Source organism: Paractinoplanes atraurantiacus (assembly GCF_900215205.1).
Classification (GTDB): Bacteria; Actinomycetota; Actinomycetes; order Mycobacteriales; family Micromonosporaceae; genus Actinoplanes; species Actinoplanes atraurantiacus.
This window is the reverse complement of record NZ_OBDY01000028.1, coordinates 20,542-135,884: the sequence shown is the minus strand read 5'-3', so window position 1 is coordinate 135,884 and position 115,343 is coordinate 20,542. Positions and strand designations below refer to the sequence as shown.

Genomic DNA, 115,343 nt, shown 5'->3' with positions numbered 1-115,343 from the left:
GCCAGCACACCAGCATGTTCGGCCGTACCGACGGCTTGTGGTTGTTGCTGAACCGGAAGTTCTGCGTGCAGCGGTTGTCGCCGACCTTCTCGCCCTTGTCGGCGGGCCAGAGCAGCTCGCCAGTGCCGGTCAGGTCGTGTTTTGCGGTGATCACTCGCAGCGTGCCGTTCGGCAGCTTCTCGTTGCGCTTGTTCACCGGCCCGGTCTTGGCGTTGGGCGCCGCCGTCAGTGCTCGCTGGACCGGGTGGCCGTCCTTCGCTGCCTTCTCCCGGGCTTTCTTGATCGCCTCGTCGACGCTCAGGCTCTCCGACGGGGTCGGGGTGGGGCTGCTCGTCTGTTTGATGGCGCCCTTCGTCGGGGCGACCGTGTCCGCCTCGGCGGTGGGCTCGGGTGACGCCGGGGATGCTCCCGTGGCCGCTGAGGCCAGTGGGGCCATGGCGCCCGCGTCCCGTGTCTCGGTGGTGGCGTTCCGGTCGGCGACCTGGGTCGTGACGAAATACGCGCCGGCGCCCAGCACGGCCAGGCCGGCCACGCCGACCACGGCCTGCTTGGCGCGTTGCTTGCGGCGCTGCTGCTGCCGGTCGGGCATGGCCGACTGGTAGACGCCCTCGTCGCCGGACCGATCTTCCTCTGGAAGGCTCATCTCAGAATCAATCCTCAAAGAGTTCGGCTTGCGGTCCGCCTGGGCGGACCCCGAAGCTCCATCGTCCCAAAGAGCCGGATAAACCGGGCCAAAACGGCTGTGTCCCGAGGAGCAACCGGCTCGCTACCCCGGCAATCGTCAAGATGGCTCCGCTTCCGCCGTTGGTGTGCTCACCACAACGGAGGTAGGACACCCATGCGGAAGCATCTGCGCAGGTACGCCGTCGGCGCGCTGGCCATCGGGGCCGTGGCGGGCGGGGCCGCTGTCGCCCTGCCCGGCGCCGGCACCGGCCCGGCCGCGGGCGGGGCCGCTGTTGCCTTGCCCGGCACCGGCACCGCTCCGGCCGAGGAGTGGCAGCCGGCTCCGTACGGCCTCAGCGCGACCCCGGCGCAGCTGCTGCCCTCGGCCGTGAGCACCAGGGAGCCGGTACGCGTCGTCAGCACCACGCTCGACAAGGACGGCCGCCCGGTGGTCAAGGTGAGGACCGCGACCGACAAGGCCGCCGCCGCCGAGCTGGTCAAGCAGGCGCAGAAGGCCGACAACGCCCTCGGTGTCGAGGTCGACGCCCCGGTCGAGGCGCTGGCCGACGACCCGTACAAGTCAATGCAGTGGGACCTTCCGAAGATCAACACCTCGGCCGCGCAGGCCACCTCGACCGGCGCCGGCGTCGTCGTCGCGGTGATCGACTCGGGCGTGGACGCGGCCCACCCGGATCTCGCCGGGCAGGTGCTGCCGGGCATCGACTACATCACCGGGACCACCGGCACCAGCGTCGACCCGCACGGGCACGGCACCCATGTCGCCGGCACGATCGCCGCGCTCACCGGTAACGGGGTCGGCGTGGCCTCGATCGCGCCGGGCGTGCGGATCCTGCCGATCCGGACGCTCGACGCGCAGGGCCGGGGCGTCATGTCCGACACGGCCAGTGGCATCGTGTGGGCGGCCGACCACGGCGCCGACGTCATCAACATGTCCCTCGGCGGCACGTCGCAGGTGTCCGCGGTGACGACGGCCATCTCGTACGCCCGCGGCAAGGGCGTCACGGTCGTCGCGGCCGCCGGCAACTCGCGGGCCTCGGGCAGCCCGACCAGCTACCCGGGCGCCGACCCCGGCGTCATCGGCGTGGCCGCCACCGACTCGGCCGACAAGGTGGCGACCTTCTCCAACCAGGGCAGCTACGTCGACGTGGCAGCACCGGGCGTCAACATCGCCAGCACCTACCCGACCGGCCTGGGCTCCTACACGTACATGTCGGGCACCTCGATGGCGTCACCGCACGTGGCCGCCGTGGCCGCGCTGCTCAAGGGCTACAACCGCAATCTGACGCCGGATCAGGTCCAGGCGGCTCTGGAGTCCTCGGCGGTCGATCTCGGCACCACGGGCAAGGACACCGATTTCGGGTACGGACGGATCGACGCGGCCGCCGCCCTCGCAAAGGTCACCGGAGCCACCTCGCCGCCGACCGTTTCGCCGACGGCCGCCCCGACCAAGACGGCGACAGCCACTCCCACCAAGACCGCGACGCCGACGCCGACCGTGGCCAAGACGGTTCCGGTGGTCACCGTCAGCCCGGCGACCAAGCAGGTGACGCACGGGACGAGCGTGGCCACCACCTTCACCGTCAAGTCGGCCGGGAAGGCGCTGGCCAACACCCCGGTGCAGGTCTGTGTCACCGAGGCCGGCGGCTCGGCCGTCTGCACCGCCGCGACCACCGGCAAGAGCGGCACGGTGGCGGTCAAGCGCACCGCCACGACCGGCTACACGGTCCACGTCGTGGTCGCCGCCACCGCCACCACGGCCGAGGTCACCTCGCCCGCCGCGACCGTGACGGTGAAGGCGACGGTCAAGGTCAGCCGCTCCAAGACCTCGATGACCGTCACGATGACCGGCGTGGCCGGCCAGACCGTCGAGGTGCAGCAGCTGGTCAACAAGGTCTGGACAACAGTCGGCGACTTCCCGGCCGCGGCCAGGACGACCGTCGGCGACCTGGTCCTCAAGCAGAAGTACCGCGTCGTGGTGCCGGACACCGCGGGCATCCTCGGCGCCACCAGCTCGGCCGTCTGAGATGGCCGAAGGGCATGACGGATAAATACGGCCAGAACCGGCCCCCGCGTCATGAAACCCGACGTGACGCTCGGTACGTCCGTCTCCCAGGGTCCTTGATCATGCGGTTTACTCAGCAGCATGGCCATCATTTCCAAGGGATTCGGCGGGCGGCGGCGCGAGTCCGTCCCCGGCCTGCCGCCCGGTCAATACCTCACCCACGACTTCCCGGTGCTCTCGGCCGGGCCGACCCCGCGCATTCCGCTCGATCGGTGGCGCTTCACGATCCAGACCGAGACCGGTGACAGCAAGAGCTGGAACTGGGACGAGTTCATGGCCCTGCCGGCCGAGGACTACACGGTCGACATCCACTGTGTCACCAAGTGGTCCAAGCTCGGCACGACCTGGCGCGGCGTCTCCCTCGACACGCTGATGGAGCAGGTGGAGTCGGCCGCCGACTACACCATGGTGCACAGCTTCGGTGGATACACCACGAACGTCCCGATGGAGGACCTGCTCGACGGCAAGGCCTGGATCGCGTACAAATTCGACGGCGAGGATCTCGCGCCGGAGCACGGTGGGCCGGCTCGGCTCGTCGTGCCCCACCTTTACTTCTGGAAATCGGCGAAATGGGTCAACGGGATCCAGCTGATGAACGAGGATGAGCCCGGCTTCTGGGAAGCCGCCGGCTATCACATGTACGGAGACCCATGGCTGGAACAGCGGTATCAGGGCGACTGACCTGGCGGGCGGCGACGCTCGCGGAGGCGCGCTGGGAGACACCGTCGGCACGTACGCTCGTGCTCGACGTCCCCGACTGGCCGGGCCACCTGCCCGGCCAGCACGTCGACGTGCGCCTGACGGCCGAGGACGGCTACCGCGCCCAGCGCAGCTACTCGATCGCCTCGGCCTGGCCGTCGTCCGGCGACGGCAAGGTCGAGCTGACGATTCAGCGCCTGGACGACGGTGAGGTCTCGCCCTATCTGACGGACGACGTGCAGGTGGGCGACCAGATCGAGCTGCGCGGGCCGGTGGGCGGCTGGTTCGTCTGGCGCTCCAAGAGCACCTCGCCGGTGACGCTGCTGGCCGGCGGCTCGGGCGTGGTGCCGCTGATGGCGATGATCCGCGCTCGCGCCGACGCGGGGACCAAGCAGCCGTTCCGGCTGATCTATTCGGTCCGTACGCCGGAGGACGCGCTCTACGCCGACGAGCTGCGCCGGCGGGTGCGCGACGACGCGGGCCTCGACGTGCACTTCGTCTACACCCGCAAGACGCCGGACGGCTGGCCGGCGCCCCCGAAACGTCTCGACGTGGCGGCCGTGAACACGTACGGTTGGCCGCCGGACTTCGCACCGGACTGCTACGTCTGCGGTCCGACGACGTTCGTCGAGACGGCCGCGGACATTCTGGTCGCGCTCGGCCACGAACCGCGCCGCATCCGCACCGAACGCTTCGGAGGCACGTCGTGAGCGACCGCGACAGCGCACCTGTGGAGGCGACGACCCTCGACGGCAACGCCATGGCCGGTGATCTGCGCGAGCTCTTCGCGGTGGACGTGACCGTGGCCCAGTACAAATGCGCGGGCTGCGGCCACGCCGACGCGGTCGCCACCCTGATGCTCTGGGGTGCGGCCGGCGGGCGGGTGGCCCGCTGCCCGCACTGCTCCGACGTCGTCCTCCGCGTGGTGCGCGCGCCGGACCGGGTCTTCCTCGACCTGCAAGGCTGCGTCCGCCTCGAAGTGCCCCTGACGGACGACTGAGCCGGCCCGGGTGATCGGCGTGGACGGCGGCGACGAGCCGGAGAGTCTCGCACGGCCCGCCGCCGCCCGCACCGAGGCCGAGCTGGCCGACGCTGAGCGGGCCGATCCTCTTCTCGCCGCCGTGCGCCGGGGGACGACCGAGGCCGGGCCGGACTTCGTGGCGACGATCAGGGCCGCGCAGGACGAGCTGGTGCGCACGCCGGCCGAGAGCCTGCTCGTGATCCAGGGCGGTCCCGGCACCGGCAAGACGATCACCGCGCTGCGGCGGGTGGCGTGGCTGCTCGACGACCCCGGCACGAAACTCTCCCCGGCGGAGGTGCTCGTGGCGGGGCCCTCACCGGCGTACGCCCAAGAAAGCCGCACCCGACTGGAAAGCTGGGGCCACCCCGGGGTTGTCCATCACTCGATCGCCGGATTGCTGCCGCGGGTGGCGACGGGCCGCGGCGAGTCGCTCTACGTCACCCGGCTCAAGGGTGAGGCCCGGATGGCGGGCCTGCTCAGCCGCGCGCTGGAGTCGCGCGAGAAGGGCGTTCCGGCCGGGATGCCCGCCACCGTCACCGTACGGGGCCGTGCCGTCACGCTCGACCCGGCCGCCGTCCAGCGGGTGATCGTCACCGCGCGGGCCAGCGAGGCCACCGCGGGCGACCGCCGGCGCCTGCTGCGGGCGGTCCTGGTCGCCGACAGCCCCGACCCGCAGCTGGTGCTGGAGGCGGCCGACCTGCTGGCCGAGCTGATCTGGCCGGAGTTCTCCGCCGCCACGTTCCTGAGCGACCTGTTCGCCTCACGCGACAAGCTGACCGCGGCCGCCGGCGAGGAGTTCACCGACCGCGAGGTGAACGCCCTGTACCGCCTGCCTGGCGACTTCGGCGACGCCGACCTGGCCCTGCTCGACGAGACGGAACACCTGGCCGGCACCGAACCGGACCGCTTCACCCTCGTGGTCATCGACGAGGCGCAGGACCTGTCCCCGATGCAGCTGCGCGCCCTGTCGCGCCGCTCGGCCAACGGCGCGCTGACCGTGGTCGGCGACATGGCCCAGTCGACCGGCCCGTGGGCCCGCGACGACTGGCACGAGGTGCTGGCCCACCTGCCGTCACCCATGCCGCATGTGCACCGTGAGCTGCGCTTCGGCTACCGCGTCCCGCGCCAGATCTTCGACCTGGCGGCCGAGCTCCTGCCCACGGCCGCCCCGAGCGTCCAGCCACCGACGACGGTCCGCGAAGGCCCGGCCGACCCGGCCATCTCCCCGGTCGACCCGACCGAACGGTCCGCCGTCGTGGTCGCCGCCGCCGCCGACCACGCCGCCGCCGACCGCTCGGTCGCCATCGTCTGCCCACCCCGCTGCCGCGACGACATCGAGGCCCTCCTCAATCAAGAGGACCTTCCCTGGGGTACGCCGCCGAACGCCCCCGCGATCACATTGCTGAGCCCGCACGAGGCGAAAGGCCTCGAGTTCGACGTGGCGATCGTCGTCGAGCCCGGCTTCATCGTCGACGACGATCCGCGCGGGCACCGGTTGCTCTACATCGCACTGACCCGGGCGACGGCCCACCTGCATCTGGTAGGCGCCCCCGAAGACCTGCCCGCCGACTTCACGTCGGTCTCGGCGCCACCCGCGGCCCCTCCGCCCGAACCACTCGAAGCGGCGCCCACTCCCGTCTCGAGCCCGCCGGTCGTCTCCGCACCCCCGGCTCCCCTCGACCCGGCGGTGCGGGAACAGATCGACATGGTGGCGCACGCCCTCGCCGAGACCCTGCTGGCGAACCTGACGCCGGAGTTGTGGCCGGTCGCCCTCGACCGCTTGATCGAGTTGATCAGCCCCGAATCCTGAGCCCGCCCTCCCTGGGGGAGCCCCCGCTGGTCAGTCTGGCGGAAAGTTGCAAGATCCCGCCGGCCTGCTGTGGATGACGCGTGATTGTGGATAACCGTGCGGTCAGCCCCGGAATCCGCTACGCAGGCGCTGGGCCAGTGAGCCGGTGGGGCGCGGGGCCGCGGCAGCCGGGCGGGGGCCGGCCGAGGGGCGCGAGCGGCCGACCGGGCGGTCGTAGTCGGCGGTGGCGATGGCCTCGGTGATCTGGCCGTCGCCGAAGTTCTCCGACTCGGGGATCGAGGCCACGAAGCCGACCAGGATGCCGTTGCGCATGATCTGGGCCTCGAGGCCCGCGGTGCCGTCGTTGTCCCAGATCGCCTCGCGGCCGTCGGGGAGGACGACTCTGATGCCGTATTGCGTGATGCCCGCCTGCGGCAGCTTCACATGGGCGAAGACATTGCGCGCGCGTAGCGTTTCGACGATCCGTCGAGCCCGTTCTTCTTCCATGTGAAGAAGCTAGTGCGGCCGACTGGACGCAGCCTGAAGATCGCCTGTGGCGGCCGTGTGAATCCGCCACGAACGAATGACCTCCGGAAACGCTACTCGCGCGTACCAAGAAAATCGATGTGTATCTTTTCTCGGTGGCGCGACTTACCGTGCGGTGACCGGAGCGCTTCGGCTTCCTCTCCCCCACGGACCGGAGGCCACCCCATGAGCAGGCGACTGTTCGTCCTCGTCCTGTCCTGCCTTCTCCTGATCTTCGGCACCACCACCGCCGTCGCCGCGGCCGAAGCTGACGTCGACTATGTCGCTCTCGGCGACTCCTACTCGTCGGGGGTCGGCGCCCCCTCGCAGAGCGGCACCTGCCTGCGCAGCCCGTACGGCTATCCCGCGCTCTGGGCGGCGCGCAACAACCCGACGTCGTTCACCAACCTGACCTGCGGCGGCGCGGTCACCGGCGACGTACGCACCACTCAGGTCCCGGCGATCCCGGCCGGCGCCGACCTGATCAGCATCACGATCGGCGGCAACGACGCCGGCTTCGCGCCGACCGTGCTGAGCTGCCAGGTCTCCAGCGACGCGGCCTGCGTCAAGACGGTCGCGGACGCCCGCGCCGACATCACCGCGACGCTGGGCGCCAAGCTCGACGCCACGTACGCCGCGATCGCGGCCAAGGCTCCAAGCGCCCGGGTCGTCGTCCTCGGCTATCCGATCCTGTTCGACACGTCGTCGGCCTACTGCGGTCTGGCCGGGATGAGCCTGACCAAGCGCCGGGCGCTCAACGAGGGCGCGCAGGTGCTCGACGATCTGATCGCGCAGCGGGCGCAGGCCGCCGGTTTCGTCTGGTCGGACGTCCGTGACGAGTTCCAGGGCCATGGCATCTGCTCGTCCAGCCCCTACCTCAACGGCCTCACCATTCTCCCGCCGCAAAACTCCTTCCACCCCAACACCAACGGTTATCGGTACGGCTATCTGCCGGCGCTCTAACGCAAGCGCACCCGGCCGGGACCTCGTGTGAGGGGCCCGGCCGGTCACTCTTGTCGGCATGGCCAACGTGTACGCCCTGCTGCTGCTCCTCGATGTCGCTCTGGTCGCCTGCGCCCTGATCGACTGCTGGAACGCCGACGAGGACAAGATCCGCGTCGCGCCGCGGGGCGCCTGGACCTTCGCGATCCTGCTGGTGTCGCCGTTCGCGGCGATCGCGTGGTTCGTGAAGGGCCGTCCGGTTCCTCCCGTACGCCTGCGCGAGCGCCCCGTGATGATCGCGCCGGACGACAACCCCGAGTTCCTGGCCTCGCTCAGCAAACGCTGAATCCACACCGCGCGTTAGCGTTTGGGCATGGGCATGACGAGTGATTACCCGCCGTCGATCACCGAGGTCAACCAGATGGAGCCCTCGCCCCGGCGGGTACGGGCGACGCTCAACGGCCGGGTCGTGGTCGACACGACGCGGGCCGTCTATCTGTGGGAGATCCCGAGCTATCCGCAGTACTACATCCCGATCGAGGACGTCGCCGCCGACGTGATCGTCGACGAGGAGCACGAGCAGCATCTCAGCCGGGGCCGCGCCCGCCGCCTCGGGCTGCGCGCCGGCGACGTGCACCGGCCGGCCGCGGCCCGCCAGTACGTCGAGAGCAAGCTTCCCGGCCTCGAAGGTCTCGTCCGCTTCGAATGGGACGCGCTCGACGCCTGGTTCGAGGAAGACGAAGAGATCTTCGGTCACCCCCGCTGCCCGTACCACCGGGTCGACGCCCTTCGCTCGACCCGCCACGTGCGGGTGGAGCTCGACGGTGTGGTGCTGGCCGAGTCGCGCTCGCCCGTGCTGCTGTTCGAGACCGGCCTGCCGACTCGCTACTACCTCGACCGCACGGCCGTGAACTTCGGCGCGCTCACACACAGCGACACCAGCACGCATTGCCCCTACAAGGGCCGTACCAGCGACTACTGGAGCGTGGGCGCGCGGCCCGACCTGGCCTGGTCGTACGCGCAGCCGTTCCCGGCCGTGGCGGCGATCGCGGGACTGGTCGCTTTCTACAACGAGAAGGTCTCCACCTACGTGGACGATCAGTTGCTGGACCGGCCCGTCACCCCCTTCTCCTGAGACAGGACGTGGTGCGGGCTGCGCCAGACGGGCACGCCGTCCACGGCCAGCGTGTAGTCCGGGTGGACCCCGTCGTCGCCGGTCCGGCGGGTGAAGCCGGCGCGTACCCGCCCGGCCAGCGGCACCGGCACATAGACCGGCGCCCACGCGCGCGTGCCTCCGTCCAGCGTGTCCACTTCACGGCCGGACGAGGCGACCGCGACCCGCGTCCAGAGCAGCAGCCCGGTCGCCTTTCCACTGACAAGCTCGACTTCGACCGACATTTCGGACAAGGGCGGCGGACGGCGACTGTCGAAGACGTCCGACTCGACGACAGCCGGCGCCGAGACGAGCGCCGACCACGCCGGCCCACCGAGGCAGAGCCGCGGGCCGAAAGCCCCGCCCGCGGCCGCGAGAACCCGATTCATCAGCGGCTCGCACGACGGGTCGAGCGCGGGCGTCCCGACATCCACGGAGGCGATCATCGTGCGTGCCCGAAAGGGAATCCAGACGCATTCGGGGGTGCAGAGTCGCGCCCGGCAGTCGTTCAGGATCGGGATCGCACCCTCGGAGGACGCGATGGTGCCGAGGATCTCGGAGACGCAGACGTCAGCCCGTACGGGAAGAACTTGGTCTGAAGCCAGACCCTCCAGCACCGTGACCTGACCGCCGAATCCCGACGAAGCGACGGCACGCCGCGCGGCCGCGGCCGCCGCCGGCGAAGCCTCGATCGCGTAGACGTGACGTGCGCCGGCCCGCGCCGCGACCAGAGCCCACAGCGCATCCCGCCCGGTCCCCACGTCCAGCACGACCCGGCCGGGCGCCGCGACCCGCAGCGCCTCGGCATACGCCCGCCAGCGGGAATCCTCGGCGCTCAGCCCGTCGTAGACCGCGTCGTCGTAGAGCGGGTACTCCCCCATCGAGGGGAAGAGAACGAACGGCTGCACCCGGCAAGCATGCGTGAAGTTCCGGATTTCCGAAGTGTTGCGCGTTAGTTAAAGACCTTAATAAACTCCGCGCGATAGACGGATGGCCATCCGTCAATGCAAGGAGGCAGGGTGCGAGGCGACACAGCACGTAGAGGCGGGGCGTTGGCGCTGGCCGTCACGATGACGCTGGCGGTGGCGCCGCCGGCGATGGCGGGCGGCCGGCACGGCGTCCCGCAGGTGACCGGCACCTATTCGACCGGCGCGGCCCACCGGTGGGAGCCCCTGCCGGGCGCCCGGCCGAGCGGGACCGCCGACGCCACCGTCGTGATCGACCCGTCGCAGGAGCGGCAGCGCTATGCCGGCATCGGCTTCTCCATCGACGAGACCAGCGTCTCCAACCTGTGGAAGCTGACCCCGGCCGAGCGTGAGCGCACCATCCGTCTGCTCGCCGACCCGCGCAGCGGCGCCGGCTTCGACCGGTTCCGGCTCACCATCGGCAGCCCCGACCTGATCGAGCACCTGCCGTTCTGGTCGTACGACGAACTGCCGGCCGGTGTGACCGACGACTTCGGCCTCGAGCACTTCTCGATCCAGCGCGACATCGACCTGCACATGGTCGACACCATCAAGCTGATCCAGAAGTACAACCCGCGGGCCACCTTCTTCGCCTCCGCGTGGAGCGCCCCGGCCTGGATGAAGACCAACAACCGCTTCACCGGCGAGGTCGCCCTCAAGCCGGGCAGCGCGACCGAGCACTACCAGGTCGGCAAGCTGCGCGACGACTGCATCGACGTGTTCGCCCGCTACTACGTCAAGTACGTGCAGGCGTACGCCCGCCACGGCATCAAGGTCGACGCTCTGACCCTGCTCAACGAGCCCGGCATGGACGTCGTCTACCCCGCGATGGACATCAGCGTCGAGCAGCAGCAGAAGCTCTCCGTCGCCATCAAGCGCGAGCTTCGTCAGGCCAAGCTGAAGACGGACCTCTACGTGCACGACTTCAACTTCTGGGACTGGCGCGACCCGAACAGCACCGCCACCAAGAACTACTACCGGATCTTCAACGACCCGGCGGCGCGGCAGGCGGCCGACGCCATCGCCTTCCACCCGTACTGGGGCGACCCCGCGGTCATGCGTGACGCCTACGAGCAGTTCCGCAAGCCGGTCCACATGACCGAGACCAGCGACCTCAACCCCGCGACCGTCCTCAGCTACTTCCGGCTCGACGCCAGCAGCTACACCCTCTGGGCGCAGGCCACCGACCAGACCGGCGGCACCCTGCACTGGACCGACAAGCGCGACAACAACGTCGACTGGGAGGAGATCGGCCGCACCACGAAATGGCCCGATCGCCTGGTCAAGGTCAACACCGAGACCCGGACCGCGTCCGTACGCGATGAGCTCTACCCGCTGGGCCAATTCGCCCGCTACCTGTCCCCCGAGGACGTCCGCGTCGAGTCGAGCGCCCCGTCGGCCGGCGTCAGCAACGTCGTCTACCGCGACGGCGACCGCTTCACCGCCATTCTGGCCAACGGCAACACCGAGGCTTCCGATGTACGCGTCGTGCTCGCCGGCCAAGATTTCGTCGTCACGGTGCCCGGGGGCGCGTACGCCACGTACCGCTGGAAAGCCGAGACCCCTCGCACCCACCGCAACCACGCGCCGGTCCTGAAGAACGTGCCCGCGCTGACGGCCGACCAGTACGCGACGACCACGTTCCGCCTGTCGGCCACCGACCGCGATCGTGACCGTCTCGCCTACTACGCCACCGATCTGCCGGCCGGCGTCTCCCTGGACGCGACCACCGGCGTCGTGACCCTGAAGCCGACCGTCGCGGGCACCCAGCGACTCACCTTCCACGTGACCGACGGCGCCGCCCGCGACACCGTGACGGTCGCGGTGACCGTGGCCCCGCGCGGCGCCCCGATCGGCACCCGGGTCGAGGCCGAGTCGTACGCCACCCAGCACGGCTGGACCGAGGGCGTCAACTTCGTCGAGAGCAACGCCGCCGCCAGCGGTGGCAAGAACATCGGCTGGACCGCCCCCGGCAACTGGCTCGGCTACCGCGTCGACGTGGCCCAGGCCGGCACGTACGACCTGGAGCTCCGGGTGGCCAACGGCACCGGCGCCGAGGCTACCGGCGCGATCTCGTTCCGCGACGCCGCCGGCACGATCCTGGCCACGGCCTCGGTGCCGAACACCGGCGGCTGGGCCACCTATCAGTCCGTCCACGTCCCGGTGACCCTGGCCGCCGGCGACCAGTTGGTCACGCTTTACTGCGAGACCGGCGGCTTCAACCTGGACTATCTGCACTTGAGCTGACCACGCCGATAGGACACGGTGGTGGTCATGATTCTCGTGACCACCGCCGGCAAGGTCGGCGCCCGGACGGCACGACTGCTGGCCGATTCAGATCGTCAGGTCCGTGTCCTCACCCGCCGGCCCGACGAGCACAAGAGCTTGGCCGATGCCGGGGCCGAGGTGTTCCACGGCGACCTCGACGACCCGGCGTCGATCGCCGCCGCGGTCGCCGGGGTGAGATCGGTCGTGCTGGTCACCCCGGCCAACCCGGCGCAGGAGATCGCCGTCATCGGCGCCCTCGGCGGAAGCACGGCCCACATCACGAAGGTCACGGTGGACGCGTCGGCCGATTCCCCGATCGCCCGCCGCCGTGATCACTACCGCATCGAGCAGGCGCTGACGGCCTCCGGGCTTCCGCACACGCTGCTGCGGGCCAACGTCTACATGCAGAACTTCCTCATGCTGGCGCCGCTGATCGCCGCCACGTCGGCGTTCCCCTCACCCACCGGCGACGGGCGTGCCGGGATGGTCGACGCGCGGGACGTCGCCGAGGTGGCCGCCACGATCGCCGCGGCGCCGGCCGAGCACGCCGGAGCAACCTACCGCCTCACCGGCCCGGAGTCGTTGTCCTACAACGACGTAGCGGCCCAGCTGTCGGAGCTGGCGGGCCGCACCATCACACACCGGCACATCACGGCCCAGGAGCAGGAAGAGGCGATGATCCGGATGGGACTCCCCCGGCCCGTCGCCCACGCCAACGCCCAGGCGCTGGCGCTGGTCGCGGAGGGCGACGCGGATTGGACCAGCACCGACGTCGAGCGCCTCACCGGCCGGCCGGCCACCACATTCGCCCAGTTCGCAGCCGACCACATAGACCGTTTCGGCGGGGCCGCCGGCCGCGCGTAGCGACGCGAAGCGGCGCGGGCTGCGCGAAGCGGCGCGGGCTGCGCGAAGCGGCGCGGGCTGCGCGAAGCGGCGCGGGCTGCGCGAAGCGGTGCGAGCCGGCTGCGCGAAGCGGCGCGGGCTACGCGAGCTGCGCGTAGCAGCGCTGGATGGCCGTGCCCAGCGGCCGGGGCCACGCGTCAGTCGGCGGCCGTGCCTGCGCGGCGCTGCCACGGCGGTGGCACCCGGACGGCGGCCATGCCCGCCGCTGCGGCGGCCTGCAAGCCTAGCTCGGCGTCCTCGAAGACCACGCAGCGGGACGGGGCGGCGCCCAGCGCCTCGGCGGCGATCAGGAAGCACTCGGGGTCGGGTTTGCCGTTCAGGTATTCGCCGGCGCAGACCATCACCTCGAAGCGGTCGAGCAGGCCCAGCGCCGTGAGCGAGGCGGTCACCGACTCGCGGCTGCTGCCGGAGACGACGGCGAAGGGCACTTTCCCGTACGCCGCCTCGATGTGCTCCAGCACCTCGGGCACCGCCGTGACCCCGGGCAGCAGCTCCTCGAAGATCTGCTCGCGGCGCTTGTTCACCAGCTCGACCGGCATCGCCAGACCTTGCTGAGCGTTGAGCTCCTGGATCACCGCCACCGGCGTACGCCCGCCCCAGGCATAGAACAGCTCCTCGGGGAACTCCGCACCCCACTCGGCGAGCGCCCGCTGCCACGCCACGTAGTGCAGCGGCATCGAGTCGGCGATGGTGCCGTCGCAGTCGAACAGGTACGCGTCGAACTCGCCCTCGGGCAGCGGCAACATCACCCAGCCACTTTAGTAGGCCGCTTGCGCATTCCCTTTATCCTGTGATTTGTCCGTTATGCGGGGATTATTCGCCGAGAAGTGCTCGACGCCCCACACGGACGGAAGGATCCCTAGTGACCGCATCCTCGCCGGCCGCCCGCAGAGTCCCGGCCGCCGCCCTGGCCCTGACCTTCGGATTCGGGCTGTCGGCCACGCTCACTCTTTCCCACCCAGCCGCCGCAGAAGGCCGTGAGCCCTCAACATTGGCTCCGGCGGCCGCGCCCGCCCAGCCGCACGAGTCATCCCACACTTCGACGTCGGCCAACTCCGAGCCCTGGCCCCGCGCCGCACCGCTTCACGCCCCGCCGCGTCCAGCCGAACCGGTTCCCGCCGCGCCGCTTCACGCCGTGCCGCGTCCAGCCGAACCGGTTCCCGCCGCGCCGCTTCACGCCCCGCCGCTTCACGCCGTGCCGCTTCACGCCGTGCCGCGTCCAGCCGAACCGGTTTCCGCTCAGCCGCTTCGCGCCGAACCACGTCGCGCCGACCCACGTCGTGCCGCATCACTTCCGGAGCCGCCGCCTTCCGAGCCGGCCACCGCGCCTTCCTCCGGCGTGTCCGCCCCTGACGGCCCCTCCGAGCCCTCCCAACCGGACGGCCCCTCCCAACCCGATGGGCCTTCTCAACCGGATGGGCCCTCCCAACCCGATGGGCCCGATCAGCCTGAGGGGCCGCGCGACTCGAGTTTTCCCGAGCCGGACCTCGAGCTGACGCCCGGCGCTGGACCGCCGGGGACGGTGGTCGCGGTCTCGGGTGTCGGCTTCGACTGTGGGAACGACTGGGATACCGACTCCGAGAACAAGCGGCGGCCGCTGCGAGTCGGCTGGGCGCAGGGCGACGGCGGCACCGAGATCGCCTATCCCGACGAGGAGGAAGGCCGCTTCAGCGGACTGAGGCTCACCGTGCCGGAAGCGACACCGGCCGGAACCCTCGTCGTGGAAGCGCGCTGCCCGCGATCGGACCCGCTGACCGAGTCCTTCCGGGTCGAACCGGTCACCCCGCCGAATCCGGACGATCCGAGGGGTCCGGAGAACCCCACCGATCCGCGAGATCCGTCCGGGCCGGGAAGTCCGGGCGGGCCGGAAACTCCGGGCGGGCCTAGAAGTCGGGGTGGGCCGGGAAGTCCGGGCGGGCCTGGAAGTCGGGGTGGGCCGGAAAGTCCGGGCGGCCTTGGAAGCCGGGGCGGGCCGGGAAGTCTGGGTGGGCCGCGGAATCCGGTCGGGCCGTTGGTCGAGGGCGGGAACGGTACGTCACTGGGCGTTGTCACCGCGTTGGCGGCCTCGCCGTCGGTGGCGCCGTCGGTGAGTCCGTCCGGCGCGGCCGGGGTGCCGAGTGCGCCGGCGGCTGAGCCCCGCTCAGGGCCAGGTGGGTCGGCGCCGGGTGGCGCGCAGCAGGGCGACCGTGATGGCGTTCCGCCGATCTCCGGTAGCTGGAGCATGCCTACTGTGGATCAGCTGTCGTTCAGCTGGCCGGTTCTTGTGCTCACCGCGGGGCTGGCGGCTCTTCTCGTCATTCTGATCGCGTTTCCGGCTGAAGTCTTCAACAAGACCTTTGAGCGGAACAAGAACGAGATTCACGGCGTGATCCGGGCGCTTGGTGTGCGCGGGCCGGGGAGCGTGCCGGCCTGGCTGCAAGGTGGGCTTCTCGTGGTGACGGCGGCACTGCTGGCGCTCGCGTTCAGTGGGGACGAAGGGCCCGCGACCGTGAAGATTCCGGATGGTGGACTGGTTGCCCAAGGGCAGAGTCTGGCCGAGCAGAGCGGCAACATGCTGGCTCACGCGGTCGCGCTGCTCGTAGCCATTCCGTTGGTGATGACGGCCTACGCTGCGCCGGGGGAGCTCTATCTGCGGAGGGTGCGGCGGGGTAAGGCGGTTCTGCGGGTGCCGATGATCGCGCTCGGGGTGGCGCTCACCTGTGCGCTGGCGTCGCATGTGCTCGACCTGAAGCCGTCGTACACGTATGGGCTCTTCGCCATGTTCGTCGTGGTCCGCTTCAAGCGGCAGCCGACCGTGGGGCAGAGCGCCCGAGCCGTGTTGTGGAGCGCCGGTGGGCTGGCGGCGCTCGTCGGTGCCGCCTACCTCGGATATCAGGGCAGTTGGGCGCCGGCGCACACCGCCGGGGCGGGGTGGCTGCCCGTGCTGGGGAACGCTATCGCGTTCTGGGTCGTGGTGCTCGGGGCGGAGACGCTGGTTTTCGCGCTCATGCCGGTCAAGTTCCTCGACGGGCGCACTGTGGCCGGCTGGTGCCTGTCGCTCTGGACCGGGCTTCAGTTCCTCGCGGCCTGGTTCTTCTGGATGGTGGTCAAGGGGCGCGCCGCGGCCAACCCGCCGGGCGTCGACGATCACCAGATCCTCAAGGCGCTCTGCCTGTTCCTCGCCTTCGGGGTCGCCTCGTTCCTGTTCTGGGGCTACTTCCGGTGGCCGAACCGGCCCACCGCCCGCGAGTTCGGCGGTGCTCCGGAGCCGCCCGCGCGCCTGCCCCGCCCGGCCGACGCCGTCCGCCGCTACCGGAAGGAGGCCGCCCTGGCCCGGCAGGCGCTTCACATGGCCGGGCCGAGGGCCGGCCGTGCGGTGTGGACATCCGCCTTCCGAGCGGGCGCCGCGCTCGAAGCGGGGGCACGTCAGGCGTACGGCCGAATGCGGGTGACCATGCGGCGAGCGCGAGCGAACCCGCGTCCCTTCAGGCCGGAATGACGGAACGGCCCCGGCCTGTGAAAAGGCCGGGGCCGCCGTCTCTTGAATCAGTCGAGCAGGGCCGTCACCGTGCCGGCGGCGACCGTGCGGTTGCCCTCGCGGACCGCGAAGCCGAGGCCCACCTCGAGGGCGACCGGCTTGCCCAGGGTCACCGTGACCTTGTCCAGCGTGTCGCCGGGCATGACCAGGTCGCGGTCGCCCAGGTCGAGGCCGCCGGAGACGTCGGTGGTGTGGAAGTAGAACTGCGGCCGGTAGTTCGTCTCGAACGGCGTGTGCCGGCCACCCTCCTCCTTCGTCAGCGCGTACATGCGGGCCTCGAACTTCTGGTGCGGGGTCACCGAACCGGGCGCCGCCACCACCTGGCCGCGCTGCACCTGCTCACGCTTGATGCCGCGCAGCAGGATGGCCGCGTTGTCGCCGGCCTCGGCCGACGCCAGCGACTTGCCGAACGTCTCCATCCCGGTGGCCACGCTCGCGATCGTCGGGCCGAGACCCACGACCTCGACCGGCTCGCCGACGCGCAGCGTGCCGCGCTCGATCTTGCCGGTCACGACCGTGCCGCGACCGCTGATCGTCAGGACGTTCTCGATCGGCATCAGGAACGGCTCACCGAGCTCGCGCTCGGGCACCGGCACGTAGTCGTCGACCGCGTCCAGCAGCTCGCCGATCGAGGCCACCCACTTCGGGTCGCCCTCGAGCGCCTTCAGCGCGCTCACGCGCACCACCGGCACCTCGTCGCCCGGGAAGCCGTACTCGCTCAGCAGCTCCCGCACCTCGAGCTCGACCAGGTCGAGCAGCTCGGGGTCGTCGACGGCGTCGCTCTTGTTGAGCGCCACCACGAGATAAGGCACGCCGACCCGCTGGGCCAGCAGCACGTGCTCGCGGGTCTGCGGCATCGAGCCGTCCTGCGCGCTGACGACGAGGATCGCCCCGTCCACCTGGGCCGCCCCCGTGATCATATTCTTCACGTAGTCGGCGTGGCCGGGCATGTCGACGTGCGCGTAGTGCCGGTTCGGCGTCTCGTACTCGACGTGCGCGATGGTGATGGTGATGCCGCGGGCGGCCTCCTCCGGGGCCTTGTCGATGCCCTCGAACGCCACGTACCGGTTGGTTGCCGGGTCGCGGTCGGCGAGGACCTTCGTGATGGCGGCGGTCAGGGTCGTCTTCCCGTGGTCGACGTGACCCATCGTGCCGATGTTGACGTGCGGCTTCGTACGAACGAATTGGCTCTTGGCCATGGTCTTTGCTCAATCCTCACTGGATGCGAGGCATTCGGGGGTGCGCGCCCGCTTGCCGGGCTGAGCGCGCCAGAACCGCGCGGAGACTCCGACCCTTCCCCTGCGGTTCTGCTGCTGGTGGGGAAGGGTCAGATTCGCGTATCGACCGCAGCGCACACGGGAGCCACCACTGCGGGCAGCTGCATACCGGGCGCGAACATGCGGATCACGATAGGCGGGAACGCACGGGGCCGCGACCGAATTCCCGGGTCACACCGCGGCCCGTTTGTCCATCGGCCGGGACGGTGCCGGCGCGCTCCGGCTTGGCCAACTTGTTGATCACTTCGGCGACTCTGAGTGACGGACGGCTGCGGCTGGTCGCACTGACCTCCATATTCGCGCCCTGCATTTCACTCTCAGTCACTTCACAGGTGATCATCGAGTGTTCCCGCCTCCGGCGCGTACGTCTTGAACAGAAGAGAGCCCCATGTCGCACCACCCAGCGCGGTCGTTTCGATCGGCCGCCGTCGTCGCCCTGCTCACCGTCGCCGGTACGGGTGGCGTGGGGCTGACGGCGGCGTCGGCAGCCACCGACACCACGCCGCCCGGCGTCCCGGGCAGCCTGAAGACCGCCTACTACGGCCAGGTCGGCGTGTCCCTCAGCTGGGGCAAGGTGTCGGCGTCGGACACGGCGGGCTACCGGGTCTACCGGTCGACGGCCAAGACCGTCGTGGCCGCCACCGATCTGCTGGGCACCACGACGTCCGCGCTGACGTTCACCGACACCACGGCCGTCGCGGGCAAGACGTACTACTACGCGGTCGCCGCCGCCGATAAGAGCGGCAACGTGTCCAAGCCGTCGAGCACGGTGACCGTCAAGACCGTCGACTCCGACGCGCCGGACAAGCCGGGCGGCCTGAAACTGTCGGCGACCTCCGCCGGTGTGTCGGTGAGCTGGAGCGCGGTCGAGGCCGAGCCCGACTTCGCGGGTTACGTGGTGTCCCGCTCGTCGTCGTCGGGCGGCACCTACAGCCAGCTCACGGCGAGCCCGTACACCGCGACGTCCTACCTCGACTCGGCCGCTCCGGCCGGCAGCACGTCGTACTACCGGGTCACGGCGGTGGACCGCACCGGCAACTCCTCGTCCGCGGCGACCGGCTCGGCCGCCCGGCCGGCGAGCGCCGCCACCCCGCCGGCGGCCCCCACCGGCTTCAAGGCGACGGCGTCGTCCGCCGGCGGGGCCACGCTCACCTGGACCGCCAACGCGGGCGCCACCACCTCCGGATACGTCGTCGCCCGGGCCACCGCGGCGGCCGGCCCGTTTGTGACTCTGACCGCGGCCCCGGTCACCGGCACCAGCTACACCGACGCGACCGCACCGGCCGGAGCGACGGCGTACTACCGGCTCACCGCGGTCAACGCGGCCGGCTCCTCGGCGCCGGCCTCGGCCTCGGTGGCGATCCCCAAGGACACCACGCCCCCGGCGAAGCCGGGCAGCCTCAAGCTGACCGCCGCCACCGGAGGCATCACATTGAGCTGGTCGGCCGTGACAGCGGCCGACCTGAGCGGCTACCTGGTCTACCGGGCCGCCTCGTCCAGCGGCACCTACAGCCAGCTGACGCCGGTCCCGCTGACCGCGACGGCCTACACCGACCCGGCCGCACCCTCCGGCGCGACGTCCTTCTACCGGGTCACCGCGGTCGACACCAGCGGCAACGCCTCCTCCCCGGCGACCGGATCGGCCACCCGGCCGGTCGACACCACGGCCGTGCCGCCCACCCCGGCCGGTTTCAAGGCGGTCGCCGGCAGCACCGGCGGCGTCGTGCTGACCTGGACCGCGAACGCCACCAAGACCACGACCGGTTACGTCGTCGGGCGGGCGTCCGCCGCCTCCGGCCCGTTCACCACCCTGACCGGTGCACCGATCACCGGCACCACGCTGACCGACGCCGCCGCGCCGACCGGGGCGACGTCGTACTACCGGCTCACCGCGGTCAACGCGACCGGTTCCTCCGCGCCCGCCTCGGCCTCCGTCACGCTGCCCGTCGACACGAAGGCGCCGGCTGCACTCTCGTCCGCCAAGGCGACGGTCGCGGCCGTCGGCATGACGGTGACGTGGGCGGCCAACAAGGAGACCGACCTCGCCGGCTACACCGTGCAGAAGCGCAACGGTGACGACGTCTACGTCACCTACCTGCCGGCCGCGGGGGCCACGCTCACCGCCACCACCTTCACCGACCCCACGATCACCGAGGGGACCCGGGCCTACTTCCGGATCCGCGCCGTCGACACCTCCGGCAACGTCTCCTCCTACTCGTCGGTGACCGCGGCCAATCCGATGGTGAAGCCGGCCGCACCCAGCGGTCTCAAGGCGGCGCCCAGCACGGCCCACGGCATCAACCTGACCTGGGCCGCGAACAAAGAGACCGACCTCGCCGGCTACAACATCACCCGCTCGTCGAGCAGCGGCGGCAGCTACGTCCTGATCGGCACGCTCACCGCGGCCAAGGCCGGCACGGCACCCACGTTCACCGACACCAGCGCCCCCAAGGGCATCGCGCAGTACTACAAGCTGACCGCGCTGGACCTGGTCGGCAACGTCTCCGCCACGTCCAGCGCCGCCTCGGCCACCTCGGTCACCGACCCGGTCGCGCTGCCCATCGACTACGTCAACCTGTACGTCGCTCCGGACGGCGCGAACGGCGCCTACCGCACGGTGACGGCGGCGCTGGCGTCGATCCCGGCCACGAACCTCCAGCCGACGATGATCATCATCGCGCCCGGCACGTACCGCGAGACCTTCGAGATCACCTCACCGAACGTGGTGCTGGCCGGCGCCACCGGCGACCCGGCCGACGTCGTCATCGCCGATGACAAGGCGTCCGGCACGCCCGACCCGGCCGGCGGCACCTACGGGACCGCCGACAGCGCGACCGTCTTCGTCCCCGCCAAGAACGTGACCCTGCGCAACCTGACCGTGGCCAACACCTTCGACGAGAAGGCCCATCCCGAGATCAGCAACCAGCAGGCCGTCGCGCTGCGGGTCGAGGGCGACCGGTTCACCGCGGACCACGTCCGCCTGCTCGGCAACCAGGACACGTTGCTCGCCGACACGCCCAAGCCGACGACCCGCTCCCGGCAGTACTACGTCAACAGCTACATCGAGGGCGACGTCGACTACATCTTCGGCGCGGCCGACGCGGTGTTCGACCGGGTGACCCTGCGCTCCCTCGACCGGGGCAAGTCCGACAACGGCGCGATCACCGCGGCCAGCACGGACAAGGGCAGCAAGTACGGCTTCCTGATCGTCGACAGCAAGGTCGTCAGCTCCGCGCCGGCCGGCACCGTGCACCTGGGCCGCCCCTGGCACCCGAGCGCCGACCCGGACGCGATCGGCTCGGTGAACGTCGTCAACACCTGGCTGCCGGCCGCCATCGCGACCGACGCGCCCTGGGAGGACATGGCGACCGCGAACTCCAGCGGCGTCAAGGTCAACTTCCGGTGGCAGGACGCCCGCTTCGCCGAGTACGCCACCATCGGCCCCGGCGCGACGCTGAACGCCAACCGGCCCCAACTGACCGCCTCGCAGGCCGCCAACGCCACCCCGGCCAAGTACCTCGCCGGCAGCGACGGCTGGAGCCCGATGCTGCCGGTGACCACCACCGCGCCGGCCTCGCCGACCGGTCTGACCGCCGCCGCCGACACCCGGGTCGTCCACCTCACCTGGAACGACGACACGTCGGCCGACGTCATCGGCTGGAACGTCTACCGGGCCGACAGCGACACCGGCGCGCTGGCGAAGATCGCCGGCGTCGTCTCGCCCACCTTCAGCGACACCACCGTCACCAACGGCCAGAGCTACTCGTACGCCGTCACCGCGCTCTCCCGCAGCGGCGCCGAGTCGCCGGCCACCATCGGCGCCACCGTCAAGGTCGAGGCCGCTCCGCTGGTCGCCGACCTCACCGTCGACCCGGCTGCCACCGCCGACGGGAAGACCGTCTTCACCACGATCACCGCCGCGCTCGCCGCCGCACCGGCCGGAACCGCGACCGACCCCACAGTCATCTCGGTGGCCGCGGGCACGTACGACGAGTACCTCACGATCGCCAAGCCGTACGTCATCGTCGTCGGCGCCACCGGCGCCGCCACCGATGTGGTCATCAACGGCAACCGGGCGGCCGGCACCCCGATCCCCGGCGCCGCGCCCAACCCCGACGGCACCGTCGCCACCTACGGCACGTCGGGCAGCGCCACCGTGGTCGTCACCGGCAACTCGGTGCAGATGCGCGACCTGACCATCCAGAACTCGTACAAGGAAGGCACCTACGCCAACGGGCAGGCGGTGGCCCTGCGCACGGTCGGCGACAAGCTCGTCTTCGACAACGTGCGGCTGCTCGGCAACCAGGACACCCTCTACGCCAACTCCCCGGGCACCACCGTCGCGTCCCGCGTCTACTTCCACGACGCCTGGATCGAGGGCGACGTCGACTTCCTGTTCGGCCGGGCCACCGCCGTCTTCGACCACAGCACGCTGAAGGCCCTCGACCACGCCACCTCCCCCAACGGGGCGGTGACCGCGGCCAGCACCGACATCAGCCAGAAGTACGGCTTCCTGATCACCGACAGCCGGATCATCGGCAGCGCGCCCGACGGCTCGCAGAACCTCGGCCGCCCCTGGCAGCCCGGCAAGACCCAGGCCGACGGCACCAGCGTCAAGGACGACAACGCCCTCGGCCAGGTCGTCGTCCGCGACTCCTGGCTCGGCCCGGTGGTCAGCACCACCGCCACCTGGACCAACATGACCAACAGCGGCGTGGTCACCGACTGGCGCACCGCCCGGTTCGCCGAGTACGGCAACACCGGTCCCGGCAGCGTCACCACCGCCACGGCCGACCGCCCGCAGTTGACCGCCGCGCAGGCCGGGGATTACACCGCGACGGCGTACCTGGCCGGCACGGACGGCTGGAACCCGGTCGTCGACGCCGCGCCGGACACCGCGCCGGCCCCGGTGACCGGTCTGGTCGCCGGCGGGGGCGACAAGGCCGTCACCCTCACCTGGAACGACAGCCCCGAGAGCGACGTCGTCGGCTACCTGGTCTACCGGGCCGACCAACTGGTGGCCACCGTCACCAAGGCGGCGTACACCGACAAGGCCGTCACCAACGGCACCGCGTACACGTACACGGTCGTCGCGGTCGACGCCGCCGGGAATGCCGCCGCCGCGTCCGCCCCGGCCACCGCCACCCCCAACCCGGTGCCGCTGGTGGCCGACCTGACCGTCGCCGCCGACGGCAGCGGCGACTACGCGACGCTGCAGGCCGCGGTGAACGCCGCGCCGGCCGGCACCGCCGCCCGGCCCACGGTCATCCTCGTCAAGCCGGGCACCTACCGGCAGGTGGTGACGATCGCCAAGCCCTACCTGGTGATCGCCGGCGCCTCCGGCAACGCCCGGGACGTCGTGCTGACCTTCGACAACGCGAACGGCACCCCGGCCGGACCGGCCACCTGCCCGACCATCACGACCGCGACCTGCGGCACCTCCGGCAGCTTCACCGTCGCCGTCACCGCGAGCAACGTGACGGTCCGCGACCTGACGATCGCCAACACGTTCGAGGCGGCCAAGCACCCGGAGATCGGCAACTACAACACCCAGGCCGTGGCCCTGAAGGCCACCGGTGACCGGCAGGTCTACCGCAACGTGCGCCTGCTCGGCGTGCAGGACACCCTGCTCGCCGACTCGGCCGGCGCGATCTCGGCCACCGGCGCCGGTTACGCCCGGCAGTACTACTACGACAGCTTCATCGAGGGCAACGTCGACTTCGTCTTCGGCCGCGCCACCGCCGTCTTCGACCGGGTCACGATCCACGCCACCGCGCACAATGGGGGCACGATCTTCGCACCCAGCACGGCGTCGAAGAACCCGAACGGCTACCTGGTGACCGGCAGCCGGATCGTCAGCGCCAACGACCCCGGCACGTTCTCCCTGGGCCGCCCGTGGCAGGGCTGGGCCGACGGCGCTCAGCCGGACAACTCCCGGGGTCAGCTCACCATCCGCGACACCACGATCAACGACGGCATCGACACGGCCAGGCCGTGGGCCGACTTCGCCCCGCTCACGTGGTCCGACGGACGCTTCACCGAGTACCGCAACACGGGTGCCGGCGCGACGGTGAACGGCAACCGGCCGCAGTTGTCCGATGCCGACGCCACCGCCCGTACCACGGCGAAGTACCTCGCCGGCACGGACGGATGGGATCCGGTCGCCGACGCCACCACCGACGTGGCGCCGGCCGCCCCGGCCGGGTTGACCGCGCAGGGCGGCGCCGCGCAGGTCTCGCTCGCCTGGGACGAGAACACCGAGGCCGACGTGACCGGCTACGCCGTCTACCGGAGCACCGGCACCGGCGCGGTGCCCGTGGACGCCGCCCACCGCGTCGGCGGCGCGCTGCTGACCCGGGCCGGCCTGGTCGACACCGGACTGTCCAACGGCACCACCTACAGCTATGTGGTGGTCGCCGTCGACGCCGCCGGGCACGTCTCCGCCGCCTCGGCGACGGTGACCGCCACCCCCGCGCTGCGGGTGGACGCGACCGTCCGCGCGGACGGCACCGGCACCTTCCCGACCCTGCAGGCCGCCCTCGACGCCGCCCCCGGCACGAGGGACTGGGTGGTCTCGGTGGGCGCCGGCGCCTACACCGGCCCGGTGACGGTGTCCAAGGCCGGGGTCACCCTGCTGGGCGCGACCGGGGACCCGCGCGACGTCGTCCTCACCAGCGCCACCGCCACCGCCGCGCTGTCGATCACCGGCTCTTCGGTGACGGTCCGGGACCTGACCGTGCGCAACACCACCACGTCCGGCGCCGCCCCGGCGGTGTCCATGACCGGCGACAAGGTGCTGCTCCAGCACGTCGCCCTCAAGGGCAACAACCGCACGGTCTTCGCCGACACGTCCACCTACACGGCCGCGGCCCGGCAGATGATCGACGACTCCACGATCGAGGGGACCAGCGACATCGTTCTAGGCCGGGCCACCCTGGTGATCAACAAGACGGCCGTCACGGTCAACGCCGCCGGCGGCACCGTGCTCACGCCGAGCACCGCGAGCACGTTCCCGGGCATGCTGCTGATCAACAGCACCGTCGTCACGCCGGCCGGTGTGACCGGGGTGCAGCTCGGCCGTCCGTACCGGGCCTGGGGCGACCAGTACACCCCCAACTCGGTGGGCCAGGCGGTCGTCCGGGACACCGATCTCGGCGCGGGCGTCACCACCACCAAGCCGTGGGGAACCGGACCGGCCGGCGAGCCGTGGACCCTCGGCCGGCTGGCCGAGTACGCCAACACCGGCGACGGCGCCGGGATCAACGACAACCGGCCCCAGCTCAGCCCGGCCGCCTCGGTGACCGTGACAGTCGGCGACTGGCTCGGCGCCGGCACCTGGTACCCGTCCGTCGCCGCTCCGGCCACCCCGGCCGACGTCACCGCGCCGACGGCGCCCGGCCCGCTCACGGCCGTTGCCGGCGACAAGTCGGTCGGCTTGAGCTGGACCGCCCCCGGCGATGCCGACCTCGCCGGCTACCGGCTCTACCGCGCCATCGGCACGGCCGTCACTCCCGGCCCGGCCACTCTGGTCGCGTCGGGGCTGCGGGGCACGTCGTACACCGACTCCGGGCTCGTCAACGGCACGGGGTACGCCTACGCGCTGGTGGCCGTCGACACCGCCGGTAACACGTCGGTGGCGGCGACGGTGCGGGCCACCCCGGCCGACAGCGCGCCGCCCGCGGCGCCGGCCGGGCTCAAGGCCGGCGCCGGCGACGGGAAGCTGACGCTGACCTGGGCCGCGAACCGGGAGAGCGACCTGGCCGGATACAACGTCTATCCGGCCGGCGGCACCACCGCGCTCAACGGCGCCCTGCTCACGGGTACCAGCTACACCGTGACCGGGCTCGACAACGGAACCACCTACCGGTACACGGTCACGGCCGTCGACACCGCGGGCAACGAGTCGCCCGCGTCGGCGCCCGTCGAGGGCACGCCCGCCCCCGGCGACAGCATCGCCCCGGCGGCGCCGGGCGCGCCGCGCACCGTCCTCGGCAAGGGCTCGGTGACCGTCACCTGGGCCGCGGTGAGCGACAGCGACCTGGCCGGCTACGACGTCTACCGCTCGGCCGGGGGCGCCGAGCCGAGCCGGATCGCCACCGGCGTCACCGGTACGTCCTACGCGGACACCACGGTCACGGTCGGCACGGCGTACTCGTACACAGTGGTCTCGACGGACACCGCGGGCAACGCCTCGGACCCGTCGGCGGCCGCGACCGCGACCCCGGTCAAGGTGGACGTCGTGGTGGCCGCCGACGGCTCCGGCGACGCGACCACGGTCGCCGGCGGCCTCGCGCTGCTGGCCGACAACGCCGACTACACCACACAGGGCTACCGCGTCGTGCTGATCAGGCCGGGCACGTACACCGGCACGGTCACCAGCGGCAACCGCTACGGCGTGACCCTGCTCGGCGCGACGGACGACCCGGCCGACACGGTCCTGACCGCGGGCGGCACCGGGGCCACGGCCACGGTGACCCTGTCCGGCAACCAGTGGACTCTGCGCAACCTGACGGTCGCCAACACCAACGGGGCGGCCTCGGCCGGCGCGCAGGCGACGGCCCTGCAGGTCAAGAGCGGCGACAAGGACGTGTTCGACAACGTCCGCCTCCTGGGCGACAAGCAGGCGCTGCTGCTCAGCACGGCGAACGTGACCACCTTCAGCCGGCTCTACTTCCGCCGGGCGTACGTCGAGGGCGGCGCCGACATGGTGCTCGGCCGCGCGGTGGCGGTGTTCGACCGCAGCACCTTCCACGTGCTGTCGCGCCCCGGCGCCAGCCTGACCGACTCGTCGATCAGCAGCGCCTCACCGTACGGGTTCCTCATCACGGACAGCACCATCCTCACCGACGGAGCGGCCAACTCGATCTATCTGGGCCGGCCGTACAGCAACACCGGGCAGGCGCAGGTGGTGGTGCGTGACTCCGTCCTCGGCGCGGGCGTCAACACGGCCCAGCCGTGGAACAACTGGGACGCCGCCACCCCGTGGACGGCCGGGAGGTTCTTCGAGTACCGCAACAGCGGGCCGGGCGCGGCGGTCGCCGACGCCGGGACCCGGCCGATGCTGAGTGACGCCGACGCGGCGAACTACACCACGCGGAAGTACCTCGCCGGCGCCGACGGCTGGAATCCAGCCGGCGCCTGAGCCGCTGATGGGCCGGCGGCCGGATCACCACTCGAAGGTGGAGCCCCTCGCGGTGTTGGCGAGGGTCCGGCCGTCGCGCTCGTAGCGGTAGGAGACGACGACGGTGTAGCTGCGGCCGCGGGTGGGCTGGGCGCCGGCCGGGCCGCAGCTGCGGGTGGCGGCGTCGCCGTCGAAGGTCAGGCCGTCGCACGTCTTCGGGCCGGCGACGGTGCGGCCGGAGCCGGCGTCGCGCAGCGAGACGGTGATGCTGCCGCGGGCGCCGTTGCCGGGCGCGGTCAGCGAGGCCTGGTAGCGGATGTCGCGGCCGAGCATCTGGCACGGCTTGACGCCGAGGCCGGTGCGGTTGCGGAAGTCGATGGCGAACGACTGGGTGCAGTTCCAGGGCCCGTACGGCTTGGCCTCGGGTTGCGGTGAGCGGGTCGGTTGCGCCTTGCTCGTGGTCACGGGCTTCGGGCGTACGGCCGCAGGGGTCGGAGAAGTCACGACGGCCGCAACGCCCGGACGGACCCGGGGAACGCTCCCGGCCCGGGTCGTCGCCGCGGGCGGCTGGGGAGCGGCGGCGTCCCGGGTGGCCGACTTGCGCTGGGTCTGCTGCTGTTGCTGTCGCTGCGGAGCGGGCACGGTGATGACCTGTGGCGCGGCCAAGTCCTGGGTCCCGCCGTCGGCGCGGCCGATGTGCCAGGCGGTGGTCACCACGGCCGAGACGGCCATCGCGCCGGCCACCATCGACAGGGTCGCGCCGGGACGGGCCCAGCGCCAGCTCGGCGCGGCGTTGCGGCGTTGCTCGCGGCGGGGCTTGGGGACGATCGACCGCGGGTGCGGCGCCGGCTCCTGCCTTTCGGCGGGCTCCCGCATCCCGGCCGGCTCCCGCCCCAGGGCCGAGTCCCGCTGCCGCGCCGGAGCCGGCGCCGGTTCTGGTGGCGGCGTGAGGGCGGGCGCCTCGCTCAGCTTGATCGCCAGGTCGGAGAGCTCGGCCACCAGCTCGGCCGCCGTCGGGCGCAGCCGCGGCTTCTGCTCCATGCAGGCCGTGATCACCTCCCAGAGCTCGTCCGGGATGCCGGGCCGGCGCTCGGGCGCGCCCTCGAGGTGCAGGCGCATCAGATCGGGGATCGAGTCGCTGCGGTACGGCGGGTAGCCGCTGACCAGCTCGTACAGCAGCACGCCGAACGCGTACACGTCGGTCGCCGGGCTGGCCGTCGACCCGCGGAACGCCTCCGGCGCCATGTAGTGCGGCGTGCCGAAGACCGAGCTGGGCGTGGTCATGCTCGGGGTGTTGAGGATGCGGGCCACGCCGAAGTCGGTGAGCCGGGTCTCGGGCGGCCCGTCGCCGGTGTCGAGCAGGATGTTGTCCGGCTTGAGGTCGCGGTGCACCACGCCGAGCTCGTGCGCCTCGGCCAGGGCGGCGGCGACCTGCGCGGTCAGCCGGGCCGCCTCGCCGGGCGCGATGGTGTGCTCGTCGCGCAGCAGGTCGCGCAGGTTGCCGCCGGCGACGAGGTCCATCACGAGGCCGAGGGTCTCGCCGACGCTGAACAGGTCGCGGACCCGGACCACGTTGCGGTGGCGCAGCATCCGCAGGATCGTGCGCTCCTGCACGAAGCGGGTGACCAGCTTGGGTTGGCGCAGCAGGCTCTCGTGCAGGAGTTTCACCGCCACCGACTCGCCGGACGTGCGGTCCAGGGCCTCCCAGACGGTGCCGGTGGCACCTTGGCCGATCGGGCGTTGCAGGACGTACGAGCTGCCGACGCACCGCCCGCTGAGGTCCATGGTCGACGTGCCGTCCGCTTCGGCGCGGCCTGCGCGGTTTGCCCGATCCCTCGTGCGATCCTGGGTCACTCGGCGTCCTTCCCCATCCAACCGGCCCCGTCCACCGCCCCGGAGGCGGCCGACCAAGTCGTACAGACCCGGAATATTGCTGTTTGTCCGGATCGGATGGCAAGCTTTGAAGCCCGAGTTCGCACCTTTGGTAGGAGTCCTGGGATTCCCGTTACCCGCTGGGGCGGCCCTCGTTCAGGAGGTAGTCGGCTGCGGCCCGCACAGGGTGCGGATCGCGCCCAGCAGGGTCGATCGGGTGAACGGCTTCTCGATCAGCATGCTGTTGTCGTCGAGGTGCAGCTGCGGGCCGAGCGACGCCGCGGTGTAGCCCGACATGAAGAGCACCGGCAGGTCCGGGCGGTGCGTGCGCAGCGCCGAGGCCAGCTCGGGCCCGGTCATCGTCGGCATCACCACGTCGGTGATCAGCAGGTCGGGGTGGGCGCCGCCGGCCACCTGGGTGACCGCCTGCAGCGCGTCGGTGGCCACCGTGATCGCGTAGCCGGCCGGCTCGATGAGCCGCTGCACGAGCTGGGCCACCTCCGGTTGATCCTCGACGATCAGCACCCGGCCGATGACCGACGCCGCGCCCTGACGGCCCTCGGCCGAGGCCGGCTTCTCGTCGGCCGCCGGCAGGTAGAGGTGCACGGTGGTGCCCATCCGGGGCGCCGACTCCAGCTCGATGTGCCCGCCCAGCCCCTGCACGATGCCGGCCGTGGTGGCCAGCCCCAGGCCGGCCGCCGTCGGGCGCGTGGTGAAGAACGGCTCCAGCGCGCGCCGGCGTACCTCCTCGGTCATGCCCGCGCCCGTGTCGGTGATGACCATGTGCACGAGCCGGCCCGGCGGGATGCCCTCCTCCCGGGCCTTGTCCGCCTCGATCAGCTCGTTCATCGCGGCCACCCGCAGCATGCCGCCGTGCAGCATCGCGTCGCGGGCGTTCGCGGCCAGGTTGACCAGCGCCTGCTCCAGAGGGCCGCGCTCCGCCCGTACCGGCCAGACGTCCGGCCCGAAGGCCAGGTCGAGGCCGATGTGCTCGCCGAGCGTGCGGCTGAACAGCGACTGGACGTCGGTGAGCAGGTCCGGGATCGGGATGATCTCGGGGCGGTTGCCCTCGCTGCGGCCGAACGCCAGCAGCTGGTGGGTGAGGGTGCGGCCGGTGCCGACCGCCTCCAGGATGTCCGCCGCCAGCTTGTGCGTCGGGTGCTCCTCGGGCGTGGTCGACGTGATCATCTCGGCCGAGCCGCCGACCACGGTCAGCAGGTTGTTGAAGTCGTGCGAGATGCCGCCGATGAGCTGGCTCAGGCTGTCGAGCCGGCGCAGGTGATCGAGCTGGCGCTTGAGGCCGCGGGCGTCGATGTGGTCGGTGGTGTCGGTGACCATGCAGACCACGCCGTTGAAGGTGCCGTGGTCGTCGGTCAGCGGCATCATGCTGATCCGCACGCTGCGCTGCGAGCCGTCGGCGCGCATGAGCCGGGTCGCGCCCACCGTCGAGCGGCCCTGCATGCACTCGTTGATGCGCCGGTTGAGCTCCTTCTGCCCCTGGTCGTTGAGGAAGCCGCGCATCGACACCCCGACCAGCTGCGAACGGGGCATGCCGAGGACCACGCCGATCGGCTCGTTGGCGTACGTGATGACGCCGTCGTGGTCGAGTTGCAGCACACCCTCGGGGATCGTCTCCAGGACCCGGCGATACCGCTCCTCGCTGGCCCGCAGCCGCTCCAGGGCGCGGGCACTCGAACAGGCCAGGGCCAGCTCACCGGCGATGTCGCGGGCGAGCTCGACCTCCGCCGTCGAATAGAAGGAGCCGGTCGCCTCGCGGGTCAACACCAGATAGCCGGCGTACGTGTTGTCGACGATCACCGGGCACAGGACCGCCGCGTGGATCTCGTGTTCCTCGCCGGCCAGGGGCTCGACGCCGTCGCCGGCCAGCACGATCGGGCGCCGGCTGGCCGCCATCGCGGTCGAGAAGTCGTCGTCCGGGAGCTGGTCGACATGGTCGAGCACCCGCGACAGCGACTGCGAGCGCTGCTCGTCGATGTGGTGGTACGTGATGCCGTCGTACCGGCCGTCATCACGCAGCAGTTGCACGCCCGCGCCGTCACCGATCATGTCGGCGGCCGCGCGCGCCGCCGTGGACTGCACCGCCGCCGGATCGTGCGAGACCCGGCTGAGCGCCAGGGCCAGGTCGGCGAGCGCGTACCGGAGGGGGTAAGCCATGACACCCATGACGACATGATCCGCGCCGTACGGGGTGCTTGGTGGCGGTTCGCCAGGTTTTTACCCTGTGGCTTCCCTGAGGATCGCGGGCAACAGCGTGGCCGCCGTGCCCCGCAGGTTCACCGCCGCCACCTCGTCGAGCGGCGTCGGCCGCGGGTTGACCTGGATGACGGCGGCGCCGTTCACGGCGGCCACGTGCGGGATCTCGGCCGCCGGGTAGACCAGGCCGGACGTGCCCACGGTGATCAGCAGGTCGCAGCTCTCGGCCGCCTCGACCGCTCTGGCGAGGGCCGCGGCCGGCAACTGCTCACCGAACCAGACCACGCCGGGCCGGGACCGGCCACCACACTCGGCACAGACCGCGCCGGTGGTCGCGCGCCCGCAGTCGAAGCAGCGCGGGGCGAACAGGCTGCCGTGCAGGTGGATCGGGTCAGCCGAGCCGGCCCGCTCGTGCAGGTCGTCGACGTTCTGAGTGATCAAGGTGCCGCCGATTTCCGCCACCGCCTCGTGGCCGGCGTTGGGCGCGGCTTTCTCGACGGCGGCGCGGCGCCACTCGTACCAGCTCCAGACCAGCTCCGGGTCTTTCTCGAAGGCCTCGGGGGTGGCCAGCTCCTCGGGGCTGAAACGTGCCCAGAGCCCGGTCAGCGAGTCGCGGAAAGTGGGGATGCCACTCTCGGCCGACATGCCGGCCCCGGTGAAGACGACGACGGCGCCGGCGTCTCTGAGCAGAGCAGCGGCAGCGCGCACGGATTCCATGCGTTATTTGTACCCGGTGACACTTATTGACATTAATCGATTCAACGGTCAGGGTGATGTCCACGCGCCGGCAACCCCCGCGGAGACTGAGGGCAGTCCTCCGCAAGTTCTCCAGACACCGCGGAGCACGAGCCCTCATGCGTACGAAACCCTTGATAGTCAGCGCGATGGCCGGCGTCCTCATCGCCGCCGTCGCCCTCCTCGCCCCCTCCAGTCCCGCGTCGGCCCACGGCAACGTGACCGGGCCCGCGTCGCGCAACTACGGCTGCTACGAACGCTGGGGCAGCAAGTTCCAGGACCCGACCATGGCCACCCTCGACCCGATGTGCTGGCAGGCGTGGCAGGCCAACCCGAACGCCATGTGGAACTGGAACGGCCTGTTCCGTGAGGGCGTGGCCGGCAACCACCAGGCCGCCATCCCCGACGGGCAGCTGTGCAGCGCCGGCCACACCGAGAGCGGCCGCTACAACGCGATGGACGCCGTCGGCAACTGGCAGGCGGCGAACATCGGAAATTCCTTCGACGTACGCCTCTTCGACGGCGCCCGCCACGGCGCCGACTACATCTGGGTGTACGTGACGAAGCCCGGCTTCGACCCGACGACACAGGCCCTGAGATGGTCCGACCTGCAGAAGGTGGCCGAGATCGGCAACACTCCCGCCGCACAGTGGCCGGAGCAGCTGAGCAACGGCGTCGCGATCAGCACACCGGTGCGCCTCTCGGGCCGCAGCGGCCGGGCCATGGTCTACACGATCTGGCAGGCCAGCCACGCCGACCAGTCCTACTACTTCTGCAGCGACGTCAACTTCGGCGGCACCACCACGACGCCGCCCCCGACGACACCGCCACCGACCACGCCTCCGCCCAGCACCCCGCCGCCCACCACCCCGCCGCCCAGCACCCCTCCGCCCACCACCCCGCCGCCGACTACCACTCCCCCGCCGGCGACGGGCGCCTGCTCGGCCACGTATTCGGTGAGCAGCCAGTGGCAGGGCGGCTACCAGGGCACCGTGACGGTGACGGCCGGCGCGGCCGCGATCAGCGGTTGGCGAGTGACGCTGGCCTACCCATCGGCGGTCTCGGTGCAGCAGGGCTGGAACGCCACAGTCAGCGCCAGCGGCTCCACCGTGACCGCAACGAACGCCTCCTACAACGGCTCCTTGGCCGCCGGGGCGTCGACATCGTTCGGCTTCATCAATTCCGGCATCCCAGCCACACCCACAGCAACCTGCGGCACCGTCTGACACCCACGCCCAGAGCGACCCGAGGCACCACCTAGCGCTGGCCGCCTCGGGGAGTTACATTCATCAATGGGAGCGCTCCCAGCTACTTCTGTACACCCCCTCGGCGAAAGGAGCTGAGCCCGACCCGGCGGATGAAACTGTGCTCGCGGGGGACGGAGTCTTGCCCTCCCCGTCCCCCTCCATCCCGCGCTCAAGCGAACAGCGCACTCAAGCGAACAGCGCACTCAAGCGAACAGCGCGCTCACCGACTCGCCGTTGTGGATTCGGCGCATTGCCTCGGCCAGGGCCGGCGCCACCGACAGGACCGTCAATTTGTCGGTCTGGTTGGCGGCCGGGATCGGCACTGTGTTCGTACAGACGATCTCCTCGATGTCCTTCTCAGCCGAGAGCCGCTGCACCGCGTCCGCCGCGAACAACCCATGCGTGCACGCGACCCGCACACTGTTCGCGCCGCGCTCACGCAGCCGGTCCAGCAGCTCGAAGACCGTGCTGCCCTTGGCGATCTCGTCGTCCAGCACGATCACGTCCTTGCCGGCCACGTCGCCGATCACCGTGCTGATCACGACCTTGTCGTCGGCGAACCGCTGCTTCGCGCCCGCCGCCACCCCCACTCCCAGGAGCCGCGCGAACGCCGCCGCCTCCTTGGCGTTGCCCAGATCCGGCGAGACCACGACTGTGTTGCTCAGGTCGTACACCTTGAAGTGGTCGGCCAGCTCCCGCAGCGCGTGCAGATGGTCGACCGGGATGCTGAAGAAGCCGTGCACCTGCGGCGCGTGCAGCGTCATGGCCAGCACCCGGTTGGCGCCCGCCGTCGTCAGCAGGTCGGCCACCAGCCGGCCACCGATGGAGATGCGCGGCGCGTCCTTCTTGTCGCTGCGGGCGTACGCGTAATGCGGCATCACCACCGTGATGCGCCCGGCCGAGGCGCCCCGGGCCGCGTCCAGCATGAACAGCAGCTCGACCAGGTTCTCCTGGGTCGGCGGCACCAGCGGCTGGATCAGGAAGACGTCCCGTTCGCGGCAGTTGCCCTGCAACTGCACCTCGATGACGTCGTTGGCGAACCTCGATGTTTTGGTCGGCAGCAGCGGCACGCCGAGGTGGTGGCAGATCTCGGCGGCGAGTTCGGTATGGGCGGATCCGGAGAAAACGGCGATGTCACGCACGCGCACACCCTAGAATGCGGCCGCGTAGCGGGTCGTCACCAGGCCGCACCCTTCGCTAGCGTGTGGCGCATGAACGGACTCGCCGTCGCCTGCCGCCGCGTGGTGCACATCTACCGTGCCGAGGCCGGCGACGTCGTCGCCCTCGCCGGTGTCGACCTGTCCATCGCGCCGGGCGAGACCATCGCCCTGGTCGGGCCGTCCGGTTCCGGCAAGTCCACCTTGATCGCCCTGCTGGCCGGGCTGATGCGCCCGTCCGCGGGCCGGATCAACATCGGCACGTACGACATGGGCAAGCTCTCCGACAGCGAGGTCAGCCGCCTGCGCGGCACCGAGATCGGCGTCGTCCTGCAGGGCGCCGCCCGCAACCTGCTGCCGTACGCGTCGCTGCACCGCAACATCTGGCTCGCCCAGCGCCGGGCCGCGCACAGCCGCGGCATCACGCTCGACGACCCCGACCGCATCCTCGACCTGGTCGGCCTGCCCGGCCAGGGCCGTCAGCGCCTGTCCGACCTGACGCCGGGCGGCCGGCAGCGGGCCGCCCTGGCCGTGGGCATCGCCACCGGCCCCGGCCTGCTACTGGTCGACGAGCCGACGAGCCGCCTCGACACCGCCGGCCGCGACGAGGTCCTCGCGGCCATGGAGACGGTGAACGCCGAGCGCCAGACCACGATCGTCGTGGTCACCCACGACAACGAGGTCGGCGCCCGCCTGGGCCGGGCCGTGACGATCCGCGACGGCCGGGTCGGCGCCGAGGGCCGCGACGGCCAGGATTTCGCCGTGGTCGCCGGCGACGGCACCGTGCAGCTGCCCCCGGAGGTGCTGGGCAGTTATCCGCCCGGCACCCTGTTCACCGTCCAGCACGTCGACGGCGAAGTCACACTGGTCCCCGGGGAGCATTAGGGACGGGCCCAGACCGCCTCACCGTCGGCCAGGTGCAGCTCCCGGTCGCAGGCGGCCGCGGCCTCGGGGTCGTGGGTGGCGAAGACGACGGCCACGCCCCGGGCCGCCTCGGCCTTGAGCAGTTCGATCACGCGCTGGCGGTTGGCCGCGTCGAGCTCGCTGGTGATCTCGTCGGCCAGCAGGACGTCGCCGCGCAGGGCCAGGCCCCGGGCGATCGCTGTGCGCTGCTGCTGGCCGCCCGACAGCTCCTCGATGAGCTGGTTGGCCTGAGCCGACAGGCCCAGCGGCTCGAGTGACTCGGCCGTGCGGCGGCGGGCCTCGGCCGCCGTGCCGCCGGTGGCGATGACGGCCACCGAGATGTTCTCGGCCGCGGTCAGGATCGCGGCCAGCCCGTTGTCCTGCGGGATCAGCACGATGCCCAGCTTCACCGCCTGGTCGCGGTCGGTGACCTTCTCGCCGTCGGCCAGCACCAGCCCGGTCACCGGCGGCAGCAGCCCGGCCATGGCGCTGAGCAGTGTGGTCTTGCCCGCCCCGGACGTGCCTGTGACGGCCAGGATCTCGCCGGGGTTGGCCTGCACGGTGACGCCGCGCAGCACCGGCGCGTCGTCTCCCCAGGCGATGTCCGCCTCTTCCACGTCGAGCGTCGTCATCAGGGGAGGCTACAGCCAGCCACGGCGCTTCAGGGAGACGTACAACCCGCCCGAAATCACGACGATGAGGGCGGTGCTCAGCAGGAAGCCCCAGAAACGGTCGTAGCCCGGGTAGGGAAGGTTCTGCCCGAAGTAGCCGGTCACCGCGGTCGGCACGGCCACGATCGCGGCCCAGGCGGCCAGTTTGCGGGTGACGTCGTTGAGCACGTTGCCCTGCTCGGCCAGGTCGGCCTGCAGCAGCCCCTCGATGCGGTCGCGCAGATGCTCGACCTGGTCGACGGTGTGCTTGGCGTGGTCCTCGACGTCTCGGTAGTACGGCATCAGGTGCTCGTCGACGAGCCCGAGATCGGCCCGCATGGCCTGGCCGACCAGCTCGGGCATAGGCGCGATGGCCCGGCGCAGGGCCGCGATGATCTTACGGAGTTCCATGGCGTGCACCCGGACCGGCCGGGGCGCGCCGCCCTCCTCCAGCAGGGCGTCCTCCACACTGTCCATCGACGCGTCGAGCTGCTGGGTGGCCGCGTAGTGCCCGTCGACGACCACGTCGAGCAGCCCGTAGAGCAGGAAGGCGACCCCGGCGCCCTTGCTCAGATCGGCGTTGGCGTCCCACCGCTCGACGAGCCGTGTGGTGTCGCTGTCCGATTTCCGCACGGTGATCAGGGCCCGGTCGGTGACGAACACGCTGAGCTCGGTCTTGCCGAAGGTGGCCGTGTCGCCGGTCGCGATGTCGACCCCGTACACATTAAGAAAGATGTGGTTGGGATAGCGGTCAAGCTTGGGCCGCTCATGGTTCTCGAGGGCGTCCTCGACGGCGAGCGGGTGCAGGTTGAAGACGCCGGCGATCGACTGGAGGTCGGCCGCCTCGGGGTGCAGCAGGTCGACCCAGAGCACCGCGCCCGGGTGCTGATCGAGCATGGCCATGGAGTCCTCGCACGGGAAGTTCTCGGCGACGACCTTGCCGTCCTCGTAGAGGCGGGTGGCGGTGGCGGGGGAGGTCACACTGCCACTATGCCCCGGCCGTGCGGGATTCCCACTTACGATGAGCCGTGACCTGGCTCGATCATGCGCTGACCACCCTGTACACCGCCAAATGGCAGGTGACCCCCGATCAGGCGATCTATTACCGTGAGATCCTCGGCAACGCGTTCGGCCTGGGCTCGGCCCTGTTCGGCCTGCGCCGCAACGCCTGGGCCTGGCCGGTCGGCATCGTCGGCAACGTGTTGCTCTTCACGGTCTTCATGGGCCAGGCGGTCGGCAACGATCAGGGCACCCCGCTCTACGGCCAGGCGGCCCGCCAGGTGTTCTTCTTGATCGCCAGTGTGTACGGCTGGTGGCGGTGGCACAGCAACCGGGTCCGCACCCACGGCACGGCTGTCACACCCCAATGGGCAACACCCAGGCAGAGGCTTTTGTACGGGGGCGGAGCGCTCATCGCGGTATTCGCCTGTTTCTTCGTCTTCCGCGCGGTCGGCGCCGGCTTCCCGGTCCCGTGGTGGTACTACCTGGCCGACTCCTGGATCTTCGTCGGCTCGATGCTGGCTACGTACGCGATGGCCCGCGGCTGGGTCGAGTTCTGGCTGTGCTGGATCGCGGTCGACCTGGTCGGCGTACCCGAGTTGCTGCACTTCAAGTACTACCCGTCGGCCGTCCTCTACGCCGTCTACGCCGCCTTCGTGATCTGGGGTTTCTTCGTCTGGCTGCGCTTGACGAGGACCGAGCAGCACCCCACCCCCGTACTGGCATAGCTTTTGTACCTTCCGTAGTGACAACGACACGGAGGGTGAAGTTATGACCGGCATGAACGTTCCCGCACTGATGGACGACGGCGACGAGGTGGCCGATGTGGGCGACCGGCTCGCCGCGGACGCCGCCGGCATCTACGGGTGGGCCATGCGGGCCGGCGAGGCCGTCGAGGGCTCGCTCATGTGCCCGTCGCAACTGTCCCAGTCTGGCTTCGGCTGGGAGGTCACGCTCGGCCGGCTGGCCGACGAGGTCCGGGCGTACGGGGTCGAGCTCCGCACCGCCGCACTGGCCTACCTCGTCGCCGACGAGAGGTCGGCCGGGAGGATGCCATGACCATCAGCTTGCAGGCGCTTCTCCGGGCCGACCTGGCGGCGGTCCGGGGTGTCGCCGAGCAGTGGATGCGGCTCGGCCTGCGCATCGACCGGGCGGTGGAGGATCTGACACTGCGGACCAGCGACCTCGAGGACCACTGGTTCTCCGGCGAGGCCGCCCAGGCCGCGAGAGACAAAGGCGTTCATTTGCGTGTACGCCTCGGCAACGCCCACGACAACTGCGTCGCCACCGGAGTCGCCGCACGCGAGTTCGCCGACGACCTGGACCAGTGCCGCCGCCTGCTCGACCAACTGGTGGCCGAGGCCCGCGGCCACGGCCTGCAGATCGACCTGGCCTCGGGCGAGATCACCGTGCCGCTCGCCCTGGCCGGCTCGGTCACCCAAACCACTGTCACCCAGGCCACCATCGACGCGTACGCCCAGCAGATCTCCCAGGTCCTGACCCGAGCCGACGAGGCCGACCAGCGGGCGGCCGCCATCCTGGGCCGCAACAGCTACCGAGAGGACTTCGGCCCGGACGACAAGCTCCCCGACTACCCGAAGATCGACGGCCCGTCCCTGGCCGCATGGACCCCACGAAACCGCGCCGAGTGGTGGCTCGGCCTCCACCCGATGATCCAGGACCGCCTCATTACCGAGCAGCCCGACATCATCGCCACCGCCACCGGCCTGCCCACCCGCGACCGCGAGACCGCGGCCCGCCTGCTCCGCACCCGAGCCGAACAGTCGCTGCTGGCCTCCCGGGCTCAGGACGAGTCCCTGCGCGGCGACACAGGCAGCCGAGCCCGCACCGAGCGCGAACAGCAGTTGTCCGCCCTAGATCGCTAGGCCTCGGCGCCGCTTTCGCAGATGGCGGGAGTAGATCTAGCCCCGGCCGATCGAAGGCCCAAAGTTGTCGTACGTGTGTTCGAACATGGCTGTCGTGATAGGAGAACTGGACCGATTCAACACGGATGTGGCCGAGCTAGCCGCGACACCCTTGTGGCCACTGGACGACGACGAGCTCACCGCCTGCCTGCGGGCGGCGTATCGGCTGGAACAGACGGCCACCACCCTGCAAGCGCTGCTGGCGCAGCAGGCCGGCGTACGCGGACTGCCCGCCCGGCACGGCTCACGCACCACCCGGGCCTGGCTGTGCGCGCAACTGCGGTGCGACCCGCGGCCCGCCCGCGACCTCGCCGACCTGGCCACCGCCCTGACCCGGCATCCCTCGCTGGAACAGGCGCTGCTCGACGGACGCGTCGACGCGCGGCAGGCCACGGTGATCGCCGACACGGTGGACACCGTCGAGACCGGCCTGGCCGACCTCGACGAGATCGGCCCCGCCGAGGCCGCCACGCTGCTGCGGCAGGCGCGGGACACTCTGCTCGACATGGCGGCCCAGTTCCCCGCGCTGCTCCTGCGCAAGGCGGGCGACCGCATCCTCACCCACGTCGCCCCGCACATCGCCGAGCGCGCCGAGGAGGCCGCCCTGGCCCGCCAGGAGGCCCGCGCCCACCGGGCCCGCGGCTTCACAATGTCCGCCCCGCGCAACGGCCAGGTGCGACTGTCCGGCACCCTCGGCCTGGAGGACGCCGCCCTGGTGCGGGCCGCCCTGGACCCGCTGTGCCGTCCTCTCCCCACTGGCCGTCCCGCCCCTGGTGGCCGTCCCGTCCCCATCGACCGCCCAGGCCCAGACAGCGCCGACCCCACCGGCCGCCCAGGCTCAGACAGCCCTAACTTCACCGGCCGCCCGGACCCGGACAGCGACTCCATCGACCAGCATCGCCCGGCCCAGCAGCGCGCCGACGCGCTGGTCGACGTGTGCCGTCTGGCGTTGCGCAGCGAGCAACTGCCCGCCAGCGGCGGCGAACCGGCCCAACTGGCCGTCACCATCCCCTACGATCCGCTCACCCGGGCGCTGGGCACGGCGACAACCGACACCGGAGCCCGCCTGTCCGCGGCGACCGCACGGCGCCTGGCCTGCGACGCCCGAATCCTGCCGGTCGTCCTCGGCGGCCAAAGCCAGGTGCTGGACCTGGGCCGCACCACCCGGCTCGCCACGGGCCCGCTGCGCCGCGCCCTGCACGTCCGCGACGGCGGCTGCGCCTTCCCGGGCTGCGATCGTCCGGCCCGATGGACAGACGCCCATCATGTCCTGTCATGGACGGAGGGTGGCGCCACCACCTTGGACAATCTCGTGCTTCTCTGCCGCGGCCACCACCGGTTGATCCACCATCCCACGGCCGGTTGGGAGATCCGTCTGAACGCGGACGGGCACCACGACTTCATTCCCCCGGCCACGTTCGACCCGGCCCGGCGTCCTCGCCGCAACGTCCTGCACCTCGTCCATAACCCCACTGTGGCCGCGCCCGACCAGCTCAGGATGGCGGCCTAGCGGGCGCGCATCTGCGCATGCCGAAGCTTCCTCGTCGAGCGCCGCCCGCCGCCGCGGAGTGGCGGTCACCAGTGCGATGGCACCGCGCCCGGGCGGCACGACGCTCAGGACGGAACAGTGCTCGGGACGGCACGGCGGTCCGGACGGCTCGGTGCTCAGGACGGCTCGGTGCTCGGGCGGCACGGCGCGCCGGGCGGCACGGCGCGCCGGGCGGCACGGTGCTCAGGACGGTTCGGCGCGCGACGGTACGGCGGTCACGACGGTAAGAGAGGTTGTCGTCCAGTCGTACGCGTCGTCGGGGTCGGCGGCGCCGGCGTCGCGGGTCATCGCCACCGGTGGAAGCGCGCCGCGCCGGGTGAGGTCGTCGAGTGTGCCCTGCTCGAACGGGTGGGCGCCGAACTCGTCCTCGGCGACGATGAGCTTGAGGCGGTCGTGGACCTGCGCGCCGGGGGTGGCCGGCGTGCCCGTCGGCAGGCTGAACCGCACCGGGCGGCCGTTCAGCGCCGCGCCGGCCCGGGCGGCGCCGATGAAAGCGCCAGGGAAGAGCGTGGCGTGGACGCGGTAGCGCTCGGTCAGGTTGAGCAGGACGCAGTAGAGCGAGCGGCCGGTCGTGTTGTGCAGCCGGATGAAGGCGGTCGGCGCGGTCCATACGCCGTCGCGCCGCTCGTACTCCAGCCGGATCAAGCCGTCCGGGCCTGGGCGCAACGGGAGGCGGTGCAGCGGCGCGCTCGTGTCGCCGGGCATCCTTGCCACGATCTCCAGGTGCACCGCCCCGGCCAGCGGCGAGCCCGGATTCTCGAGCGCACCCACCTGCCGCCACCGGGCGATGTGCTCTCCGGCCCGCACCGCGGCGTCCGCGCCACGGAGGTCGGGGGCCACGGGGAGGCCGCCGGTGCCGAGGATGCGGATGCCGCCGCCGGGCAGTGAGCAGAAGCGCAGATCGGGGACCTGGTTTCGGTCGGCGTGGGCCAACCGCAGGAACGGGGACCGGTCGATGAGCTGGGTCAGCTCGCTCAGCCGGGTGGCGCCGGTCAGGCCGCTCGGTCCGGGGAGGCTGGTCAGCTCGGTCAGACCGGTCGACTCATGCGGGCCGGTCGACTCATGCGGGCCGGTCGACTCATGCGGGCCGGTCCACTCGTGCGGGCCGGTCGACTCGTGCGGGCCGGTCAGCTCGGTGGAGTCGTGGACGGTGGCGGTCAGCGTGGGCCGGGGCAGTTGGGTGACGACTACCGGGTACTGGCGTGTGGGATCGGGATGCCAGCCGTCGGGCTCGACCACCGAGCGGTCGACCGACACCGACGTCACCCGCGCGGGGCGGGTTGGGCCGGGGGCGGCTACGGCGACGCGCAGTGGGCCGGGCCACGCGGGGGGCATGCCGTGGCAGGAGCCGGCGTCGATCTCCCAGCGGTCGGCGTGGTGGCGCATGGTTATCGCGGACGGGGCGGCCCGCAAGGTGCCGCCGAGGAACGGCTGGTCGGCGGGGAGGTCGCCGGTCAGTTGCGGGGACTGGAACTGGGCTTTGTCCTCGACCGCGCAGCGGGCGGCGGCCAGCAGCTCGCGATAGGTGGCGTGCGGGCCGAGCTGGTTGAGGGCGGTCAGCAAGGCCCAGCTGAAGACGCCGCGGCTGACGTTGTCGACGGGGAGCTCCTGGGCGAGCTGGTCGGAGCGGCAGGCGGCCAGCAGGACCAGGCGGCTGGTGGGCGGCAGCGCGGCCCAGCCCGATCGCAGCTCGGGGATCAAGCTTTCGGGTTTCGGCGCGTGGGAGGCCGGCTGTACGCGGCGGGGGCGGGCCGCGGCCTCGGGGATCTCGCCGCGCAGGGCGCCGGCCGAATGGCAGCTGTCGAGGACGGCGGCGACATGGGCGCCGTTCGCGGCCACCTGGTCGAGGAGGACCGAGAGTTCCTTGTCGTACAGGTCGGGGATGTCCCCCTCGCGCGAATCGGCGCAGACCAGGGTCTGCACCAGGCCCTCCGATTCCAGGGCCCACAGCTCGGGAGGCGCCGGCGCCTGGGAGCCGTGACCGGCGTACCAGAGGATCGCGGTGTCGTCCTTGCCGGCGCGGCCCAGGTGGGTGCGGATGCCGTCGATGATCGCCGCCCGGGTCGCCTGGCGGTCGTGCAGTTCGAGGGGGTACAGCCGGTCGTCGCCGACGCGGGAACGCAGGTAGGCCAGGGCGGCGACGGCGTCGTTGCGGGCGCCGGCCAGCGGGGGGACCGCGCGGTAGGCGTCGATGCCCACGATCAGGGCGTAGACGGCGCTCACGCGGCCGGCTCCGGTACGAAGATCCAGCCGCGCTCGAGGAAGCCCTTGGCCGGGATGTCGACGGTGACCGGACGGAACGCGGCCGGCGGCGGATCGTCCCCGCTGGACAGCACGTCGGCGAAAAGCACGTCGGGCACGCCGAGCACATAGTCGGCGGCCGGATGCTCGATCACGGCGGCGCGCAGTGGGGCCGAGTCGAGCAGGCGGTGCACGGCGGTGGCGGCCCGGCCGACCCAGCCGTTGTCGGCCTCGCGGACCAGGCCCCGGTGCAGGGCCAGGCGAAGGCGCATGCGGTCGCCGGCGGCGGGGGCGGCGGCTGCGGCGTTGCGGGCGGCCAGGGCGCCGGCGATGCCCTGGATCAGGCGGGGCACGGCCGCGGCCTCGTCCAGGCCGACCGGCAGTACGGTGAACTGGCCGTCGCCCTGCGGTTGCGGCGTGACCTGGCCGGGCGTGACACCAGCGGCGGAGCGGCCCTCCTGAAGGATCCGCACGAGATCGTGCTGGAGGCGGGCGGCGGGCTCGGGGCCGTGGTCGCTGTAACCGACGATGTCGGCCGCCATGCACAGGCGTACGGCCGCGGACTTGCCTGTCGCAGTGCCGGGCATGCGGGCGGTGAAAGGGATCCGTTCGGTGGTCGAGACCGCCCGGCGGACCCGGCCGGTCAGATCGAGCTCGGCCTCGAAAGCGCCGGACAGCTCGCCGAGCGCCGCGGGCGTCTCCAGAAGGGCGTGGACGCCGTACGTGCGGGGAAGCAACGTGGCGCCGCGGCGGTCGTGATAGCGCCAGCCGAAACGGGCGCTGCGCACACCGGTCGTCCAGGCCGGCGGCCGGTCCTCGCGCGAGCGCAAGCGGTCGAGCAGCGACGCCGGGGCGGCGCGCGAGGCCCGGTCGCCCAGCGGCGAGGCTATGCCGTCGGCGAGCACGCCCAGCTGTTCGGCGCCCGTGTGCACGACGACGGCGGTGACGTCGGCGGCGCCGAGGTCCACCGTGAAGCGGGCCGCCGCGTACCGGTAGCCGGCCGGCGCCGGATCGAGGTCGAAGGCGAACAGCGCGCCGACATAGCGGGTGGTCGACGACCTCGGCAGCGCCGGCGGCAGATCGCCCGCCTCCACCGGATAGAGCAGCGGCCGGCCGATACGAACGCCGACGCGCAGCCGCTCGTCACCGCGCGACCGAGAATCGGTCAGCTGTGCGTCGGTGAGCACCTCATCCGTTCGTAGTAATTCGTCCTGATGAAGGTCGGCCGTCAATTTCCCACTCTTTCCGAGTACGCATTCTCAGGGCAGCCCAGGTCCACAGTGATCACATTCCCTACCAGGCACTACAGCATCATCCTCGGGCGCACGGCGCAGTGGCCCGTTCGGACATTCGGGCTCGGCGATCATCGCGAGGGCCGACTGAAAAGGATCTGTTGTGCTTCCTTTACGCGGCGTTACGCTCCGCCTTGAATGCGACGCGAACCCGGGGAGTGGAATGGAATTCGCGCAAGGGCGCCGGGTGGAGAGCGCCGTGGGCGCGCGGCGAGTCACTGTGTGCGGGGACTGAGAGCGATGACCGACGACAACAAGACCGGCGGCCTCTGGGACCTGAGCTCTCTGAGCTCGCTGGCCAACAACGAGCCCACCGCGGAGACGCCCGCGGCCCACTCGACAACGCCGCCGCCTCCCGTACAGCCGCCGCCTCCCGCACAGCCGCAGCCTCCGACACAGCAGCCACAGGCCTTCTTCCGGCCGGAACCCTCGCAGCCATCGTTTGATCAGGCGGAACCTCCGACACCGCCGCCTTACGCTCAGGCCGAACCTCCAACGGCGCCGTACGCCCAGACCGAGCCCCCGACCGCGCCGTACGCCCAGGTCGGTCCACCCACCCAGCCATACGGCGGCCAAGCGGGGCCACCTACTGAGCCGCCGCCCTATGTGCTGGCGCATCAGTCCGCGCCTCCGGCCTGGACGATGCCCGGGGTCGCCGCGGGGATGCCGGGGCCGGTCCCGGGGCCTCCGCCGCCGCGGCGTGGCATCAACGGGATGGTCGTCGCCCTGGCCGTCGGGGTTCTGCTGCTTCTGGTCACCGGCGGCACGATCGTGTTCCTGCGGTCGGGCGACGGCGACGGCGGCAGGACGCCGGCCGCGCAACAGCAGCAGCAGACCACCGGCCAGGCCGCGAACGCCGACCCGGGCGTGCCGGTCACGCGGGAACCCGAGACGACCTACGGCGAGCCGGCGCCGGCGGGCGCACTGCCGACCGGGGCCGACACGACCGAGCCCGAGACCGAGCCCGAGACCGAGACCGGGCCGACGGCGGTGGCGACCACCCCGCTCGGCGCCGGCTCGGAGCAGGCGCCGGTCGCCGAGCTGGAGCAGATCTGGCGGGACGACGCGTCGACGATCTCGTTCCAAGGGCAGTACGCCGCCCAGATCGCCACCAAATATCCCGGCATCGTGGACCCACTGCAGACCACGGTCCACGGCTCGCACACCTTCATGGCCGCCGACATCCTGGCCGAGCACCGCAGCCTGCGGGACGCCCACGGCAGCGCCGACCATCCGGTCGTGCTGATCAAGAGCACCGACTACAGCAAGCGGCAGAAGATCAACGGCCACTTCCTCTGGGGGACCTTCGCCGTGGGCCACTTCGCCGACGCGGACGCTGTCCACGCCTGGTGCGAGACCCAGTTCGCCGAGCTCACCGCGGCCAAGCGGGCCAACCAGTGCGTGCCCCGCCGCCTCAACCCGGGCCGGTGACCGATCCGGCCGGCCGGCGGCGGCTCGGGCACGGGTGATCCACCGGCGGAAAACGTTGCTGCTTCATCGCGGGAATTTCTGGGCGGATAGCATCGTCAAGGCCTACGCATGCTTTTCGTAAAGGAGATCACCGTGTCCGCACCCCGTACCCCCGCTGTGGCCGACCCTCTCGTCGTCCCGGCCGGGACTACGGCCGCCGACGCGGTGGCCGCAGCCGGCCTGCCGACGACCGGCCCCAAGGCGGTCGTCGTCGTCCGTGACGCCTCCGGCCGCCTGCGCGACCTCGACTGGCAGCCCGAGCTCGACACCGACGTGACCCCGGTCGCGATCGACGAGCCCGACGGGCTCAACGTGCTGCGCCACTCGGCCGCGCACGTGCTGGCCCAGGCCGTGCAGGACATCTTCCCCGAGGCCAAGCTCGGCATCGGCCCGCCGATCGACAACGGCTTCTACTACGACTTCGACGTGCCGAAGCCGTTCCAGCCCGAAGACCTGCAGAAGCTCGAGAAGCGCATGCAGGAGATCGTCAAGGCCGGGCAGAGCTTCCGCCGCCGGGAGTACAAGTCGCTGGAAGAGGCCAAGGTCGAGCTGGCCGACGAGCCGTACAAGCTGGAGTTGGTCGACCTCAAGGGTGACGTCGACGCCGACGAGGTCATGGAGGTCGGCCACGGCGAGCTGACCCACTACGACAACGTCGACAAGGACGGCAAGCGCGTCTGGGGCGACCTGTGCCGCGGCCCGCACCTGCCCAAGACCCGCCTCATCCCGGCGTTCAAGCTGATGCGGTCGGCCGCCGCCTACTGGCGTGGCAGCGAGAAGAACCCGCAGCTCCAGCGCATCTACGGCACCGCGTGGCCGTCGCGGGACGAGCTGAAGGCGTACCTCAATCGTCTTGCCGAGGCCGAGCGCCGCGACCACCGCAAGTTGGGCACCGAGCTCGACCTCTTCTCCTTCCCCGATGAGATCGGCAGCGGTCTCGTGGTGTTCCACCCCAAGGGCGGCATCATCAAGCGGGAGATGGAGGACTACGTCCGGGCCCGTCACATCGAGGAGGGCTTCCAGTACGTCTCCTCGCCGCACATCACCAAGGAGGGGCTGTTCCACACCTCCGGGCACCTGCCGTACTACAAGGACACGATGTTCCCCCCGATGGAGCTCGAAGGGGCGAACTACTACCTCAAGGCCATGAACTGCCCGATGCACAACCTGATCTTCAGGTCGCGCGGGCGGTCCTACCGTGAGCTGCCGCTGAGGTTCTTCGAGTTCGGCACGGTGTACCGCTACGAGAAGTCGGGTGTGGTGCACGGCCTGACCCGGGTGCGCGGCCTGACCCAGGACGACTCCCACTCGTACGTGACCGCCGAGCAGGCGCCGGGCGAGATCAAGCACCTGCTGAACTTCGTGCGCTCGCTGCTCGACGACTTCGGCCTGGACGACTACTACCTGGAGCTGTCGACCCGCGACCCGAAGAGCGACAAGTTCATCGGCTCGGACGAGCAGTGGGCGGTCGCGACCAAGGTCCTGGAGGACGTGGCCGCCGAGTCGGGTCTCGAGCTGGTGCTCGACCCGGGTGGCGCCGCCTTCTACGGCCCGAAGATCTCGGTCCAGGCCAAGGACGCCATCGGCCGTACGTGGCAGATGTCGACGATTCAGTACGACTTCAACCAGCCGGCCCGTTTCGGGCTGGAGTTCCAGGCGGCCGACGGCACCCGCCAGGAGCCGGTGATGATCCACTCGGCGAAGTTCGGCTCGATCGAGCGCTTCTTCGGCGTGCTGGTGGAGCACTACGCGGGCGCGTTCCCGGCCTGGCTGGCGCCGGTGCAGGTGGTCGGCATCCCGATCCGCGACGACCACGCGGCGTACCTCGAAGAGTTCGTCCAGAAGCTGCGCAAGCAGGGCATCCGCGCCGAGGTCGACCACTCGACCGACCGCATGCAGAAGAAGATCCGTACCGCCCAGCAGCAGAAGATCCCCTTCATGGCGATCGCCGGTGACGACGACGTCAACGGGGGCACGGTCTCCTTCCGCTACCGGGACGGCTCGCAGCGCAACGGCGTCGCCGTCGACGACGCCGTCGCGCACGTGGTCGAGATCGTCCGCTCGCGGACGAACGTCAGCCCGTCGTTCGCCTCACCGGCCGGCGATCAGACCTCGGTCGTCAGCTCGTAGACCTCGGTCGTGGGGTGACCCGCGCGTTCGTGAACGCGCATGACCGCCTCCTTGCTCGGCCCGGTGCTCAGGCAGAACACCTTGCCCGCCTCCGGGTCGAGCCAGGCGCGCTCGAAGTGCACGCCCTCGTCGCCCTCGATCTTGAGGTCGGCGTCGTGCGCCTCGCTCAGCTGCTCGGCGGTGACGCCGTGGAATCCGCTGTGTACATCCATGAATTTCGCCATGCCCTCAGTTTTCGGCGCGGCCGCCGGTCGGACATCGGTCAGAGCACCTAACAAGGGCCGGGCCGCGACCTAAAGTCGCAGGGTGCCGCTGACCAGCCCGGTTCTCATCGGGCGTGACGATCTCGTCGCGCTCGCCGATCGACGCCTGGCCGCGTCCACCGGGGAGCTGCTGTTTTTGGCCGGCGAGGCCGGGATCGGCAAGACCCGGCTGCTCGGCGAGATCATTCGCCGGGCGAGGGCCATGGGGTACGCGGTGTTCGCGGCGGGCGCCTCGCCGGGCGACACCGAGATCGCCGGCGGGCTGCTGGCCGACCTCGGCGCCGAGATGCGCCGCGATCCGGCGGCCCGGGCAGCCGGGAAGCGCCTCCAGCAGCGGTTGCACGAGCTGTCCGACGGCGACCAGCACCGGCAGCGCCGCCTGCTGGTCGCCGACCTGGCCGACCTGATAGCCGGAGCGCAGGCCGCGCCCGAGCCGGCCGCCGTCCCTGCCGCCGAGCCGCCCGCTGCGCTGCCGGCCGCTGGAGTGCTCGTGGCGTGCGAAGACCTGCACTGGGCGGACGACCTCACCCTCGACGTGATCGGGCGGCTCGGCGCCCGCGCCCAGCAGATGCGCCTGATCGTCGTCGGCACCTACCGCAGCGACGAGCTCTACCCCCGCGTGCCGATGCGGCAGTGGCGCACCCGGCTGCTGACCCAGCGCCTGGCCGAGGAGGTGCGCCTGGCCCGCCTGGGCCCGTCGCAGACCGCCGCCATGGCCGCCGCGATCACCGGCACCGACCTGCCGCGGGCGGTCACCGCGTCGGTTCACGCCCGCAGCGACGGCATCCCGCTGCACGTCGAAGAGTTCCTGGCCGCCGGATTCCCGGGCGCCGGGTCGTCGGTCGCCGGGTCGCCGACCACGGAAACTCTGGTCGCCGGCTCTTCGGTCGCGCGACTTACGGCAGCCGGGCTTACAGCCGTTGGTGATGGCGTTCCCGAGACGCTGGCCGACGCGGTGCTCGCGCGGGCCGCCCAGCTGTCGCCGGCGTCGCGGGCGCTTGCCGAAGTGGCCTCCGTGCTGGGCCGCTCCTTCGATCTGGGCCTGCTCACCGCGATCACCGGCGAAGGGCCGGACGCCGTGGATGCCGGGTTGCGCGAGCTCACGTCGCGGTTCTTCGTGCATCCGCGCGCCGACCGCGACGGGTACGACTTCCGGCACGCGCTCATCCGGGACGCGCTCTACGCCGACATCGCCCCGCTCCGGCGGCGTGACCTGCACGCCCGGGCCGCGGCGGCCGCCACCGGCTTCCCGGACGCGTTCCTCAGCGACCAGTACGAGCGGGCCGGCCTCGCCGATCACGCGTTCCGGCACGCGCTGGCCGCCGCCACCGAGGCGTCGGCCATGTCCGCGCACCGCGAGGCCGTCCAGCTCTACCAGCGGGCCCAGCGCACCTGGCCGGCCGGGCGGCCGGCCGCCGAGCGGGCCGACCTGCTGGCCGCGCTCGCCGCCGAGCTCGCGGCCGTCGACGACAACGCCGCGGCGGCGGCCTGCTACGAGCAGGCCTACCGGCTGCGGATCGAGCGGGGCGACAGCCCGCGCGCGGCCGCGCTGTTGCCCGACTGGGTCGCGGTCCGCCACCTGCTCGGCGCCGACCTGAACGAGCGCACGACCGCCCTGCGCGCCGCGCTGCCGCTGGTCGCGGACCATCCCGCCGAACGTGCCCGGATCCACGCGGCCCTGTCGGCCGCCTACATGTTGGACCGCATGCTCACCGAGGCGATCACCGACGGCGAGCTGGCCCGCTCCCTCACCGACGCCGAGCCACCCGATCCGCCGGCGCCACCCGATTCGGCCGATCCGCCCACGCCGCCCGCGCCGCCCGCGCCGGCCGCGCCGCCCGATCCGCACGCGCCGCCCGATCCGGCCGCGCCGCCCGATCCGCACGCGCCACCCGCGGCCGGTCGCCATCAGCTGCGCTGTGACCTCGACGCGACGCTCGGGTCGGTGTTCCTCTTCGCCGGGCGCATGACGGAAGGCGCCGATCTGCTGCGCGGCGCCATCACGCGCTCGGCCGGTCTGCGGCTCGAGGCGCAGGCGGCCCGCGCCTATCGGATGCTCGGCTCCAGCATGTCCGTCCTGGTGGAATATCCGCAGGCCGCGGCCGTGCTCGAGGAAGGGATCGGCTACGCGGCCCGGGCCGAGCGGGTCAACGACGAGCACTACATGACCGCGCACCTGGCGCACGTTCGGTGGGCCACCGGCGCCGTCGACGACGCCGGCCGGCTGGCCCAGCGGGTGCTGGCCGACGGCGGCGGCATCACCACCGAGATCACCGCGCGGCATGTGCTCGGCTATGTCGCGCTGAGCCGCGGTCTCCACGACGAGGCCGGCGCTCATCTCGGCGAGGCCGCGCGGCTCGGCGCGGCGATGCGTGAACTCCAGCGCCTCTCCCCCGCCTGGTGGGGCCAGGCCGAAGTGGCCCTCGCGCAGGGGGAGCCGGCCAAAGCCATCGCCCTCTGCGAGGAGGGCTTCGAGGCTTCCTCGCGCGTGCGGGACGCGGCCTACCTTTTCCCGTACGTCGTCACCGGCACCCGGGCGTATCTGGCCGCCACCGGGCCGACGGCCGCCCGCGACTGGGTGCGGCGCACGTCGGAGCTGCTGCGGGAACGCGGCATCCCGGGCACGCTCGGCGCGATCGACCACGCCGAAGGGCTGATCCTGCTGCACGAGGGCCAGACCGGGAAGGCGCGGGCGGCGCTGGAGACGGCCGCCGCGTTCTGGGCGGCCCGGGGCCGCTTCTGGGAGGGCACGGCCGTCCTGCTCGATCAGGCCCGGTGCGCGACCCGGTCACGCCGGCCGGCGGACGCCGCCCTGTTCCGCGAGGCTGCTGTCACGGCGTACCACCAAGCGGGTCTCAATGGTCTTGTGCCTTTGCCGGCCTCGCCGGCGCCCGTCCTCTCCGCGCGCGAGATGGAGGTGGCGCGGCTGGTCGCCGAGGGGCGCACGAACCGGGAGATCGCCGCGGCCCTGACCATCGCGCCGAAGACCGCGGCGGCCCACGTGGAGCACATCCGCACGAAGCTCGGCGTCTCGCGGCGCGCCCAGATCGCCACGTGGGTGACCGGCCGGGCGGTCACCTCACGAAGCACCTGAGCGCACCGCTCGCGCCGGTCAGACCGAGGCGGCCAGCAGCTCCAGCGTGTCGATCACGCGGTGCGAGAAGCCCCACTCGTTGTCGTACCAGGCCACGACCTTGATGTTGCGGCCCTCGACGCGGGTCAGGGCCGAGTCGAAGATGGACGACGCCGGGTTGCCGACGATGTCGGAGGAGACCAGGGCGTCCTCCGAGTATTCGAGGATGCCGGCCAGCGGACCGTTCGCGGCGGCGCGGTAGGCGTCGAGCACCTGCTCGCGGGTCACGTCGCGGGCGACCACCGTGTTCAGCTCGACGATCGAGCCGACCGGCACCGGCACGCGGATGGAGTCGCCGGAGAGCTTGCCGTCGAGGTTGGGCAGGACCTTGCCGATGGCCTTGGCGGCGCCGGTCGTGGTGGGCACGATGTTGACGGCGGCCGCGCGCGCCCGCCGGGCGTCCCGGTGCGGGCCGTCCTGCAGGTTCTGCTCCTGGGTGTACGCGTGGACGGTCGTCATGAAACCGTGCTCGATCCCGGCCAGCTCGTCCAGGACCTTCGCCAGGGGGGCCAGCGCGTTGGTCGTACAGGAAGCGTTGGAAATGATGGTGTGGGTCGCCGGGTCGTAGGCGTCACTGTTGACCCCGACGGCGATCGTCACGTCGGCACCGTCCGAGGGCGCACCGACCAGGACCTTCTTGGCGCCGGCCTGGAGATGACCCTTGGCCGCCTCGGCCGAGGTGAAGCGCCCGGTCGCCTCGAGCACGACGTCGACGCCGAGCTCTTTCCAGGGCAGATCGGCCGGTACGCGTTCGGCCAGCACCTTGATGCGGCGCCCGTCCACGACGATGGTGTCACCCTCGACGGTCACCGGGCGGCCGAGACGCCCCGACGTGCTGTCGAAGGCGAGCAGCCGCGCCAGCGCCGTAGGCTCGGCGAGGTCGTTCACGGCGACGATCTCGAGCTTGCTGTCCCGTTCGAGCAGGGCGCGCAGCACGTTGCGCCCGATGCGGCCGAAACCGTTGATCGCGATGCGTGTCATGCCCTCAAGACTGTCGTCCGCCGCGGAAGCGTGACAGCGGCGTGAGCGCCATGGTCCGTAAGGATCACGCCACTTCACCCTGTGCGAAGGTGTGCCGGTATTCGGTCGGCGTCGTACCCAGGATGCGCCGGAAGTGCAGCCGCAGGTTCGCCCCGGTGCCCAGCCCCACGTCGGCGGCGATCTGCTCGACGCCGCGCTCGGACCGTTCGAGCAGTTCCCGGGCGACGTCGATGCGCGCCCGCATCACCCACTGCATCGGCGTATAGCCGGTGTCCTCGGCGAACCGCCGCGAGAAGGTCCGCGGCGACACCTTCGCGTGCCGGGCCAGGATCTCCAGCGTGAGCGGCTTCCCGAGCCGGTGCAGCGCCCACTCCCGCGTGGCCGCGAACCGCTCCCCGAGCGGCTCGGGCACACTGCGCGGCACATATTGAGCCTGACCGCCACTGCGGTAGGGCGCGGCCACCAGCCGCCGGGCCGCATGATTGGACGCGGCAACGCCCAGATCCCCGCGCAGGATGTGCAGGCAGAGGTCGATCCCGGAGGCCGCGCCGGCTGACGTCAGCACGCTCCCTTCGTCGACGAAGAGCACGTTCTCGTCGACTTTGACCGTCGGATAGCGCGCCGCGAGCTGCCGCGTGTAGTGCCAGTGCGTGGTCGCCCGTTTGCCGTCGAGCAGCCCGGTGGCGGCGAGCGCGAACGCACCGGTTGAGATGGCGGCCAGCCGCGTGCCGTTCGCATGAGCGTGCCGCAGGGCCCCGACCACCGTCGCCGGCGGATCCTCCTGGTCCGGCCGCCGATATCCCGGGATGAACGCCACGTCAGCCCATTCGAGGGCATCCAGCCCATCCGCCACGTGATACGACAGCCCGTCCCCACCGGTCACCAGACCCGGCTTGGCCCCACAGACCTTCACCTCGTACGGCATACTCGCCCGAGTCGTGAAGACTTGAGCCGGAATCCCCACATCAAGGGGTTTGGCCCCTTCAAGCACAAGCACAGCGACGCGGTTCAGGCGGGTGGCGGCCACCGGAAAACGGTATCTGGCCGCGCTCTACATGGTGACAGGGCCTTTCGGATTCGCTCGGGCGACGGAACCCAGCCACTCCAGGCTCGGCTTCGGTCTCCGCTCGAAAGTCTCACGGTCGACCTCGATGAGGCCGAACCGGGGGCCGTAACCCTCGAACCACTCGAAGTTGTCCAACAGGCTCCAATGCAGGTACGCGCGGACGTCGACGCCGTCGGCCATCGCGGCCGCCAAGCCGGCGAGGGCGTCCCGGGTGTAGGCGATACGGCGCGGGTCGTCTGTCGTCGCCAGGCCGTTCTCGGTCACCAGGATCGGGGTGTTGCCGCTCAACGCCCACGCTCGGCGGACCATCTCGCCCAGGGCCGCCGGGTAGTACTCCCAGCCGTTCATCGTCGACTCGGCGCCGACGGGGGTGGGCAGGGCGCCGCCCTTGCCGAGCCAGATGCGGGAGTACGCCTGGACGCCGACGAAGTCGTCGTCTCGCGCCGCCTCGAACCAGGCGTCCTGGGCGTCCTGCCGCAGTTGCCGGGCCTCGTCGTCCGCCTCGGGGGTTTCCTGCAAGTTGAACGAGGCGATGGTGAAACCGGAGCGGACGCCGTGGACCGAGCGCAGCACCTCACGGGCGCGGCGGTGGGCTATCAGCAGCGCCTCGGCCAGCTCGGGGTCGGGGGCCGGCGGGAAGGCCATCGAGCCGTCGTGGCGCATGTTGACGATGACCGAGGTGAGGTTGGGCTCGTTCAGAGTGCAGACCCACGGTACGCCCTCGCGGATGACCGGCAGCGACTTATCCACAAAGGCTTCGAAGCGATCGAGGTTATCCACAGATCGCCAACTGCCGCTTTCCTCGAACCACCGCGGCACGGTGAAATGGTTCAGCGTCACGACCGGGGTGACGCCCCGCGAGAGGCACTCGTCGACCATGCGCCGGTAATGGTCGAGGGCGGCTCTCGAGAACTGTCCGGGGGCCGGCTCGATGCGGCTCCATTCCAGGCTGAAGCGGTAGGCGTTCAGGCCCGCGCCCGAAAGGAGGGAGATGTCTTCGCCGTAGCGGTGGTAGCTGTCGCAGGCGTCGCCGCTCGGTTGCAGGGCGAGCGCGTGCTCGCGCGCCCACCAGTCGTTGTTGACGTTGCCACCCTCGACCTGATGAGAGGCGGTGGAAGCACCCCAGAGGAACGTCATGCGCGCGTGTCCAGCCAGGCCAACGTGTCTTCGATCCAGTCCGCCGTGAAGGCGCCCACGTGCGGGAGGTGGTCGAGGCCGATGTGCTCGGTGGCGCCCTCATCGGGCGTGAACACCCGCAACTCGCGGCGAGGGCTGTTCACGGCCTGGTCGTAGGACTGGTAGGCGTCGGCCACGGGGATCTGGCGGTCGTTCTCGCCGTGAGTGATCAGGAAAGGACAGGTGATCTGCTCGACGACTCCTTCGAGCGTCACGGCCGCGGCATCCCGGATGAAGGTGTCGATGTCGGGGGCGCCCCACACCCACAGCACGTGCTCCCAGTAGTGCGGCACCGGGTTCTCGCCCTCGCGTTCGCGGCGGCGCTTCTGGACCTGGCCCCAGTTGTGGTTGGCGCCCCAGGCGACCGCGAGGGCCAGTCGCTTCTCGAAGGCGGCGGCCCGGGGCACGTAGAAGCCGCCCAGCGACCAGCCGACCAGGCCGATCCGGTCGCTGCGGACGTCGGGCCGGCCCTCCAAGAACGAGACGCAGGCGGCGGCCCAGTCCTCGGTGGTCACGCGGGAGGTCAGGCCTTCGAGGCGGAGCGCCTCGCCGCTTCCGGGGCAGTCGACCATCAGGGTGGAGATGCCGCGGGCGGCCATCTCGGCCGGCCAGCCCGAGGTGTACATGTGCTCCTTGGTGGAGTCCAGGCCGTTCCACATGATCATCGTGGGGGTGGGTGAGCCGTCGCGGGAGGCGTTCGTGAAGTAGGCGGGCAGGTGTGTTCCCTCGAACGGGACGCGCACCCGGGTGGTGGCCGGGTCGATCAGGTCGAAGCTCTTCTGCATCAGGTAGAGGCAGTGCTGATAGACGGCCTTGCGGCCGGGGGCGGAGGCGCTCTGCATGCGTTCCGCCTGGCAGAGGTACGCGGCGGCGCGGAGATATTTCTGTCCGGCCGTACGGAGGTGGCCGTCCTTCTCGGCGTCGGCCGCCTGGCCTTCGAGCTGGTCGGCGACGCGCTGCCAGGAGGCCATGAACTCGCGGGTGCCGACGTCGGAGCCCCGGGCGGCCAGGTCTCGGATGGGGCGGCAGGCCCGGTCGACCTCGTCGATCATGCCGCCGCTGTTGAGGGTCGCGGCCACGCCGAGGTTCCAGATGTAGTTGCCCGGGAAGTACTCGAACATGCGACGCCCTACTTTCTGAACGGGGTGAGAGGCGGAACGGGGTGGCCTTCGGCCACCGTGGTGGTGAGGGTGCCGAGGCCGTCGACGGTGATGGCGACGACGTCGCCGGGTTCGAGGGGCGGCGGGTCCTGTGTGCCGGCGCGGCCCCACAGTTCGGCCAGGCAGCCGCCACCGCCGGTGGTGCCGGAGGCGAGCAGGTCGCCGGCGGCGACCACCGAGTCGCGGGAGGCGTAGGCGATCATCGTGGGGAAGGTCCAGCCCATCGAGGTGAGCCGGTCGTGGCCGACGCCGGTGCCGTTGACCGAGACGGTGCAGGCCAGGTCGAGGAAGCCGTCGGCGTCGTGGCGGGAGGCGAACTCGTCGGCGGTCACCAGCCACGGGCCGATGGAGGTGCAAAAATCCTTGCCCTTGGCCGGGCCGAGACCGACCTTCAACTCACGGCTCTGCAGGTCGCGGGCCGACCAGTCGTTGAAGATCGTGTACCCGAAGATCGCCTGGGCGGCGCCGGCCTCGGTCAGCGAGGTGCCGCCGGAGCCCAGCACGCAGGCGACCTCCAGTTCGAAGTCGAGCGCCGAGCAGCCCCAGGGCCGCCGCACCTCCGCCGACGGGCCGACGATCGTGTGCGGATTGGTGAAGTAGAACGTCGGCGCGTCGTACCAGGCGTCGGGAACACCGGAAGAGCCGTCGACACTGCGGCGCACACCCTCCACATGCGACTCGAAGGTCACGAAGTCGCGTACGCACGTGGGCCGCACCGGAGCGAGGAAGGTGACCTCGGAGGCGATCGGCGCGGACCGCAGCGCCTCGGCCCCGATCTCGAGCGCCCGCGAAAGCCCGAGCGCCACAAGTTGATCAACGGAGGAACCCGGGAGGGGATGAAGGGAGCCCGAGGGTGAGACGACGACGCCGAGGGTCTGGGTGCCGGCGCGAACGGTGGCGAACCTCATGACGGGCTCCCGATGGCGTCGGCTATGCGTTTGTGGGAGACGTGGGCGGTCAGGCCGCCGTCGACGACCAGCTCGGCGCCGTTCATGTAGGAGGACGCGCCGGACATCAGGAAGACCATCAGCGGGGCTATGTCGTCGACGGTTCCCGTGCGGGACAACGGGATCTCGGCGATGGCGGCCGCGCGGAAAGCCGGCGAGGCCGACTCCATGAGCGGGGTCTCGATCAGGCCGGGAAGGACCGCGTTGACGCGGATGCCGCGGGCGCCCAACTCCAGCGACGCCGTCCGGGTCAGGCCACGCAAGGCCCATTTGCTTGAGGTGTACGCGGCGGCGACGTGCCCGCTGAGCGCGGCCACCGAGCAGACGTTGACGATCGACGCCCCGGCCGGCATGCGCGGGACCAGAGCCTGAATGCCGAGCAGGGGGCCGGTCACGTTGATGGCGAACGTCCGCTCCCACGCGTCCAGCGGCACGTCGGGCAGGCGGTCGCGGCCCGCCACCCCGGCGTTGTTGATCAGGCCGTGGACCACCGGCAGTTCGGAGGCGAGCGAACGCCAGGCGTCCTCGTCGCGCACGTCGAACGAGCACGACCGAAAAGCGGAAGCCGAAGCGGGGAAAGGGAGGACGTCGACCGCGACCACCGACGCGCCCGCGGCGGCGAGCGCCTCGGCGGTGGCGGCGCCCTGGCCGCGGGCGGCGCCGGTGACCACGATGACCTTGCCGGCCAGGGGCGCCGGAGGGGACGAGGGCACGCCCATCAGACCGGGGGCGCGACGAAGATGCCGCGGTCCTTGTCGTTGAAGGACTCCTTGGCGATCAGCTCGCTCATCGGGTCGGCCGTGCCCCACTGGTCCTGGGTCATCGGGTCGGCGATGTCGTAGACGCTCGGATGCCACTGGTCGGTTTCGAGGCGTTCCAGCTCGGTCGTGTACTCCATCGTGTTGCCGCTGGGGTCGAGGAAGTACGAGAACGTGTTGTTCCCCGCCTTGTGGCGGCCGGGGCCCCACACCTTCTTGATGCCGGCCCGCATGACCCGGCCCGTGCCGCGCATGTATTCGTCGAGGCCGCGCATCTCGAACGACACGTGGTGCACCGACGTGTGCGGGCCCTGGGCCAGGGCCAGGCTGTGGTGCCAGTCGTTGCACCGCATGAAGTGCATCATCTCGCCCATGTGCTGGCTCCACAGGCTGTCGGTGAGCTTGAAGCCGAGGTACGTCTCGTAGAACTCCCGCGTCTTGTTGATGTCGTTGGAGTTCATGACCGCGTGCGAGATGCGTACGGGAATCGCCTCTCCTTCTTCGATTGCCCGGTGTTGACGGGTCGCCACGTCGCTGGAGATCTCGATGGTGCGGCCGTCGACGTCGAAGAAGCGGAAGCCGTAGCCGCCGCCGGCCGTCTGCAGCTTGCCGGGCTGGCTGACCAGCTGGATGCCCTGCGAGGCGAGCCGCGTCGCCAGGGCGTCCACGGCGGTGGCGGACTCGGCGCCGAAAGCGATCAGGTCGAGCCTCTTGTCGGCAGCCTTGCGCAGGCGGACGACGTACTGCTCGGGCGACCCCTCCGTGGCCAGATAGGAAAGGCCGCTGTCGGTGCCGACCTCGGTGAGTCCCCACGTGTCCTTGTAGAAGGTGCGCTGGGTGTCGTAGTCGGGCACGGCCAGGTCGACGTGCCGCAGGTGGGTGATGCCGAACTCGTTCTTCTGGGACATGGTGACTCCTAACGAACGAACTAGCGGAGGGTGGAACCGCCGCCGTCCACGACGAGGTTCGCGCCGCTGATCCACGACGACTCGTCCGAGGCGAGGAAGACCGCGGCGTTGACCACGTCGTCGACGTGGCCGTGGCGGCCGAGGGGGATGCGGTCGAGGACGACCTGACGCAACCGCGCGGGCGGATCGGCCAGCAGCGGTGCCGTGTTGGGTGTGGCGATGAGGCCGGGGCTGATCGCGTTGGCGCGGATGCCGTGCGGCCCGCCCTCGACGACCAGTTGCAGGGTCAGCGCGAGCACCCCGCCCTTGGCCGTCAGGGCGATCTTCCCTTCGAGCCTCCTCACCGCACGGCCCGCCGGTCGAGCAGTTCGATCAGGTTGCCCTCGGGGTCGGCGACGTACGCCATGCGGATGCCGGGCTCGGGTGACGGCCGCGGCGTCATGCGGTCGGTGGCGCCGGCTTTCAAGAGTTTGGTGTACGCCTCGTCGACGTCCACGACGTCGAGCGCGAGATGCCCGAAGCCCCGCGTCAGCGCGGCCTCGACCGGGTTGCCGGCCGGCACCCCACCGGTGTTGCCGGCGCGGTGCAGCAGTTCGATCCGGTGCCCGTCGCCGCGCAGCATCACCCCGCGGAAGTCCACGTCGGGTAGCGAGAACTCGAACTCGGTGCGCAGCCCCAACGAGGAGCAGTACCAGTCGGTCATGGCGTCGAGGTCACCGACTGTGAGGCCGACGTGGTCGAGCCTCGGCCGGTGCCCGTTCTGCCCGCCGGGACCGAGGTAGACCGTGCGGACGTTGGTGAACTCGCGTGTCCCCTCGGCCGACAACTCACGCCCGTAGCCGCTGCGCCCGACCCCGCCGAACGGCAGCCGCGGATCGGAGGCGACGATCGCGTTGACGAACAGCGCCCCCGACCGGATCCTCCGGCCCACGGCCAGGCCGCGGGACGACCGGCTCCACACCGCCGCGCCGAGCCCGAACGCCGTGTCGTTGGCGAGCGCGATCGCGTGCTCGTCGTCGCGGGCCCGGACGACCACCGCCACCGGCCCGAACGTCTCCTCAGCGAACGCCGCCATCCCCGGCTCGACGTGGTCGAGCACGGTCGGCGGATAGAAGAAGCCGGGCCCGTCCACCGGCGCTCCGCCGGTCAGCAGCACGGCTCCCTGGCCGAGGGTCCGCGTTACCTGGCCGTGCAGGGCGTCGCGCAGATCGGCCCGGGCCATGGGCCCGAGCGGCGGCAGCGCCGCGACCTCGTCGAGCAGCAGCCGGACGAACTCGTCGGCCACCGGGGCGGCCACGATGAACCGCTTGGCCGCGATGCAGCTCTGCCCCGCGTTGCCGAACCGCGACCGGGCGGCCGCGGTCGCCGCCGCCGGCAAGTCGGCGTCGTCGAGCACCACGAACGGGTCGGAGCCGCCCAGCTCCAGCACCGACTTCTTCAGCGCCGCCCCGGCGGCCGCCGCCACCGCGCTGCCCGCCTGCTCGCTGCCGGTCAGCGTGACCGCGGCGATCCGGTCGTCGGCCACGATCCGCGCGGTCAGCGACGGCACGTCGGCCTCGGCGATGACCAGCGAGCGGAACAGCCCGTCGGGCGCGCCCGCCTCGGCGAACAGCGCCTCGATGGCCAGCGCGCAGCCGGTGACGTTGGGCGCGTGCTTGAGCACCGCCGCGTTCCCGGCGGCCAGGGCCGCGCACGCGAAGCGCAGCACCTGCCAGAACGGGTAGTTCCAGGGCATCACCGCGAAGACCACGCCGAGCGGCTCGTAGCTGAGCCAGGACCGGGCGGCGCCGCTGACCACGTCGTGGTCGGCCAGCCACTGCGGCGCCTGGGAGGCGACGACCTGACAGTTGAGCGCGCACTTGTCGATCTCGGCCAGGGCCTCGGCGAGCGGCTTGCCCATCTCGGCGGTGATCAGCTCGGCGTACCGGTCGCGGCGCTCGGTCAGCAGCTCGCCGGCCGAGCGCAGCAGGAACAGCCGTTGCACCAGCGGCGTGGACGCCCAGACCGCCGCCGCCTCCGACGCCAGGCCGAGCGCCTCGTCGATCCGGTGCCAGTCGTCGGCCGGGTAGGACGCCAGGGGCTGCCCGGTCGCCGGGTCACACGTCACCACGGCCACCGCGTCACACCCCCTCGGGCACGCGCCGGCGGGCCGGGACGATCGACGGCACCTGCTCGGTGGCGGCCACGACCCGGTTGCGGATCGTGCCGACCCGCTCGACCGTCATCTCGACGACGTCGCCCTCGCGCAACGGCGGCGGCGTGAGCAGCCCGCTGCGGCCCCACGACTCGGCCAGCGCGCCGCCGCCGCACGTGCCGGAGGCCAGCACCTCGCCCGCCTTCACCCAGGAGGCCCGGGACGCGTACGAGACGAGGTGCTCGAACGACCAGCCCATGTGCGCGGAGCGGTCGCCGCCGACCCGGACGTCGTTGACCTTGACGGTCATCTCCAGGTCGAGGAAGCCGTCGGCGTCGCGGCAGTCGTCCAGCTCGTCGGTGGTGACCACCCACGGGCCGATCGTGGTCGCGAAGTCCTTGCCCTTGGACGGGCCGAGGCCGAGCTTCATCTCGCGGCCCTGCACGTCGCGGGCCGACCAGTCGTTCATGACGAGGTAGCCGCCGATCGCGTCGCGGGCCTGTTCGGGCGTCACGTTGCGGACGTCGCGGCAGATCACCGCGGCCAGCTCCAGCTCGAAGTCGAGCCGGTCGGTGTCCGGCGGCATGGCCACGTCGTCGTACGGGCCGGTGACCGCGTGCGGGGCCATGAACAGGAACGACGGGGCGGCGTACCACTCGTCGGGCACCTTCGGTGCGCCCTGCATGCCCTTGCCGACGCCCTCGACGTGCGACTCGAAGGTCAGGAAGTCGCGCATGGCCACCGGGTAGACCGGCGGCAGCAGCACGACATCGGCCGGGGCCAGGCCGTCGGAGCGGGCGGCCGCGTCGGCGGCCGCCTCGCGCTCGGCCGGGTCGGCCGCGAGCAGCGCGATCAGGTCGGTGCCGTCCGGGAAGGCGTGCAGCCACCAGGCCGAGCGGTCGCCCACGACCAGCCCGGTGCGGCGGGTGCCGGCCGGGTCGGTCGCCCGGCGGAAGGCGGCGAGCTGCATCGCGGTCAGCCGATCGTCGTGTAGAAGGCGCGCTCGCGCTTGGCCAGCACCGGGATCGCCTGGCCGTGGCCGTACTCGGCGAAGTGCTCGGAGGCGCCGTGGGCCGCGTACGCGTCCTCGTCGGCGTAGACCTCGAAGAGCCGGAACACCGTGGGCTCGGCCGGGTCCTGGTACGCCTGGTAGTAGAGGTTGCCCGGCTCCTGGCGCGACGGCGGGGTCAGCTTCTCGATCGCGTCGAGGACGACGCCCTCCTTACCGGGCTCGGCGGTCCAGGTGGCGCTGACGACGTAGGCCATGGTGGGGCTCCTCGCGGTTCGGGTGGTTTCCTCACGCTAGGTGCGGACCCCGGTCACCGAGAAAGCGCGCACGGCAATGCCAGGCATGTTTCGGGCTGATGGCAGCCATGTGTATCGCGAGGTTCCAGCGGCCGCGCGCCGCGTGCTCTCCTGTGGCGAGCGACACACGCCCTGAAGAGGAGATGCCGTGACACCAGCTCAGAGATCGGCCGTTGCCTTTGTCGCGGCCGGGTGCCTCACTTTCGTGACCGCCTGTTCCGGCGACACCCAGCCCGCCACCGGAGCGTCTTCCTCCGTCAACAAGACCGTCGTCTTCTCCCCCTTGGCTCTCAAGATCCCGGCCATGAAAGGCCTCTCCGAGGGCGTGACCGGATACGGCAGGAGCAAGGGGTACGAAGTCATCGTCCAGGACCCCAACCAGGACCCGCAGAAGCAGCTCACGCAGCTCCAGAGCGTGATCGAGACCGGCCGCGCCGGCGGAGCCTGGGTCATCGCGAACCAGCCCAGCTCGCTCTCGGCGCTGGTCAAGACCGCACAGGACAAGAAGATCCCGATGATCCTCAACGGCGTGCCGTCCGACTACGGGCTGGCCGCGCCGGAGGCCGGGCTGTCCTTCTCCACGATCGACTACAAGGCGCAGGGCACGGCGATCGGCCAGGAACTCGGCAACTGCATCAACGAGAAGCTCGGCGGCAAGGCCGAGGTCTTCGACGTCAACAACGCGGCCGGCGTCGCCGGCAAGGAAGAGCTGGAAAGCGCGGCAAAACAAGCGCTGAAGGCCACCGCGCCCGGCGCCACCATCGTGCAGACCGTGACCACCACCGACCGGGCCGCGACCCAGACCGGGGTGAGCGGCGCGTTGCAGGGCCACCCGAACGTCAAGGCGGTGCTCGGCGCCAACGACGAGTCGGCGCTCGGCTCGCTCGGCGCGTTCGACGCGGCCGGCAAACAGCTGACCTGCCTCACCGAGGCCGGTGGCAACGACGAGGTACTGGGCCTGGTCAAGGAGGGCAAGATCTACGCCTCCGTGGTGCTGCAGTTCGACGCCGACATGGCCCAGTCGTTCGACACCCTGACCAAGATGATGGGCGACCCGTCGGCGGTCGGCGTGCAGCTCACCGTGCCGCAAAAGGTCGAGAAGGCCGGGAGCTGACGTGGCCGTGTCCGCACAGCCGTTACCCGTCACCGAGACAGCGGTCCCGGCCGGCCGTGACATGCCCCGGTCGGTCTCCGTCCTCATCTTCGCCCGCGACCGCGGCATCTTCGTCCTCTGGGCGCTGATCATCGGGGTCTTCTCGTTCTGGTGCGCGCCGTACTTCGCGACCCTGGACAACGCCATGCTGATCGCGAACGCGGCCGCGCTGACGGCCATCTTCGCGGCCGGGGTCGGCTTCGGCGTGATGACCGGGGTGCTCGACCTGTCGCTGCCGGGCACGGCCGCCTTCGCCGCCTGCGTCACCGGCTGGCTGATGACGCACGGGCAGCCGGTGTGGCTCTCGCTGGCCGCCGGTCTCGCCTGCGGCGTGCTGGTCGGGCTGGCCAACGGCCTGATCGCGCTGCGCGGCTTCAACCCGATCATCGTCACCATCGGCAGCCTGTCGGCCCTGTCCGGCCTGGCCGCGGTGATCGCCGGCGGCTACACGTTCCCCGGCTTGAGGCAGCTGCAGTTCATGGGCACCGAGCGCTATTTCGGGGTTCCGGCCCCGGTCTACATCGTGGCCGCGCTCTTCGGAGTCGGCACGCTCTTCCTGACCCGTACGCGGGACGGCATCCGGCTCATGGCGGTCGGCGGCAACAGCGAGGCGGTCCGCCGCTCGGGCATCCACGCCGACCGGTACCGGGTGCTCGGCTTCGTCCTGTCCGGACTGTGCGCCGCGCTCGGCGGCCTGGTCACCACGGCCGTGACCACCGAGGCCACGCCGGAGGCCAGCCCCGGCATCATCTTCAGCGCGCTGACCGCCGTCGCCCTGGCCGGCGTCGCGCTCACCGGCGGCCGCGGCTCGCTGCCGCGGGTGCTGGTCGGCGCGCTGATCCTGGCCACCATCGCCAACGGCCTGACCATCCGCGGCGTCCAGCCCTACTGGGCGACCGTGGTGACCGGCCTGCTGCTGCTGACCTCGCTCGGCCTCGAACGGGTCATCCAGCGCGGGGTCTCCAACAGATTGATGTCCGTCGCTAATCTGTCCGTGCACAACCGGAGCGTGTGACATGGCTGATGACACTCCCGCCCTGCGGCTGACCGGCATCGAGATGCACTACGGATATGTGCGGGCGCTGGCCGGCATCGACTTCCACGTGAACCCGGGCGAGGTGGTCGGGCTGCTCGGCGACAACGGCGCCGGCAAGTCCACCCTGCTGAAGATCATGTCCGGCGCCCATCGGCCCACCGCGGGCACGGTCGAGGTGCACGGACGGCCGGTCGACTTCCACCAGCCCCGCGACGCCGCCGCGGCCGGCGTCCAGATGGTCTACCAGGACCTGGCCCTGGTCGACGCGCAGGACATCTCGACCAACCTCAACATCGGCCGGGAGATCCTGCGCCGGGGCCCGCTCGGCTGGCTCGGGTTCGTCGACCACAAGGCGATGCGCCGCCGCTCCGAGGCCGAGCTCGACCGGCTCGGCGTCCGCACGGCACCCATGACCCGGCCCGTGGAAATGCTCTCCGGAGGCCAGCGGCAGGTCGTGGCGCTCGCCCGCAGCGCGATCCGGGTGAGCGGGGAAGGTCGCGGGGTGCTGCTGCTCGACGAGCCGACCGCGGCGCTCGGCTACGAACAGACCAAGCAGGTCGAGGCCCTGATCCGGCGGATGGCCGGCCAGGGCGTGGCGATCGTGCTGGTCACCCACAATCTCCCGCTCTGCCACGAGGTGGCCGACCGGGTGACGATCCTCAACCGCGGGGCGAAGGTGGCCGACGTCCGGCTCGACGAGACCGAGAACGACCACATCGTCGGCTGGATCACCGGCGCCCGCGCACCGCAATCGCAGCTGAAGGAGACCTCATGAGCAAGCGCGTCCTCGTCGTCGGCGGCGGCATCACCGGCAGCGTGCTCGCCCTCGCGCTGGCCCAGCGGGGCGTCGCCGTGGTTCTGGCCGAGCTGCGCGGGAAATGGGGCGGCGCCGGGCACGGGATCACCCTGCAGGGCAACGCGCTCAAGGCGTTCGCCCAGGTGGGGGTGTTCGACGAGATCGCCGAGCGCGGGCACTGCTTCGGCAACCTGCGGATGCGTACGGCCGACGGGAATTTGATCATGGAGATCCCGACACCGCCGATGGGCGGGCCGGACGTGCCGCCGACCATGGGCGCGCTGCGGTCGGACGTGGCCGAGGTCCTGACGAATGCCGTGCTCAAGGCGGGCGTCGACGTGCGGCTGGGCACGACGGTGACGGCGATCGAGGACCACGGCGACGGGGTCACGGCGACGCTGTCGGACGGCTCGGCCGAGCGTTTCGACCTGCTGGTCGGTGCGGACGGCATCCACTCCCAGGTGCGGTCGCTGATCGGCATCGACGCGCAGCCGCGCCGCACGGGCATGGGAATCTGGCGCGTGGTCGGCGAGCGGCCGGCCGAGATGGAGTGCTCCGAGCTCTACTACGGCGGGCCGAAGTACAAGGCCGGATACACGCCGATCTCGAAGGACCTCTGCTACGCCTTCCTCCTCGAGGGCGAGCTGGATCAGTCCTATGTGGGCGAGAAAAGCAACGGCAAGACCTTCAAAGAGCATGGTCAGGGGTACGGCGGAATCTGGGGCCGGGTTCGCGACGGGCTCCGCGACGACGCGCTGGTCAACTACCAGTACATCGAGTCGATCCTGGTCGAGGAGCCGTGGTACCGGGGCCGGAGCATCATCATCGGCGACGCCGCGCACGCCTGCCCGCCGCTGATCGCCCAGGGGGCGGCCATGTGCGCGGAGGACGCGGTCGTGCTGGCCGAGGTGCTCACGGGCGAGTCCCCATGGGACGCGGCCCTGCGCGAGTTCTGGGAGCGGCGGTTCCCGCGCGTGCGGATGGTGCTGGAAAACAGCCTTCAGCTGGCGGAATGGGAGATGCACCCGGAGACGCCGGGTGCGGACCCGGGGCGGGTGATGGGGCAGACGCTGCACGCGCTCTGCGCTCCGGCGTGACCGTCTTCGAGGGCGACCCGGGCTACGAGGAGGCCCGGGTCGATCGGATCTTCAACCGCCGGCTGCCCGGGCGGCGGCCGGCGGCGGTGGTGAAGGCGTCGACCGAGCAGGACGTGGTCGACGCGGTGCGGCTGGCCCGATCGCGGGGATGGCAGGTCGTGGTCCGGTCGGGCGGGCACAGCTGGGCGCAGTGGTCGTGGTGACCGCGGACGGGTCGTTGATTCACGCTTCGCCGTCGGTGAACGAGGACCTTTTCTGGGCGGCGCGTGGAGCGGGGGCATCGCTGGGCGGTCGACAACGCGTGGCTTTCGGGGCCGGCTGATGAAGTCGTTCCGGCCGCGCGGCGCGTCTTCACCACGCTGCCCAACGAGAAGTCGTTCACCATCTGGTTCAGCATGGCGCCGCTGCGGACCCTGCCGGACATGGCGTTCTCGCTGCAGTCGGAGATCTACCTGGCCAGCTATGTGCTGTGGGAATCACCGGACGACGACGCGTTCTTCGACGACTGGCAGCGCGACGCGATGGCCGATCTGGATCCGGTCAGCATCGGGCAATATCTGGGGGACAGCGATCTGAGCCGCCCGATCCCGTTCCACGCCGGCGAAAATGCCCGGCGGCTGGCTCTGTTGCGCGACAAATGGGACCCGGATCGGGTCTTTCCCGGCTACGGCTTGGCCGGCGCCAGCACCTCGCCCACCTCGTCGAGCCGGGCGAACAGCCACTGATGCGCGGGGTCGCCCAGCCGGTCGCGGGCGAACCAGTACCCCTCGGCCAGCGGCACCTCCCCGAACGGGGGCTCCACCACGACCAGCTTGCTGGTGTGCAGGCGGGCCTGCCGTTCGGGGACCACGGCCACCAGGTCGGTGCCCTCGATGACGAACGGGAGCGGAAGCCAGCCCCGTACCGTCGCCTCGATCCGCCTCTCGATGCCGAGCTCGCCGAAGATCCGGTCGACCGGGGTGAGCACGGCCGGCCCGAAACCGGCCACCGCGTGCGGCAGCTCGGCCAGGTCGTCCAGCGTGAGGCCCTCGCCGGTCAGCCGCGGATGGCGGGCGTCGACCAGGCAGACGAAACGGTCGCGCCACAGCGGCCGTGACTCGCCCGGGAAGCCGAGGCCCAGCGGGGCGATGACCGCGTCGTACTTGAGCATCGTGCGCTCGGAGGTGCGGGCGTCCGGCCGCATGCGGTCGATGCTCAGGCTCACCCCGGGCGCCAGCTCGGTCACCCGGGCCAGCAGCGTCTCGTGCACCACGGCGATGGCGTAGTCGCTCATCGCCAGCCGGAACGTGCGCTCGCTGGTCGCCGGGTCGAACTCGTCCTCGACGCGCAGGGCCGTGCCGATCAGCCGCAGCGCGTGCTGCACCTCGGGCAGCAGCTCGACCGCGAACGGGGTCAGCTCGTAGTCGCGGCCGCTGCGGGTCAGCAGCTCGTCGTTGAACTTGCGCCGCAGCCGGGCCAGGGCGGTGCTCATCGCGGGCTGACCGAGCGCCAGCCGCTGACCCGCCCGGGTCACGTTGCCCTCCTCGAGCAGGACCTTCAGCGAGAGCAGCAGATTCAGATCGGTGCCACCCAGCGTCACGGGCTTACTTTCGCAGGCCACAGGCCTAACATCAACGACGTGCCCGAGGGACTGCGCGACGTCGACGCCAACCTTCTGCTCTCGTTGCACGCGTTGCTGGAGGAGCGCAACCTCACCCACGCGGGCGCCCGCATGACGATGAGCCAGTCGGCGATGAGCGGCGCGCTGGCCCGGCTGCGCAAACACTTCAACGACGAGCTTCTGACGCGTACGGGCCGGGAGTACGAGCTGACCCCGTTCGCGACACGGCTGCGCCCGGCGGTCGCCGCGGCCGTCGAGGCGGCCGAGAGCCTGCTCGGCAACCACCGCGAGTTCGACCCGGCGACCAGCGGTAAGCGCTTCGACGTGAGCATGAGCGAATACGCGATGACAGTGCTGGCCGAGCCGCTGATCCGGCTGCTGCGCGAGCAGGCGCCGGGCTGCTCCATGAACTTCGACAGCGTGCCCGAGTCGCGCGAGCAGTTCGAGGTGCAGCTGCTGCGGCGCGACCTGGTGGTGGTGCCGCTCGGTTTCGACCTGCCGGGGCGTACCCAGGCGGTCTTCACCGACGAGCTGGCGTGCGTGGTGGCCCGCAGCAATCCCCGTTTGAAGGACGGCGCGCTGACGCTGGAGGACCTGCGGGAGATGCCGCACGCGGTGGCCGAGTTCCTGTCGGCCGGGGAGCATCGGCGGCCGCTCGAGGTGGAGCTCGAGGCGAAAGGGCTGGCCGCGCGGACCGTGCTGGTGCAGGTGACCAGCCTGCTGACGCTGCCGTTCGCGGTGGCCGGGACGGGCATGTGCGCGTTCGTGCCGGCCCGCATGGCGCATCGCTGCCTCGACATGCTCGACCTGGTCATCGCCGAGACACCGCTGGACACGGTGAGCATCACGGAGGCGGCACACTGGCATCCGCGTCACGCCGCCGACCCGGCCGGGGTGTGGCTGCGCCACCTGCTGCACGACGTAGCCGTCGATATCCTGTGATCGCCGCCGCGCTCGCCACGAGCGCGGCCGAGGCCATCACCAGGGCCGGGGCCAGCGCCGACCTTTCTCCCCCGAGGCCGACCAGCGGCGAGACGACGGCGCCCAGGCCGAACTGGCTGAAGCCGAGGACCGCGCTCGCCCGCCCGGCCACCGACCGCACGTGGCCCATGGCCAGGGCGGCCGAGGGGCCCATCACGCCGCCGTGCGCCGAGACCGCGAAGAAGATCGGAACGGGGTAGGACCAGGCAGGTGCTCCGGTGAGCACCAGCCCGACGAAGATCATCGTGGCCGTGACCTCGACGGTGAGGGCGATGGCCACCACCCGGCGCGGATCGATCCTCTCCACGGCCCGGCCCACCAACGCGCCGGTCGTGATCAGCCCTATGGCGTTGATGCCGAACGCCACCCCGTACGCCACCTCGGAAAGACCCACCACCCGCTGATAGAGAAAGGGCGACGCCGAGATGTACGCCATCATGCTCGCGAAGGAGAACGCGAAGACCGCGGTGTCCGCCCAGTAGCCGGCGTTCCTGAGCGATCCCTTCTGCCCGCGGGCCGAGGCGGCGCGCGTCTCGGGCACGTTGACCGCGACCGCGATCAACATCAGGGCGCAGAGCCCGGTGACCGTCCAGAGCATGCCGCGCCAGCCGACCGGCTCGGCCAGCAGGCCGCCGGCCAGCGGGGCCAGCACCGGTGCGACACCGCCGATGGTCATCATCAGGGTGAGGGCCCGGGCGGCGGCCCGCCCGGTGGTCAGATCGGCGACGATGGCGCGGCCGATGACCAGACCGCCGGCGCCGGTGAAGCCCTGCACGAGCCGGGCCGCGACGAGCACGGCCAGGTTGGGGGCGGTGGCCGCCACGACGCCGGCCAGCACGCAGACGGACGCGCTGATCAGCAACGGCCGGCGGCGGCCGTAGCGGTCGGAGATGGGGCCGGTCACGAGCTGGCCGCAGGCCAGGCCGGCCAGGAACGCGGTCAGGGTCAGCTGGACGCCGCTGGCATCGGCGCCGAGATCGTGGGCCATCGCCGGGAAGCCCGGCAGATAGAGGTCGGTGGCGATCGGCCCGAAGGCGGCCAGCAGGGCGAGCGTGAGCAGCAGGGGCGTCACCAAGGCAGTCAAACACCCATTTTCCCGTACGCGGAAAACGCCGAACCAGATGCCTCGGATCTGCAACGCCGATGCCCCGCCGCTCGCCGGTGACGGCATAGTCGAAACATCTTCGACACAAGGAGGACTCGGGTGACCTGGGACGACGGCAAGCCCTACGTCGACGAGCTGGGCGCGGGCCTCTACGCCTACGTCCAGCCCGACGGCGGCTGGATGGTCAACAACACCGGCGTGGTGGTCGACGGCGCCGGCGCCGCGGTGCTGGTCGACACGACCTCGACCGAGCGCCGCAACCGGGCCGTCCTGGCCGAGGTGGCCCGGGTCTCCCGGGGCGCTCCGAAAGCAGTGGTCAACACCCATCACCACCCCGACCACACGTACGGCAACGGTTTCCTGCCCGCCGAGACGACGGTGATCGGCCACGACAAGTGCCGCGAGGAGGTGCTGGCGGCCGGCCTCGAAGCGACAAAGGTGATCAGCGAGCCCGACTACGGCCACCTGACCCTGCGCCCACCGGAGCTGACCTTCGCCGACCGCCTCACCCTGCACCTGAGCGACTTCCCGGTCGAGCTGGTCCACGCCGGTCGCGCCCACACCAGCAACGACGTGCTGGTCTGGCTGCCCACCCAGCGCGTCCTGTTCTCGGGCGACCTGGCCTTCGCCGGCGGCCAGCCGTTCCTGCTGGAGGGTTCGGTGTCCGGCTTCGGCCAGGCGATAGCGCAGATGCGCGCCCTCAGCCCCGAGATCCTCGTTCCCGGACACGGCCCCGTCCGCCGAGGCGACGAGGTCACCGACCTGCTCGACAAGATGGACGCCTACGTCGCGTACGTGGCGGAGGTGGCCGCGGCCTCCCACAAGGAGGGCTTGTCGCCGCTGGAGGCGGCCCGCAAGCACCGGGACAACCCGTACCAGCATTGGGCCGAGACCGAGCGTTTCGTGGGCAACCTGCACCGCGCGTACTCGGAACTGTCCGGCAACCCGATCGACACCCGCCTCACCGTGCCCTCCGTGTGGCCCGACATGGTGGCCTTCCACGGCGGCCCGATCGCGTGCCACGCATGACCGCCCCGCGCCGGGTGGTCACCGGTCACACTCCCGCCGGCGTCTCGGTCGTGCTGTCCGACGGCCCGGTCCCGGTGAGCCGCGACCTCCCCGCCGACGGCGTCTCCTTCCACGAGATCTGGAACACGAGCGCCGCCCCGGCTCCGCTGACGGCGACCGAGGACGAGCCCACGATCGGCCCGCTGGCCGTGCCGCCCCCACCGCGGGGCACCCGCATCCGCGTCAACGAGTTCCGCCCGGGCCACCTCGACGAGAACGGCCTGCAGTCCCCCGTCCACCGCACGGCCTCGGTCGACTACGGCATAGTCCTCGAAGGCGAGATCACCTTGATCCTCGACGGCTCCGAGGTGACCCTCCACCCCGGCGACGTGGTCATCCAGCGCGGAACCGGCCACGCCTGGGCCAACCGCGGATCCACAGTGGCCCGGGTGGCTTTCATCCTGATCGACGCCACCTTCACCCCCGACTTGGCCGCCACGCTGCCCGGCGGCCTGAACGGCCTCATGCACGCCGGCCCCCGCGACTGACACCTCGGCCCACCACGCACCGTCACGCCCCTGGCCGTTTCGCGGATTGACGGGGAACCGCGCGCGGCTAGCGTTTTGCCATGGCCATTCGTGCCTCGGCCCGCGCGGCGGGTCTGGCCGCGCTCGTCGCCGCCGCGCTGTGGACGGCGCTCGTGCTCGCGGCGCCTGTCCTCGCCACCAATGTCGTCGCCGGGCTGATCAGCAGTGTCGCGGCCGGCGTCGTCGTGGCCGTGTGGCATCGCCGGGTGAGTCTGGCGCTGCTTGCCTCGGCCCTCAGCGCCCTGCTGATCGCCTTGGTGATCTCCTGGGTGCTGCCGTCGATCCCCGGCTTCGTCGGCCATGACCACCCGCCGATCTACACCCCCGCCACCCGCATGACCGACCCGATCGGCCTGCCGGCCTTCGCCGTCCTGCTCATCGTGATCCTCGGCGCTCACGCTCTCCGCACCCGGGCGCGCACTCGCCGCTTCCGAGCGCCGGCTCACCGCGCTGCCGTACCTTCTCCGCGCATCCCCGGACCGAACGAGATGGTCGTTCAGCGCACCGCCGACCATGACCGCGGCGCCAGGGGTGGCACGGGAGACCCGTGACAGCGATCGCTGGTATTCGACTACGTGAGTTCCGCGCGAGCCCGGCCGGTGGTCGGATGGGCCATGCGCGTCCGTGTGGAGCATCTCGACCAGCCCTTCGGCCTCGGCGAGCGCCGCCCTCGCCTGTCGTGGCAGCCTCCCGCCGATCAGATCGCCTACGAGCTTCGCCTCGACGACGGCACCACCACCGGCCGCGTCGAGTCCCGTGACAACGTCCTGGTCCCCTGGCCCGGCCGCGACCTCACCTCCCGTGAACGCCGCGACGTGCGGGTGCGGGTCTGGACCGACCACGGCGTGACCCCATGGTCCGACCCCACCGAGCTCGAAGCCGGCCTGCTCACCTCCGCCGATTGGCACGCGCAGTGGATCAGCCCGGACGAGACGGGCGCCGGCGGTGACTGGCGGCCCGCCTATCAGCTGCGCGGGCGCTGGGAGGTGGAAGGGCCGGTTGTCAGGGCGCGGCTCTACGCGACGGCGTACGGGATCTATGAGTTGACTTTGAATGGTCTTCGGGTCGGGGATCTGGAGCTGACGCCGGGCTTCACCGAGTACGGGCGGCGGACGCAGGTGCAGGCCTACGACGTCACCGGGCTGCTGCGGCGCGGCCGCAACGACATCGAAGCGCTGCTGGCCGACGGGTGGTATCGCGGGCAGGTCGGCATGCCGCGCTCGCGTGACCAGTTCGGCGACCGGACCGCGCTGCTCGCCCAGCTGCACGCCGACCATCCGGGCGGCCGCACCACGATCCTCGGCACCGGGCCCGGCTGGCTCAGCGCCCCCTCCCCGATCCTCATGGCCGACCTCATCGAAGGCCAGACCGAGGACCGGCGCCATCCCAGGCCACAGTGGACGCCTGTGGCCGGCGCCGGTCACCGCTTCGACCACCTCGTCGCCTCGCCCGCCCCGCCCGTGCGCGCCATCCGCGAGATCCGGCCCACCCGCCTACCGAACGGCGTCTTCGACCTCGGTGAGAACATCAACGGCCGGGTCCGCGTCACCGTCCCGCCCGGCGCCGACCTGACCTTGACCCACGCCGAGGCGCTGGCCCCCGACGGCACCGTCACCACCGATCACCTCCGCCCGGCCGACGTGCCGTTCATCGACCGCGAGCTGACCGCCGGGCAGGTCGACACCGTCCGTACGGCCGCCGCCGGCGTCTTCGAACCCCGCTTCACCACGCACGGTTTCCGCTACGTCCAGGTCACCGGCGAGGTCGGCGACCTGACCGGCGTGGTCGTCCACACCGATCTGCGCCGGACCGGCACCTTCGTTTGCGACGACGAACGCCTCAACCGGCTGCACGCCGCCGCCGAGCGCAGCTTCCTCGGCAACGCCTGCGACATCCCCACCGACTGCCCGACCCGCGAGCGCGCCGGCTGGACCGGCGACTGGCAGATCTTCTGCCCTACGGCGACTTTCCTGTACGACGTGGCCGGCTTCACCACGAAGTGGCTGCGCGACCTGTCCGCCGGCCAGTGGGACAACGGCGTCATCGGCAACATGGCACCCATGCCACCGGCCGAGCGGAGCGGCTTCCTGGCCCACCTCAACGGCTCGGCCGGCTGGGGCGACGCGATCGTGCTGGTCCCGTGGGAGATCTACCAGGAGTACGGCGACCAGGAACTGCTCGCCGAGATGTGGCCCGCGATGACCCGCTGGCTGGCTTTCGCCGACCGCACGGACCCGGCCATCCGCTTCCACTGGGGCGAGTGGCTCGTCCCCGGCGAGGACATCAAAGACTTCGCCGCGTTCGCCGCCACCGACAAGTCGGACGTGGCCCTCGCCTACCACGCGCACACCTGCGCGATCGCCGCCCGGATCGCCGCCCTGCTCGGCCACCCCGGCGAACAGGCCCACTATCTCGAGCTGAGCCACGCCGCCCGCGACGCCTGGCGCACCGCTTTCATCACTTCCGAGGGCAAGGTCCACCCCGACACCCAGGCCAATTTGGTACGCGCATTGACGTTCAACCTGCTACCCGAGCCCCTACGACAGCCCACGGCCGACCGCCTGGCCACCCTGATCCGCGAGAACGGCACCCACTTGGCCACCGGCTTCCTGGCCACGCCCAGCCTCCTGCCGGCCCTGGCCACCCACGGCCACGTGGACCTGGCGTACGACCTCCTCTTCCAGAACACCGCCCCCTCCTGGCTGACGATGATCGACAGAGGAGCCACAACGATGTGGGAACGCTGGGACGGCATAGACGCCGACGGCATCCCGCACGACTCCTTGAACCACTACTCGAAGGGCGCGGTGATCAGCTTCCTGCACCGGTACACGGCCGGCCTCCAGCGCCTGACCCCCACATGGCGCCACTTCCGCGTGCACCCTCATCCCACTCCCGCCGTCACCCGGGCCGAGGCCACCCACGACTCCCCCCACGGCCAGATCACCGTCACGTGGACCGAGGAATCCCTGGAGGTGACTGTCCCCCCGGGTTGCACGGCCGAGGTGATCCTGCCCAGCGGCAAGACCTACGACGTGGGCCCCGGAACACACGCGCTCTGAATCCACCCCGCCCGCTACCGCTACCCCCACCGCCATCGGTACCGCTACGGCTCCCACTACCGCCACCGCCACCCCCACCGCCATCGGTACCGCTACGGCTCCCACCACCGCCCCCGCCACCGCCACCGCCACCGCCACCGCCACCGCCACCGCCACCGCCACCGAGCATCTGCCGCCGGTCGCTTGCGGGCCGTCGCCGAGGTCGCGGTCGACGCGGGTCCGTCATCGGCGCCAGCCGAGCTCTTCGTTCGTGGGCGCGGGCCCCGGCAGGTCGGGGCCGGCGCCGATCTGCCGACGGCAGCCTGCGGGCCGCCGCCGAGGGCGCGGTCGACGCGGGTCCGTTACTGGCGCCAGCGCCAGCCGAGCTCTTCGTCCGTAGGCGTAGGCCCCGGCAGGTCGGCGCCGGCACGGATGCCGTCGAGCAGGACGGTCAGGTAGCGCTCACGCAGCTCCCTGGTCCGCTCGGCGTCGGGGATCCGGACGGCCGCGCACATCTCCAGCAGCATCGTCACGTCGGCCATCACGAAGCCCGACCGCAGCGACGGCCGAGCCCTCTCGAACAGCACCGCGGCCAGGTCGTTCGCCCGGGCGGCATCGTCGTCCATCTCCTCGGTCGGCGTGAACGTGCCGGCCAGGTGCACGGTCAGCGAGTGAACGTCCGCGATAACGACCGTACGCAGGAAGTTCTCGAACGCCGTCCACCCATCCGGCTCGGCCGCAGCATCCTCAACCGCCGCGATGAAGGTCTTGAGGCCGTCGTGGCACAGCACCCGCAGCAGTTCCTCCTTGCTCGGGTACCGCCGGTACAGCGCACTGATCCCCACCCCGGCCCGCTCAGCAACCTCCGAGATCGGCGCCCGCTTGTCCGCAATGAAGACGTCCCGAGCCGCAGCCAGGATCGCGGTGTCGTTCAGGGCCGCCTTACGGGCCCGCTCAGAGATCGCCATACCCCCACCTTACTCGGAACGGAACGTTCCGCTCCGCTCCACTCCGGCAGATCGAGCCCCGACGGACCGGACGGCAAGAACGCGGAGTCGCCCCTGGCATGCACACGCGGAACGGAACGCTCCGCACCGCTCCGAGCAGGCTGGGCCTTCGGTGGGCCGAGCGGCGAGAGGGTCGAGGCATCTCTGCACGCACCGCGCGAACGGAACGCTCCGTCCCGCCTTGCGCCCACCAGCTTGGAACTTCTGCGGAACGAACGCTCCGCTCCCCCTTTCCGCCGCCACCGGCCGGGGAGCGCCGCGCTGGGGCGCTTCGAAGTTTTGCGGAACAGATTATTCCGTTCCGCTCGGGAACGGAGTACAGTCATAAGCGGAACGGAACATTCCGTTCCGCTAGACGAGGAGACTGGTAATGAGCGAGATTCGCCCCTTCCGCATCGACATCTCTGACGCTGACGTTGCTGACCTTCGTGAGCGGCTGGGCCGCACCCGGTGGTCGCCTGAGGTTCCGGGGCAGGGCTGGACGCGGGGCGTGCCCGTCGAATCACTGCGTGGTCTCGCCGAGTACTGGGGCGGGCAGTTCGACTGGCGGGCCGCCGAGGCGCGCCTCAACGAGCTTCCCCAGTTCCTGACCGAGGTGGACGGGCAGACACTGCACTTCGCTCACGTGCGCTCCGACAACCCGGAGGCGACCGCGCTGGTGTTCGCCCACGACTGGCCGGGGTCCTTCGCGCTCTACCTGCCGGCCGTCGAGGCGTTGCGCGCCGACTTCCACCTCGTCTTCATGAGCACCCCGGGGGTCGGCTTCTCCGGGCCGTTCACCTCTGCCGGATGGAACACTCCGAAGATCGCCGCGGCGTACCACGAGGTCATGAGCCGGCTGGGGTACGAGCGGTACGGCGTGCAGGGCACCGGCGGTGGCGGCGCCATCGCCGTCGAGATGGGGCGGCAGGCGCCCGAGCGGGTGATCGGCGCCCACGTCAACGGGCACATCACGTTCCCGTCCGGCGACCCGGCCGACTTCGAAGGACTCACCGAGGCCGAGCAGGGGCGGTTGCAGCGCCTCCAGGAGTTCCGCGACGACAAGATGGGCTTCAACGTCATCCAGTCGACCCGGCCGCAGACCCTGGCGTACGGACTGCACGACTCCCCCGTCGGCCAGCTCGCCTGGATCGCCGAGAAGTTCAAGGAGTGGACCGACCCGGCGGCCGAGCTGCCCGAGGACTCCATCGGCATCGACCTGCTGCTCACCAACGTCAGCCTCTACTGGTTCACCGGCACCGCCGGCTCGTCGGCCAACCTGTACTGGGAGGCCGCGCACGACCCGGCGGCCTGGACCCCGAAGCCCCGCTCCACCTTCCCGCTGGGTGTCGCCCTCGGCGTCACCGACATCACAATCCGCCGCTTCGCCGACCGCGAGGCCCCGGTCACCCACTGGACCGAGCTCACGGCCGGCGGCAACTTCCTCTCCGCCGAGGAGCCGAAAATCTTCGCCGACGACGTACGGGCGTTCTTCTCTAGTCTTTCCGCATGACCTTCGCCGTCGCACTGGCCGCGCCCCACCCGGGCGCGGCCGGCGCCGCACGCACGATCAACGGCAACGCCTTCGACGCCGCCCTGGCCGCGGCCGCCGCGCTGACCGTCGCCTATCCGCATCAGTGCTCGATCGGCGGCGACCTGGTGGCGATCGTCCGCCCGGCCGGCCGACCACCGCGGGCCGTCCTGTCGATCGGCGCCGCGGCCGCCGCCACCGACGTGGAGGCTCTCCGCGCGGCCGCCGACCACATGCCGGTCACCGGCCCGCACACCATCACCGTCCCCGGCGTGGTGGCCGGCTGGGCCGCCGTCGCCGCCCTCGGCGCCACCCGCCCCCTGCGCGACCTGCTGGCCCCCGCGATCAGCATGGCCGAGCACGGCGTAGCGGTCAGCCCCGGCCTGCGCCGCGCCACCGTGGCCGGCCTGGACACCATCCGCGCCGACCCCGGCTTGACCGCCCTCCTGCTGGACGGCGACCGCCGGCGCGACCACCTCGTACAACCGGCCCTGGCCCGGACCTTGACGGCCATCGCCGAAGACTGGCGTTCCTTCTACGACCGCCCACCGCTGGTGAAGGGCCTGCGCGACGCCGGCAGCCTGCTGGACGCGGCCGACTTCGCCGCCCACCGGTCCGAGGTCATCGACCCGCTGAGCAGAACGGTCGGCGGGGTCGCCTGGTTCGCGGCCCCGCCCCCGGTCCAGGGCGCGACGTTCCTCGACCTGGTCGGCTCGAAGACATTGCTCGCCGACGCGTGGCGAGCCAGGGCCGCCCGAGACGCTTACCTCGGCGACCCCCGCACCGAGCCGATCAACCTTGACGGCCTGCAGCCCCACCGCACCAAGCTCGCGCCACCTCCCGACTCCACCCAGCACGCAGTCGCCTCAGCCCATAAATCGGAAATATCCGGAAGGGCAGCGGAGAGTTCGGGGGAAGAAGGCGGGACACAAGGCGAAGGGGCGCGGCGCGAAGAGGAACGGAGCGAAGGGGCGCGGCGCGAAGAGGCACGGAGCGAAGGAGCGCAGAGCGAAGAGGCACGGAGCGAAGGGGCGCCGAGTAGCGGAAGCTGGGCCGACGGTGGAGTCAGGGCGACGGGTGACACCGTGGCGGTTACGGCGGTTGACAGTGACGGGAACGCGGTCACTTTGATTCAGAGTGTCTTCTTCAGCTTTGGGGCGGGGCTGCTCGATCCCGCCACCGGTGTGGTGCTGCACAACCGGGGGTCGTCGTTCAGTCTCGACCCGGGGCATCCGGGGCGGATCCAAGGTGGATCGCGGCCTCCGCACACGTTGTGCCCGACGGTGGGGGTCACGCCGGACGGTGTGGTCGCGCTGGGCTGTCAGGGTGGGCGGTCGCAACCGTGGATCCTCGCTCAAGTGGCGGCTGATGTCGTGGGCGCGGGTGACCTGGACGAGCTCGTGGGGCGGCCTCGATGGGTCATCGGGGCGGGTGAGATCGGGCGGGCCGTGCCCACCCTGCTGCTCGAGCCGGGGCTGGCGGCGGCCGAGGCCGGGGATTACGCCGTCGAGGCCACGACGGGGCGGCACGACGATGCCGGGCATGTTCAGGTCGCGCGGCTGCGCGGGGAGGTGCTCGACGCGGGCAGCGACCCTCGCGCCGACGGGGTCGCGGTTGTTCTCAGGCGGTGAGGAAGTCGGCCGCGTAGCGTCTCAGCTCGGCCGAGTCGGTGAACCACAGGGCGTCGGTTCCCGGTGTTGTTCGCAGGTGAGCCGACGGCAGGTGGGTGGCCAGGTAGCGGGCGTGTCCTATGTCGACGTTGAGGCAGTTGCGGCGGTGCAGGATCAAGGTCGGCGCGGTCACCTCCGGCAGGCGGTGACGGACGTCGGCGCCCGTGGCCACGGCCCGGATCGCGGTGGCCACGGCGGGGGCGGCGGCCCGGCGTCCCAGGCGGTTCCACCACTGGCGGAACGCCTCGTCGGCGACGACGCTGGGTGCGGCCTGGGCGACGGAGTCCGTGCCTCGGCCGGGTGAGACGGTGTCGCGGATCAGGGTCTCGGTGGTGCGGCGGTCCAGGCCGTACGGGTAGTCGTCGCTCCGGGTGTAGCGCGGGAAGCACTGGGCCAAAACCAGGCGGCGCACGCGCGAGGGGTGGCGGGCGGCGAACTCCAGGGCGACCAGGCCGGTGTCGAAGTTGGCGAACAGGTCGGCGCGGGGAATGGCCGCGGCGTCCAGGACCCGGCGTACGTCGTCGGCCCACTGCTCCAGCGGCGGCCGCGCCGGGTCGAGCGGGTCGGACAGGCCGATGCCGCGCCGGTCGAGGCAGACCACGGCGGCGTGGCCGGCCAGAGCGGTCAGGGCGGCGCGGGCCTGAGCGCCGTCGAGCAGGCCGTCGATGGTGAGCATCGCGGGGTTGAGCACGACCAGGTCGTGGCCGCGTTCCGACAGCCGGGTGTAGGCGGTCGAGCCGGAAGCATCGGTGGCGTAGCTGACCCGGACCTTTTCCGGCATTTCGGTTTGTACGGCGGGTGGCCGCAGCACCTCGGTCTGTGCGGCGCTCAACGCGGGCGACGGGTCGAGGCCGACTTCGACCAGCGCCGCGCGGGCGGTGGCGGCGGCCCGCAGCGCTTCGGTGGGCCGCCCGGCCCGGTTCAGGGCGCGCACATAATGCGCCCACAGCGGCTCGTCGAGCGGGTCGGCGGCGGTCAGCCGCTCCAGCTCACCCAGGGCCGAGGCGGGATCGGCGCCGGCCGCGAGACAACCGAGATGTTCCTGTACGAGGAGACGCCGCTCCTGCCGCCAGCCTTGCCGCAGCGCCGCCGCCGCGACCGTGTCGGGCAGCTCCGGATCGCCGCGCCACAGTTCGCGCGCTTCGGCCAGGACCGCGGCCGCGCTGTCCGCGCGCCCGTCGGCCAGCAGACCGCGGGCACGAACCCGGGCCGCCGCGACCAGGCCGACGTCGGTGTGCTCGGAAGCCACCGCGAGCCGGTACCCATCACGACCGACCCGCTCCACGCCCGCAACCCCGGAAGGCGAAACGCCCGCAACCCCGGAAGGCGAAACGCCCGCAACCCCGGATGGCGGAACGCCCACAGCGGCGGAAGGCGACATGCCAGCAGCGGCGGAAGGTGACACGACCGCGGCGGCGGAAAGCGCGATGGCGGCGCGGATGCGCGAGATATGAGCGCGCAGCGTCTTGACCGCTGACGGCGGCGGGTCGTCCCAGAGCAGCCGGGCCAGCTCGTCCAGCGTGACCGCGGCCGGCGCGTGGACGGTCAGGATGGTCAGCACTTCGCGCGCCTTGCGTTCCAGCCGGGGTGCCTCGCGCACCCCGGCCGTGCCGAGCACCCGCACGACACATCCGGACCACATCCACACAGCATCCGTCCCGGGCCGCCCCCTGCATAGCTTCGGCCGCATGACCACCTTCATCGAAACCGGCCCGGTGTTCCGGCCCGGCGACGCCGGGTACGACGCGCACCGGGCCGGCTGGCAGCGGGCCTTCGCGTCACGCCCGGCCCTCATCGTGGCCGCCGCCCGCTCGGACGACGTCCGCAAGGCGGTGCTCACCGCCCGCGAGCACGCGCTTCCCTTCGCCGTGCAGGCCACCGGCCACGGCACCCTCGCCTCCACCGACGGCGGCCTGCTGCTCAAGACCACCGCCCTCGACCGCGTCGAGATCGATCCACAACGGCGGGTCGCCCGTGTCGGGCCGGGCGCCGTGTGGGCCGACGTCAACCGTGCCGCCGCCCGGTACGGGCTGGCCGGCCTGGCCGGTCGTTGCAGCACTGTCGGCGTCACCGGCTACACGCTCGGCGGCGGCCAGTCGTGGTTGTCGCGGACTTTCGGTTTCGCCGCCGACAGTGTCGTCCGCGCCGATGTCGTCACCGCCGACGGTGTCGCCCGCACCGTGTCGGCCGATGAGCATCCCGATCTGTTCTGGGCGCTGCGGGGCGGCGGCGGCAACTTCGGCGTCGTCACTTCGCTGGAGTTCCGGCTCTATCCGGTGCGGCGCGTGTTCTCCGGCATGTCCCTCTATCCGCTGGAGCGCGCGCCGGCCACGCTCGCCGCCTATCGGGAGTGGGCCCTCGACGAGCCCGAGGCGATGAACACGGCCGTTCTGCTGATCCGCGAGCCGTCGAGCGGGCGCCGCCTGCTGGCGATCCGGGCCTTCCACCACGGCGACGACGGTCACCGGGTGCTCGCTCCACTGCTCGCGGCCGCCGGGCGGCCGCTTCTGGACGCGTACAAAATGCGCTCTTTCCCTGACGCCAGCGACGCCACCAACGGCCCGGACGTGCCACCGATGGCCCTCCGCCAGGAGATCGAGCTCTTCCGCACCCTGCCCGACGAGGTGCTGGACGCGATCGTCGCGGCCGGCGCGCCCGATTCCCCGCTCGGCTTTGTGGAGCTGCGGCACTGGGGTGGCGCCATGGCCCGCCCCGGCCCGGACGCCGGCCCGGCCGGACACCGCGACGTGCCGTTCTCCGTCATGGCCGTCGCACCGAGCCCCGTGGGCAACGAGGCCCTCGACCGCTTGAGCACCCGGCTGCGCCCACACGCGACCGGCGGTTCCTTCCTGACGCTGCTGACCGATCCGTCGCGGACCCGTGACGCCTTCACCGCCACCAACTACGCGCGCCTGGCCGCGGTCAAGCGCGTGTGGGACCCCGGCAACTTCTTCCTTCTCGGCCACAACATCCCACCGGAGGTACAGCCATGACCCGTGTCCTCGTCGCCGGCTCGACCGGAAACGTCGGCTCCCACCTGGTCCGCGAGCTGCGGTCGCGCGGAGCCGAAGTCCACACCGCCGCGGAAGACATGCACCGAGTAGATCGAGTTTATGTGTGCGCCGCCGACGGCCCGGAGAAGGTCGCCCGCGAGACCGCCGTGATCGACGCCGCGGCCGAGGCCGGCGTCGAGCGGGTCGTCAAGCTCTCCGCGATGCACGCCGACCCCGCTTCCCCCTTGCCCGCCTACCGCTGGCACGGCGAGATCGAGGATCACCTGCGCAAGGCGGAGGTGCCCGCCGTGGTCCTCCGGCCGGCCTTCTTCATGACCAATCTGCTCATGGTCGCCGAGGGTGTCGCGCAGTCCGGCATGCTGCCCGCGCCCACCGCGGGCCGGCGAATCGCGATGATCGACGTTCGCGACGTCGCCGCCTGCGCCGCGGCCGCCATTCTGGACGAAGGGCACGAGGGTCAGACGTACGACCTCACCGGCCCCTCGGGTGTGACCTTCGCCGATGTCGCGGCCGCCATCGCGGACGCGACCGGCCGCCCGGTCCGCTCGCTCGACCTGACCGAGGAGCAGGCCCGCCCGCGTTTCGAGGGCGCCGGCCTTCCCGGCTGGCTCGCCACCCAGCTGGCCGGCGTCTTCGGCGTGATCCGGGCCGGCGGCTTCGAGCGGGTCACCGGCCACGTCGAGGCGCTCACCGGCCGCCCGGCCCGCGACATCGGCGCCTTCGCCCGCGACCACGCCGCCGCGTTCTCATAGGAAAGGGGCCCGCGCACAAATGCGCGGGCCCCCTCGAAAAGCACCTACTTGATCAGCTTCCAGGGGCCGGACGCGGCGCCCGGTGCCTGGTTGCGGTTCCACCACTTCGCCTCGTACACGTGCTCCTTGTACGTGGCGCGGTCCCCACCGACGTAGACGGTCGTCGGGGTCCAGTCGGCCGGGCTGTTGTCCGGCTTCGGCGGTGCGACCTCGGCCCACGGGCCGTTGACGTCGCCCGGCTTCTGGTTGCGGGTGTACCAGCGGGCCTTGAACGTCTTGCCGTCGTACAGCGCCACGTCGCCCGCCTGGAAGATCCGCGACGCCGTCCACAGAGCGTCACCGGTCTCGTTCATGGCCAGTTCCTGCCACGCTCCGTTCGGGTCGCCCGGCGCCGCTGCGCGAGCGTAGTAGGACGCCTGGAAGACCTTGCCCTGGTACGTGACGCGGTTGCCGGCCTGGTAGGCCGTCGTCGCGTTCCAGGCGGCCGGCAGGCGGACCACCTGCGTCGCCGTCGCCGTGCCGGCCTCGAGCGAGTCGCTGCCCGAGTACGCCACGGTCAGCTCGTGGTTCCCGCCGGCCAGACCCTTGGGCAGGACGAGGACCGCCGTACCACCGGAAAGAGCGGATGAACCGAGGACCTTGGCGCCCTCGCTGACAGCCACGGTTCCCGTGCCGGAGGCGACCTTGACCGTCACCGACGCCGCGGTTCCCCAATCGACCGGCGTGGTGGTCACGCTGATCTGCGGCTTTGCTTTGGCCGTACGGAACACCGCGGGCTGAGCGACCGCAACGCCGCCATCCGCGCTACGCGCCGTCACGACCCACGCGTACGCGGTCACCGGCTGCAGCTTCGACCACGTCACCGACGCCGTGCCCGCCTCGTCCAGAGTGGTCGCGCCGATCACGCCGCCGGGCACGTACGCGGCCAGCGAGTCCGTGCTGAACGACGTCTTCCGGCTGGTCAGGTCGACCGGCAGGGTGAGGTTGTCCTCGGCGCCGTTGTAGCGGGGCTTGGTCTGGCTGCCGTCCTGGCGGATGTCGTACTCGGTCGCCCCGAAGTTGTTCAGGAACGGCGAGTACGTGTCGATGTGCAGCTCGGCCCGCTTGACGTCGAACTGCAGCAGGCGCAGGAAGCTCGCGCCGAACTGCAGCCGGTCGGTGGCCTTGTGGTCGATCTTGCCGTCGCCGTTGACGTCGATGTTGCCGTTGGCGTCGACCTTGTCGGGCCACAGCTCCGAGCTGGCCACCGTGTAGAACTGGTAGTCGGCCAGCAGTTCGACCACATCGTGGGTCTTGGTGACGCCGATGTTCGACTTCAGGTTGGTGCCCACGCCGTGCTCGTGGCCGGCCAGCACCAGGAAGACGTTCGGGTTGTTCTCCACGACCTGCTTGTAGAGGGCCGACCCGTCCGGCTCGGAGAACGCCGCCCCGCGGCCGTCGGCGTTGGCCGAGGGCTTCAGGTAGTCGTGCGAGAGCAGGATGCCGTTGCGGTCCTTGTACTTCTTGAAGATCATGTCGGCCCACTGCGCCTCGTCGCGCGTGACCCCGTACGACAAACCGACCGCGACGAAGTCGAGCCCGCCCGCGCTGAACAGCACGTAGTTGTTCTGGTTGTCCTTGCCCGGCGTGGCGCCGGCCTCGTCCCAGGAGTGGTATTCGGCGCCGGCCGGCCACGACTTCGCGACCTTGTAGTAACGGTCGGCGCTGAACGTCTTGCTGAACCGCGAGTCCGGCCCGGTCTCGGCGCCGAGCTGGTTGTCGTGGTTGCCGGCGATGACCTGGTTGACCACGCCGTTGTCGTCGAGCACCTTCTGGTTGCCCGAGGAGACCGCGAGCTCCTTGTCGACCTGCTCGTTGAGGCCGGGCCGCAGGAGCGAGCCGTCGGCCTTGCGAGCCAGCGGGTCGTAGTAGTCGTTCTCGATCACGTCACCGGTGTGCGCGGTGTACGCGATCTTGCGCTGAGCAGCGTTGTCGGCGATCCACTGGGTCTCGGCCCGGTAGGCGTTCTGCCAGATCGCCTGCTCCTCGGCCGTCTCGACGTCGGACGCCTCGTCGACGCCGTCCCAGTCGTTGTACGTGCCGCCGGCCGCGCCCTCGGTGATGTACTGCGTGTCGGTGAAGTGCGCGAGCGAGAAGTCGTACGTGGACGGGTCCTCGAACCGGTCCTTGTCGTTCTGCGCGCTCGAGTCGCGCGGCGACAGGTCGTCGGCGAACGGGTCCTCGCCGGTGACCAGCACGTGCGCGGTGCCACCGGTGCGGTAGCCGGCGGGCAGCGCCGCCGTCAGCACGGTGGCCTTGCCGGACTGACCGCGCGAGCTGGTGAGCACGACCCACTTGCCGGCGGCCGCGTCCCACACCCGCAGGGCGGCGACCCGGGCCGGGTCGATGGTGCCCTCCCAGCGCAGCGTCGGCTCCTGGGCCGGCGTGCCGACGGCCAGGTCGTACCGCTGGAACACCACGTCACGGCCGGACGGGGTGTCGACGGTCTTGCCGTCGAGCGGCCGCAGCGAGCTCACGTCGACGGTCGCGTCGTGGGCGACATCGAGCGTGGCCGGGACGGTGGAGGCCACGCCCTGGTAGCCGCCCGTCGGCAGCACCACGTCGGCCGCGGTGAAGGTGGCCGTGGCCGGCCCGTCGAGCTTGGCCGAGAGCACGGCCGAGTCACCGGCCGCCTCCGACGAAAGGCCAGTGGGCACGGACGGGATGTACGCGCTGGAGAAGTGGATCTCCCGGGTGGCCGAGTTGCCCAGCACGTCGGCCGCGGTGACCGCGATGGTGTGCTCGCCGGCGGGCAGGCCGTGCCCGATCTCGTCGCCCTCCTTGACGGTCTTGCCGTCCAGGGTGATCGCCGGCGTGCCCTTGACGCCCGAGGCGTCCTTGACGTCGACCGTCAGCGCCACGTTCGAGGTGATCCGCTGGCCCTCGGCCGGGGTGCTGCCCGCGACCTCGGGAGCGGTGTTGTCGACAGTGATCCGGCGGGTCGAGGTCTTGTCGCCGACCACGGCCGTGACCGTGTGCTTGCCGTCCGGAAGAGAAGAGGTGTCGATGTCGGCCCGCTTGCCGAGCGCCGGCAGCGGAGTGCCGTCGGCCGCGGTCACGTAGAACATGATCGTGGCGTCGAGCGTGGCGTTGTGGCTGCTGCCGCAGGTGCCGTCGCCGAAGTAGACGGTGACCGGCGATCCGGCCGGGTAGCTCGCGGAGCCGACCGTGACCGTGGTGCCGGCGATCTCGCGCGTCACCTGGGTGGCCCGGCCAACGGCCGGGGTCAGCGCGAAGTCCCGCAGCGTGAAGTCGTCGTAGTTGGCGCAGCTGCTGCCGTGGTCGTTGCCGGCCACGAACTCGACACTGTTGAGGCCCGGCACCAGCCACTCGTTCGGGAACGTGAGATCGGCCGTCTCCTTCTCCCAGATGCCGAGGTCGAGCGGGATGCCGTTGATCAGCACCTTGTTGTCATAGCCGCCGTCGGAGCCGTTGCCGCCGACGAAGACCTTCAGGTGGGCGTCGCCCCCACTGCCCAGAGTTCCGGTGGTACGGGTGGTGGGCGCTCCCGCGACGTCGAAGTGCAGCTCGAGGTCCTTGTTGGCGCCGCAGGTGCCGTCGCCCAGCGCGATCGACTCGGCGGTGGTGGCCGCCTTCGTGCCGCCCGTGACGACGTACGTGGTCCCGGTCGTGACCGTGCCCTCCGTGCTCAGAGCAAGCCGCGCCGAGCTGCGGGTGACCTTGAAGTCGTCGTGGTTGGCGCAGGTGACGCCGCCCGAGGTGCCGTTGTAGGTGCCGGTCCGCAGCTCGACGACGTTGTCGCCGGTGTGCAGGAAACGGGCCGGGAACGGCAGGCTGACCGTCTCGGCCCCGGCGACACCGTAGTCGCCGCCCAGGTCGACGCGGTTGCCGTTGACCAGCAGGTGGTTGTGGTACTTGGCCTCGATCGAGTTGCCGGCCTCGACGGTCAGGGCCAGCGTGGCCGAGCTGCCGGCGAGGGTCTCGTCGTCCTCGGCCGCCTTGCCGTCGACGGCGAGCTCGGAGACCGCCTCGGCGGCGCCGGTGGCCGGGGCCGCGATGACGCGCTGCTCGCCGCGGACCAGCACGCCGTCGGCCGGGGTGATCTTCGCGGCGCCGGCCGGGTCGTTGTTGACCTCGACCGTGGCGCTCGCGGTGGCGCCGGTCGCGGTGGCGGCCGCGATCGTGTGGGCGCCGTTGCCGAGCTTGGTGGTGTCCAGGTCGGCCCCGAGGCCGGCCGTGCTGCCCGGCTCGCCGGAGATCACGAAGGTCAGCGGCTGCGTGAGCAGCTTCTTCGAGGTGCCGCAGGTGCCGTCGCCGAAGCTGTAGCTGAACGCGTTCTGCTCGCTGTCGGCGACCACGCCGAGCAGGCCCAGCCCGATGCTGCTGATCGCGAAGTCGTCGTAGTTCGGGCAGCGCAGCCCCTCGCCGTACGGCAGGGTCTCGACGCCCGTAGCGGTGGTGCTGGTGGTGTCGACCCAGTTGGCACCGGCGTTGACGGTGACCGTGTTGACCCCGCTGTGCAGCCACTCGCCGGGGATGTCGACGGTGCCCCGCACGCCGCCGGCGATGTCCGGCAGGTAGAGCCGGTCGGCCTCGGCCGTGTGATCGTTGACGACCAGGTAGTTGTGATAGCGCGCCTCGGTGCCGTTGCCGCCCATGTCGAAGCTGAGGTGGGCGGTGCCGGCGGTCTTGGCGGCGTCCAGCGCCTTGCCGTCGACGGTGAGCGCGACGACGGCGTCGCCCTCGGTCGTCGGGTCGGCGGTGATGCGGGTGGTGCCGTCGAGCGTCCGGCCGTCGCTCACGTTGAGCGTCGGCGGACTGCCCACGGCCGCCGTCTGCGCCCCCGCGGTCGCGGGAGCGACGACGGCGGCGGTGACGGCGACCATGAGCACAGGCCACAGGGCCCTGCGGTTCATGGAGGGTGTCTCCTTATGTGGGGTGGGTGGTGCCTCGGCGGCGCAGCGCCACGACCAGCACGATCACGACGAGGAGCACCCCGAGGGCGACCCCGCCGATCTGTACGGCGGCGCTGCGCCCGAGATGGGGTCCGTCCGCCGCGACGTCGCCGAGGACCCAGTCGTGGGTGTCCTCGCCGTCGCGGTAGACCGCGTGCTGGCCACCGGGACCGGTGGCCAGACTCTGATAGGCCGGGTTGAGGTCGGTCAGCGTGCGCACGGCGACGGCGACCCGGCCGACCGGCGCGGAACAGGCATAGTCGACGGTCACGCCGTTGCGGGCCAGATCTTCCGGCGCCAGCACGGTGCCGGGGCAGGCTTCATCGGCGCGCGTCACGCTGATCTGCTTGAGGAGGTACGCCGTCAACTGCTCCGACGGGCCGAGAGCGGCCGAGTCGGAGGCTTGATAAAAGACGGCCCCGTCGAGGAAGACCCGATCCTCGGGCAGCACGCCCAGCTTCACGCCGAGCAGCGTGAGGTCGTCGAGGCCGCCGACCTTCCACCGGATCCGGACGACGTCCGGGCGGGCCGGGTCGAGCGCGACGGTGACGGTCTGCGGGTCGCCGAACGGGTGGGCCGCCGCCGGCCGCGCGGGCAGGAGCGCTCCCACGGCAACGAGCAGAAAAATGGCGACAAGACGGCGTCCGAAGTGGTGCACGAACGAGAATCCTGTGGGTCTCCTGAGAAGTCCAGTCCTAGCTGACTTGATCAACAGGAGAATGCCTGGTTAAGGAAGAGCGCCGGCGCCCCTCCCCCCGAGGGACACCGGCGCTCGGGCCGGCACGGCGTTTGCCGCCGCCGTGCGGCCACGAAGCTCGCCCGCCAGCGAGCTTTCCAAGGGTGCCTCCGGCGCGAGGCTACCCAGGTGACGGCCCGGATCGTAGATCGATTGCAACGGGAACGTGCCAGTGCAACTTTCAGAATTGAATTGATCTGGTCACGGCCGGTAAGTTCGATCGAGTGCCGGCAGCCACCCCTCGCGAGCGGATCGGCTGGCTGCTCCGGGTCAACCGCCGCCTCGCCCGCGACGACCGGTGGCACACCGGCAAGGCCTTCGCCGCCGCGTTCCGCCCGGCCGGCGACCGACCGCTCGCCGAGTCCCAGATCACCCGCTGGGAGAACGGCACGACCGGCGCGCCCCGGGCCGCGATCCGCCGCTACGAAGACCTGCTCGGCCTGGCCCCGCATTCGCTGACCACCCTCAAGGACGCCCTCGACCGGGCCACCGGCACCCCGGCCGCCGGCAGCCCGTCCACGGCCGGCGCCCGGTCGTCGTCCCGCGCCTCGTCCGGTCTGCCGGCCGGCGCCTGGTCCGGCTCCACGTCCGGCGTCTTGCCCGGCCCGGCGTCCGGCCCCTCGTCCGATCCCTCGTCCGGACCCTCGTCCGGCCCCTCGTCCGGGCCCTCGTTCGGGCCCTCGTTCGGGCCCGAGGGTGACCCGCGTCGGCTGCACGCTCTGCTCGAGGTGGCGACCGGCGCCGGCGCGATCACCGGCCCGGAGTGGGACGAGCTCACCGACCTGGTGCGGGCCCGGCCCGGCCTGGTCCTGCACCCGCCGCGCCTCTGGCAGGAGCTCTCCCAGCGCCTGCTCACGGAACTGGCCGTGGCCGAGGACAGCGCCTGGCTGCAGCGCCAGGAGTCGATGAGCCGCCTGCTCGGCCACCCCGACGCCGGTGCGCACGCCGTCGACGCCTGCATCCGCCTGGCCGAGGACACCGGCAACCCGGTGGTCGTGGAGCCACTGTCGCTTCTGGACACAACGGCCCACCCGGACGCGAACAGCCACATCCGCCGCACGATCGCCGCCGCCGGCGACGACCGCGCTCTCTACGGCGCGTTGCTCGCCGCCGTCCGCAAGATCAAGGTGCGGCACTTCAGCCCCGGCGAGCTCGGCGACATCGGCCGCTCAGTGGCCGGCTTGCTCGGCGACCCCGGCCTGTCCGCCACCCTGCGCCCGCTCGCCCTGCAGGTCGGCCGCGCCCTGACCAGCGAAGCCGCCGCGTCGGGCCTGGCCCTGCCCGCCGAAGCGGCCGCGATCGGCCGGATCCTGACCGCCCAGGCCGCCGCATCCGGCCGGGCTTCCCAAGCCGCCGCCGGCCGGGCCCTGACCGGTGAGGCCGACGCGCTGGGCCTGGCCTTGCCCGCCGAAGCCGGCCGGGCGCCGGCCGGCTGGCCGCCGTCGGCGGCGGAGACGAAAGCGCGGCTCATCGCGGCCCGCGCCTGCTCGCAGGCCGCTGTCGACCGGCCGGCCGAGGTGACGCTGGCCGAGCTGGTCGGCGAGAGCCTCGACAGCGACAACCCGGACCAGCGCCTGCTCTCGGCGATGTTCGTCGCGGCCACCCCGCTGCGCGAGCCGGTGGCCGCGGCCATCCTCGACCGGGTCGTGGCCGACCTGCGCGGCCGCCGCGACACCGACCTCGACGCCGCGCTGCGCACCCTGACCAACCTCGGCTCCGAGGTGCACCGCCCGCTGATCGCCCAGATCCTGACCGAGCGCGAGTTCGGCGACCGGGCCCGCTACGCCGCCGCCTGGGCCACGCCACACTGCGCGGGCGCCTTCCCCGAGCCAGCCTGGAGCCGCATCCTGGCCATCCAGCTCGCGGCATGGCAGCGCTGCCCCGACGGCCTCGGCCGCGAAATCCTGCACGGCATCACCTACGGCATAGGCACCGACAGCCACCGCACACTGCTGCACCGAGTCCGCGAGGACGCCCGCATGCCCCAGGAGGCCCGCACCACCGCCTCATGGCTCCTGACCACACCCGCGGTAATCCACGCCGGCGGCTGACTCCGCCCGCGTCAGCCGGCGGCGGTGGCCTTGTCGCGCAGGGCGTCGGCGACCGCGTCGCGGACTCGGGCGTCCTCGCGGGCCTTGCGGCGCGAGCGGTTGCGGCGGGTCAGGACGACGGCGGCCACGATGAGGGCGATCAGGGCGACAACCAGGGCCAGCAACGTCCACGGCCAGGCCCAGCCGTGCGCGGTGGCGGTCACCTTGTCCAGCGATGACGTCGAGCCGGAGGCGTCGGTCAGCTGCGGGACCAGCGTGACTGTGGCGTCGAGCAGGATGGCCGCGGTGACGCCCTCGACCGGGACGGAGACCTTCCAGCTTTCGCCGGGCAGCAGCTCCGGCGGGTCGGCGATCTTCGTGGTCTCGGCCTTGAACAGGCCGAACGGGCCGGTGATCTGCACGCCCTGCTGGGCCGTCTCGACCGCGTTGCCGACGTTGTGGATCGTGTAGTCGATGGTCGCGGTGCCCTTGCCGAACGGGTTCGCCGTGCCGTCGTACGAAATGTGGGTGTTCTCGATCTTCAAAGCGGGCGTCAGGTCGCCACCCACCCGAAGCTTGATCTTGATGCCGAGCCGGCGGTCCACGTTGACCTGGGCGGAGTCGTCGGCCTGGGTCAGCGAGGTGATGATGCCGCCGACGTAGTCGCCGGGCGTCGCGTTCGACGGGATCTCGACCGTGAACGGCACCGTGACCGTCTTGCCGGCCGCCACCGTGATGTTCTTCCGCGCCGCGTGCACCCAGGCGCCGATGCCCTTGCCCTTGGCCCCCGCGCCCTGCAGGTCGAGCGTGCCGGTGTCGGTGGTGAAACCGTCGGCCGCGTAGACACCCAGCTTGAGCCCGGTCTTGCCGCGGTTCGCGACGACCAGTCCGTCCTTGGTCTGTGCGCCGGGGTTCACGGCGTAACTGAAGCTGGACCGGGTCGCGCCGAAGCTGTTGGACTCCGTCCGCACGGTCCAGGTGACGTCGCCTTCGTCGGCGGAGGCGGGCGCGGGCGCGAGGCCCACCAGCACGAGGGCAGCGGCGGCGAACAGGGCAAGTCTGGTCTTCATCGGTAAATCCCTAAGTAGGTAGCGGGGCGGCACTCGCAGGTGCCGCCCCGCTTTTCAAAGCTCGATCAGCTGCTGAGCGCGGTGATCGTGAGGGTGGTGCGGTAGGTGCCCTTGGCCGCGTCGCCCGGGACCTTCAGGTCCAGGCCGGCGCTGACCTTGGCGGTGCCGCGGGCGTGGCCCTGCTCGGCCGACGCGAGACCGCGCGAGACCGAGAGACCCTCGCCGTTGTTGCCGTAGCCCGAGGGCACGGCCGCACCGGCCTTGGCGCCGGCGCCGGAGGCGATGACGCCCGGGGTCCAGCCGAGGTTGGCGCCCGAGAACGACTTGTCGGCGTCCTTGAAGTCGCCCACGCTGGCCGCGACCGACCACGGCGAGAGGGTGCGACGGGTGTCGGAGACGACGATCGGGTTGATCTCACCACTGGCGGCGAAGTAGTCGCCGGTGGCGTTCTCCTTGGCGGTGCCGAGGTCGACCAGGCCGTTGTAGCCGTCGATCGTCCAGCCGAACTCGCCGGGCGCCGCGGTCGGAACCGCGACCTGGATCTTCTGACCGTCACCGTTGTACGGGTGGATGGTCACCTTGTCCGTGACCGAGCCGACCGGCTGGCCGCTCTCGGTGTTGGTGCACGACGAGCCCAGTTCGACCGAGGCGTTCGGAGCGGCGCAGGTGCCGCTGCGGATGTTCTCGACCTGGAGCTTGTCGTTGCGCACGGCCACCTTGACGTAGCTGCGGACGTGCTCCTGGTTCTGCGACGAGTTGTACCAGTAGTTGTCCGGGTTCAGCGGGTCGGCTCCGTTGCCGGCGCCGCTGGTGCCGCTGCTGTCGGGCTTGGTGATGTCGTAGTACTTCGAGCCCGACGCCGAGTTGGCGGTCACGTAGATGACGCCGCCCGGGCCCGGGTACACGTCGGCCTGGCCCGGCTTCTCGTCCGGGTTCGCCTTCGCGCCGTTCTTGATCTCGTAGCTGCGGGAGTAGCTGTGGTCGTGACCCTGCAGGACCAGGTCCACGCCGAGCTTCGAGAACGCGGTCGGGAAGTCCGTACGGCGGATCTTGTTGTCGCCGTCCTTGGCGTGCGCGGCCGGCGAGTAGATGGCGTGGTGGTAGACCAGCACCTTCCACTTGGCGTCGCCGCCGTGCTTGTTGATGACGTCCTGGACGTACGACAGGTGCGCCGCGTCGCCGCCGCCACCCTGCGAGGTGGCGTAGGAGTTGCTGTTCAGGTCGATGAACAGCGTGTCCTTGTAGATGTACCAGTAGTCGCCACCCGACGTGTTCGAGGTCGGCTGGCCGTTGGAGTAGTACGCGCCCGAGCGGTCCGTGTTCGGCGTGAACAGGTGCTGCTCGTACGCCTTGCCACCGACGTCGTGGTTACCGATGGTGGCGGCCCACGGGTACGACTTGAGCTGCTGAGGCGCGAGGAACGAGTTCCACTGCGACTCGGTGTTGGCCGTCTCGACCTGGTCGCCGCCGGACACCAGAAGCTCGGCGTTCGGGTTGGCGGCCAGCGACACGTTCACGGTGTCCACCCAGCCGGCCTCGTCCTTGGCGAGGTTGCCGGAGGAGCCGATCTGCGGGTCGCCGTAGAACAGGAAGTCGTAGTCGCCCTCGAAGTCCTGCGTCTTGAAGGCGTACGCCGGCGACCAGTTGCCCTCAGAGCCCACCCGGTACGAGTACTGGGTGTTCTCCTTCAGGCCGGTGATCGTCGCGTGGCGGTTGAAGCCACCGCTGGTGGCGATGTTGGCCGCGCCTACCGCGGCGAACGTCGCCGAGCCGGCGGGGAACTCGCCGTTGACGATGGAGGTGGTGGGCGCGAGCTGGACCTGCTGGGCGGTGTCCGCCGAGGAGTACCAGGTGACGATGCGCTGGGTCTCGTCCGCGCCCACGCCCAGGATGACGGCGCTGAGCGTGGCGGTGTCGGCCGCGCTCGCGGGGGTGGCCAGGCCGCCGCCGAGGGCGATGGCGAGGCCGAGTACCGCCGCGCCGGCAGTGGCGCCGACGCGGTGGTGCCTGCTGGATCTCATCGTTTTTCCTCAATCCAGATGAGAGGGGGTTGCGAAATGCATGCTCAAGCTGGTGGGCCCCGGTGAACCGCTCATGAACAAGATCAAGAACCTCGGTGGCACCTGCCGAAAAGTCAGGCTTTTACGCGCTGGATAAACCACACAAGGCCCATCACAGCCACCCCAGCCGAGACCAAACCGGTCACCCACAACGCCGCCCGGGGGCTCCGCCGGCGCAACAGGATCAGCAGCGGGAAGACGACCGCGATGATCGACAACTGGACGACCTCGATGCCGACGTTGAAGACCAGCAGCGACCACAACAGCGTCCACGAGAACGCTTCGTCGATCCCCAAAGCGCCGGCAAAACCGAGTCCGTGTACGAGTCCGAAGCAGAACACGACCGCGAGGCGCGCCCAGCCCGCCCGGTCGAGCTTCCAGTGGCCGCCGCCAGAATCTTCAAGATCAATGGCATGGTCGCCGCGCCGCCAGACCCGCACGAGGTACCAGGCGGCCACCACGGCGATCGACAACGCGATGATCGGCTCCACCACCCGGGCCGGCACGTCGACCAGGCCCAGCGCGGCCAGCATGAAGGTCACCGAGTGGGCCAGCGTGAAGCTGGTCGCGGCCAGCACGATCTCGCGCAGGCGGCGCGAGCCGGCGATCAGGGCCAGCAGGAACAGGATGTGGTCGATGCCGGTGAGCAGATGCTCGGCGCCCAGCCGGAAGAACTCCCAGAACCGTTCGTACCAGCTCTGCGCAGTGGAGAAGGCCGGATGCCCCGAGTCGAGCGCGGCACTGCCCGTACGGCCGTCAATTTCGTACGTCACGATGGTCTTTGTGCCTTTGACATAGCCTTCGTCGTCCGGGAAGAGGCCGCTGCGCAGCTCGTGCCCGTCCTCGGCGCCGGGGCAATTCCAATCGAGGACCAGGTCGGCGTACGGGACACCTTCCCGCTCCCCGATCGTGAAGTCACCCTGCCTCGTGGCCGCGCACGATCGGCTGCCGGACGACAGCGAATAGCGCTTCGTGACGTAACTGACGACGGTGTCGGCGTGCTCGTTGAGGGCTTGGGCCTGGGCGCCGGAGTCGCCGTCCTCGAAGGCGGCGTTTCCCGTACGGAAGAGCGGATCGTCCTTTTCCGTGTCGGCGGCCGAGACCACCAGCAGGTCGTACTCGAGCTCCAGCTTCGTGCGGACGTGCCCGTCACCGCCCGAGGTGACGTCGGTGTACACGGTCGAGCTGAATCCGTGCGCGTACGCCGGCGTGGCTCCCAGCAGGGCGACCGCCGCAACGGCGATCACCAGGGCGATGCGTTTCATCGTTGCACCGTGCACCGTGCGGGTTAACAAGATCAAAAACACTGGCGAACCGATGACGACAAAGCTGCTCGCAGGCGGTTTTCCCCGCTCCCGTCGGCTAGAAAAGATCGCCTGCTGTTGAGAGGAAGTACGTCTTGCGCCGCCTGCTCTGCGCCGTCGCCGCGGCCGCCCTGCTGACCGTCGCCGGCTGCGGGAACGGCAGCGACTGGTCACAGCCGCACCCCGCGCCCACCCCCGTCGGCACCCTGGGCGCCGGCTTCACCGACCCGGCGGCCCCGCCCACCCCCGAGGGCACGGTCACCCCCTCCCCCGGCTCGTGGGACGACGTCCACCCGTCGAAGGGCTACCGGGTGGTCCTGCTGCACGCGGGCGACGACGCGCCGACGAAGGCCCTGACGAAAAGCGTCCGCGACTGGGCGGACGACGAGAACGTCGACCTGCGCGAGGTGGCGGCCGGCGCGGCCAACCCGATCGACGACATCGTCAAGGCCATGGACATGAGACCCGACCTGATCGTCAGCGCCGGCAACCCCTTGATCGACGCCTTGACCACGGTCAGCGCCAACCACCTGGACCAGCACTTCCTGGTCGTCGGGGCCGAACTGGCCGAACCGACCCACAACGTGACCGCCGCCGACTGGACCGGCGCGTCCTTCCGCGGCGAGGGCTTGGGCATGTCCTCCGCGTACGACCCGACGTCGTTCACCGAGGCCCGCTGCGCCGCCGCCATCCGGGCCGGCGTGGCCGCCGTCCTGACCGGCACCACCGGAATCGTCCTCTGGCTCGACAAGGTCTAGGGTCGCTCGCATGGCGACGCGTCTCGTGCAGATCAACATGAAGGCCCGGGACGAGGCGGCACTGGGCGCATTCTGGGCTTCGGCTCTCGGCTGGGAACTCTCCAGCGAGGGCCCAGGAGTGACGAACCTCGAGCCCCCGGGCTTCACCTATCCCGACCCGGTCGCGGTCGTCGTCGACCTGGTGGCGTCCCCGGAGCCCAAAACGGTGAAGAACCGGGTGCACCTCGACCTGGCCACGCAGTCGCGCGACCACCAGGCGGCGCTGGTCGCCCGCCTTCGAAAGCTCGGCGCCACCCTCGCCGACGTGGGCCAGGGCGACGACGTCTCCTGGACGGTCATGGCCGACCCGGAGGGCAACGAGTTCTGCGTGCTCGACTCCCTCTACGACCAGACCGGCCCGATCGCCACTGTGGTGGTCGACTGCACCGACCCGCGCGCGATGGCCGGCTTCTGGGGCCAGGCCACCGACTGGACCGTCCACCGGGTGACGGACGACAACGCGGTGCTGCGCTCAGCTCAGGGCGTCGGCCCGTACCTCCAGTTCCTCCGCACCCCCGACCGGAAAACCGTCTGGAACCGGGTCCACCTCGACATCCGCCCTTACCCGGCCGACGACCTGGAGACCGAGGCGGCCCGGCTCCGCTCACTGGGCGCCACCGTCCTCGACCTGCCCGACATCCACTGGAAGGTCCTGACCGACCCAGAGGGCAACGAGTTCTGCCTCCTCACCCCAGCCTGACGAACGCATGTGTCACCGGACCGGCGACCGCAGCCATGCCTGAGCCTGCCCGAACAAGCGCTTCACAGCGCCAGGCGACTGCTCGGTCTCGTCCGGGAAGTTCTTGTCGACGTCCTCCCGGCGAAGCTCCCAGTACCTGATGAACGCGATGCCCAGAGAAATCTGCCGCACCGACCGCCTGTACTCCACTTCGCTCTGCGCCGAGCGCCATACCTTGATCACAATTCGGAGGACTGCCAGGCGGCGGCCATGGGGGCGAAGGCTCGCATGTCGGCCAGGCCGCCGGCCATCTTGTTCATGGTGTAGGCGTAGGTGGCCCTGGCATCCATGTCGATGACGGCCAGGGAGCCGCCCGCCCCTCCCCAGTAGAGGGTGTTCGGGCTGGGCATGAAGTCGCCTCCCACGGCGAAGCCCAGGCCGAAGCGAATGGGCACGCCGAGGATGAGGTCGACACCTTCGACCTGGACCTCGAGGGCGCTGCGGCGCGTCGCCTCGGAGAGCAGGCCGCCGCCACAGGCCAGGATGGTGTGGATGCGGGCCACCGACCGGGCGTTGCCGGTGCCGCCGCCGGCCGGGATCTCGGCGGCCCGCCAGGCGCGGGTGTTGGCGATCGCCGTGGTCAAGCGCGGGTTGTGGGCGGCGTTGTCCTGCAACTCGGTCACCTCGCCCGAGAAGGCCTCCTCCGCGGGCGGGATCAGCTCGGCGACCCGGTGCTCCTCCGAGGCGGGCAGGCCGATGTGGAAGTCGGCGCCCAAAGGCTCGGCGATCTCCGAGCGAAAGACGGTTCCCAGCGTACGGCCGGTGATGCGCCGAACGATCTCCCCGATCAGGAAGCCCTGCGTGACAGCGTGATAGCCCGAGGCGGTGCCCGGCTTCCAGAACGGCTCCTGCGCCGCCAGCAAGCCGGTGACCTTCTCCCAGTCGTAGAGGTCTTCCGGCTGCAGCGGCACCCGCCAGCCGGACAACCCCGCCGAGTGGCTCATCACCTGCGCGACCGTGACCTCTTCTTTGCCCGCCGCCGCGAACGAGGGCCAGTACCGGGCCACCGGCGCCGCGAAGTCGAGCTCACCCCGGTCGGCGACCAGCAGCGCGGTCAGCGCCGCCATCGTCTTGGTGATCGAGTAGACGTTGACGATGGTGTCCCGCTCCCACGCCCGCGTCCGCGCCGCGTCAGCATGCCCACCCCACAGGTCGGCCACGACTTCCCCGTCGACGGTCGCGCAGAAGCTGGCCCCCACTTCCGCCCCGTCGGCGAAGTTCTGCTCGAACGCGGCCTCGATGCCGTCCATGCCCGCAGCAGACCAGACCGGCCCAACACGGGGCAACGCATTTCACGCCCAGCGAGGGTCGTTCCCGCCCAGCATCGCGTCGACCTCTTCGCTTGAATACGCCTGACTGAACGACGGATCGTCGAGTCCGACGGCTTTCTCCTCGGCCGCGTCCAGTGGGCGGAGCACACCTGCCGCGGTCTCGCCCCCGGCGTATCGGTGGTAGATCTCCGGTTCTGCCGGAAAGCGTTGGCGCAGCCGGTCGTCATGTCCCACGATCCGCCACCGGCCTTCGGCGATGGCTGCGTCGTCGGTGTAGATGTGGCGGGTGACCCCGTGAACGGGCACGGCCGGCGTTCGAGGTGTAAGGAATGTGCCACGTAACGGGCCGATCGCCGTGCCGAATCTGTTGCGGGTCAGTACGACGGCGATCCGATAGCGCCCGTTGGGCAAGGGGATCGCCAGCACGTCACCGGACCGCGATTCGTGTCGTTTCGGCGCGCGCACCACCAATTCGGTGACCGCGGCGCCGTCCACGTCCGCGAAGTGTTCCGCTTGGACAAGAGGGAGCAGCACGGTCGCCGCCTCGTCGACCGCCACGCCGGCCAGCAGAGCGGCCGCGTGGACGAAGGCGGCATCGTTCAATGTTGCGACCCGGGAGTCGCTGGACGGCCGGTATCTCCAGGTGCCGACCAGGGCCTCGATTCGCGCGGAGGGGGCGGCGGACACCCCGTACACCAGAATCTCCAGCACCTCGCCCAGTGTCGGCGGCGCGCCGAGGTCGTCGGTGAACGCCTCCACCAGGTCGCCGAGTGTCCGGTTCGACATCGTGCCCCTCACGCTGGTCTCGACGTCGGGAAGAATAGCGGCATGCGTGTTCTGGGGCTGCTCGGCGGCATGAGCTGGGAATCGACCGACTACTACTACCAGCGGCTCAATCGTGGGGTGCGGGAGCGGCTCGGTGGGCTGCACTCGGCGCACAGCGTCACCTACACCGTGGATTTCGCTGAGGTCGAGCGGATGCAGGTGGCCGGGGCGTGGGACGAGGCCGGGAAGTTTCTCGGTGAGTGCGCTCAGAAGCTGGAGCGGGCCGGCGCCGAGGGCCTCATCCTCTGCACCAACACCATGCACCGGGTGGTCGACGCCATCGAGGACGCCATCGACATTCCGGTGCTGCACATCGCCGACGGCACGGCGACCGCGCTGCTCGACGACGGCGTCGAGGAGGTCGCCCTGCTCGGGACGCGCTACACCATGGAGCAGGACTTCTACCGCAAGCGGCTCGAAGCGAAGGGCCTGCACGTCGTCGTTCCCGAGGCCGAGGACCGGGACACGATTCACCGCGTCATCTTCGACGAGCTCTGTCAGGGCCGGGTCGAGGCGGCCTCACGTCAGGCGTACGTCCAAATCCTGGAAAAGATGCCGGCGGAGGCGGTCATCTTCGGGTGCACCGAAATCGGGCTCCTTCTCGATCAGAGTCAGACTCCGAAGAAGGTGTACGACACCACGCTGCTCCACGTCGAGGCCGCGCTCGACTGGATGCTGTCAGAGGGCTAGGGACCGGTACGTGCTGCCGTGGAAGACGAGCGGCTGCACGGACTCGTCGGCGTCGAGGTCGTGGACGCGCAGCAGGATGATGTCGTGGTCGCCGGCCGGGATCTCGCGTTCGATGGAGCAGTCGAGCCAGGCGCTGGAACCTTCCAGGAGGACGGCGCCGTCGGGGCTGGTACGCCAGTCGAGCGCGGCGAAACGGTCGACGTCGCGGGCGCTGAGCTGGCGCCCAGCCTGTTCCTGGTGGGCGCCGAGCACGCTGACGCCGAGGCGGCCCGCCCGGCGCAGGGTGGGCCAGGTGGTGGAGGTGTGCGCCACGCAGAGCGACACCATCGGCGGGTCGAGCGACACGGAGACGAACGAATTGGCCGCGAGGCCGGTGGGCTTGCCGTCGACGAGCGCGGCCACGACGGTCACGCCGGTGGGGAAGGAACCGAAGACGCGCCGCAGGCGCAGCGGTTCCAGCGCCGACTGCATGGTCATGGGTTCTCCTGTCCGAGGGGGATGGCGAATCTCGGTACGGCCGGCGTGCCGGCGGTGGTCAGGTCGGCCAGCAGCCGCCCGATCGCCGGCGTGAACTTGAAACCATGCCCGGAAAAGCCCGCCGCAATCACCAGCGGCCCACGGCGGTCGATCACGAAGTCCGACGTCGGGGTGGTCGTGTAGGTACAGCTGATCGGCACGTCACTCTCCGGGTCAACACCGGGGACCCATTGCCGTACGTAGTCACGAAGGCGTTCCGCCCGTACGGGTTCCGCGGCGTAGTCGCGGGCGTCCGGGTCCACGACGGGCCCGTTCCCGTGGAAGCCCACCTTCACACCCTCGCCGGGGGTGAGCAGCCCGTACACCCCGGCGCCGCCGTCGTGGTGGATGAAGCTCGGCCAGTCGGCGTCGGAGACGGGCGTGAAATGCGCCGGCTGTTCCTGCGTCACCCGCAGCGGCAGCAGGCCGGGCAGCAGCTTCGACGTCCACGCCCCGGCGGCCACGATCACGCGGCGTGCCCGCAGGGTCTCGCCGGCCGTGACGACCTCGACGTCGTCGGCACCGCGGACGGTGATGGCGGTGACCTCGGTCTCGTGTCGCACCTCGGCGCCGAGTTTCGCCGCCGCCGTCTGGAGGGCGGCCACCGCGTGGTCGGCGTGGACCCGGCCGCTGGACGGATGGAAGAAGACGGGCCTGGTGAAGCGCAGCCCCGGCCAGCGTTCGGCGGCTTCCTCCCGCGGCAGCCATTGCCCCGGCACGCCGGCCGCGGCCAGGGCGTTCGCGATTGGCTCGATCGACGCGCGGTCGCCGTGGTCGACGCCGCCGGTCAGTTCGAGCAGTGACGGGTCGAGCTCGCGCCACAGGCCGAGGGCTTCGCGGGCCAGCGCGATGTAGTCGGCCTGCGCATACGCGAACCGGAAGATCCGCGACGCCCCGTGCGAGGCCCCATGTTTGTGCCCGGCCTGGAACCGCTCCAGCAGCGCCACCTCAGCCCCGCGCCGAGCAAGCTGCCATGCGGCCGCCGAGCCCATCGCCCCGCCGCCGACAACGATCGCGTCGAGTGTCACCGCGCGCCTCCGCCCACCGCGACCCCGGTACCGGCGCCGCGCGGTCCCGCAGCACGCGATGCCACAGCGCGCGTTGTCTCGGCGCGCAATCCCGCGGCACGTCGTCTCATAGCGTCAATCCCAAGTTCTCGCGGAGGGTGCGGCCGCGGTAGTCCTCCTTGACGATGCCGCGCCGGCGTAGTTCAACGAGCAGGCCGTTGACCACGAAGTCGTGTGTGCGGTCGTCGGCGATGCCGTTGATCGACAATACGTCGAGGACCCCGGCCTCGAATCTCTCCTGTACGGCGTCGGCCAGCTGCTCCGGCGTGCCCGCGACCGACCAGTGCCCGGTGTCCTGGGCCGCCTGGACGAGCTCGCGCAGCGTCCGCCCCTCGCGGATGAGCTTGCTGAAGATCTCCGCTCGCCCGCGCCGCCGGTTGATGACCGAAATATCCGGCAAAAGCGATGACGGCAGCGGCTCATCGAGCTTCGCTTCGGACAAATCGACCGCCCCGCCGAGCATGTCGGCCACCAGCGCGCGACCGCGCTCGTAGTCGATCGCCTCCAGCCGCTCCCGCACGAGCCGCCGAGCTTCCGCCTCGGTTGCTCCATATGTCGCGTGGAACGAACTGAAGATCAACGGCAGGCCGGGCCGCGCGGACTGTGCCCGAATTGTCCGCGTAAAACCAAGCGCGTCCTCCAGCGTCGGCAAGGCTGTGAAAACGATCTCCGCATACTTGGCACCGAGCGCGATCCCCGCCGCCGACTGCCCGGCCTGGATCAGCACCGGCCGCCCCTGCGGCAGCGGCGGGATGTTGATCGGCCCGCGCACGCTGAAATACCGGCCCGCGTGGTCGATCGGCGCGATCAGCGACGGGTCGAGCACCGCCGTCCCGTCCGGCCCGAGCCGCAGCGCCCCCGGCTTCCAGCTGCCCCACAGCGCGTTCACCACCTCCAGGGTCTCCGCCGCCCGCGCGTACCGCTCCTCCGGCGACGGCAACTCGCCCGGCCCGTAGTTCTCCTCGCCGATCGACGACGTCACCAGGTTCCACGCCGCCCGCCCGTTGCTGACGTGGTCGAGCGTGCCGAACAGCCGGGCCAGGTTGAACGGGTGATGGAACGTCGTCGACACCGTGGCGATCAGCCCCGCGTGCGAGGTCACCTGGCTCAGCGCCGACACGAAGACCAGCGGCTCCTGCGCCCCGATCGTCCCCTGCGCGCCGAAGACCAGCAGATCCGGCACGAACAGGGCGTCGATCCGGGCCGCCTCGGCCCGGCGGGCCACCAGCTTCGCGGTCTCCAGCGTGGACTCTCCGGCCAGGGCGAGTTCGTACGGGCCCGGATGGCCGCCGGCCGCGGTGATCGTGCCCAGCGTCCGGCGGGTCACGCCAGGTCCATGTGCTCACGCAGGGTGCGGCCCTCGTACTCGGTGCGGTAGACGCCGCGTTCCTGGAGCTCCGGCACGAGCTTGTCGACGATGTCCTCCACGCTGCCCGGCAGGAGCTGCGGCACCAGGTTGAAGCCGTCGACCGCGCGAGTCCGCACGTAACGCGCCCATTCGTCGGCGACCTGTCCGGGCGTACCGACAAAGGTGTTGTGCCTCGGGGTGACATGCAGGACCAGCTCGCGGATGGAGAGGTCGAGCCGGCGCCACTCGGCGATGCGCTCGAGCTTGCCGGTGCGGTGCTCGACCGAGATCGTCCCCCGGGACGGGTCGAGCTCGCCCTCGGCCGGTTCGATGTCCGGCAGCGGGCCGTCCGGGTCGTACCCCGAAAGATCCTTGTTCCAGTACTGCTCGAGGAAGGCGATCGCGCGCGGCCCGGTGGTCTGCTCGCGCTGGATCCAGTCGGCCTTCTCGGCCGCCTCCTTCGCCGTGTCGCCCAGGACGACCTGGGCTCCAGGCAAGATCTTCAAAGAGTCGCGAGTACGCCCGTACGCCTCCAGCCTCGTCGTCAGATCGGCCGCGTAGGCCTGCGCCTTGTCGTAGTCGGTGTTGGCCGAGAAGACCGCGTCCGCGAATCGCGCGGCCAAATCGCGGCCGCCGGGGGAATCGCCGGCCTGGAACAGGACGGGGTTCCCGGCGACGCCCAGCGAGCCGGCGACGTCGACCAGATCGCCGTGCGTGTCGACCCGGTTCCCGCCCCACAGGTTGCGGGCCATCTCGACGAAGGCCGCGGCGCGCTCGTAGCGGCGCTCGTGCGGCAGCCAGCCGCCGTACCGGAAATTCTCGCCGGTCCAGGCGTTGTCCGTCGTCACGATGTTCCACCCGGCGCGGCCACCGGACACGTGGTCGAGCGAGGCGAGCCGGCGCGCGAGGTCGAACGGGAAGTTGTACGTCGTGTTCTGGGTTGCGACCAGGCCGATCCGCTCGGTCTCGGCGGCCAGGGCGGACAGCTGCGTGATCGCGTCGGGGCGGCCGGCGACGTCGAGGTCGTGGACGCGGCCACGGTTCTCCCGCACGCGCAGGCCCTCACCCAGGAAGAACGCGTCGAACAGGCCGCGCTCCAGCGTCCGTACGGTCTGCACGAAGGTGTCGATGTGGGTGTGCTCGGCGAAGTCGGGCTGCGACCAGAGGAGCTGCGGGCCGACGCCGGTGAAGAACAGGCCGAGGTGCAGGCGGTGGGTGGTCATTACGGCTCCCCAGCGAAGACGTTGACGGGACGGGGCAGGCCGAGGGTGTCGCGCAGGGTCGGTCCGCCGACCGGGCCGCGGCGGGTGGCCACGGCGAGGCGGGGAAGATCGATTTCCAGTACGGCCGGGTGGAGGCGCACGCCGTCGACGATGCCGTCCAGCGTGGCCAGCAACGCCCGGAACTCTTCGGCGTCCCCCGCGAAGCGCAGCCGGGCCGGTTCACCCCAGGGTTCCCGCGCGTCCAGTTCCGCGAGCCGGTCTTCACCGAGCAGAACTTCCACTTCCGCGAACACTCGCGGGACATTTGTCTGCTTTGCCCGTGCGGCAAGCTCGTCGATCGTCGGTGCCGCAACCAGCGCGACATCCGATTTATCGGAAATGTCAGCAGCAGCGATGACCACGAGCTGCCCCTGCGGCGGCCGAGGGGTGATCAGCGGGCCGACCACCGAGAACCGCTCGCCGGTGAAGTTCACGTGGTGCACGCGGTCGGGATCGAGGAAGCGGCCGCTCGCGACGTCGCGGATGACGGCGTCGTCCTCCCACGAGTCCCACAGCAGGCGGGCCACGTCGATGACGTCGGAGATCTCCCGCCGCAGCGCGTCGTCGCTCAGCGGCTTGCCGCCGATGGTCGCGTGCGCGGCCGCGCTGTTCTCGGCGCCGACCACCCAGGCGCCCCGGCCCTGTGACGCGTGGTCGAGCGCCGCGAGCTGGGTGGCCAGGTGGAACGGCTCGGTCAGGGCCGGGTGCAGCGTCGGGGCGAGCCCGATCCGGCGGGTGCGCCGGGCGAGGTGGCTCGCCCGGACGCCCGCTTCCGGCGAGGGTGACAAGGGTGAGTCGTTGATGGTGATCAGGGCGAAACCGGCGGCCTCGGCCACCGCCACGGCCTCGGTGTCGGGCAGTCCGCCGCGCGCTCCCGGATGGGAGCCGGCCCCGTCGATCTCCAGCGCCAGATGAATGCTCACCCTCAAATCCTATAGGCGAAAAGGGTTAAGAATCTAGACCGGAGTTTTCTCGCCGGCCTCGACCGCGACCGGCAGCTTGTTCTCGGCCGGCGGCAGCGGGCAGGTCGCGAACTCGGTGTAGGCGCACGGCAGGTTGGTGGCCTTGTTGAAGTCGAGGACCACCGAGCCGTCGGGTCCGGGGGCGGCGATGGCCAGGCTGCGGTTCGCCGCGTACGTGGTGACGCCCGAGGTCTCGTCGGTGAACAGCGCGAAGAAGGTGCCCGGCGTGTGCCCGTTGAACACGGTCAGGGCGAGCGGGGTGCCCAGCGCCTCGAACTCCACCCGGCCCGGCGACTCGTACACGTGCTCCAGACCCTCGACCGCGGCGCCCACGGTGATCTGCCGGGGCTCGTCGAACGGCACGTAGCGGCCGCCGAGCTCCCACTTCTCGGTGGGCTCGTAGGTGGGGGTGCCCTTGTACTCCGTACGCAAAGAATGGTCGGGGTGCCGGGGTCGAACGATGTCGAAGCCGCCGCGCTTGGCCACCTCGATGACGGCCTCGCCGTAGCCGGCGGTGACGCCGCCGCGCTCGGGCAGCACGCCGAACTCGTGACGGCCGGTCACCTCGGCGCCGTCGATGGTCAGGGACTCGCCGTCGGTGAGGTCGACCACTACGCCGCCGGGCCCGGTGCTCCACTCGCCCGGTGCGTCGGTGAAGCGCTGCGGGGTCTCGTTGAGGAAGTTGAGGCTGGTCACGGCGAGGAAACCGTGGCGGTCGGCCCGGTTCTCCTCGTGCGCGGCGTGCCACTCGGCCCAAGTCTGCTTCGTCATGCAACGACCATATGCCTACTTGCCCGGTAGGAGATAGGTGGTGCTAGTCTCCGTGGCAGGTCATGAGTGCCAGCGACAAGCCCCGGCTTGCTGGCCGGCAACCCTTGCGTTCGCGATGGGGTGCCCCGGGTGAGGACCAGGCTCGCGTCGAGGACGACGCGGGCAAGCGCGGACCCGTGGCGGGTCCCCGACCCACGCGGAGGCACATCCATGTCCGACGAACTCGACATCATCGGCGCCGACCTCACCGTCGATCTTCCCGGCGGCCGTACGGTCCGGTTCGCCCACCTCGACTACGCGGCCTCGGCCCCGGCCGTGCGGGTCGCCGCCGACGCCGTGACCAAGCTGCTTCCGCTCTACGGCAGCGTGCACCGCGGCACCGGCCGTCGCTCGCAGAAGTCGACCCTGGAGTACGAGCGGGCCCGCGACATCGTGGCCGAGTTCCTCGGCTGTCGCCCCGGCGACGAGGTCATCTTCACCCGCAACACCACCGACTCGCTGAACCTGCTCGCCCGCTCGCTGCCCGCCGGCACCACCACGATCGTCTTCGACGGCGAGCACCACGCGAACCTGCTCCCGTGGCCGTCGCCGGTCCGCCTGTCCGCACCCTCTTCCGTCGCCTCCGCTGTCGACGCCCTGACCTCGGCGCTTGCTTCTTCGCGGGGCCCGGCTCTCCTCGCGATAACCGGCGCCAGCAACGTGACGGGAGAGATCTGGCCCGTACGCCGGCTCGCCGACATCGCACACGCCCACGGCGCCCGGGTCGTCGTCGACGCCGCGCAGTTGGCCCCCCACGTGCCCGTTTCCTTCGATGACCTCGGCGCCGACTACATCGCTTTCTCGGGACACAAGCTCTACGCGCCTTTCGGCGCCGGCGTTCTCGCGGGCCGTCAGGACTGGCTCGACGAGGCCCAGCCCTATCTCTACGGCGGCGGCGCCAGCGCCGCCGTCGGCGACTTCGCCGGCGACGTCACCTGGTCCACCGGCCCCGCCCGCCACGAGGGCGGCACCCCCAACCTGATCGGCGCGGTCGCCCTGGGCGCGGTCTGCGACGCCCTGCTCCGAGCCGACCGGGCCGCCCTGCTCGAACACGAGCAGAGCCTGCTGGCCGGCCTCGACGGCGTGTCCCTGTTCGGCGGCGAGGTTCCCCGCGTCGGCATCGTCTCCTTCGCCCTGCCCGACCCGTCCGGCGTGGCCGAGCGCCTGGGCCGCGACTACGGCATCGGCGTGCGAGCCGGCCAGTTCTGCGCCCACCCGCTGGTCCGCCGCCTGACCTCCGCCGCCACCACCGAAGGCTGCGACACCGCCACCGGCCTGCTCCGCGCCAGCTTCGGCCTGGGCTCCACCGCCGAGGACGTCACCCGCCTGGTCGAGGCCCTCGACGACCTTTCTTAAATGGGAGCCGGCTCGGGCAGCTGTTCGAGCCACCAGTCGGCCGCCGTCCGGAAGTCCTCGTCGACGGGCAGCGCCGCCCCCTCGACCGCCCGCCGCCAGGCCATCGCCTTGGAAACGCGAGCCAGGCGCACGGCGAGCGAGGCGGAGCGGCGCAAGCTCTTCGTGGTGCCGAGGTCCGACCAGATTTCGAGGTACGCGTCCCGTAGTCGCTCCGCCCGGTCGTCCCCGGCGACGCCCAGGGCGACGAGCAGCGACCCGAACGGATGCCCGACGCTGGCGTCCCCCCAGTCGAAGAACCGGAACCCGGCGAACACGTTGTCGTCGTGCAGATCGTCGTGCTGAAGCGTGGCCGGAATCCCGTCCGCGGCCAGCTCCGCACACCACTCCCGCACCCCGCCGGCCAGCTCCGGCAGCCGCGCCACCCGCAGGTCGGGCACTCCCAACGCGATCATCTGGTTCACCCGCCCGGCGACGTCGCGCTGCAGGGAGGCGTACATCTGAAGAAGCCGCACCCAATAATCGCCGCCGTCACCGGCCTCCCGCAGGGTCCGTCCCGCCTCCGCGGTGAGAAGCCACCCTCGCTCCTTGTCCACGGCGATCGGCGCGAGCGTCCGCCCCGGCACCCACTCGGCGAGAGCCTCGGCCAGCCCCGCCTCGTAGCGGCACCCGGTGATGTTGGCCTTGAACCAGCGCGCCCCGGCCGCGGTCATCACCCGATGGGAGACCGACCACGGCCGTACCCGCACCTCCTCGATCGGCCCGGCCGCCGGGACGTCGAGATGCCGGGTGATCCACTCATGGGCGGCCGCCACCCATTCCGGATCCCGCCAGTCGTTCTCCCTCACAGCGCGGCCCGCTCGCCGCCGCCCCACCGCGCGGCGAACCGCCCCGGCGGCAGCGCGCGATCCCACAGCGGACCCTGCCCCTCCTCGAATCCGAGCGAGGCCAGCGCATCCCGCTGCTCATGCGTCGAGATACCGGTCGCTCGCAACTGCTTGCCCAGCTCGCGTCCCAGCGCGGCCAGCCGGCGCAGATGGTCGTCGTCATCGAGGCGGTGGGTCGTCAACCCGGCCACCGCGGAACGCAGCTTCCGTTCGTCGTCGTCGATCAGCACCCGGATCCCCCGCTCCGACAGCCGGGCCAGCACCTCGGCCGGCGCCTCCGGCACTTCGAGGACGACCGCAGCCGGCGGCACCTCGAACCGCTCCAAGTCGTTGACGAGCCCCGGCACCAGGTCGGGGTCGGCCAGCTCGGCCGCGGCCACCGGCACCGACATGGCGAACTCGTCGTCCACCGTGCCGTCGGCGCGCCACTCCGCGAGCCGGCGCAACACCTCCCGGCGCAGCCAGGCGCCAACATACCGGACCGTCTCGGCGTCGACAGTGGACAGCAGGAACCTGCCCTCGGCCATCACCCCGCGCAGCGGATGCTCCCAGCGCACCACGGCCTCGGCGCCCCGCAGCCGCCCGTCGCGCAGCCGCAGCACAGGCTGATAGGTGACGCCGAGCTTCCCCTCGGCCAGCGCGCTCAACAGGGACGGCTCGGGCACGGCGTCGACCCGCATCGACGGCTCGAACATCGCGACCCCGCCGCCGCCCTGCGCCTTCGACCGGTGCATGGCCGACTCCGCGTCCAGCAGCAGCGACGCGGCATCGGCGCCCGCACCCGCCCGGACATATCCGACGCTCACACTGGCCGCCAGCGCCCCGCCGGCCACCTCGAACGGCCGCTCGAACTGCGCCTCGACCTGATCGAGCAGCCGCGCCGCCCCGGCCTCCATGCCGGCATAGGTGAAGGCGAAGGCATCACCGGCCACCCGCGCGAGCCCGCTCGTCGCGGGCAGGGCCGCCCGCAGCCGCTCGGCCACCTGAACCAGCAGGTCGCTGCCGGCCTCCTGACCGCGGGATTCGTTCACCGCTTTGAAGCCGTCCAGATCCAGGAGGAAGACCCACAGCCGTTGCGGCCCTTCGTCGAGCAGGCGGGCCAGCTCGGACAGGAACCGCGGCCTGTTGGGCAACCCCGTCAGCGCATCCGTGTGCGTCGCTTCCGCTTGTATGCGCGCTAGTTCCGTTTTCGTGCGCGCCGCCCCCAGAGCACGTCGCGCGGCGACCTCGGCCCGTTCGAAGCGCCGCCGCTCACCCGGAAGGCGGAACCAGCCCCAGCCGACGATGCGCACCGGAGCGCCGTCGTCACTCATGGCTGCAATATACGGTCACGTCAGCAGCGAGGTCGCCGCCACGATCCCGGTCGCCAGGGCCAGCAGAAGCTCGACGGCGAGAACCGACCGAACCAACCGCACCACCTCGTCGTTGCTGTAGACGGCCTTGAGCTCCGCCACGCGCAACTCGACGAGCAGGTCTTCCTGACTCCACCCGCGCAACACCTGAAGCCCCAGCACCTTGTCGTGATCGGCCTCGGCCACCCGGTCGACGGCGATGACCCCGAGAACCCCGGCAAAGGTCACGAGAAGCAGCCAGGCCGCCGCCCAGTCCAGCCCTTCGGGCACGCCCACCTGAAGCGCCGTGGCCACCAGAGCCCCCGCGATCCCGGCCGCGAAGGTGGCCAGCAGCTTCGCCGTGTCCACTTGGGCCCGCTGCCGGGCCAGCGCCCGATCGGCCTGCCCTTCGAGCCACTCCTCAGCGGTCTGCGCCATCGCCGCATGATAGGGGCTCATGCTGGTCAGCGCCGCGACCGCTGCTCGCGACAGTGCCGGCATCTGCCCAGCCATCCGCGTGACGACCAGCGGATCCACCGGCGCCGGCCGGGTCCAGCGCCTTGACGGCCCGGCTGATCCGGGCGTTTCGCGCTCGTTGAGCAGACGACCCTGCGGCTCTCGGCGTCGAAGGCCGGGAACGGCACGATCTCGGCCCAGGCGAAGCTCCAAAGCCAGATCTGATGTGATGGGGCGCATGGCGGCGCGTGTGGACTCGGCCGAGGCTCTGGCCGCGGACGCTCTGGACTGGATGGTCGGATCGGTGCCCTCGGACGACCATTCGTTGTACAGCGGCGGGGCGGGTGTCGTGCTCGCGCTGCTGGAGGGGCAGCGGCACTTCGGGGACGACCGGTACGGCGACGCGGCCCTTCGGCGTGCCGCCGCTCTGGTCGATACCGATGACTGCTCGTTGTACTTCGGCCTGACCGGTACGGCCGTGGCCCAGCGTTCCGTCGATCGGCTGCTCGGCGTCGGGGAAGCGGGACGAGCGGCGGACCGGGCTTTGCGGATCGTGCGCTCGCGGTTCGACGGGCGGCGCTGGGGCGACATGTTCGAGCTGCTGTTCGGCAACGCCGGCATCGCGCTGGGCGCCCTGCACGCCGGCGATCCGGAGCTGGCCGTCCTCGCGGTGGAGCCTTATCTCGACACCGCCGACAAGACGCCCGGTGGGGTCAACTGGGCGGTCCGTCCCAGCCCGCCCCGGTCGCATCACATCGCGCACGGAACGCTCGGCATCGTCTACGCGCTGGCCGCCGTGGGCGCCGCCGCCGGTCGCGACGACTTCCTCGCGCCGGCCCTGGCCGGCGCGGCCGACGTGGTCAGCCGGAACGAGGCCGGCCCCGACGGCTTCCTGGTCCCGCATTCCGACCCGCAGCACCGGCCCGAGCTGATCGAGCGGTACAGCTACGGCTGGTGCAACGGCCCGGCCGGCGACGCCCAGGTCTTCCGCCTGCTCGGCGCGCTGACCGGCGACGCCGCCTGGACCGCGCTCGGCGACCGCTGCTGGCACACCCTCACCCGTTCCGGGCTTCCCCACCGCGTACGACCGGGCTTCTGGGACAACAACGGCCGCTGCTGCGGCACCGCCGGCGTTCTCGCCCTGGCCTGCGACCGCCACGTCGAGCAGGGCACACCGCTCGACTTCGCCCACGTCCTGGTCGACGACCTCATCGCCCGGGCCACCGTCGACGCGAAGGGCGCCCGCTGGTCGAACCACGAGCACCGCGTGACCCCGAGCGACCTCCCGCCCGAGGCCGGCTGGGCCATGGGCAACGCCGGCATCGTCCGCGAGCTGTTGCGCTTCGTCCGCCTCACTCGGGGGACGGATCCGGCGTACGCGGTTCCGTGGCCCGACCATCCGCCGGCCATGGCCCCGAAAGTGTCGTAGGGGATTGCTACCTTCTCCGCACTGACCCGCCAGTGTCACCTCGGCCGAAGGAGTCCCGTGACCATCCACCACCACCTGACGACCTTTTTCGGGCTGCCCGTCGTGGAGCTCGAGGACGACAAGGATCCGGCCGACCCGGCGGCGGTGGCCTGGCGGATCGACATGGAGGACTTCGAGGCGTCGGCCGAGGAGTTCGAGGCCGCGTTCGAGCAGATGATGAAGCGCAGCGGGCCGGCGGGGCCGACCGCTTTGATCGTGGGTGAGTGGGGTTCGGCGTACGACACTCATTTTCCCTTCGATCTTCTGATCCGCAACGCGGAGCGGCTCGGTGGGCTGCGGGCGCTGTTCGTGGGCGAGATGAGCTCGGAGCAGTGTGAGATCTCGTGGATCAACCAGTCCGATGTCACGCCTTTTCTGAGGGCTTTCCCGGCGCTGGAGAGCTTCTGGGTGCGGGGCGCTCAGGGGCTCGAGCTGCAGCCGCTGCGGCACGAAGGGCTGCGCGAGCTGGTCATCCAGTCCGGCGGTCTGCCCGCCACCATCGTCCGGGCCGTCGGGGCGTGCGACTTCCCCCGGCTCACTCATCTGGAGTTGTGGCTGGGCGTCGACAACTACGGCGGTGACGCCCGGGCCGACGATCTCGCGCCGATCCTGAGCGGGCGGGCGTTCCCGGCGCTGTCCCATCTGAGCCTGTGCAACGCCGAGATCGCCGAGGAGCTCGCGGCCGCCGTGGCCGCCGCGCCCGTGGTGGCCCGGCTCGGCCGGCTCGATCTGTCGCTGGGTGTGCTGGGTGACGCGGGCGCCGAGTCGCTGCTGGCCGGTCAGCCGCTCACCCATCTGACGACGCTCGACCTGCATCACCACTTCATGTCCGAGGAGATGGCGCAGCGCCTGGTCGACGAGCTGCCCGGCGTCACAGTCGACGTGTCCGAGCGGCAGGACGAGTCCCGGTGGGGGCGTTACACCGTGGTCGCCGAGTAATGAGGCTCGCCGTCGTCGGCAATCCGGAGAACCGCCGGGTCGCCCTTTTCGCCGCCGCCGCGCAGCGGGCCGGTCTGCCCGCGCCGGAGGTCTTCGGCTGGCGCGAGGTGCTGCGTGACGGGCGTGTGCCGGGTCCGGGCACGCTCGTGCGCGTCGACTCGCCGGGGGAGAACGCGGAGGTCGACACGCTGCTGCGCGAGCTGGGCAGCGGCCGTCCGGCGGTGCCGGCCGAGCACGGCGAGATCGTCGGCGCGGCGGCGGCTTTCGCCGGGCTGCGGGCGGCCCTGGCCCGGGTCGAGGCCGGTGGCGGCACACTGCTCAACTCCCCGGCCGACATCCTGACCATGACGGAGAAGCCGCGCTGCCATGCCCTGCTGACGGCGCGGGGCCTTGCGGTGCCGCCGGCTCTGGAGCCGGTGCACGACTACGCGTCGCTGCGGGCGGCGATGGCCCGGGCCGGCTGGGGCCGGGTCTTCGTCAAGCCGGCCTTCGGTTCGTCCGCGTCCGGCGTGCTCGCCCTGGCCACGGCCGGGCGGCGGGTCACGGCGGTCACCTCGGCCGAGCTGAGCGGTGGGCGGCTCTTCAACAATTTACGGGTACGGCGGTACGACGCCGAGCCGGTGATCGCGTCGATCGTCGACCGCCTGGCGCCGGACGGGCTGCACGTCGAGCGGTGGTTCCCCAAGGCCGCGCTGAACGACCGGGTGCTCGACCTGCGGGTGGTCGTGATCGCCGGGCGGGCGCGGCATGTCGTGGTGCGGACCAGCCGGTCGCCGATGACCAACCTGCATCTGGGCAACGCCCGCGGCGATGTCGCGGCGGTGCGGGCGGCGGCCGGTGAGCAGGCGTGGGCGGCGGCGATGCGGACGTGCGAGCGGGTGGCCGAGTGTTTCCCGGGCAGCTTGCAGGCCGGCGTCGACCTGATGTTCCGGGCCGGGTGGCGCGACCACGCGGTGGCCGAGGTGAACGCGTTCGGCGATCTGCTGCCGGGGGTTCTGGTGGACGGTCTCGACACGTACGGGGCGCAGATCGCCGCGATCAGGGGTGCGGCATGCGTGAGCTGATCGGGAGCCACGACTTGCTCTTCGTCACCCTCGACACGCTGCGCTATGACGTGGCGGCCGAGTGCCTGGCCCTGGGGCGCACGCCCGAGCTGGCCAAGGTGCTGCCCGGCGGCGAGTGGGAGCGGCGGCACACCCCGGCCAGCTTCACTTATGCGGCCCATCACGCGTTCTTCGCCGGTTTCCTGCCGACGCCGGTGGAGCCGGGGCGGCACGAGCGGCTGTTCGCGGCCCGGTTCGCCGGCAGCGAGACCAGCGGGGCCGGCACGTTCGTCTTCGACGCCGCCGACCTGCCGTCGGGGCTGGCCGCGGCCGGCTATCACACGGTCTGCCTGGGCGGGGTGGGCTTCTTCAACCCGGGCGCCCCGCTGGGGCGCGTGCTGCCGGGGCTGTTCGCCGAGGCGTACTGGGAAAGGGGTTTCGGGGTGACCGAGCCCGGCTGCTTCGGCGCGCAGATCGACCGGCTGAGCGCGATCATCGAGGGTCTGCCCGCCGGGCGGCCGCTGTTCAGCTTCATCAACGTCGCCGCGCTGCATCAGCCCAACAAGCATTACGTGCCGGGCGCGACCGAGGACGGGCTGGAGACGCACGCGGCCGCTCTGGAATACGTGGACGGGCTGCTCGGGCGTCTGTTCGCGCTGGTCACGAGCCGTGGGCGGCCCTGCCAGGTGATCATCTGCTCCGATCACGGCACGTTGTACGGCGAGGGCGGCCACGTCGGCCATCGGGTCGCGCACGAGGCTGTGTGGACAGTGCCGTACGCCGATTTCGTTCTGGATGCCTCGTGAACCTCGACGACTCGCCCTACCAGGGCTATCTGTACGCGTACCCGCACAAGACGGCATACCGGAAACTGGAGCCGCGCCCGTCGCTGGCCGAGGTGTGGGCGGACGAGCCGCAGGACTCGCTCTTCGGCTACGTGCATCTGCCGTTCTGCGAGATGCGCTGCGGCTTCTGCAACCTGTTCACGCGGGCCAACCCGCCGGCCGAGCAGGTGACCGCGTACCTGAAACAGCTGCGGCACCAAGCCGCCGCCGTCAAAGACAGCCTCTCCCCCGGCGCGTCCTTCTCCCGGATCGCGATCGGCGGCGGGACCCCGACCTATCTGGAGGCGGGCGAGCTCGAGGAGCTGTTCGAGATCGTCGGCGACTTGTTCGGCACGGCCGCGGTCCCGATGTCGGTCGAGACGTCGCCCGCCACCGCCACCGCCGACCGGCTGAAGGTGCTGGCCGCGCACGGCGCCACCCGGGTCAGCATGGGCGTGCAGAGCTTCCTCGAGTCGGAGGCGCGGGCGGCCGGGCGCCCGCAGCGGCAGGCCGAGGTGGAGCGCGCGCTCGAGGTGATCCGCGAGGCCGGCATCCCGGTGCTCAACGTCGATCTGATCTACGGCATCGACGGGCAGACGCCGCAGACGTGGCAGCACTCGCTCGACGAGGCGATTCGGCGACGGCCGGAAGAGCTTTACCTTTATCCGCTGTACGTTCGTCCGCTCACCGGGCTCGGGCGGCGCGCGCATGCCCGCGCCGACTGGGACCGGGACCGCCTGGCGCTGTACCGGCAGGCGGTCGAGGTGCTCACCGCGGCCGGCTACGAGCAGCACTCGATGCGGCAGTTCCGGCTCGCGGGGGCGCCGGTGCCGGACGGGCCCGACTACTGCTGCCAGGACGACGGCACGGTCGGGCTGGGGTGCGGCGCGCGATCGTACACATCGGACCTGCACTACTCGTTTGACTACGCGGTCTCGGTCTCCGAGGTGCGCGCGGTGATCGACGACTACCTGGGCCGGCCGCCGTCCGACTTCGCGTTCGCCGAGATCGGTTTCCGCCTCGACGCGGCGGAGCAGCGGCGGCGATGGCTGCTGAAATCCTTGCTGCGTGCGGAAGGGGTCGATCCTCTTGCGTATCGGCGACGGTTCGGCACCCCGTACGACCAAGACTTTCCGCAGCTTTCCGTCCTGGCCGAGAGGGGCTGGCTGGCGGGCGCACGGCTGACCGCGGAAGGGCTCGCGCACTCCGACGCCATCGGGCCGTGGCTGGTCTCGGGGACGGTCCGCGAGGCGATGGGGGCGTACGTAACGCGATGAACGACCTCTATGTGCTCTATCGCGGGCCGCTGGCCAGCTGCAACTACGACTGCCCGTACTGCCCGTTCGCCAAGCGCGTCGACCCGCCCGCGTTGCTGCGCCAGGACAGGGCCGACCTTCTCCGGTTCGTGGAGTGGGCCGCGGCCACCACCGATCGGCGGCTGTCGGTGCTGTTCACGCCGTGGGGCGAAGGGCTGACCCGGTCGTGGTACCGGGAGGCGATCGTCCGGCTGTCCCATCTGCCGCACGTGGCGCGGGTTTCCATCCAGACCAACCTCAGCGCTCGTACGGGGTGGCTCGCGGCCGCCGATCCCCGGGTGGCCGCGTTGTGGACCACGTACCACCCGGGTCAGGTGACGCGTGCGCGCTTCCTGGACAAATGCCGCGAGCTGGACGCTTTGGGGGTGGGTTATTCGGTGGGCGTGGTCGGGCTGCCCGCCCATTACGAAGAGGCGGCCGGGCTGCGGTCCGCGCTGCCGGCACACGTGTACATGTGGGTCAACGCCGCCGAGGGACACGTGTACACGCCCGCGGAGGAAGCCCGCTGGACGGCGCTCGATCCGCGCTTCGGCGACAGCGTCCGCCCGCACGCGTCACTCGGCCTGCCCTGCCGGGCCGGCGAGGACGCCATCTCGGTGCTGGGCGACGGCACGGTCCGCCGCTGCCACTTCATCCAGACCCCGATCGGCAACCTCTACGACGGCTCGTGGCGCGCCGGCCTGCGACCGCGCGCCTGCACCAACGCACTCTGCGACTGCCACATCGGCTACGTGCATCTCCAGCCTTTGAAACTGCGCGACGTGTACGCCGGCGGCCTCCTCGAACGCATCCCCTCCGCCTGGCCTTCCCCGCCTTAGCCGCCTTCCCCAGCCTTCCCCATCTTCCCCGCCTTCGCGCCCCTCGCCGCCTTCGCTCCCCCTCGCTCCCCTTCGCGCCTTTCGCTGCCTTCGCTGCCTTCGCTCCCCTTCGCGCCTTTCGCTGCCTTCGCCGCGTTCGCCGCGTTCGCCTGCCGCTCTCCCCCTCAGGCCGAGTGCGCCGCTTCCGGCCTCCCATTCCCCGCCGCGAAGCGCGCCGGCCCTTTCCTAGGCGCCCATCGCCCTCCCCTCAGCAGCCGATGCGGCGGCGCCGAAAAGTGTCGTACCCACCCGATAGCGTTCGCTCCATCGAGGCCGGCGAGCGGGGAGGATCCCGATGTACAGGCAGGGCGATGTGCTGATCATTCCGGTGGCCGAGGGCGAGGTGCCGGCCTGCGCGCCGGTGCCCCGAGATCGCCGCGGCCGCATGGTTCTGGCCCGCGGCGAGGCCACCGGTCACGCCCACGTGGTGGGCGGTCCCGGCCTCGAGTTGCTGGCCGACCTCGACGACCCGGAGCGCATGTTCATCGACGTGCCCACTCACGGCCGGGTGAGCCACGAGGAGCACGGCCCGATCTCCCTCCCGGCCGGCCACTACAGGGTGGTCCGCCAGCGGGAGTACATCCCCGGCGCCTTCCGCCCGGTAGCGGACTGAGGAGCCGACGATGCAGCTGACCCACGCCCAGGAAGCCATGTCCGCCGCCATCGAGGACCAGTGGCTGGCCGCCGCCATGGAGACCGGCTCCGCTTCCCGAGCCGCCGCCGAGTCCGGCGTCCGAGAGGCCTACCGCCTGGCCGGCGCCACCCCACCCGACCGCATCTTCTGGCTGGGCTCCCCCCGAGCCGGCGCCGCCGCGGCAGCCCTCCTCTCCGGCGCTTCTCTGCCCAGCGCCCCTACCTCCGGCGCTCCCTCCCTCAGCGCCCCCACCCCCGGCGCCCTCACCTCCGGCACTCCCTCCCTCAGCGCCCCC

94 protein-coding genes, 1 pseudogene and 1 riboswitch (1 of these 96 running past the window's edge) are annotated in these 115,343 nt (G+C 71.3%); of the genes and pseudogenes, 49 read left to right on the top strand and 46 right to left on the bottom strand.

Translation table 11 applies throughout. The annotated features are described in order from the left end of the window. Positions 1–643, bottom strand: partial view of a hypothetical protein gene (locus tag CRP55_RS40875; RefSeq protein ID WP_097327369.1) — the 5' portion only. It extends 110 nt beyond the left edge of the window; the window shows 643 of its 753 coding nt (coding positions 1–643); its start codon is at positions 641–643; its stop codon lies off the left edge, out of view. Between the two features lie 195 nt (positions 644–838). Between CRP55_RS40875 and CRP55_RS40870 the strand changes: the two genes are divergently transcribed. The 5 genes from CRP55_RS40870 to CRP55_RS40850 all read left to right on the top strand — a co-directional run bounded on the left by CRP55_RS40870 (position 839) and on the right by CRP55_RS40850 (position 6,276). Beyond that, positions 839–2,707, top strand: a complete 1,869-nt coding sequence (locus CRP55_RS40870; protein ID WP_097327368.1) for a S8 family peptidase — start codon at positions 839–841, stop codon at positions 2,705–2,707. A gap of 120 nt (positions 2,708–2,827) precedes the next feature. After that, positions 2,828–3,427, top strand: coding sequence for a sulfite oxidase-like oxidoreductase (locus CRP55_RS40865; RefSeq protein ID WP_097327367.1), 600 nt, complete (start codon positions 2,828–2,830; stop codon positions 3,425–3,427). Further along, on the top strand, positions 3,397–4,155 hold the full coding sequence (locus CRP55_RS40860; protein WP_097327366.1) for a ferredoxin reductase: 759 nt from the start codon (positions 3,397–3,399) through the stop codon (positions 4,153–4,155). Before CRP55_RS40865 ends, CRP55_RS40860 begins: the two co-directional genes overlap by 31 nt. Continuing rightward, positions 4,152–4,445, top strand: coding sequence for a DUF6510 family protein (locus tag CRP55_RS40855; RefSeq protein WP_281260850.1), 294 nt, complete (start codon positions 4,152–4,154; stop codon positions 4,443–4,445). Before CRP55_RS40860 ends, CRP55_RS40855 begins: the two co-directional genes overlap by 4 nt. Before the next feature lie 19 nt (positions 4,446–4,464). Further along, positions 4,465–6,276, top strand: coding sequence for a UvrD-helicase domain-containing protein (locus tag CRP55_RS40850; protein ID WP_179855550.1), 1,812 nt, complete (start codon positions 4,465–4,467; stop codon positions 6,274–6,276). 102 nt (positions 6,277–6,378) lie between these two features. Here the strand turns inward: CRP55_RS40850 and CRP55_RS40845 are convergent, their stop codons facing one another. Continuing rightward, entirely contained in the window at positions 6,379–6,762 is a 384-nt protein-coding gene (locus CRP55_RS40845; protein WP_097327364.1) for a hypothetical protein, read from the bottom strand. Positions 6,763–6,966: 204 nt separating this feature from the next. Between CRP55_RS40845 and CRP55_RS40840 the strand changes: the two genes are divergently transcribed. From CRP55_RS40840 to CRP55_RS40830, 3 genes are read left to right on the top strand one after another with little or no spacing between them, the layout of a single operon-like run. Next, positions 6,967–7,743 carry an SGNH/GDSL hydrolase family protein gene (locus CRP55_RS40840; protein ID WP_097327363.1) on the top strand — a complete coding sequence of 259 codons (777 nt, stop codon included), beginning with the start codon at positions 6,967–6,969 and terminating at the stop codon, positions 7,741–7,743. A gap of 58 nt (positions 7,744–7,801) precedes the next feature. After that, a complete protein-coding gene (locus CRP55_RS40835; RefSeq protein WP_097327362.1) occupies positions 7,802–8,068 on the top strand; it encodes a PLDc N-terminal domain-containing protein in 267 nt (88 codons plus the stop codon). A gap of 27 nt (positions 8,069–8,095) precedes the next feature. Next, entirely contained in the window at positions 8,096–8,857 is a 762-nt protein-coding gene (locus CRP55_RS40830; RefSeq protein ID WP_218854843.1) for a DUF427 domain-containing protein, read from the top strand. On the opposite strand, the gene CRP55_RS40825 is transcribed toward CRP55_RS40830, so the two are convergent. Then, positions 8,821–9,783, bottom strand: coding sequence for a 50S ribosomal protein L11 methyltransferase (locus CRP55_RS40825; RefSeq protein WP_097327361.1), 963 nt, complete (start codon positions 9,781–9,783; stop codon positions 8,821–8,823). The two genes, CRP55_RS40830 and CRP55_RS40825, sit on opposite strands and share 37 nt — an antisense overlap. A gap of 111 nt (positions 9,784–9,894) precedes the next feature. Here CRP55_RS40825 and CRP55_RS40820 point away from each other — a divergent pair, with 111 nt between their 5' ends. Continuing rightward, entirely contained in the window at positions 9,895–12,087 is a 2,193-nt protein-coding gene (locus CRP55_RS40820; protein WP_245923683.1) for a carbohydrate-binding protein, read from the top strand. Positions 12,088–12,114: 27 nt separating this feature from the next. Beyond that, a complete protein-coding gene (locus CRP55_RS40815; RefSeq protein ID WP_097327390.1) occupies positions 12,115–12,972 on the top strand; it encodes an NmrA family NAD(P)-binding protein in 858 nt (285 codons plus the stop codon). A gap of 176 nt (positions 12,973–13,148) precedes the next feature. Here CRP55_RS40815 and CRP55_RS40810 read toward each other — a convergent pair whose 3' ends face one another. After that, a complete protein-coding gene (locus tag CRP55_RS40810) occupies positions 13,149–13,757 on the bottom strand; it encodes an HAD family hydrolase (RefSeq protein WP_342751608.1) in 609 nt (202 codons plus the stop codon). A gap of 1,484 nt (positions 13,758–15,241) precedes the next feature. On the opposite strand from CRP55_RS40810, the gene CRP55_RS40805 reads away from it, so the two are divergent. Continuing rightward, positions 15,242–16,489, top strand: a complete 1,248-nt coding sequence (locus tag CRP55_RS40805) for an FGLLP motif-containing membrane protein (protein ID WP_097327359.1) — start codon at positions 15,242–15,244, stop codon at positions 16,487–16,489. 47 nt (positions 16,490–16,536) lie between these two features. Here CRP55_RS40805 and tuf read toward each other — a convergent pair whose 3' ends face one another. Continuing rightward, positions 16,537–17,727, bottom strand: coding sequence for an elongation factor Tu (tuf, locus tag CRP55_RS40800; RefSeq protein ID WP_097327358.1), 1,191 nt, complete (start codon positions 17,725–17,727; stop codon positions 16,537–16,539). Positions 17,728–18,193: 466 nt separating this feature from the next. Here tuf and CRP55_RS54125 point away from each other — a divergent pair, with 466 nt between their 5' ends. Next, positions 18,194–26,947 (top strand): pectinesterase family protein, encoded by an 8,754-nt coding sequence (locus CRP55_RS54125; protein ID WP_218854842.1) that lies wholly within the window; start codon positions 18,194–18,196, stop codon positions 26,945–26,947. A 24-nt stretch (positions 26,948–26,971) separates the two neighbouring features. Here the strand turns inward: CRP55_RS54125 and CRP55_RS40780 are convergent, their stop codons facing one another. The 3 genes from CRP55_RS40780 to CRP55_RS40770 all read right to left on the bottom strand — a co-directional run bounded on the left by CRP55_RS40780 (position 26,972) and on the right by CRP55_RS40770 (position 31,729). Then, complete coding sequence (locus CRP55_RS40780; protein WP_245923682.1) at positions 26,972–28,780, bottom strand: serine/threonine-protein kinase; 1,809 nt, start codon at positions 28,778–28,780, stop codon at positions 26,972–26,974. A 174-nt stretch (positions 28,781–28,954) separates the two neighbouring features. Continuing rightward, complete coding sequence (locus tag CRP55_RS40775; RefSeq protein WP_245923681.1) at positions 28,955–30,973, bottom strand: response regulator; 2,019 nt, start codon at positions 30,971–30,973, stop codon at positions 28,955–28,957. 60 nt (positions 30,974–31,033) lie between these two features. After that, complete coding sequence (locus CRP55_RS40770) at positions 31,034–31,729, bottom strand: SIR2 family NAD-dependent protein deacylase (RefSeq protein ID WP_097327355.1); 696 nt, start codon at positions 31,727–31,729, stop codon at positions 31,034–31,036. Between the two features lie 137 nt (positions 31,730–31,866). On the opposite strand from CRP55_RS40770, the gene CRP55_RS40765 reads away from it, so the two are divergent. Continuing rightward, positions 31,867–32,973 carry a lytic polysaccharide monooxygenase auxiliary activity family 9 protein gene (locus tag CRP55_RS40765; protein WP_097327354.1) on the top strand — a complete coding sequence of 369 codons (1,107 nt, stop codon included), beginning with the start codon at positions 31,867–31,869 and terminating at the stop codon, positions 32,971–32,973. Positions 32,974–33,197: 224 nt separating this feature from the next. Here the strand turns inward: CRP55_RS40765 and CRP55_RS40760 are convergent, their stop codons facing one another. Next, complete coding sequence (locus tag CRP55_RS40760; RefSeq protein WP_097327388.1) at positions 33,198–34,136, bottom strand: ribose-phosphate diphosphokinase; 939 nt, start codon at positions 34,134–34,136, stop codon at positions 33,198–33,200. A 69-nt stretch (positions 34,137–34,205) separates the two neighbouring features. On the opposite strand from CRP55_RS40760, the gene CRP55_RS40755 reads away from it, so the two are divergent. Then, the gene (locus tag CRP55_RS40755; RefSeq protein ID WP_097327353.1) at positions 34,206–35,036 is read left to right on the top strand and encodes an ABC transporter ATP-binding protein; all 831 of its coding nucleotides are present in this window, start codon (positions 34,206–34,208) and stop codon (positions 35,034–35,036) included. Here the strand turns inward: CRP55_RS40755 and CRP55_RS40750 are convergent. Both CRP55_RS40750 and CRP55_RS40745 read right to left on the bottom strand, forming a co-directional pair. After that, a complete protein-coding gene (locus tag CRP55_RS40750) occupies positions 35,033–35,686 on the bottom strand; it encodes an ABC transporter ATP-binding protein (RefSeq protein WP_097327352.1) in 654 nt (217 codons plus the stop codon). The two genes, CRP55_RS40755 and CRP55_RS40750, sit on opposite strands and share 4 nt — an antisense overlap. Positions 35,687–35,695: 9 nt before the next feature. Continuing rightward, entirely contained in the window at positions 35,696–36,685 is a 990-nt protein-coding gene (locus CRP55_RS40745; protein WP_245923680.1) for a magnesium transporter CorA family protein, read from the bottom strand. Positions 36,686–36,753: 68 nt separating this feature from the next. Between CRP55_RS40745 and CRP55_RS40740 the strand changes: the two genes are divergently transcribed. From CRP55_RS40740 to CRP55_RS40725, 4 genes are all read left to right on the top strand, one after another. Then, positions 36,754–37,431, top strand: a complete 678-nt coding sequence (locus tag CRP55_RS40740) for a nicotinamide mononucleotide transporter family protein (protein WP_438865846.1) — start codon at positions 36,754–36,756, stop codon at positions 37,429–37,431. Between the two features lie 43 nt (positions 37,432–37,474). Continuing rightward, complete coding sequence (locus tag CRP55_RS40735) at positions 37,475–37,762, top strand: hypothetical protein (RefSeq protein ID WP_097327350.1); 288 nt, start codon at positions 37,475–37,477, stop codon at positions 37,760–37,762. Then, the gene (locus CRP55_RS40730; protein ID WP_097327349.1) at positions 37,759–38,589 is read left to right on the top strand and encodes an Rv0964c family protein; all 831 of its coding nucleotides are present in this window, start codon (positions 37,759–37,761) and stop codon (positions 38,587–38,589) included. The genes CRP55_RS40735 and CRP55_RS40730 overlap by 4 nt, the downstream gene beginning before the upstream one ends. A gap of 94 nt (positions 38,590–38,683) precedes the next feature. Then, complete coding sequence (locus CRP55_RS40725) at positions 38,684–40,138, top strand: HNH endonuclease signature motif containing protein (protein WP_245923679.1); 1,455 nt, start codon at positions 38,684–38,686, stop codon at positions 40,136–40,138. 222 nt (positions 40,139–40,360) lie between these two features. On the opposite strand, the gene CRP55_RS40720 is transcribed toward CRP55_RS40725, so the two are convergent. Both CRP55_RS40720 and CRP55_RS53570 read right to left on the bottom strand, forming a co-directional pair. Further along, positions 40,361–42,400, bottom strand: coding sequence for a caspase family protein (locus CRP55_RS40720; RefSeq protein WP_179855549.1), 2,040 nt, complete (start codon positions 42,398–42,400; stop codon positions 40,361–40,363). Then, the gene (locus CRP55_RS53570) at positions 42,397–43,650 is read right to left on the bottom strand and encodes a hypothetical protein (protein WP_179855548.1); all 1,254 of its coding nucleotides are present in this window, start codon (positions 43,648–43,650) and stop codon (positions 42,397–42,399) included. Before CRP55_RS53570 ends, CRP55_RS40720 begins: the two co-directional genes overlap by 4 nt. A gap of 774 nt (positions 43,651–44,424) precedes the next feature. On the opposite strand from CRP55_RS53570, the gene CRP55_RS40715 reads away from it, so the two are divergent. Both CRP55_RS40715 and thrS read left to right on the top strand, forming a co-directional pair. Then, positions 44,425–45,141, top strand: coding sequence for a hypothetical protein (locus tag CRP55_RS40715; protein ID WP_097327346.1), 717 nt, complete (start codon positions 44,425–44,427; stop codon positions 45,139–45,141). A gap of 132 nt (positions 45,142–45,273) precedes the next feature. Further along, positions 45,274–47,310 (top strand): threonine--tRNA ligase, encoded by a 2,037-nt coding sequence (gene thrS, locus CRP55_RS40710; protein ID WP_179855547.1) that lies wholly within the window; start codon positions 45,274–45,276, stop codon positions 47,308–47,310. On the opposite strand, the gene CRP55_RS40705 is transcribed toward thrS, so the two are convergent. Next, a complete protein-coding gene (locus CRP55_RS40705) occupies positions 47,286–47,534 on the bottom strand; it encodes an SCO4226 family nickel-binding protein (protein ID WP_097327344.1) in 249 nt (82 codons plus the stop codon). The genes thrS and CRP55_RS40705 overlap by 25 nt on opposite strands. An 82-nt stretch (positions 47,535–47,616) precedes the next feature. On the opposite strand from CRP55_RS40705, the gene CRP55_RS40700 reads away from it, so the two are divergent. Next, complete coding sequence (locus CRP55_RS40700) at positions 47,617–50,667, top strand: helix-turn-helix transcriptional regulator (protein WP_097327343.1); 3,051 nt, start codon at positions 47,617–47,619, stop codon at positions 50,665–50,667. An 18-nt stretch (positions 50,668–50,685) separates the two neighbouring features. On the opposite strand, the gene gap is transcribed toward CRP55_RS40700, so the two are convergent. The 11 genes from gap to CRP55_RS40645 form a co-directional block, all read right to left on the bottom strand. Then, the gene (gene gap / locus CRP55_RS40695; RefSeq protein WP_097327342.1) at positions 50,686–51,687 is read right to left on the bottom strand and encodes a type I glyceraldehyde-3-phosphate dehydrogenase; all 1,002 of its coding nucleotides are present in this window, start codon (positions 51,685–51,687) and stop codon (positions 50,686–50,688) included. Between the two features lie 64 nt (positions 51,688–51,751). Beyond that, entirely contained in the window at positions 51,752–52,714 is a 963-nt protein-coding gene (locus tag CRP55_RS40690; protein ID WP_097327341.1) for a GlxA family transcriptional regulator, read from the bottom strand. Positions 52,715–52,738: 24 nt separating this feature from the next. Next, a complete protein-coding gene (locus CRP55_RS40685) occupies positions 52,739–53,890 on the bottom strand; it encodes a glycoside hydrolase family 1 protein (protein ID WP_097327340.1) in 1,152 nt (383 codons plus the stop codon). Continuing rightward, entirely contained in the window at positions 53,887–55,050 is a 1,164-nt protein-coding gene (locus CRP55_RS40680; RefSeq protein WP_097327339.1) for an alpha/beta hydrolase family protein, read from the bottom strand. Before CRP55_RS40680 ends, CRP55_RS40685 begins: the two co-directional genes overlap by 4 nt. Before the next feature lie 8 nt (positions 55,051–55,058). Next, complete coding sequence (locus tag CRP55_RS40675; RefSeq protein ID WP_097327338.1) at positions 55,059–55,997, bottom strand: fumarylacetoacetate hydrolase family protein; 939 nt, start codon at positions 55,995–55,997, stop codon at positions 55,059–55,061. Continuing rightward, positions 55,994–56,749, bottom strand: a complete 756-nt coding sequence (locus tag CRP55_RS40670; RefSeq protein ID WP_245923678.1) for an SDR family NAD(P)-dependent oxidoreductase — start codon at positions 56,747–56,749, stop codon at positions 55,994–55,996. The genes CRP55_RS40675 and CRP55_RS40670 overlap by 4 nt, the downstream gene beginning before the upstream one ends. A gap of 5 nt (positions 56,750–56,754) precedes the next feature. After that, positions 56,755–57,702: a VOC family protein gene (locus tag CRP55_RS40665; protein ID WP_097327336.1), complete on the bottom strand. Its 948-nt coding sequence runs from the start codon at positions 57,700–57,702 to the stop codon at positions 56,755–56,757. Between the two features lie 20 nt (positions 57,703–57,722). Continuing rightward, positions 57,723–58,046 carry an SDR family NAD(P)-dependent oxidoreductase gene (locus CRP55_RS40660; protein WP_245923677.1) on the bottom strand — a complete coding sequence of 108 codons (324 nt, stop codon included), beginning with the start codon at positions 58,044–58,046 and terminating at the stop codon, positions 57,723–57,725. After that, the gene (locus tag CRP55_RS40655; RefSeq protein WP_097327335.1) at positions 58,043–59,818 is read right to left on the bottom strand and encodes an aldehyde dehydrogenase family protein; all 1,776 of its coding nucleotides are present in this window, start codon (positions 59,816–59,818) and stop codon (positions 58,043–58,045) included. The genes CRP55_RS40660 and CRP55_RS40655 overlap by 4 nt, the downstream gene beginning before the upstream one ends. 4 nt (positions 59,819–59,822) lie before the next feature. Next, on the bottom strand, positions 59,823–60,806 hold the full coding sequence (locus CRP55_RS40650; RefSeq protein ID WP_097327334.1) for a fumarylacetoacetate hydrolase family protein: 984 nt from the start codon (positions 60,804–60,806) through the stop codon (positions 59,823–59,825). Positions 60,807–60,811: 5 nt separating this feature from the next. After that, positions 60,812–61,102 (bottom strand): putative quinol monooxygenase, encoded by a 291-nt coding sequence (locus CRP55_RS40645; RefSeq protein WP_097327333.1) that lies wholly within the window; start codon positions 61,100–61,102, stop codon positions 60,812–60,814. A 244-nt stretch (positions 61,103–61,346) separates the two neighbouring features. On the opposite strand from CRP55_RS40645, the gene CRP55_RS40640 reads away from it, so the two are divergent. The 6 genes from CRP55_RS40640 (at position 61,347) to CRP55_RS54115 (ending at position 65,948) form a co-directional block, all read left to right on the top strand. Continuing rightward, positions 61,347–62,255 carry a sugar ABC transporter substrate-binding protein gene (locus tag CRP55_RS40640; protein WP_097327332.1) on the top strand — a complete coding sequence of 303 codons (909 nt, stop codon included), beginning with the start codon at positions 61,347–61,349 and terminating at the stop codon, positions 62,253–62,255. Between the two features lies 1 nt (position 62,256). Then, a complete protein-coding gene (locus tag CRP55_RS40635) occupies positions 62,257–63,309 on the top strand; it encodes an ABC transporter permease (RefSeq protein ID WP_097327331.1) in 1,053 nt (350 codons plus the stop codon). Between the two features lies 1 nt (position 63,310). Continuing rightward, complete coding sequence (locus CRP55_RS40630) at positions 63,311–64,105, top strand: ATP-binding cassette domain-containing protein (protein WP_097327330.1); 795 nt, start codon at positions 63,311–63,313, stop codon at positions 64,103–64,105. After that, complete coding sequence (locus tag CRP55_RS40625; RefSeq protein WP_097327329.1) at positions 64,102–65,223, top strand: FAD-dependent monooxygenase; 1,122 nt, start codon at positions 64,102–64,104, stop codon at positions 65,221–65,223. The genes CRP55_RS40630 and CRP55_RS40625 overlap by 4 nt, the downstream gene beginning before the upstream one ends. Next, positions 65,220–65,426 (top strand): FAD-binding protein, encoded by a 207-nt coding sequence (locus CRP55_RS54120; RefSeq protein ID WP_218854841.1) that lies wholly within the window; start codon positions 65,220–65,222, stop codon positions 65,424–65,426. The genes CRP55_RS40625 and CRP55_RS54120 overlap by 4 nt, the downstream gene beginning before the upstream one ends. Before the next feature lie 63 nt (positions 65,427–65,489). Next, positions 65,490–65,948, top strand: a complete 459-nt coding sequence (locus tag CRP55_RS54115; protein WP_218854840.1) for a hypothetical protein — start codon at positions 65,490–65,492, stop codon at positions 65,946–65,948. Here CRP55_RS54115 and CRP55_RS40615 read toward each other — a convergent pair. Further along, positions 65,888–66,802, bottom strand: a complete 915-nt coding sequence (locus CRP55_RS40615) for a LysR family transcriptional regulator (RefSeq protein WP_097327328.1) — start codon at positions 66,800–66,802, stop codon at positions 65,888–65,890. The genes CRP55_RS54115 and CRP55_RS40615 overlap by 61 nt on opposite strands. 39 nt (positions 66,803–66,841) lie before the next feature. Here CRP55_RS40615 and CRP55_RS40610 point away from each other — a divergent pair, with 39 nt between their 5' ends. Next, positions 66,842–67,765: a LysR family transcriptional regulator gene (locus tag CRP55_RS40610; RefSeq protein WP_218854839.1), complete on the top strand. Its 924-nt coding sequence runs from the start codon at positions 66,842–66,844 to the stop codon at positions 67,763–67,765. On the opposite strand, the gene CRP55_RS40605 is transcribed toward CRP55_RS40610, so the two are convergent. Continuing rightward, positions 67,668–68,888, bottom strand: coding sequence for a multidrug effflux MFS transporter (locus CRP55_RS40605; protein ID WP_218854838.1), 1,221 nt, complete (start codon positions 68,886–68,888; stop codon positions 67,668–67,670). The genes CRP55_RS40610 and CRP55_RS40605 overlap by 98 nt on opposite strands. Before the next feature lie 120 nt (positions 68,889–69,008). Between CRP55_RS40605 and CRP55_RS40600 the strand changes: the two genes are divergently transcribed. The 4 genes from CRP55_RS40600 (at position 69,009) to CRP55_RS40585 (ending at position 73,566) form a co-directional block, all read left to right on the top strand. Further along, positions 69,009–69,938, top strand: a complete 930-nt coding sequence (locus tag CRP55_RS40600; protein WP_218854837.1) for an MBL fold metallo-hydrolase — start codon at positions 69,009–69,011, stop codon at positions 69,936–69,938. Then, positions 69,935–70,465, top strand: a complete 531-nt coding sequence (locus CRP55_RS40595; RefSeq protein ID WP_097327326.1) for a cupin domain-containing protein — start codon at positions 69,935–69,937, stop codon at positions 70,463–70,465. Before CRP55_RS40600 ends, CRP55_RS40595 begins: the two co-directional genes overlap by 4 nt. Positions 70,466–70,545: 80 nt before the next feature. After that, positions 70,546–71,055: a hypothetical protein gene (locus tag CRP55_RS40590; protein WP_097327325.1), complete on the top strand. Its 510-nt coding sequence runs from the start codon at positions 70,546–70,548 to the stop codon at positions 71,053–71,055. 63 nt (positions 71,056–71,118) lie between these two features. Then, positions 71,119–73,566, top strand: a complete 2,448-nt coding sequence (locus CRP55_RS40585; protein WP_097327324.1) for a family 78 glycoside hydrolase catalytic domain — start codon at positions 71,119–71,121, stop codon at positions 73,564–73,566. A 341-nt stretch (positions 73,567–73,907) separates the two neighbouring features. On the opposite strand, the gene CRP55_RS40575 is transcribed toward CRP55_RS40585, so the two are convergent. Further along, a complete protein-coding gene (locus tag CRP55_RS40575) occupies positions 73,908–74,513 on the bottom strand; it encodes a TetR/AcrR family transcriptional regulator (RefSeq protein WP_097327323.1) in 606 nt (201 codons plus the stop codon). A 409-nt stretch (positions 74,514–74,922) separates the two neighbouring features. Here CRP55_RS40575 and CRP55_RS40570 point away from each other — a divergent pair, with 409 nt between their 5' ends. Together CRP55_RS40570 and CRP55_RS40565 are read left to right on the top strand one after the other, a co-directional pair. After that, complete coding sequence (locus tag CRP55_RS40570) at positions 74,923–76,044, top strand: epoxide hydrolase family protein (RefSeq protein ID WP_097327322.1); 1,122 nt, start codon at positions 74,923–74,925, stop codon at positions 76,042–76,044. After that, positions 76,041–77,693: a gamma-glutamyltransferase gene (locus tag CRP55_RS40565; protein ID WP_097327321.1), complete on the top strand. Its 1,653-nt coding sequence runs from the start codon at positions 76,041–76,043 to the stop codon at positions 77,691–77,693. Before CRP55_RS40570 ends, CRP55_RS40565 begins: the two co-directional genes overlap by 4 nt. On the opposite strand, the gene CRP55_RS40560 is transcribed toward CRP55_RS40565, so the two are convergent. Next, the gene (locus tag CRP55_RS40560) at positions 77,683–79,374 is read right to left on the bottom strand and encodes a bifunctional AfsR/SARP family transcriptional regulator/alpha/beta hydrolase (protein ID WP_179855546.1); all 1,692 of its coding nucleotides are present in this window, start codon (positions 79,372–79,374) and stop codon (positions 77,683–77,685) included. The genes CRP55_RS40565 and CRP55_RS40560 overlap by 11 nt on opposite strands. Positions 79,375–79,420: 46 nt before the next feature. On the opposite strand from CRP55_RS40560, the gene CRP55_RS40555 reads away from it, so the two are divergent. Together CRP55_RS40555 and CRP55_RS40550 are read left to right on the top strand one after the other, a co-directional pair. Further along, positions 79,421–80,725: an FAD-binding oxidoreductase gene (locus CRP55_RS40555; protein ID WP_179855545.1), complete on the top strand. Its 1,305-nt coding sequence runs from the start codon at positions 79,421–79,423 to the stop codon at positions 80,723–80,725. Continuing rightward, positions 80,722–81,498 carry an NmrA family NAD(P)-binding protein gene (locus tag CRP55_RS40550; RefSeq protein WP_097327319.1) on the top strand — a complete coding sequence of 259 codons (777 nt, stop codon included), beginning with the start codon at positions 80,722–80,724 and terminating at the stop codon, positions 81,496–81,498. Before CRP55_RS40555 ends, CRP55_RS40550 begins: the two co-directional genes overlap by 4 nt. Before the next feature lie 44 nt (positions 81,499–81,542). Here the strand turns inward: CRP55_RS40550 and CRP55_RS40545 are convergent, their stop codons facing one another. Both CRP55_RS40545 and CRP55_RS40540 read right to left on the bottom strand, forming a co-directional pair. Further along, positions 81,543–86,414 (bottom strand): carbohydrate-binding protein, encoded by a 4,872-nt coding sequence (locus CRP55_RS40545; protein WP_097327318.1) that lies wholly within the window; start codon positions 86,412–86,414, stop codon positions 81,543–81,545. A gap of 13 nt (positions 86,415–86,427) precedes the next feature. Next, positions 86,428–87,063, bottom strand: coding sequence for a hypothetical protein (locus CRP55_RS40540; protein ID WP_097327317.1), 636 nt, complete (start codon positions 87,061–87,063; stop codon positions 86,428–86,430). 350 nt (positions 87,064–87,413) lie between these two features. On the opposite strand from CRP55_RS40540, the gene CRP55_RS40535 reads away from it, so the two are divergent. After that, positions 87,414–89,240, top strand: coding sequence for an amino acid adenylation domain-containing protein (locus CRP55_RS40535; RefSeq protein ID WP_097327316.1), 1,827 nt, complete (start codon positions 87,414–87,416; stop codon positions 89,238–89,240). Between the two features lie 11 nt (positions 89,241–89,251). Here the strand turns inward: CRP55_RS40535 and CRP55_RS40530 are convergent, their stop codons facing one another. The 3 genes from CRP55_RS40530 to CRP55_RS40520 form a co-directional block, all read right to left on the bottom strand. After that, positions 89,252–90,289, bottom strand: coding sequence for a WxL protein peptidoglycan domain-containing protein (locus tag CRP55_RS40530; protein ID WP_097327315.1), 1,038 nt, complete (start codon positions 90,287–90,289; stop codon positions 89,252–89,254). 65 nt (positions 90,290–90,354) lie between these two features. Continuing rightward, entirely contained in the window at positions 90,355–92,310 is a 1,956-nt protein-coding gene (locus CRP55_RS40525) for a fibronectin type III domain-containing protein (RefSeq protein ID WP_097327314.1), read from the bottom strand. A gap of 113 nt (positions 92,311–92,423) precedes the next feature. After that, complete coding sequence (locus CRP55_RS40520) at positions 92,424–93,614, bottom strand: HupE/UreJ family protein (RefSeq protein WP_097327313.1); 1,191 nt, start codon at positions 93,612–93,614, stop codon at positions 92,424–92,426. Positions 93,615–93,748: 134 nt separating this feature from the next. Here CRP55_RS40520 and CRP55_RS40515 point away from each other — a divergent pair, with 134 nt between their 5' ends. Together CRP55_RS40515 and CRP55_RS40510 are read left to right on the top strand one after the other, a co-directional pair. Beyond that, a complete protein-coding gene (locus CRP55_RS40515) occupies positions 93,749–94,411 on the top strand; it encodes a type 1 periplasmic-binding domain-containing protein (protein ID WP_097327312.1) in 663 nt (220 codons plus the stop codon). 10 nt (positions 94,412–94,421) lie between these two features. After that, complete coding sequence (locus CRP55_RS40510; protein WP_097327311.1) at positions 94,422–95,150, top strand: VOC family protein; 729 nt, start codon at positions 94,422–94,424, stop codon at positions 95,148–95,150. Between the two features lie 12 nt (positions 95,151–95,162). Here the strand turns inward: CRP55_RS40510 and CRP55_RS53565 are convergent, their stop codons facing one another. Genes CRP55_RS53565 through CRP55_RS40500 form a run of 3 tightly spaced genes read right to left on the bottom strand, consistent with a single transcriptional unit; the run spans position 95,163 to position 97,246 of the window. Beyond that, a complete protein-coding gene (locus tag CRP55_RS53565; protein WP_179855544.1) occupies positions 95,163–95,321 on the bottom strand; it encodes a hypothetical protein in 159 nt (52 codons plus the stop codon). Positions 95,322–95,368: 47 nt separating this feature from the next. After that, complete coding sequence (locus CRP55_RS40505) at positions 95,369–96,439, bottom strand: serine hydrolase domain-containing protein (protein ID WP_097327310.1); 1,071 nt, start codon at positions 96,437–96,439, stop codon at positions 95,369–95,371. A 42-nt stretch (positions 96,440–96,481) separates the two neighbouring features. Next, complete coding sequence (locus CRP55_RS40500) at positions 96,482–97,246, bottom strand: Imm26 family immunity protein (protein WP_097327309.1); 765 nt, start codon at positions 97,244–97,246, stop codon at positions 96,482–96,484. A 42-nt stretch (positions 97,247–97,288) separates the two neighbouring features. On the opposite strand from CRP55_RS40500, the gene CRP55_RS40495 reads away from it, so the two are divergent. Beyond that, the gene (locus CRP55_RS40495; RefSeq protein ID WP_097327308.1) at positions 97,289–97,975 is read left to right on the top strand and encodes an aspartate/glutamate racemase family protein; all 687 of its coding nucleotides are present in this window, start codon (positions 97,289–97,291) and stop codon (positions 97,973–97,975) included. Here CRP55_RS40495 and CRP55_RS40490 read toward each other — a convergent pair. From CRP55_RS40490 to CRP55_RS40465, 6 genes are all read right to left on the bottom strand, one after another. After that, positions 97,964–98,452 (bottom strand): flavin reductase family protein, encoded by a 489-nt coding sequence (locus tag CRP55_RS40490; RefSeq protein ID WP_097327307.1) that lies wholly within the window; start codon positions 98,450–98,452, stop codon positions 97,964–97,966. The genes CRP55_RS40495 and CRP55_RS40490 overlap by 12 nt on opposite strands. Beyond that, positions 98,449–99,519 carry an FAD-dependent oxidoreductase gene (locus tag CRP55_RS40485; RefSeq protein ID WP_097327306.1) on the bottom strand — a complete coding sequence of 357 codons (1,071 nt, stop codon included), beginning with the start codon at positions 99,517–99,519 and terminating at the stop codon, positions 98,449–98,451. The genes CRP55_RS40490 and CRP55_RS40485 overlap by 4 nt, the downstream gene beginning before the upstream one ends. Before the next feature lie 106 nt (positions 99,520–99,625). Continuing rightward, positions 99,626–100,885: an NtaA/DmoA family FMN-dependent monooxygenase gene (locus CRP55_RS40480; protein ID WP_218854836.1), complete on the bottom strand. Its 1,260-nt coding sequence runs from the start codon at positions 100,883–100,885 to the stop codon at positions 99,626–99,628. After that, positions 100,882–102,129 (bottom strand): LLM class flavin-dependent oxidoreductase, encoded by a 1,248-nt coding sequence (locus tag CRP55_RS40475; RefSeq protein ID WP_097327305.1) that lies wholly within the window; start codon positions 102,127–102,129, stop codon positions 100,882–100,884. Before CRP55_RS40475 ends, CRP55_RS40480 begins: the two co-directional genes overlap by 4 nt. Next, positions 102,129–103,091, bottom strand: coding sequence for an LLM class flavin-dependent oxidoreductase (locus tag CRP55_RS40470; RefSeq protein ID WP_097327304.1), 963 nt, complete (start codon positions 103,089–103,091; stop codon positions 102,129–102,131). The genes CRP55_RS40475 and CRP55_RS40470 overlap by 1 nt, the downstream gene beginning before the upstream one ends. A gap of 33 nt (positions 103,092–103,124) precedes the next feature. Then, complete coding sequence (locus CRP55_RS40465; protein ID WP_097327303.1) at positions 103,125–103,901, bottom strand: DUF1684 domain-containing protein; 777 nt, start codon at positions 103,899–103,901, stop codon at positions 103,125–103,127. A 58-nt stretch (positions 103,902–103,959) separates the two neighbouring features. Beyond that, positions 103,960–104,076, top strand: a riboswitch (SAM riboswitch). A 35-nt stretch (positions 104,077–104,111) separates the two neighbouring features. Here CRP55_RS40465 and CRP55_RS40460 point away from each other — a divergent pair. After that, entirely contained in the window at positions 104,112–105,296 is a 1,185-nt protein-coding gene (locus tag CRP55_RS40460) for an aminotransferase class V-fold PLP-dependent enzyme (RefSeq protein ID WP_097327302.1), read from the top strand. On the opposite strand, the gene CRP55_RS40455 is transcribed toward CRP55_RS40460, so the two are convergent. The 3 genes from CRP55_RS40455 to CRP55_RS40445 are packed head-to-tail and all read right to left on the bottom strand — an operon-like array spanning position 105,293 to position 107,949. Next, positions 105,293–106,141: an aminoglycoside phosphotransferase family protein gene (locus CRP55_RS40455; protein ID WP_097327383.1), complete on the bottom strand. Its 849-nt coding sequence runs from the start codon at positions 106,139–106,141 to the stop codon at positions 105,293–105,295. The two genes, CRP55_RS40460 and CRP55_RS40455, sit on opposite strands and share 4 nt — an antisense overlap. Then, positions 106,138–107,493, bottom strand: a complete 1,356-nt coding sequence (locus CRP55_RS40450; RefSeq protein WP_097327301.1) for an EAL domain-containing protein — start codon at positions 107,491–107,493, stop codon at positions 106,138–106,140. Before CRP55_RS40450 ends, CRP55_RS40455 begins: the two co-directional genes overlap by 4 nt. A 15-nt stretch (positions 107,494–107,508) precedes the next feature. Beyond that, positions 107,509–107,949, bottom strand: a complete 441-nt coding sequence (locus CRP55_RS40445; RefSeq protein ID WP_143235279.1) for a hypothetical protein — start codon at positions 107,947–107,949, stop codon at positions 107,509–107,511. Between the two features lie 256 nt (positions 107,950–108,205). Here CRP55_RS40445 and CRP55_RS40440 point away from each other — a divergent pair, with 256 nt between their 5' ends. The 8 genes and pseudogenes from CRP55_RS40440 to CRP55_RS54110 form a co-directional block, all read left to right on the top strand. Beyond that, the gene (locus tag CRP55_RS40440) at positions 108,206–109,396 is read left to right on the top strand and encodes a lanthionine synthetase LanC family protein (protein ID WP_218854835.1); all 1,191 of its coding nucleotides are present in this window, start codon (positions 108,206–108,208) and stop codon (positions 109,394–109,396) included. A gap of 57 nt (positions 109,397–109,453) precedes the next feature. After that, positions 109,454–110,374 (top strand): STM4015 family protein, encoded by a 921-nt coding sequence (locus CRP55_RS40435; protein WP_097327298.1) that lies wholly within the window; start codon positions 109,454–109,456, stop codon positions 110,372–110,374. Next, positions 110,374–111,438 carry an STM4014 family protein gene (locus tag CRP55_RS40430; protein WP_097327297.1) on the top strand — a complete coding sequence of 355 codons (1,065 nt, stop codon included), beginning with the start codon at positions 110,374–110,376 and terminating at the stop codon, positions 111,436–111,438. The genes CRP55_RS40435 and CRP55_RS40430 overlap by 1 nt, the downstream gene beginning before the upstream one ends. Further along, positions 111,426–112,223 (top strand): STM4013/SEN3800 family hydrolase, encoded by a 798-nt coding sequence (locus tag CRP55_RS40425; RefSeq protein ID WP_097327296.1) that lies wholly within the window; start codon positions 111,426–111,428, stop codon positions 112,221–112,223. Before CRP55_RS40430 ends, CRP55_RS40425 begins: the two co-directional genes overlap by 13 nt. Continuing rightward, the gene (locus CRP55_RS40420) at positions 112,220–113,518 is read left to right on the top strand and encodes an STM4012 family radical SAM protein (RefSeq protein WP_097327295.1); all 1,299 of its coding nucleotides are present in this window, start codon (positions 112,220–112,222) and stop codon (positions 113,516–113,518) included. The genes CRP55_RS40425 and CRP55_RS40420 overlap by 4 nt, the downstream gene beginning before the upstream one ends. Further along, positions 113,515–114,375, top strand: coding sequence for an STM4011 family radical SAM protein (locus CRP55_RS40415; RefSeq protein WP_097327294.1), 861 nt, complete (start codon positions 113,515–113,517; stop codon positions 114,373–114,375). Before CRP55_RS40420 ends, CRP55_RS40415 begins: the two co-directional genes overlap by 4 nt. Before the next feature lie 334 nt (positions 114,376–114,709). Further along, the gene (locus CRP55_RS40410; RefSeq protein ID WP_097327293.1) at positions 114,710–115,027 is read left to right on the top strand and encodes a DUF8820 family protein; all 318 of its coding nucleotides are present in this window, start codon (positions 114,710–114,712) and stop codon (positions 115,025–115,027) included. Between the two features lie 10 nt (positions 115,028–115,037). Continuing rightward, positions 115,038–115,343: pseudogene (locus tag CRP55_RS54110) on the top strand (hypothetical protein); the annotation flags it as partial.

What these genes read in the sequence shown, in the direction of transcription:
- CRP55_RS40650 (WP_097327334.1), bottom strand. Translation starts at nt 60,806, where the DNA reads ATGCAGCTCGCCGCCTTCCGCCGGGCGACCGACCCGGCCGGCACCCGC.
- CRP55_RS40750 (WP_097327352.1), bottom strand. Translation starts at nt 35,686, where the DNA reads ATGACGACGCTCGACGTGGAAGAGGCGGACATCGCCTGGGGAGACGAC.
- CRP55_RS40715 (WP_097327346.1), top strand. Translation starts at nt 44,425, where the DNA reads ATGGTCGTCGCCCTGGCCGTCGGGGTTCTGCTGCTTCTGGTCACCGGC.
- CRP55_RS40495 (WP_097327308.1), top strand. Translation starts at nt 97,289, where the DNA reads ATGCGTGTTCTGGGGCTGCTCGGCGGCATGAGCTGGGAATCGACCGAC.
- CRP55_RS40835 (WP_097327362.1), top strand. Translation starts at nt 7,802, where the DNA reads ATGGCCAACGTGTACGCCCTGCTGCTGCTCCTCGATGTCGCTCTGGTC.
- CRP55_RS40510 (WP_097327311.1), top strand. Translation starts at nt 94,422, where the DNA reads ATGGCGACGCGTCTCGTGCAGATCAACATGAAGGCCCGGGACGAGGCG.
- CRP55_RS40775 (WP_245923681.1), bottom strand. Translation starts at nt 30,973, where the DNA reads ATGGCTTACCCCCTCCGGTACGCGCTCGCCGACCTGGCCCTGGCGCTC.
- CRP55_RS40500 (WP_097327309.1), bottom strand. Translation starts at nt 97,246, where the DNA reads ATGTCGAACCGGACACTCGGCGACCTGGTGGAGGCGTTCACCGACGAC.
- CRP55_RS40555 (WP_179855545.1), top strand. Translation starts at nt 79,421, where the DNA reads ATGACCACCTTCATCGAAACCGGCCCGGTGTTCCGGCCCGGCGACGCC.
- CRP55_RS40505 (WP_097327310.1), bottom strand. Translation starts at nt 96,439, where the DNA reads ATGGACGGCATCGAGGCCGCGTTCGAGCAGAACTTCGCCGACGGGGCG.
- CRP55_RS40575 (WP_097327323.1), bottom strand. Translation starts at nt 74,513, where the DNA reads ATGGCGATCTCTGAGCGGGCCCGTAAGGCGGCCCTGAACGACACCGCG.
- CRP55_RS40570 (WP_097327322.1), top strand. Translation starts at nt 74,923, where the DNA reads ATGAGCGAGATTCGCCCCTTCCGCATCGACATCTCTGACGCTGACGTT.
- CRP55_RS40410 (WP_097327293.1), top strand. Translation starts at nt 114,710, where the DNA reads ATGTACAGGCAGGGCGATGTGCTGATCATTCCGGTGGCCGAGGGCGAG.
- CRP55_RS40860 (WP_097327366.1), top strand. Translation starts at nt 3,397, where the DNA reads ATGGCTGGAACAGCGGTATCAGGGCGACTGACCTGGCGGGCGGCGACG.
- CRP55_RS40730 (WP_097327349.1), top strand. Translation starts at nt 37,759, where the DNA reads ATGACCATCAGCTTGCAGGCGCTTCTCCGGGCCGACCTGGCGGCGGTC.
- CRP55_RS40765 (WP_097327354.1), top strand. Translation starts at nt 31,867, where the DNA reads ATGCGTACGAAACCCTTGATAGTCAGCGCGATGGCCGGCGTCCTCATC.
- CRP55_RS40560 (WP_179855546.1), bottom strand. Translation starts at nt 79,374, where the DNA reads ATGTGGTCCGGATGTGTCGTGCGGGTGCTCGGCACGGCCGGGGTGCGC.
- CRP55_RS40665 (WP_097327336.1), bottom strand. Translation starts at nt 57,702, where the DNA reads ATGTCCCAGAAGAACGAGTTCGGCATCACCCACCTGCGGCACGTCGAC.
- CRP55_RS40815 (WP_097327390.1), top strand. Translation starts at nt 12,115, where the DNA reads ATGATTCTCGTGACCACCGCCGGCAAGGTCGGCGCCCGGACGGCACGA.
- CRP55_RS40465 (WP_097327303.1), bottom strand. Translation starts at nt 103,901, where the DNA reads ATGACGAAGCAGACTTGGGCCGAGTGGCACGCCGCGCACGAGGAGAAC.
- CRP55_RS40460 (WP_097327302.1), top strand. Translation starts at nt 104,112, where the DNA reads ATGTCCGACGAACTCGACATCATCGGCGCCGACCTCACCGTCGATCTT.
- CRP55_RS40415 (WP_097327294.1), top strand. Translation starts at nt 113,515, where the DNA reads ATGAACGACCTCTATGTGCTCTATCGCGGGCCGCTGGCCAGCTGCAAC.
- CRP55_RS40680 (WP_097327339.1), bottom strand. Translation starts at nt 55,050, where the DNA reads ATGTTCGAGTACTTCCCGGGCAACTACATCTGGAACCTCGGCGTGGCC.
- CRP55_RS40705 (WP_097327344.1), bottom strand. Translation starts at nt 47,534, where the DNA reads ATGGCGAAATTCATGGATGTACACAGCGGATTCCACGGCGTCACCGCC.
- CRP55_RS40810 (WP_342751608.1), bottom strand. Translation starts at nt 13,757, where the DNA reads ATGTTGCCGCTGCCCGAGGGCGAGTTCGACGCGTACCTGTTCGACTGC.
- CRP55_RS40440 (WP_218854835.1), top strand. Translation starts at nt 108,206, where the DNA reads ATGGCGGCGCGTGTGGACTCGGCCGAGGCTCTGGCCGCGGACGCTCTG.
- CRP55_RS40490 (WP_097327307.1), bottom strand. Translation starts at nt 98,452, where the DNA reads ATGACCATGCAGTCGGCGCTGGAACCGCTGCGCCTGCGGCGCGTCTTC.
- CRP55_RS40450 (WP_097327301.1), bottom strand. Translation starts at nt 107,493, where the DNA reads ATGAGTGACGACGGCGCTCCGGTGCGCATCGTCGGCTGGGGCTGGTTC.
- CRP55_RS54125 (WP_218854842.1), top strand. Translation starts at nt 18,194, where the DNA reads ATGTCGCACCACCCAGCGCGGTCGTTTCGATCGGCCGCCGTCGTCGCC.
- CRP55_RS40530 (WP_097327315.1), bottom strand. Translation starts at nt 90,289, where the DNA reads ATGAAGACCAGACTTGCCCTGTTCGCCGCCGCTGCCCTCGTGCTGGTG.
- CRP55_RS40830 (WP_218854843.1), top strand. Translation starts at nt 8,096, where the DNA reads ATGGGCATGACGAGTGATTACCCGCCGTCGATCACCGAGGTCAACCAG.
- CRP55_RS40865 (WP_097327367.1), top strand. Translation starts at nt 2,828, where the DNA reads ATGGCCATCATTTCCAAGGGATTCGGCGGGCGGCGGCGCGAGTCCGTC.
- CRP55_RS40550 (WP_097327319.1), top strand. Translation starts at nt 80,722, where the DNA reads ATGACCCGTGTCCTCGTCGCCGGCTCGACCGGAAACGTCGGCTCCCAC.
- CRP55_RS40770 (WP_097327355.1), bottom strand. Translation starts at nt 31,729, where the DNA reads ATGGAATCCGTGCGCGCTGCCGCTGCTCTGCTCAGAGACGCCGGCGCC.
- CRP55_RS40870 (WP_097327368.1), top strand. Translation starts at nt 839, where the DNA reads ATGCGGAAGCATCTGCGCAGGTACGCCGTCGGCGCGCTGGCCATCGGG.
- CRP55_RS40840 (WP_097327363.1), top strand. Translation starts at nt 6,967, where the DNA reads ATGAGCAGGCGACTGTTCGTCCTCGTCCTGTCCTGCCTTCTCCTGATC.
- CRP55_RS40735 (WP_097327350.1), top strand. Translation starts at nt 37,475, where the DNA reads ATGACCGGCATGAACGTTCCCGCACTGATGGACGACGGCGACGAGGTG.
- CRP55_RS40630 (WP_097327330.1), top strand. Translation starts at nt 63,311, where the DNA reads ATGGCTGATGACACTCCCGCCCTGCGGCTGACCGGCATCGAGATGCAC.
- CRP55_RS40565 (WP_097327321.1), top strand. Translation starts at nt 76,041, where the DNA reads ATGACCTTCGCCGTCGCACTGGCCGCGCCCCACCCGGGCGCGGCCGGC.
- CRP55_RS40590 (WP_097327325.1), top strand. Translation starts at nt 70,546, where the DNA reads ATGGCCATTCGTGCCTCGGCCCGCGCGGCGGGTCTGGCCGCGCTCGTC.
- CRP55_RS40520 (WP_097327313.1), bottom strand. Translation starts at nt 93,614, where the DNA reads ATGAAACGCATCGCCCTGGTGATCGCCGTTGCGGCGGTCGCCCTGCTG.
- CRP55_RS40585 (WP_097327324.1), top strand. Translation starts at nt 71,119, where the DNA reads ATGCGCGTCCGTGTGGAGCATCTCGACCAGCCCTTCGGCCTCGGCGAG.
- CRP55_RS40625 (WP_097327329.1), top strand. Translation starts at nt 64,102, where the DNA reads ATGAGCAAGCGCGTCCTCGTCGTCGGCGGCGGCATCACCGGCAGCGTG.
- CRP55_RS40475 (WP_097327305.1), bottom strand. Translation starts at nt 102,129, where the DNA reads ATGACCACCCACCGCCTGCACCTCGGCCTGTTCTTCACCGGCGTCGGC.
- tuf (WP_097327358.1), bottom strand. Translation starts at nt 17,727, where the DNA reads ATGGCCAAGAGCCAATTCGTTCGTACGAAGCCGCACGTCAACATCGGC.
- CRP55_RS40685 (WP_097327340.1), bottom strand. Translation starts at nt 53,890, where the DNA reads ATGACGTTCCTCTGGGGTGCTTCCACCGCCTCTCATCAGGTCGAGGGT.
- CRP55_RS40525 (WP_097327314.1), bottom strand. Translation starts at nt 92,310, where the DNA reads ATGAGATCCAGCAGGCACCACCGCGTCGGCGCCACTGCCGGCGCGGCG.
- CRP55_RS40755 (WP_097327353.1), top strand. Translation starts at nt 34,206, where the DNA reads ATGAACGGACTCGCCGTCGCCTGCCGCCGCGTGGTGCACATCTACCGT.
- CRP55_RS40430 (WP_097327297.1), top strand. Translation starts at nt 110,374, where the DNA reads ATGAGGCTCGCCGTCGTCGGCAATCCGGAGAACCGCCGGGTCGCCCTT.
- CRP55_RS40645 (WP_097327333.1), bottom strand. Translation starts at nt 61,102, where the DNA reads ATGGCCTACGTCGTCAGCGCCACCTGGACCGCCGAGCCCGGTAAGGAG.
- CRP55_RS40445 (WP_143235279.1), bottom strand. Translation starts at nt 107,949, where the DNA reads ATGGCGCAGACCGCTGAGGAGTGGCTCGAAGGGCAGGCCGATCGGGCG.
- CRP55_RS40595 (WP_097327326.1), top strand. Translation starts at nt 69,935, where the DNA reads ATGACCGCCCCGCGCCGGGTGGTCACCGGTCACACTCCCGCCGGCGTC.
- CRP55_RS40545 (WP_097327318.1), bottom strand. Translation starts at nt 86,414, where the DNA reads ATGAACCGCAGGGCCCTGTGGCCTGTGCTCATGGTCGCCGTCACCGCC.
- CRP55_RS40425 (WP_097327296.1), top strand. Translation starts at nt 111,426, where the DNA reads ATGCGTGAGCTGATCGGGAGCCACGACTTGCTCTTCGTCACCCTCGAC.
- CRP55_RS40675 (WP_097327338.1), bottom strand. Translation starts at nt 55,997, where the DNA reads ATGAGGTTCGCCACCGTTCGCGCCGGCACCCAGACCCTCGGCGTCGTC.
- gap (WP_097327342.1), bottom strand. Translation starts at nt 51,687, where the DNA reads ATGACACGCATCGCGATCAACGGTTTCGGCCGCATCGGGCGCAACGTG.
- CRP55_RS40845 (WP_097327364.1), bottom strand. Translation starts at nt 6,762, where the DNA reads ATGGAAGAAGAACGGGCTCGACGGATCGTCGAAACGCTACGCGCGCGC.